The 115,343-nt window shown below is 32.7% G+C and carries 90 protein-coding genes and 1 other RNA gene (1 of these 91 running past the window's edge); 44 read left to right on the forward strand and 47 right to left on the reverse strand.

Annotation, left to right across the window (positions count from 1 at the left end; translation table 11 throughout):
- Positions 1-243 precede the first annotated feature (243 nt).
- From DFQ09_RS07190 to xerA, 5 genes are all read right to left on the reverse strand, one after another.
- Positions 244-1,116 (reverse strand): DUF2971 domain-containing protein, encoded by an 873-nt coding sequence (locus DFQ09_RS07190; protein WP_115808991.1) that lies wholly within the window; start codon positions 1,114-1,116, stop codon positions 244-246.
- Positions 1,117-1,331: 215 nt separating this feature from the next.
- Positions 1,332-1,712, reverse strand: coding sequence for a hypothetical protein (locus tag DFQ09_RS07195; RefSeq protein ID WP_115808992.1), 381 nt, complete (start codon positions 1,710-1,712; stop codon positions 1,332-1,334).
- A gap of 65 nt (positions 1,713-1,777) precedes the next feature.
- Positions 1,778-2,341 carry a Crp/Fnr family transcriptional regulator gene (locus tag DFQ09_RS07200; RefSeq protein ID WP_115808993.1) on the reverse strand — a complete coding sequence of 188 codons (564 nt, stop codon included), beginning with the start codon at positions 2,339-2,341 and terminating at the stop codon, positions 1,778-1,780.
- Between the two features lie 130 nt (positions 2,342-2,471).
- Positions 2,472-2,999, reverse strand: coding sequence for a hypothetical protein (locus DFQ09_RS07205; protein WP_115808994.1), 528 nt, complete (start codon positions 2,997-2,999; stop codon positions 2,472-2,474).
- A gap of 108 nt (positions 3,000-3,107) precedes the next feature.
- Positions 3,108-4,238 (reverse strand): site-specific tyrosine recombinase/integron integrase, encoded by a 1,131-nt coding sequence (gene xerA / locus DFQ09_RS07210; protein WP_115808995.1) that lies wholly within the window; start codon positions 4,236-4,238, stop codon positions 3,108-3,110.
- A gap of 93 nt (positions 4,239-4,331) precedes the next feature.
- Here xerA and DFQ09_RS07215 point away from each other — a divergent pair, with 93 nt between their 5' ends.
- The 4 genes from DFQ09_RS07215 (at position 4,332) to DFQ09_RS18760 (ending at position 7,133) form a co-directional block, all read left to right on the forward strand.
- Entirely contained in the window at positions 4,332-4,715 is a 384-nt protein-coding gene (locus DFQ09_RS07215) for a hypothetical protein (protein ID WP_115808996.1), read from the forward strand.
- A gap of 937 nt (positions 4,716-5,652) precedes the next feature.
- Positions 5,653-6,006 (forward strand): single-stranded DNA-binding protein, encoded by a 354-nt coding sequence (locus DFQ09_RS07225; RefSeq protein WP_115808997.1) that lies wholly within the window; start codon positions 5,653-5,655, stop codon positions 6,004-6,006.
- A 79-nt stretch (positions 6,007-6,085) separates the two neighbouring features.
- Positions 6,086-6,466, forward strand: coding sequence for a DUF6876 family protein (locus tag DFQ09_RS07230; RefSeq protein WP_115808998.1), 381 nt, complete (start codon positions 6,086-6,088; stop codon positions 6,464-6,466).
- 454 nt (positions 6,467-6,920) lie between these two features.
- Positions 6,921-7,133, forward strand: a complete 213-nt coding sequence (locus DFQ09_RS18760; protein WP_147298334.1) for a BfmA/BtgA family mobilization protein — start codon at positions 6,921-6,923, stop codon at positions 7,131-7,133.
- Between the two features lie 596 nt (positions 7,134-7,729).
- On the opposite strand, the gene DFQ09_RS07235 is transcribed toward DFQ09_RS18760, so the two are convergent.
- On the reverse strand, positions 7,730-8,995 hold the full coding sequence (locus DFQ09_RS07235) for a site-specific integrase (RefSeq protein WP_115808999.1): 1,266 nt from the start codon (positions 8,993-8,995) through the stop codon (positions 7,730-7,732).
- 464 nt (positions 8,996-9,459) lie between these two features.
- On the opposite strand from DFQ09_RS07235, the gene DFQ09_RS07240 reads away from it, so the two are divergent.
- From DFQ09_RS07240 to DFQ09_RS18880, 9 genes are all read left to right on the forward strand, one after another.
- Positions 9,460-10,728, forward strand: coding sequence for a phage integrase SAM-like domain-containing protein (locus DFQ09_RS07240; RefSeq protein ID WP_115809000.1), 1,269 nt, complete (start codon positions 9,460-9,462; stop codon positions 10,726-10,728).
- A gap of 118 nt (positions 10,729-10,846) precedes the next feature.
- On the forward strand, positions 10,847-13,573 hold the full coding sequence (locus DFQ09_RS07245) for a class I SAM-dependent DNA methyltransferase (protein ID WP_115809001.1): 2,727 nt from the start codon (positions 10,847-10,849) through the stop codon (positions 13,571-13,573).
- 4 nt (positions 13,574-13,577) lie between these two features.
- The gene (locus tag DFQ09_RS07250; RefSeq protein ID WP_115809002.1) at positions 13,578-15,638 is read left to right on the forward strand and encodes a DEAD/DEAH box helicase; all 2,061 of its coding nucleotides are present in this window, start codon (positions 13,578-13,580) and stop codon (positions 15,636-15,638) included.
- On the forward strand, positions 15,631-16,839 hold the full coding sequence (locus DFQ09_RS07255; RefSeq protein ID WP_115809003.1) for a GIY-YIG nuclease family protein: 1,209 nt from the start codon (positions 15,631-15,633) through the stop codon (positions 16,837-16,839). Before DFQ09_RS07250 ends, DFQ09_RS07255 begins: the two co-directional genes overlap by 8 nt.
- 122 nt (positions 16,840-16,961) lie before the next feature.
- The gene (locus DFQ09_RS07260) at positions 16,962-17,867 is read left to right on the forward strand and encodes a DUF5655 domain-containing protein (RefSeq protein ID WP_115809004.1); all 906 of its coding nucleotides are present in this window, start codon (positions 16,962-16,964) and stop codon (positions 17,865-17,867) included.
- A gap of 30 nt (positions 17,868-17,897) precedes the next feature.
- Complete coding sequence (locus DFQ09_RS07265; protein WP_115809005.1) at positions 17,898-20,516, forward strand: hypothetical protein; 2,619 nt, start codon at positions 17,898-17,900, stop codon at positions 20,514-20,516.
- Positions 20,510-22,303 (forward strand): metallophosphoesterase family protein, encoded by a 1,794-nt coding sequence (locus DFQ09_RS07270; protein WP_115809006.1) that lies wholly within the window; start codon positions 20,510-20,512, stop codon positions 22,301-22,303. The genes DFQ09_RS07265 and DFQ09_RS07270 overlap by 7 nt, the downstream gene beginning before the upstream one ends.
- A 145-nt stretch (positions 22,304-22,448) precedes the next feature.
- The gene (locus tag DFQ09_RS07275; RefSeq protein WP_115809007.1) at positions 22,449-22,853 is read left to right on the forward strand and encodes a hypothetical protein; all 405 of its coding nucleotides are present in this window, start codon (positions 22,449-22,451) and stop codon (positions 22,851-22,853) included.
- An 875-nt stretch (positions 22,854-23,728) separates the two neighbouring features.
- The gene (locus DFQ09_RS18880; RefSeq protein WP_181897155.1) at positions 23,729-23,887 is read left to right on the forward strand and encodes a hypothetical protein; all 159 of its coding nucleotides are present in this window, start codon (positions 23,729-23,731) and stop codon (positions 23,885-23,887) included.
- Positions 23,888-24,069: 182 nt separating this feature from the next.
- Here DFQ09_RS18880 and DFQ09_RS07280 read toward each other — a convergent pair whose 3' ends face one another.
- The 5 genes from DFQ09_RS07280 to ssrA form a co-directional block, all read right to left on the reverse strand.
- Positions 24,070-25,260 (reverse strand): primase-helicase family protein, encoded by a 1,191-nt coding sequence (locus tag DFQ09_RS07280; protein WP_115809008.1) that lies wholly within the window; start codon positions 25,258-25,260, stop codon positions 24,070-24,072.
- On the reverse strand, positions 25,261-25,590 hold the full coding sequence (locus DFQ09_RS07285; RefSeq protein WP_115809009.1) for a hypothetical protein: 330 nt from the start codon (positions 25,588-25,590) through the stop codon (positions 25,261-25,263).
- On the reverse strand, positions 25,583-25,879 hold the full coding sequence (locus DFQ09_RS07290; protein ID WP_115809010.1) for a helix-turn-helix domain-containing protein: 297 nt from the start codon (positions 25,877-25,879) through the stop codon (positions 25,583-25,585). The genes DFQ09_RS07285 and DFQ09_RS07290 overlap by 8 nt, the downstream gene beginning before the upstream one ends.
- A gap of 123 nt (positions 25,880-26,002) precedes the next feature.
- On the reverse strand, positions 26,003-26,938 hold the full coding sequence (locus tag DFQ09_RS18765; protein ID WP_147298335.1) for a hypothetical protein: 936 nt from the start codon (positions 26,936-26,938) through the stop codon (positions 26,003-26,005).
- Positions 26,939-27,023: 85 nt separating this feature from the next.
- Positions 27,024-27,417: a transfer-messenger RNA gene (gene ssrA, locus DFQ09_RS07295) on the reverse strand.
- Positions 27,418-27,863: 446 nt separating this feature from the next.
- Between ssrA and DFQ09_RS07300 the strand changes: the two genes are divergently transcribed.
- Positions 27,864-28,733: a DMT family transporter gene (locus tag DFQ09_RS07300; RefSeq protein WP_115809709.1), complete on the forward strand. Its 870-nt coding sequence runs from the start codon at positions 27,864-27,866 to the stop codon at positions 28,731-28,733.
- A 329-nt stretch (positions 28,734-29,062) separates the two neighbouring features.
- Complete coding sequence (locus tag DFQ09_RS07305; protein ID WP_115809011.1) at positions 29,063-30,265, forward strand: NAD(P)-dependent oxidoreductase; 1,203 nt, start codon at positions 29,063-29,065, stop codon at positions 30,263-30,265.
- A 1-nt stretch (position 30,266) separates the two neighbouring features.
- Here the strand turns inward: DFQ09_RS07305 and DFQ09_RS07310 are convergent, their stop codons facing one another.
- From DFQ09_RS07310 to DFQ09_RS07335, 6 genes are all read right to left on the reverse strand, one after another.
- Complete coding sequence (locus DFQ09_RS07310; RefSeq protein ID WP_147298336.1) at positions 30,267-30,968, reverse strand: hypothetical protein; 702 nt, start codon at positions 30,966-30,968, stop codon at positions 30,267-30,269.
- 4 nt (positions 30,969-30,972) lie between these two features.
- Positions 30,973-31,638 (reverse strand): DUF1361 domain-containing protein, encoded by a 666-nt coding sequence (locus tag DFQ09_RS07315; RefSeq protein ID WP_115809013.1) that lies wholly within the window; start codon positions 31,636-31,638, stop codon positions 30,973-30,975.
- Entirely contained in the window at positions 31,626-32,033 is a 408-nt protein-coding gene (locus DFQ09_RS07320) for a ribosomal maturation YjgA family protein (RefSeq protein ID WP_115809014.1), read from the reverse strand. The genes DFQ09_RS07315 and DFQ09_RS07320 overlap by 13 nt, the downstream gene beginning before the upstream one ends.
- A gap of 84 nt (positions 32,034-32,117) precedes the next feature.
- Positions 32,118-33,509, reverse strand: coding sequence for a cell envelope integrity protein CreD (creD, locus tag DFQ09_RS07325; protein ID WP_115809015.1), 1,392 nt, complete (start codon positions 33,507-33,509; stop codon positions 32,118-32,120).
- Between the two features lie 87 nt (positions 33,510-33,596).
- Entirely contained in the window at positions 33,597-33,890 is a 294-nt protein-coding gene (locus DFQ09_RS07330; RefSeq protein ID WP_115809016.1) for a winged helix-turn-helix domain-containing protein, read from the reverse strand.
- Positions 33,891-34,150: 260 nt separating this feature from the next.
- Positions 34,151-34,759, reverse strand: coding sequence for a hypothetical protein (locus tag DFQ09_RS07335; RefSeq protein ID WP_115809017.1), 609 nt, complete (start codon positions 34,757-34,759; stop codon positions 34,151-34,153).
- A gap of 137 nt (positions 34,760-34,896) precedes the next feature.
- Here DFQ09_RS07335 and DFQ09_RS07340 point away from each other — a divergent pair, with 137 nt between their 5' ends.
- The gene (locus DFQ09_RS07340) at positions 34,897-35,211 is read left to right on the forward strand and encodes a hypothetical protein (protein ID WP_245940322.1); all 315 of its coding nucleotides are present in this window, start codon (positions 34,897-34,899) and stop codon (positions 35,209-35,211) included.
- Between the two features lie 9 nt (positions 35,212-35,220).
- Positions 35,221-35,589 (forward strand): DUF1801 domain-containing protein, encoded by a 369-nt coding sequence (locus DFQ09_RS07345; protein ID WP_115809019.1) that lies wholly within the window; start codon positions 35,221-35,223, stop codon positions 35,587-35,589.
- A gap of 324 nt (positions 35,590-35,913) precedes the next feature.
- Here the strand turns inward: DFQ09_RS07345 and crcB are convergent, their stop codons facing one another.
- Complete coding sequence (crcB, locus tag DFQ09_RS07350) at positions 35,914-36,279, reverse strand: fluoride efflux transporter CrcB (RefSeq protein WP_115809020.1); 366 nt, start codon at positions 36,277-36,279, stop codon at positions 35,914-35,916.
- 160 nt (positions 36,280-36,439) lie between these two features.
- Positions 36,440-37,459: an SRPBCC family protein gene (locus DFQ09_RS07355; protein WP_115809021.1), complete on the reverse strand. Its 1,020-nt coding sequence runs from the start codon at positions 37,457-37,459 to the stop codon at positions 36,440-36,442.
- Positions 37,460-37,553: 94 nt separating this feature from the next.
- Here DFQ09_RS07355 and DFQ09_RS07360 point away from each other — a divergent pair, with 94 nt between their 5' ends.
- From DFQ09_RS07360 to DFQ09_RS07410, 11 genes are all read left to right on the forward strand, one after another.
- Entirely contained in the window at positions 37,554-39,590 is a 2,037-nt protein-coding gene (locus DFQ09_RS07360) for a dipeptidyl-peptidase 3 family protein (protein ID WP_115809022.1), read from the forward strand.
- Between the two features lie 258 nt (positions 39,591-39,848).
- A complete protein-coding gene (locus DFQ09_RS07365) occupies positions 39,849-41,003 on the forward strand; it encodes a DUF3095 family protein (protein WP_245940323.1) in 1,155 nt (384 codons plus the stop codon).
- A gap of 329 nt (positions 41,004-41,332) precedes the next feature.
- A complete protein-coding gene (locus tag DFQ09_RS07370; protein ID WP_115809023.1) occupies positions 41,333-42,004 on the forward strand; it encodes a phosphoglycolate phosphatase in 672 nt (223 codons plus the stop codon).
- 142 nt (positions 42,005-42,146) lie between these two features.
- Positions 42,147-42,575: a PH domain-containing protein gene (locus DFQ09_RS07375; protein ID WP_115809024.1), complete on the forward strand. Its 429-nt coding sequence runs from the start codon at positions 42,147-42,149 to the stop codon at positions 42,573-42,575.
- 341 nt (positions 42,576-42,916) lie between these two features.
- Positions 42,917-44,605: an AAA family ATPase gene (locus DFQ09_RS07380; RefSeq protein ID WP_115809025.1), complete on the forward strand. Its 1,689-nt coding sequence runs from the start codon at positions 42,917-42,919 to the stop codon at positions 44,603-44,605.
- Positions 44,606-44,794: 189 nt separating this feature from the next.
- On the forward strand, positions 44,795-45,037 hold the full coding sequence (locus DFQ09_RS07385; RefSeq protein WP_115809026.1) for a type II toxin-antitoxin system ParD family antitoxin: 243 nt from the start codon (positions 44,795-44,797) through the stop codon (positions 45,035-45,037).
- Positions 45,034-45,336 (forward strand): type II toxin-antitoxin system RelE/ParE family toxin, encoded by a 303-nt coding sequence (locus DFQ09_RS07390; protein WP_115809027.1) that lies wholly within the window; start codon positions 45,034-45,036, stop codon positions 45,334-45,336. The genes DFQ09_RS07385 and DFQ09_RS07390 overlap by 4 nt, the downstream gene beginning before the upstream one ends.
- A gap of 161 nt (positions 45,337-45,497) precedes the next feature.
- Positions 45,498-46,226, forward strand: a complete 729-nt coding sequence (locus DFQ09_RS07395; RefSeq protein ID WP_262511072.1) for a tRNA-uridine aminocarboxypropyltransferase — start codon at positions 45,498-45,500, stop codon at positions 46,224-46,226.
- A gap of 153 nt (positions 46,227-46,379) precedes the next feature.
- Positions 46,380-46,604, forward strand: coding sequence for a hypothetical protein (locus DFQ09_RS07400; RefSeq protein WP_020894997.1), 225 nt, complete (start codon positions 46,380-46,382; stop codon positions 46,602-46,604).
- 14 nt (positions 46,605-46,618) lie between these two features.
- Positions 46,619-47,107 carry an AAA family ATPase gene (locus DFQ09_RS07405; protein WP_115809029.1) on the forward strand — a complete coding sequence of 163 codons (489 nt, stop codon included), beginning with the start codon at positions 46,619-46,621 and terminating at the stop codon, positions 47,105-47,107.
- A gap of 27 nt (positions 47,108-47,134) precedes the next feature.
- Positions 47,135-48,622, forward strand: coding sequence for a pyridoxal phosphate-dependent decarboxylase family protein (locus tag DFQ09_RS07410; RefSeq protein ID WP_115809030.1), 1,488 nt, complete (start codon positions 47,135-47,137; stop codon positions 48,620-48,622).
- A 55-nt stretch (positions 48,623-48,677) separates the two neighbouring features.
- Here the strand turns inward: DFQ09_RS07410 and DFQ09_RS07415 are convergent, their stop codons facing one another.
- The 4 genes from DFQ09_RS07415 to DFQ09_RS07430 all read right to left on the reverse strand — a co-directional run bounded on the left by DFQ09_RS07415 (position 48,678) and on the right by DFQ09_RS07430 (position 51,644).
- Positions 48,678-49,583: a TIGR01777 family oxidoreductase gene (locus DFQ09_RS07415; protein WP_115809031.1), complete on the reverse strand. Its 906-nt coding sequence runs from the start codon at positions 49,581-49,583 to the stop codon at positions 48,678-48,680.
- A gap of 240 nt (positions 49,584-49,823) precedes the next feature.
- Positions 49,824-50,528, reverse strand: a complete 705-nt coding sequence (gene mnmD / locus DFQ09_RS07420) for a tRNA (5-methylaminomethyl-2-thiouridine)(34)-methyltransferase MnmD (RefSeq protein WP_115809032.1) — start codon at positions 50,526-50,528, stop codon at positions 49,824-49,826.
- 176 nt (positions 50,529-50,704) lie between these two features.
- Complete coding sequence (locus DFQ09_RS07425) at positions 50,705-51,163, reverse strand: hypothetical protein (protein ID WP_115809033.1); 459 nt, start codon at positions 51,161-51,163, stop codon at positions 50,705-50,707.
- The gene (locus DFQ09_RS07430; RefSeq protein WP_115809034.1) at positions 51,141-51,644 is read right to left on the reverse strand and encodes a DUF4920 domain-containing protein; all 504 of its coding nucleotides are present in this window, start codon (positions 51,642-51,644) and stop codon (positions 51,141-51,143) included. The genes DFQ09_RS07425 and DFQ09_RS07430 overlap by 23 nt, the downstream gene beginning before the upstream one ends.
- Positions 51,645-51,761: 117 nt before the next feature.
- Here DFQ09_RS07430 and DFQ09_RS07435 point away from each other — a divergent pair, with 117 nt between their 5' ends.
- Positions 51,762-52,835: a branched-chain amino acid aminotransferase gene (locus tag DFQ09_RS07435; RefSeq protein ID WP_115809035.1), complete on the forward strand. Its 1,074-nt coding sequence runs from the start codon at positions 51,762-51,764 to the stop codon at positions 52,833-52,835.
- A gap of 45 nt (positions 52,836-52,880) precedes the next feature.
- Here the strand turns inward: DFQ09_RS07435 and DFQ09_RS07440 are convergent, their stop codons facing one another.
- Complete coding sequence (locus DFQ09_RS07440) at positions 52,881-53,267, reverse strand: pyrophosphohydrolase domain-containing protein (RefSeq protein WP_115809036.1); 387 nt, start codon at positions 53,265-53,267, stop codon at positions 52,881-52,883.
- A 41-nt stretch (positions 53,268-53,308) separates the two neighbouring features.
- Here DFQ09_RS07440 and DFQ09_RS07445 point away from each other — a divergent pair, with 41 nt between their 5' ends.
- The 4 genes from DFQ09_RS07445 to DFQ09_RS07460 all read left to right on the forward strand — a co-directional run bounded on the left by DFQ09_RS07445 (position 53,309) and on the right by DFQ09_RS07460 (position 57,649).
- Entirely contained in the window at positions 53,309-53,494 is a 186-nt protein-coding gene (locus tag DFQ09_RS07445) for a hypothetical protein (protein WP_115809037.1), read from the forward strand.
- 188 nt (positions 53,495-53,682) lie between these two features.
- A complete protein-coding gene (locus tag DFQ09_RS07450) occupies positions 53,683-55,551 on the forward strand; it encodes a tetratricopeptide repeat-containing sensor histidine kinase (protein WP_115809038.1) in 1,869 nt (622 codons plus the stop codon).
- Positions 55,548-56,168, forward strand: a complete 621-nt coding sequence (locus DFQ09_RS07455) for a response regulator transcription factor (protein ID WP_115809039.1) — start codon at positions 55,548-55,550, stop codon at positions 56,166-56,168. The genes DFQ09_RS07450 and DFQ09_RS07455 overlap by 4 nt, the downstream gene beginning before the upstream one ends.
- 158 nt (positions 56,169-56,326) lie before the next feature.
- Positions 56,327-57,649, forward strand: coding sequence for a DUF5723 family protein (locus DFQ09_RS07460; RefSeq protein WP_115809040.1), 1,323 nt, complete (start codon positions 56,327-56,329; stop codon positions 57,647-57,649).
- 363 nt (positions 57,650-58,012) lie between these two features.
- Here the strand turns inward: DFQ09_RS07460 and DFQ09_RS07465 are convergent, their stop codons facing one another.
- A complete protein-coding gene (locus tag DFQ09_RS07465) occupies positions 58,013-58,666 on the reverse strand; it encodes a YceI family protein (protein WP_115809041.1) in 654 nt (217 codons plus the stop codon).
- A gap of 147 nt (positions 58,667-58,813) precedes the next feature.
- Between DFQ09_RS07465 and DFQ09_RS07470 the strand changes: the two genes are divergently transcribed.
- From DFQ09_RS07470 to DFQ09_RS07505, 8 genes are all read left to right on the forward strand, one after another.
- Positions 58,814-59,371, forward strand: coding sequence for a nucleotide exchange factor GrpE (locus DFQ09_RS07470; RefSeq protein ID WP_115809042.1), 558 nt, complete (start codon positions 58,814-58,816; stop codon positions 59,369-59,371).
- Between the two features lie 52 nt (positions 59,372-59,423).
- Complete coding sequence (gene dnaJ, locus DFQ09_RS07475; RefSeq protein ID WP_115809043.1) at positions 59,424-60,551, forward strand: molecular chaperone DnaJ; 1,128 nt, start codon at positions 59,424-59,426, stop codon at positions 60,549-60,551.
- A gap of 380 nt (positions 60,552-60,931) precedes the next feature.
- Positions 60,932-61,861, forward strand: a complete 930-nt coding sequence (locus DFQ09_RS07480; RefSeq protein WP_115809044.1) for an ABC transporter ATP-binding protein — start codon at positions 60,932-60,934, stop codon at positions 61,859-61,861.
- Entirely contained in the window at positions 61,861-63,174 is a 1,314-nt protein-coding gene (locus tag DFQ09_RS07485) for an ABC transporter permease (RefSeq protein WP_115809045.1), read from the forward strand. The genes DFQ09_RS07480 and DFQ09_RS07485 overlap by 1 nt, the downstream gene beginning before the upstream one ends.
- A gap of 3 nt (positions 63,175-63,177) precedes the next feature.
- The gene (locus DFQ09_RS07490; RefSeq protein ID WP_115809046.1) at positions 63,178-64,053 is read left to right on the forward strand and encodes a mechanosensitive ion channel family protein; all 876 of its coding nucleotides are present in this window, start codon (positions 63,178-63,180) and stop codon (positions 64,051-64,053) included.
- Positions 64,054-64,149: 96 nt separating this feature from the next.
- The gene (locus DFQ09_RS07495) at positions 64,150-65,313 is read left to right on the forward strand and encodes a sigma-54-dependent transcriptional regulator (protein ID WP_115809047.1); all 1,164 of its coding nucleotides are present in this window, start codon (positions 64,150-64,152) and stop codon (positions 65,311-65,313) included.
- A 12-nt stretch (positions 65,314-65,325) separates the two neighbouring features.
- Positions 65,326-66,204 (forward strand): PPK2 family polyphosphate kinase, encoded by an 879-nt coding sequence (locus DFQ09_RS07500; protein WP_115809048.1) that lies wholly within the window; start codon positions 65,326-65,328, stop codon positions 66,202-66,204.
- Position 66,205: 1 nt separating this feature from the next.
- Positions 66,206-66,784 (forward strand): hypothetical protein, encoded by a 579-nt coding sequence (locus DFQ09_RS07505; RefSeq protein WP_218845009.1) that lies wholly within the window; start codon positions 66,206-66,208, stop codon positions 66,782-66,784.
- A gap of 138 nt (positions 66,785-66,922) precedes the next feature.
- Here DFQ09_RS07505 and DFQ09_RS07510 read toward each other — a convergent pair whose 3' ends face one another.
- The 10 genes from DFQ09_RS07510 to lysA form a co-directional block, all read right to left on the reverse strand.
- Complete coding sequence (locus tag DFQ09_RS07510) at positions 66,923-70,192, reverse strand: S41 family peptidase (RefSeq protein ID WP_115809050.1); 3,270 nt, start codon at positions 70,190-70,192, stop codon at positions 66,923-66,925.
- Positions 70,193-70,233: 41 nt separating this feature from the next.
- Positions 70,234-71,421 carry a DUF1624 domain-containing protein gene (locus DFQ09_RS07515; protein WP_115809051.1) on the reverse strand — a complete coding sequence of 396 codons (1,188 nt, stop codon included), beginning with the start codon at positions 71,419-71,421 and terminating at the stop codon, positions 70,234-70,236.
- Positions 71,422-71,508: 87 nt separating this feature from the next.
- The gene (locus DFQ09_RS07520; RefSeq protein WP_115809713.1) at positions 71,509-72,720 is read right to left on the reverse strand and encodes an acyltransferase family protein; all 1,212 of its coding nucleotides are present in this window, start codon (positions 72,718-72,720) and stop codon (positions 71,509-71,511) included.
- A gap of 152 nt (positions 72,721-72,872) precedes the next feature.
- On the reverse strand, positions 72,873-74,231 hold the full coding sequence (locus tag DFQ09_RS07525) for an MFS transporter (protein WP_115809052.1): 1,359 nt from the start codon (positions 74,229-74,231) through the stop codon (positions 72,873-72,875).
- Between the two features lie 255 nt (positions 74,232-74,486).
- Positions 74,487-74,996, reverse strand: a complete 510-nt coding sequence (locus DFQ09_RS07530) for a nuclear transport factor 2 family protein (protein ID WP_115809053.1) — start codon at positions 74,994-74,996, stop codon at positions 74,487-74,489.
- Positions 74,997-75,040: 44 nt separating this feature from the next.
- Entirely contained in the window at positions 75,041-75,778 is a 738-nt protein-coding gene (locus DFQ09_RS07535) for a hypothetical protein (RefSeq protein ID WP_115809054.1), read from the reverse strand.
- A 165-nt stretch (positions 75,779-75,943) separates the two neighbouring features.
- Positions 75,944-76,681: a LytR/AlgR family response regulator transcription factor gene (locus tag DFQ09_RS07540; RefSeq protein WP_115809055.1), complete on the reverse strand. Its 738-nt coding sequence runs from the start codon at positions 76,679-76,681 to the stop codon at positions 75,944-75,946.
- Entirely contained in the window at positions 76,681-78,570 is a 1,890-nt protein-coding gene (locus DFQ09_RS18885) for a tetratricopeptide repeat protein (RefSeq protein ID WP_181897156.1), read from the reverse strand. The genes DFQ09_RS07540 and DFQ09_RS18885 overlap by 1 nt, the downstream gene beginning before the upstream one ends.
- Positions 78,571-78,677: 107 nt before the next feature.
- Positions 78,678-79,715, reverse strand: a complete 1,038-nt coding sequence (locus DFQ09_RS07550) for an AI-2E family transporter (RefSeq protein ID WP_115809056.1) — start codon at positions 79,713-79,715, stop codon at positions 78,678-78,680.
- A 90-nt stretch (positions 79,716-79,805) separates the two neighbouring features.
- The gene (lysA, locus tag DFQ09_RS07555; RefSeq protein WP_115809718.1) at positions 79,806-81,011 is read right to left on the reverse strand and encodes a diaminopimelate decarboxylase; all 1,206 of its coding nucleotides are present in this window, start codon (positions 81,009-81,011) and stop codon (positions 79,806-79,808) included.
- A gap of 241 nt (positions 81,012-81,252) precedes the next feature.
- On the opposite strand from lysA, the gene DFQ09_RS07560 reads away from it, so the two are divergent.
- Positions 81,253-81,909, forward strand: coding sequence for a hypothetical protein (locus tag DFQ09_RS07560; RefSeq protein ID WP_115809057.1), 657 nt, complete (start codon positions 81,253-81,255; stop codon positions 81,907-81,909).
- A gap of 104 nt (positions 81,910-82,013) precedes the next feature.
- Positions 82,014-83,207, forward strand: a complete 1,194-nt coding sequence (gene sucC / locus DFQ09_RS07565; RefSeq protein ID WP_115809058.1) for an ADP-forming succinate--CoA ligase subunit beta — start codon at positions 82,014-82,016, stop codon at positions 83,205-83,207.
- A 99-nt stretch (positions 83,208-83,306) separates the two neighbouring features.
- Here the strand turns inward: sucC and DFQ09_RS07570 are convergent, their stop codons facing one another.
- Together DFQ09_RS07570 and DFQ09_RS07575 are read right to left on the reverse strand one after the other, a co-directional pair.
- On the reverse strand, positions 83,307-83,579 hold the full coding sequence (locus tag DFQ09_RS07570; protein ID WP_115809059.1) for a DUF1456 family protein: 273 nt from the start codon (positions 83,577-83,579) through the stop codon (positions 83,307-83,309).
- Between the two features lie 83 nt (positions 83,580-83,662).
- Complete coding sequence (locus tag DFQ09_RS07575) at positions 83,663-84,463, reverse strand: alpha/beta hydrolase (RefSeq protein ID WP_115809060.1); 801 nt, start codon at positions 84,461-84,463, stop codon at positions 83,663-83,665.
- Between the two features lie 142 nt (positions 84,464-84,605).
- Between DFQ09_RS07575 and DFQ09_RS07580 the strand changes: the two genes are divergently transcribed.
- Positions 84,606-85,007, forward strand: coding sequence for a TerB family tellurite resistance protein (locus tag DFQ09_RS07580; protein WP_115809061.1), 402 nt, complete (start codon positions 84,606-84,608; stop codon positions 85,005-85,007).
- A gap of 393 nt (positions 85,008-85,400) precedes the next feature.
- On the opposite strand, the gene uvrB is transcribed toward DFQ09_RS07580, so the two are convergent.
- The 10 genes from uvrB to DFQ09_RS07630 all read right to left on the reverse strand — a co-directional run.
- Entirely contained in the window at positions 85,401-87,404 is a 2,004-nt protein-coding gene (gene uvrB, locus DFQ09_RS07585) for an excinuclease ABC subunit UvrB (RefSeq protein WP_115809062.1), read from the reverse strand.
- 156 nt (positions 87,405-87,560) lie between these two features.
- Positions 87,561-90,494 carry a T9SS type B sorting domain-containing protein gene (locus tag DFQ09_RS07590; RefSeq protein WP_115809063.1) on the reverse strand — a complete coding sequence of 978 codons (2,934 nt, stop codon included), beginning with the start codon at positions 90,492-90,494 and terminating at the stop codon, positions 87,561-87,563.
- Positions 90,495-90,528: 34 nt separating this feature from the next.
- Positions 90,529-92,835 (reverse strand): T9SS type B sorting domain-containing protein, encoded by a 2,307-nt coding sequence (locus DFQ09_RS07595; RefSeq protein ID WP_115809064.1) that lies wholly within the window; start codon positions 92,833-92,835, stop codon positions 90,529-90,531.
- A 431-nt stretch (positions 92,836-93,266) separates the two neighbouring features.
- Positions 93,267-95,612 carry a choice-of-anchor L domain-containing protein gene (locus tag DFQ09_RS07600; RefSeq protein ID WP_115809065.1) on the reverse strand — a complete coding sequence of 782 codons (2,346 nt, stop codon included), beginning with the start codon at positions 95,610-95,612 and terminating at the stop codon, positions 93,267-93,269.
- Between the two features lie 83 nt (positions 95,613-95,695).
- Entirely contained in the window at positions 95,696-101,362 is a 5,667-nt protein-coding gene (locus tag DFQ09_RS07605) for a T9SS type B sorting domain-containing protein (protein ID WP_115809066.1), read from the reverse strand.
- A gap of 348 nt (positions 101,363-101,710) precedes the next feature.
- A complete protein-coding gene (locus tag DFQ09_RS07610) occupies positions 101,711-106,552 on the reverse strand; it encodes a T9SS type B sorting domain-containing protein (RefSeq protein WP_115809067.1) in 4,842 nt (1,613 codons plus the stop codon).
- A 466-nt stretch (positions 106,553-107,018) separates the two neighbouring features.
- Positions 107,019-108,800, reverse strand: coding sequence for a T9SS type B sorting domain-containing protein (locus tag DFQ09_RS07615; protein ID WP_245940324.1), 1,782 nt, complete (start codon positions 108,798-108,800; stop codon positions 107,019-107,021).
- A gap of 38 nt (positions 108,801-108,838) precedes the next feature.
- Complete coding sequence (locus DFQ09_RS07620) at positions 108,839-111,301, reverse strand: T9SS type B sorting domain-containing protein (RefSeq protein ID WP_115809068.1); 2,463 nt, start codon at positions 111,299-111,301, stop codon at positions 108,839-108,841.
- Entirely contained in the window at positions 111,298-114,732 is a 3,435-nt protein-coding gene (locus tag DFQ09_RS07625; protein ID WP_115809069.1) for a T9SS type B sorting domain-containing protein, read from the reverse strand. The genes DFQ09_RS07620 and DFQ09_RS07625 overlap by 4 nt, the downstream gene beginning before the upstream one ends.
- A 97-nt stretch (positions 114,733-114,829) precedes the next feature.
- Positions 114,830-115,343: the 3' portion of an ABC transporter permease gene (locus DFQ09_RS07630; protein WP_115809070.1), read on the reverse strand. It continues 314 nt past the right edge of the window; only the last 514 of its 828 coding nucleotides appear in the window; its start codon lies beyond the right edge, outside the window — the gene reads right to left on this strand; the stop codon is at positions 114,830-114,832.

The raw sequence follows: 115,343 nt of genomic DNA on the forward strand, positions 1-115,343 counted from the left end.
ATAGCTTTTTTTTCGCCAGTGTTCATTTTGTGTTTTCATAAGTGACTATAATTAATGGTTTAATTTTTAGTCAACCTATTTCAGGAAAGTTCATTTTTCAAATGGCTTACAACGGTTTTGTGTATGGCTCGTTGCGGGAAATCCGCGAGGATTTTCCGCCGTAAACCAAAGATAGCAAAATTGCAATGAATTCCGATTAGGAATTCAGCCGCAATGAGCTATACACATTGTTGTGCGTAGTTTTTATATTTTATATCTATCTAATTTAAATTCAAATTCAGATTTATAACATTGATAGATTTCAATTCCTTTATTTCGAGCAATATTAATAATTTCTGTTTTATCCTTTTCAGGCGTTTTAAGTCCTATAATAACTTCTTTAATATGTTTATCGTCAAGTGTTATAATTCTATCTTTAATTGATGGAATTTTGTCATTATAAATATTTATAGCTCTTATTTCTTTTTCGTATTCCCAATCTATACTTTTATGAAAAAATTTAATTTCATCCGATTTTTTATTTTTATTTATTGGATTCAATTCGGGATATTCTGAGGAATAATTTACTCGTAGAATTTTCCCAAACAATTGAGAGTATCTTAAAGCTTTTTCGTCAAAACCTATAGAAATTCCTTTATGATTTTCTGCGTAATGAGACCACATCAAAATTGAATTCCATTTTTCACTAAAACAAGTTATTCCTAAATGGTCATCATATATTTTACTTCCAATGACTTCTGCTCTGACTTGATATTTTAAGGTATTTTCAATTCTATTTTCAAGAGTAGTTTTTGCTTTTTCAATGGGAATGCCTTTTTCTATTAGAAAATCTTTGTTCTTTTCTAATGAGTTTTTTACATACTCTTCTTTTTTTTTATCTGTGTTTAAGAACTTTAAATGGTTTTCAAAAATTCTAGTGTCAAATGGGTCATTTAATCCGCTAGGTGAAGACATAAACAAAGCATTTTTAATTAAAAGGTCTTTATGATGATTGTCAGACCAATTTCTAAATTTGTATATGATTTCAGGATGATTATTTGGGTTAGGCTCAAACATTCGGGTTAATGGATTTTCTAGGAATATTTCTCCCAGTTGTTTTAATTTATTTTTATCCATTATTAAGTTCTATTTCGAGGTTTTGGGCAAATTACGCACAACGTTTAGTATAAGAAACGTAGGGCAGGTGATACGCACTTTCGTTTCGGTTTATTACTTAGCTAAATATAAATATTTTGCTTTTATCTTATCCACTATAAATGCCAAATTTTATATTTAGCGGACTTAGTAAAAAAACACAGAACTTTGGATTTAACACAAATGCCCTATGTTTTTTATACATTGTTGGCGGTAGTTTTTTTCAATGCAATCATTTGATTTATTCCCATATACAAAACTATTAAGGCAATAATTCCAATTATAAGATTTCCTATTTGGGTAATTTGAAAAGGATTGATGATTATTAATAGTAAACTACCTATTACCCAAGCATAATCTTGAATAATAATCCATAAAACAGCAAGTCTCCTTTGTTTTCTTATTTCATACCATATTGTTATAGCAAAGTAGATTAGTATTAATCCAACAATCCAAAAAACAGTATTGTTAATAGTTCCAAATAAATTAGCTATTTGGTGATTCAATAAAATCATTATAATACCAGATATGCTTGAGAATAAAGCATTTACTTTTAAAGCTTTTTGTAATTTGTTCATTGTGATAGAATTTTGTTCCTGCAAATTTCTATAAATGAAATTATTTCTCTCTTGACAAATGATAGTTAATTCATTTTTCTCAATCTGCTTAATGATTCAGGTGTAATACCTAGCATTGAAGCTATATATTGTAGAGGAACATTTTTAAAAAGTTCAGGTTCTTCTTTAAGTAAACTATTATAACGTTGTTTAGCTGTTGTATGTAGTTGAGAGAACATATTTTTTTCTAACAAAGTAAAAGAATTCGCCAATAATATATTGTCAAATTCTAACCACTTAGGTTCTGTTTTATTAAGTCTAAAATGATTTTTTCGATTGATGATATAAAGTTTACAATCGGTGATTGCTTGTATATTCCAATTGTTTTTTGTCTCAAAAATAAAACTTGAAAGAGAGGTTATAAATCTCCCATCACTACCAATCCATAATGTTATTTCCTTTCCGTCTACTATATCATACATTCTCATATGTCCAGATTCAATAAATGCCATTTTCCGACAAATTTTTCCTGACTTTATTAAGAATTCTCCTTTATTTATTTCTAATGGTTCAAAAACTGAAAGAATATTATCCATTGATTTTTTCTCAATAGATACTTGACTTAAAATACAGTTTTTTAGTTTTTCCATTTTTTTTAATTACCGCCAACGGTCTCGTATAACCGTCAGTTACGGGTTAATATGCGTTATTTTTCGGTTTGGTACAGACGTTAGCAATTCCGAGTGGATTCGGACGTAGTCGAATCCGCCGTAATTGCGGTTATACATTGTTGTAAGCAGTTTTTTCATTTCCTACAATATATTGTTCTTTCAAGTCAGCTGGATATTTTAATGACTTTAGATAATTCCAGTCAACTTTGTTACGAATATTTTTAAAGTCAGATTTACTTATTTTTTTATAATTCAACTCGAAAAATGTTTCTATAAAATCCAACATCATTTCGCAAAATCCAATAAATTCTCCGTTCGGATTGTCTCTTATTTTCGAAATAAAAAATTGTATCGAATAACCTTTAATTTGCTCTTTTGAAAAAGTATTTGGCGGAAGAATAACTAATCCTTTTTCGATTCCGTCAAATGTTTTTATATGTTCAGGGATATTTTTATAATCAGTCGAGTCAAAGAATATTCCGAAATTATAAGTCCATTTGCTATTCAGAATTATTTTGAATTCAGAAAGTATGTTGTCAATCACAAAATCCTCAAAATATTCTAACGTCTTATAGTGAATCGGAAGAGCTTTAACTTCTGTTTCGTCAAATAATTCTATGTTAAATCTTTTGTTCATTCGGATTTTCTCAAATTGCTTACAACAATAGTATATAGAACATATGTTCTATATACACCCAAATATAAGATATATAAAACATATGTTATATATATCCTTTATATATTCTTAAATATCTAAAGGGTTCTTTATTTTCTTAAAAGTAGTCGTGGCAACATGGGTGTAAATCTCCGTTGTTTTGGTAGAGCTGTGACCTAATAAAACTTGGATTTGTCTTAGATCAACGCCATCTTCTAAAAGGTGAGTTGCAAAACTATGTCTTAACATATGTGGTGTTACAGTAATTTGTATTCCAGCTTTTATTGCTGCATTTTTTACTATTTGGCCAACACTTTGCGCAGAATATTGTTTTCCATATACACCTTCAAAAATATAAGTTTCTGGTTTCCATTGTTTATAGTAGTCTCGTAAATCTTTTAATAATGTATTAGAAAGTAACGTGTAACGATCCTTTTTACCTTTAGCGGCTTCAATGAGTATTAGCATTCGCTTACTATCAATTTCTGTAATTTTTAAATTGATTAATTCGTTTCTTCTAATCCCAGAGGAATACAAAAGACTTACAATACATTTATGTTTTAAATTATTTGTATTTGTAATGATTTTTAAAACATCCTCCTTTGATAGAACTTTTGGCAATTTTTTTGCCTTTCTAGGCCTTTCTATTTGATAAAAACGATTTGGCATACCCAGTACAGATTCGTAATAAAATTTGATACTGTTGATAGCTATATTTATATAAGAATCAGATTTGTTTTCTTGAATTAATTTGAGAATATAGTTCCTAACATCATTTTCATTGATCTGTATCAATTCTTTGGCTTTGTGATCGTTTATGAAGGTTTCAAAAGCAAGAATATAAGATTTTACAGTATTATTAGCATATTTTTTTAATTGTAGCTTATCTAAGTAGGTGGTAGGGCAGTGTCGATAATTATCGGGTAGAGATCGTTGTCTAAACCAAGTGATATCCATGGGCTCAATATTATCATTTATTGGTTTTTTATCAAAAAAATAATTACAATTCACCCAAGCAACCCCACTGAAAATATTGAATATTTTATTCAGGTTTTTATTTGTGTTTAAAATGTAAGCCATATTAAATTCATTGCTCCATCTTACGTCAGGCAATTCTTTAACAAGTGCCTGAATAATTTTATCTGTATTGAATTGTAAGCCGATATATCTTTTATCTTTTATTAAAAGATGCTTTAAAGTAATGCTCCTTCCTTTTTCCATAAAGTATTATTTAATACAATATATTGGATGTAAATGATTTAATCGTATCTTATTCGAATAGGATACGTATAACATACACTTAATATAAGGAACATGAGATTTTATAAAACTTGTATATATTGTAAGAACGAGTTAAAGGGAAGAACCGATAAGAAATTTTGCGACCCACAGTGTAAAAGTGCCTATCAATATCAACAAGCAAAAGAAAAACCGGAACGTTTTTATAATATAGTCGACAATCAGCTAAAACTTAACAGAAAAATATTGAAGGAATATAATAAAGGCGGTAAAGTAATAGTTCGGTCAAGCATGCTTACTCAAGAAGGATTTAATCCAAATTTTTTCACACATTATTGGAAAAACACAAAAGGTGATGTTTATCTTTTTGTGTATGAATATGGATTTTTAAAAAGAGTAGAGCATGGTGTTCATAAATATGTACTAATAAAATGGCAGGATTATATGGTTCAGAAATAGAAAGTCCTCATTGAATATTATGACTTTATGTAAAATGTTAGAACAGTACAATCAAGTTCTATAGAATATAATTCTAATAGAATATAATTATAGTGGTAGACTCATTTTTGTGGAATGATTCTTATTACGCTAGTTATAGAGGATCTTCAATAATGGCAACAGATAGGGGATATGTTTTAGAGTATTTAGGTTTAGTCCTGATGCTACAGTAAAAATGTTGAATGATTAAAAGTCATAATTAATCTTACTTAGAATAAACGATTTTTTGCATCTTTATTTTGATAATTTACATTAAACGCGCAGGGATAAAAATTCATCGTATTCCATTCAGCACATTTCTCTAAATTCCGCAAAAAGCTTCATTCCGATAAAAGAGCTTCATTAAAAAAGGTCTTGAACCTAATCCCCACTTTTGACGCTTCATTCCGTTAACCCTTTCCGCTCTGCAGGAAAGGAACACTCTATTCTCACGTAAAAAGCGTGAATCAAGTTCGCTAAATAGGATAAAACTGTATTTGTCATTGTGTTCCACTTCCTATGATTTTATATTTCACAAAGACTTTAGAATCACTTCCGTAATCCAACACCGTCATCCCTTTTTTTGACAGCAAAATAACAACATTCAGCTTTGAACGACAGCATAATCAGGCTCACTTCGACTGCGCTAAACGCAGGCTACCCTCGCACTTTTTATATGTCTAAACAAAGCTGAATATTGGAGCGCACTAAGCAACAAAAAGAAGGTAACAGCGTCGGCTCTATGGGAAGTAAATCTAAAATGAATCTTATGAAATCTTACAAAATAAATAAAAAGGAAGCGGAACAAAAGTTAAAAAAACAAAAAAAAGAAAACGCTCTGGATATAATAAGTAAATCAATAACAAAGCCTTTCTGAATCGTTCAGATTGGTAAATATTAATCTTTAAATTTTTTAATTATGAGTACTCTAAAAAACAAAGTACAGTTAATTGGTAACGTAGGAAACGTGCCAGAAATTACAAACCTTGAAAATGGTAAGAAAGTTGCAAAATTTTCAATCGCAACCAATGAATCTTACAAAGATTCTAAAGGCGAAAAAGTGACAGACACCCAATGGCACGCTATTGTAGCATGGGGAAAGATTGCCGAAATCGTAGAGAAATACGTAGGCAAAGGAAAAGAGGTCGCACTAGAGGGGAAATTGACCTCACGCTCTTATGAAACCGCAGTCGGCGAAAAAAGATACGTTACCGAAGTGGTCGTAGATGAAATCTTGCTCTTAGGAATTAAAGGCGATAACGCTACTGAATAATTGAAAATTAAAAGAGAGCGTTCCTATCCAAAAGATGCGTTCTCTTTTTTAGTGTTAATCTTACTAAATAGTAATTACAATGAAGACACAAGTTAACAAAATAAAAGCCGATTTACAACATTTTTGCGGTACCGAAATGGTCTTTAAAATTCCATTAATTGGGACGCGTTTTACTGACGGATTAAAATATTTAGCTAATGAAGCGGAATGTTTTTGGCTTATAACAGATGCATCCGTAATTGCAAAAAGTTTATCGAATAGAAGTGAATTTATTACCATTGATTTTAAACGACTTTCTGAAAAGGAACAGTTGGAAAAGCAATGCGAAGCCATCATAAATTATAGTGATGGAAATGGTACTATTTTTGAAACGCATCGCTATAATGTAACTGATTTTCCTTTGGATGAACTGCGCTTGTTTTTCGTAGATAATACACTGATGCTTCCGAGCGAATATTAACAATTGCATTAGCTCAAAAGGCGGTCTGAAAAGGCAGTCTTTTTTGTTCCGATATTTTATATTCTGCAACAAAAAGAGCGGTTTACTAAAGATACTTTTAAACTTCAAAGAGAACACTCATAAAAAATCAAATTTCAATTCGTATTACGGTAAAAGCCATTACATTTTTGGATGTAATGGTATTTTTTTGTCCAGCGCGCTGGACGAAAAGGAATAGCAAGAGGGTAACACGCTAGCGCGATGTTTCAATTTTTAGTTTTTCCAAAACATGAGTAAAATCAATAGTTTACAGCGATTGATTGTTTTGATTTTTGAAGTTTTAGCATCGTTTTTCACGGACAAAAGCTGTTATCCCAATAAAAACAACAAATTTTTCAAGGAAATATGGATAAAGGATATGAAAAAGAACGGTTTGATAGCCTAAGTATTAAAACTTCAGTGGCTCAAAAATTTAATGAATTTTGTAAAAAAAATGTCGCGCTCAAAATCAATGACACTTTTAATGATGCTCGACTTTTTTGAAACTAATGGGATATCTCCAAACGAAACTTTAGGACCGAATATGAAAACTTTGGAAAGTCAAATCAAGAAACGAATCAATGCGGTAATCGCCATCATAAAAGACATTGAAAAACACCATGATAAATCGGTGTTAGCATTGATATAAATGATTTTCTAGAAAGTATAGCTATAGAAAAAAATTAATACTTGCCAAAAAGCGCTGAGGGTTTAGAGGTAAAATATATAAAACATTAATAAACTGAGATTTCAAATAAAAAAGTGAATCTCAGTTTAAAAAAGATATTGAGGACTTAAATAACGATGAGCAAATATCAAATTAAAACAATTCGTATCAATTACAATTAACGATTAAAAATCAATTCTAATTCGGTATTTTAAAGTGTTTTTAGCGTGTTTAAGATGTCGGATTGCTATCTTTGTGAAGTTTGTCTAAACCGTCAGCTAAACGATTCTTAGAGGTCTTAATTTTAGTTCAAATTATATTTCTTTAATTTAATACTAATTTTCAAAAAAAATTAAAGACTAAAATATTTTTCAAAAAAACGAGAAATTTTAAAATTTTGGTAGCTTAGTTTATTAATGTTTTATATGTTTTATAATGTTTATATTAAGTACTAATGCTTGTTCACAACTTGTTTAATGCTTGTTCAGTAGTTGTTTAATGCTTGTACCGAAATTGAGTATGTTTCGACTTTTCTTTAAAATCAACTAATTCATATCAAATTATATGAAGATCTAAATTTAATTATTTAAAGCTTCTTTTTTGTCATTTTGTTGTGCTTTTAATTTCTCTTCAAGTACCTTCATATCATCGCTGACTTTGCGATCTACTATTTTAGCATAATGCTGAGTGGTTCTTAAAGACTTGTGACCGAGCATTTTGCTAACGGTTTCGATTGGTACACCATTTGTTAAGGTAACAGTCGTCGCAAAAGTGTGTCGTGCCAAATGTGTAGTTAACGTTTTTGTAATACCACAGAACATAGCGATCTCTTTTAAATAAGCATTAGACTTCTGGTTACTAAAAACTGGAATTAAACGCTCACTCTTTAATACTTTTGGATCATAAGCATATTTTGGATCATAAGCATAACGATTTAAGATGTCTTTCGCTATTGGTAACAGTGGAATACTACTTCGTGTATTCGTTTTTGTCCGTTTGATGTTTATCCATTGCTTTCCATCAATACCAATTGTGATATCGGATTTAGATAGTTTCTGAACATCAGAATAGGAGAGACCTGTATAACAAGAAAATACAAACATGTCTCTTACAATTCTCAATCTATCGAAGTGTAAATCCTTGTTATATAACGTTTCTATTTCTTCAGTTGTAAGATATTCGCGCTCTACAGCTTCAAACTTGACTTTATAATTGTAAAAAGGATCTACATCCATCCATTGATTGGCTAACGCAATTCGAATAATTTTCTTGAAATTATTGATATATTTTAATGAAGAATTGTGATTGCATTTTCGAACTGTTTTCAGAAAGAATTCAAATTTGGTTAAGAATCGATAATCGATATCCTTCAATTTGTAATCTTCCAACCCATATTCTTCTTCGATGAATTGCTTCATATGATCGTAACAGGTCCAGTAACGCTTTGCGGTGCTGACAGAAATAGATTTGCCAGCTAGCGCATCAGTTTTTATATTATGGATTTTGAAAATTTTTAAAATATGGTGTGTCTTTTTATTTTGACCTGTCAATTCTTTAATCATCATCGATGGATTTATCACATCTTGTTGATCTAATAATTTTTGATGTACTTTTCTTAAATTATAGATGATGTTGTCAATATGTGTATTGATTTCAGTTGACATACGGTCTGTTCCGATAGCTTTACCTCTTTTTGTATTCCACTTCTTAGGCGAAATAGTGCGACTAATACTCATTTCAGAGCGCTTTCCACTAATAGTGATTCTTAAATAAATGGCTGAATTTTCTAGCGATTTAGATCTGCTTTTTCTGATGAAAAACATTAGGTGATAACTCTTACTCATAACGGTGGGATTAAAGTTCCACCTTAAAGTACGTGTTTAAACTGAATTGAGCAAATTTTAAACAACTCACAAAATATTGTAAATCAAATAATTATCGTGTATTCGGTGTGCTCTAATTAGGTCTCGAAGTGCACACCGAATTGCACACCCTTTATATGAATTTGTGTGCAATTAAATGATATCAAATAAAATAAAAAACCCTGTAAATCAAATGATTACAGGGTTTTTGATGGGTTTTGATACCCGATAAGTGGAGTCGGAGAGAGCGCAAATAGTCAAATAACTAAATTAATGCATGGTGCTATTTGTCGTTTGTTTTGTTGTTGTTTCAATGTTAATTGGGTTTTTATGGGTTTTTGTGTTTTGATCTAGGTTGAATGTGTTTGTATTGAATTGAAATTTATCGTACAATTGTCGTACATTTTAATCCTTTAAAATATATTTGTAAAAACAATTTTTAAGTTATGGCTACAGTAAATTTTTTATACCGTTCTAAAAAAGCAAAAGCTCCATTAAATCTAAGATTACTTTTTCGGTATCAAAACAAAGATTACGTATTAGGTGGTAAGTCAAAATTAGTTGTTTCAAATTATTATTGGACTAAGATTCATAAATCTAACCCTAGAGATATTAAATTAAAGAATGAGCAAACTGAAGTTCTAAAAGAATTAAATAATATCGAATCCTTCCTCGTAAATGCATATAATGGGCATCATGATAAATCGATTTTAGATAAAAATTGGATTAAACAACAGCTTAATTTTTATTACAATATAAATGATAAAGAAAATGCGATACCTAAAGACTTGGTCTCTTTTATAGATTATTTTATAGAAGAAAGGAAGCATGAGGTGAAACCTGCATCAATTAAAAAATTCAAAGTGATTAAGAACAAAATGATTCGATTTGAGAATTATTTAGGAAAAACCATTTTGTTAAACAAGATTAATAATGATTTTAAAATCGAATTTGCGGAGTATTATAGAAGTGAAAATTATTCTGTTAATACAGCTCAACGAGAACTAGTATTTATAAAAACCTTTTGTAAATATGCAAAGCGTAAAGGTTTAGAGGTGAATCCTGAAACAGAATATTTGAAATTACCGAAAGAAGAAGTTCCAAAAGTTTATTTAAACTTTCAAGAGTTACGGCAAATTGAAGATGCTAAACTTGAACATGATTATCTTATTAATGCTCGGGATTGGTTAATTATTAGCTGTTATACAGGTCAACGAGTTTCTGATTTTATGCGTTTTAATAAAAGTATGATACGTGAAGAAAGTAGTAAATTGTTGTTAGAGTTTAAGCAAGTTAAAACAGGTAAACTCATGACTATTCCATTGCTTCCTAAAGTTATAGAGATACTAGAGAAAAGAAAGGGTGATTTTCCTAGGCGAATTTCTGATCAGAAATACAACGATTATATTAAAATTGTGGGTAGAGAAGCAAAGCTGTTTGATATTATTAATGGTAAAATGCAAATCAATATTGCAGATGATGATAATGAAAAGAGTAAAATGCGCAACGTATATGGGAGTTATGAGAAATATAAATTGATTTCTAGCCACATTGGTCGTCGTTCTTTTGCTAGTAACTATTATGGAAAAATTCCAACTACATTCTTAATATACATTACAGGTCATAGCACTGAAAATATGTTTTTAAATTATATTGGTAAGAGTAATAAGGATATGGCGTTAGAAATGGCTAATATGTTTGATAAGATTGGGTAGCTAATTTGTATAATATAACATAAAACAGTAGGGAGAAGTAAATGCAGAAATCCTCATTAAATACCGATATATATTTATATTTTTATAGGTTAATAAAAGAGTTAGAGTAACACAATAGATGAACGCAGTAGAAATAGAAGAATCAGTATCAGAACTTGCACTAAAACCATTTGAGGCAGAAGAGTTTTCTTTTTCTTTTTTAGAAGCTTTTGGTAATAAAAGTACTACTCTAAAGAAATTACGAAGTGGCTCTTCTAATAAAACAGATGTTGAAGGTGCTATTTTACAGCGTAATAATATTCATATTGCAACTTGTGAAGAAGGAGAGGTTTCTGAAACTTTAGAGGTACTTCGCAAAAGTCCTTCTACCAAAAAGAATAAAGTAGAATATATTTTAGCAACAGATGGTTTAGATTTTCAGGCTGAAAATATATTTAGTGGTGAAACAGTAGCTTGTGAGTATAAAGACTTTCATAACTATTTTGGTTTTTTCCTTTCCCTAGCAAATATTACAACAGTAAAACAAATACGTGAAAGCGCATTTGATATAAAGGCGACTAGTCGTTTAAATAAACTTTATGTTGAGTTATTACAACATAATCCAGATTGGGCAAGTGCTGAACGTCGTCACGATATGAATCACTTTTTAGCACGCTTAATCTTTTGTTTTTTTGCTGAGGACACAGATATTTTTAGAGAAGATGATCTTTTTACAGATACAGTTCAAAAAATGAGTGATTCAAATGCATCTAATACTCACGACGTTATTAGTGAGATTTTTAGAGCAATGGATACGAAGCTTGAAAATCGTGATGAACAAAATATAAAAGTTTGGGGTAAAAAATTTCCTTATGTAAACGGTGAGCTTTTTTCGGGCTCTACCGAAGTGCCTAAGTTCACTAAAATAGCACGTTCATATTTATTACACGTAGGTAGTTTAGATTGGAAGCAAATTAACCCAGATATATTTGGGTCGATGATACAAGCTGTTGCAGACGAGGATGAACGTGGTTCATTAGGAATGCATTACACATCTGTTCCAAATATATTAAAGGTCTTGAACCCATTGTTTTTAGATGATTTACGAGAGCAATTAGAAAAAGCAGAAGAGAATAGTCGAAAATTACTCAATCTACGTAACCGTATGGCGCGTATACGTGTTTTTGATCCTGCTTGCGGTTCTGGTAATTTTTTAGTGATTGCATATAAAGAAATGCGTAAAATTGAAAATGATATTAACATAAAACGTGGCGAAATAAATAGAGCTAGTGAAATGCCTTTAACTAACTTTCGAGGTATTGAGTTAAAAGATTTCTCAGCAGAAGTTGCACGTTTGGCTTTAATTATTGCAGAATATCAATGTGATGTTTTATATAGGGGGCAAAGCCTTGCACTTGCAGAGTTTTTACCACTAGATGCTCAAAATTGGATAACAAAGGGAAATGCTTTAAGAATTGATTGGTTTTCTGTGTGTCCACCAACTGGAACGGGAGTTAAATTGCAAGGAGATGATTTGTTTTCTACACCGCTAGACCAAGCGGAAATAGATTTTGAGAATGAAGGTGGTGAGACATATATTTGCGGAAATCCGCCTTTTTCTGGTGCAAGAAAACAAACTGATGAACAAAAAAGTGATTTAGAATTAGTATTTAAAAATTATATTAAAAACTATAAAAGAATTGATTACGTTGGTGCTTGGTTTTTCAAAGCAGCATTGTATAGTGTTAAAACAGAATCAAAATTTGCATTAGTAGCGACAAATAGCATATGTCAAGGGCAACAAGTACCACTTACTTGGGCAGCTATTTTTAAATTAGGTTTTAAAATCAGATTTGCATATACTTCTTTTAATTGGTCTAACCTTGCAAGTAACAAAGCTGGTGTTACGGTTGTTATAGTTGGTGTGGATAATTATAATTCTGGTTCAAGAGCCATTTATGAAATAGATAATAAAAAAGAAGTAGACTTTATCAATCCGTATTTACTTCCGAATAGTGTTGAAATTATTCCAGCTTCAAATAAACCAATATTTATAGATGTTGATATGTCTCTTGGTGTTTACTACTCAAAATCTGCCGGCTTAATATTGACAAAAGATGAGAAGAACCAATTAATTAAAGATGGAGTTCCTTTGAAGTTTATAAAACGATTTTTAGGGTCTAGCGAATTTATAAAAGGATTAGAAAGGTATTGTTTATGGATTTCTGATAATGAGCTAGAGGAGGCTATTTCCCATTCATCAATTTTAAATCGTATTAATTCAGTAAAAAAGGATCGTCTAGAGACAAAAGATAAAGCTGTAAATAAACTAGCTTTAAAACCGCATCAATTTCGAGAGTATAGAGGAACAGAAAAATTTAAAATTTTTGTACCAATAATCAGTTCAGAGAATAGAGAATATTTTCCTGCGGGTATTGCAGATGAAAGTATTATTCCGACGAATAAAGCTTTTTATATGCCTAATGCCCCATTATGGGCATTGTCGATAGTTATATCTAAATCACATCTTATTTGGATTGGATCAATTTGTGGAAGGATGAGAAATGATTATTCATATTCTAGTACTTTAGGTTGGAATACCTTTCCTATACCAATTTTAACACAAAAAAATAAAGAAGATTTAACCGCTTGTGCCGAAGAAATACTAATAGCAAGAGAACGACATTTTCCAGCAACTATTGCTGATTTGTACGACCCAGACAAAATGCCAGAGGATTTACGATTAGCACACGAGCGTAATGATGAAGTATTAGAACGCATATATATTGGTCGTAAATTTAAAAATGATACAGAGCGTTTAGAAAAATTGTTTCAACTCTATACCAAAATGACTTCTAAAAAATAAAAGAATGAGTAAAGAAAAAAATATACCTACTATAACTGTAAACTATAATAATAACGGTAGCTCAGTTACTTCTAATGAGTTAGGTATGCGTGCTATGCAAGAGCTTGCTTATGAAAAAAGAGGGGAACAATATTTATTAATAAAATCACCACCTGCATCTGGTAAAAGTAGAGCTTTAATGTTTATAGCTTTAGACAAACTAAATAACCAAGGTGTTAAGCAAGCAATTATAGCAGTTCCTGAACAATCTATTGGATCTAGTTTTAACGATGAGCCATTAACTAAATATGGCTATTATTATGATTGGGAAGTTACACCAAAATGGAATTTATGTAACTCACCAGGAGAAGATGGTAGTAAAATAAATTCTGTAAAAGCATTTTTTGAGAGTGAGGATAAAGTTTTAGTTTGTACACACGCTTTATTTCGTCGTGCAGTAGAGCGTTTTGGTATCGAAGTTTTTGATGATAAATTAATTGCAATAGATGAATTTCATCACGTAAGCTCAAACGAAAACAATGTTCTAGGGGCGCAACTTAAAGACTTTATTGAAAGAGATAAAGTGCATATTGTAGCAATGACAGGGACTTATTTTAGAGGGGATGCAAATCCTGTTTTAATGCCAGATGATGAATTAAAGTTTGTTCCTGTAACTTATACTTATTATGAACAATTAAGCGGTTATAAGTATTTAAAAAGCTTACATATTGGATATTATTTTTATAGTGGAGCTTATACAGATGAGCTAACAGAGGTTTTAAACCCTGAAGAAAAGACAATTATTCATATTCCTAATGTTAATTCAAGAGAAAGTATAGGAGGTACTCGATTTAAACTTAAAGAAGTAGATGATATTTTATTGGAATTAGGTGAATGGCAGGGAATTGAGGAGTCAACAGGGTTTAATCTTATAAAGATTAATTCAGGGAAAATTATAAAGGTAGCAAACCTTGTAGATGATGACCCTTCAAAACGTACAATAGTTCAAGCAGCATTAAAAATGCCAGAAATAAAAACGAATCGAGACCACGTAGATATTATTATTGCGTTAGGGATGGCAAAAGAGGGCTTTGATTGGATTTGGTGCGAACACGCTTTAACTATCGGATATCGTTCTAGTTTAACAGATATTGTACAAATCATAGGTAGGGCTACACGTGATGCCCCAAACAAAACACAAGCAAGATTTACTAATTTGATAGCAGAGGTAGATGCCTCTGAAGATTCTGTAACAGATGCTGTAAATGATACATTAAAAGCTATATCAGCTAGTTTATTAATGGAACAAGTTTTAGCACCTAAATTTAACTTTACACCTAAAAACCCACAAAGCAAAGAACAGGAAGGGTTTGATTATGGTGAAGGAGGTTACGACCCTAATAAGGAAAATGTGGGTTGGAATGAAGAAAAAGGTGAATTTCAAGTTGAAATTAAAGGTTTATCTATGCCAGAGAGTGAAGATGCTAAGCGAATTTGTAAAGAGGATTTAAATGAAGTTATTGCAGCTTTTGCACAAGATAAAGAGGCAATTGGTCGTGGCTTATTTGATGAAGAGTTAGTTCCTCAAGAGTTAACACAAGTACGATTAGGCAAAATTATTAAAGAAAAATATCCAGATATAGATGATGAAGATATTGAAGCTATTAGACAGCACGCTGTAGCTGCACTTAATATTACTCAAATGGCTAAAAAATCTATAAACAATGAAGATGATGCTAGTATTAAGGCAAATACAGCTTTAATTGATGGTATTAGAAAATTTGCAATGGATGTTAGGGATTTAGATGTAGATTGGATAGATAGTGTTAATCCTTTTAGTGAGGCATACTCTATACTTTCTAAAGCAATGACAGAAAAAAGTTTGAAAGCTATGGCTGAAGTTATTTCAAGTAGAAATCCAAATATGTCAATTGAAGACGCTAGAGAGCTAGCTAAACGTGCTTTAAAATTTAAAAATGAAAGAGGCAGATTACCAGATATAAAATCAGCAGACCCTTGGGAGCAACGTATGGCACAAGGAATTGCTTATTTAGCAAGAAAAAAATCAGAAGAACAAAATGGCTAAAAAGGATAAGTTTACGGCAGAAGATGATGACCTTTTAGCAGCTTTAGGTGTAGAGGTAGAAGTCAAAAAGAAGGCTGTATTTACAGCTTTAGAGGAACGTGTTATTGCAGGTTTTGAGGAGATTCAGAAATTTGTTGAAGAGGAAAAACGACTACCACTTCACGGTGAAGAGAATGACATTTTTGAGAGATTGTATGCAGTTAGATTAGAAAAAATAAAAGAGAAACAAGAATTTGTAGACTTGTTAAAAGATATTGATTATCAAAATATCTTATCTGGAGAAATTAAAAATTCAGTCGAAGTTTATGATGACTTAGATGATGATGAATTATTAAATCTATTAGGGGTTGAAGACAAGGAAAACTCAATAACTAAATTGAAACACGTTAAAACGCGTGCAGCAAAGAGAGCAGTTGAAGAATTTGCGAATAGAACAATTTGTGAAGATTTCGAGCAGTTTAAACCACTATTTGAAAAGACAAAGAAAGAAATTGAGAATGGTTTTCGAGAAACAATTCGTTTTAGAAAAGATGCAGGTTTTACAAAAACAATAATCAAGGAAAAGTTGTTTGTAATTATTCGTGGTCAAATGGCTTATATAGCTCATAAAGGTGAAATAATTGAAGCGCCAAATGGAGAGGAAGATGCGCGTTTGCGAGTTATTTATGATAATGGTACTGAGAATGACCTTTTGCAGCGTTCACTTATAAGAGCTATGTATAAAGATGAAACCAGTCGTTTTTTAACAACACCAGGTTTGGGACCATTATTTTCAGATGAGTTAGAGAGTGATGATTTAGAAAGTGGTACTATTTACGTTTTGAGGTCTAATTCAAAACATCCAGAGATTATTAAAAACCGTGAAGTATTTCATAAGATTGGTGTTACAGGAAATGATGTAAATAAGCGTATTACAAATGCAAAAAACGACCCTACATTTTTAATGGCAGACGTAGAAGTTGTTGCAACTTATAAGTTGGCTAATATCAACCGACATAAATTAGAAAATTTAATTCAATCATTTTTTAAAAATGCTAAGTTAGATATTGATATTAAAGACCGTTTTGGGAAACCTGTTAATCCAAAAGAATGGTTTCTCGTTCCATTATTTGTTATAGATGAGGTGGTTGAAAAAATAAAAAATGCTACTATAGGTGATTATTATTATGATGTTAAGTCAGCTGGTTTAAAACAATATTAGGAGTTATTTTAAATTACAGTATAAAATATAAGGTTAAAATACTTTTATTAGTTAGTCAATAAAAACGAAATAATTGAAAAAGCAGTTGCACCACAAAAGTGTTATGGCTAAAAAAATATACAATGCATTTATATAACTTAAAGTCAAAAGAATCTATTAGTATTTTAAAAGAGAAACCATTTAAATTAGAAAGAGAGATACAGTCACTTTTTGAAAATAATTTAAATGAGTTAATGGATTTGCAATTAGTAAAATCAGAGTTCTCTATTAAAAATAAACGCATAGATACTTTGGCTTACGATACACAGTCAAATGCTTTTATAATTATTGAATATAAACGTAGTAGAAATATAAGTGTAGTAGATCAAGGATTTACATATTTAAGTTTAATGCTAGAAAATAAAGCAGATTTTATAGTTGAGTATAACGAAACATTAAAGCAAAATTTAAAACGTACAGATGTAGATTGGAGTCAAACAAGAGTAGTTTTTGTATCTACAAGTTTTACAGAAAATCAAAGAACAGCAACAAATTTTAAGGATATTGCTATTGAGTTATGGGAAGTTAAGCGCTATGAAAACAATTTAATTAGTGTAAACCAAATAAAGAAAAGTAAATCGGCAGAAAGTATCAAGCCAATTACATCAAGCAATACACAATTAGAAGCAGTTACAAAAGAGATAAAAGTATATACAGAAGAAGACCATACATCTAATAAAACTGATGCTGTAATTGCACTATATGAAGTTTATAGAGATTCAATTCTTAATCTTAATGATGAAATAGAAATAATTCCTCGTAAAAAGAGAATTGCATTCAAGATTAGTAATATAATATGTGATATACATATACAAAAGAATGGTTTGAAACTTTGGGTAAACTTAAAAGCAGGTAAGCTTGACGACCCAAAAAACTTAATGCGTGACGTTTCTAATATTGGTCATTGGGGAAATGGTGATTACGAATTGATAGTAAAAGACACAGATAATTTAGAATATATTATGAGTTTAATAAAACAGGCTTTATAATTATGGATTCTAATTTAAATAGAATTATGGATGTATAAAAACATTGATGTAGAGTATGGTTTTCAAGTAGTGTTATCTACAATTCCTAATCAAGAAGATATTAATTTTGAAGATGATATTGAAAAACATTTTTTTGAAAGTTATAAAAATAAAATAGGCAGTAAAGATGATTATTTATATAGTCCTTTAAAGTTTTATATGTTGGGTAGTTATGATGTGTGTTATATCTCTCTGATAGATAATTTTAAGTTTGCACATAGGTTGTTTGAACCCAAAAGAGAAGAGTATGAGGATGATTTTGTGTATAATGATCATGCATTTCAAAGCTATAGTGGTTTTGCGTTAAATGATAAATCGCACTTAGAGCAAATGTTTACTAATAAGCCTGATAAATATTTTACAGGAATAATTAATCTTAAATTAAATAATGGTTTATTAATAGGGAATGGTTTAGTCTATATTGAAGCGATAACAGACTTACTTAAAAAGATAATAAATATACCTTTTTTGATTTTTCAAACATTTTCTTGGTTCGAAATATCCTTAGTGCTTTTTGTAGATTATCCTGAAGATTTATCAAAGGTTATATCAGATTTAAGATCAGCAGAGTTTAAAGATTTAGATACAGATAAGTTTGACTTATCTAAGTCGCTTTATAAAGATATTTTTCCAAATGAAAGTAATGATAAGATAGGAAGAACTAGTGTTTTTTCAGATACACATACCTATTTTGGTTTAAATGAAAAACTAATAAAGTCTGATGAAAAAGATAAATACTTTCAAGATTTTAAAAAACTTACTCAAACTGGTGAAATTACATTAAAAACAGAAGTAGAATGGCATGTAAAACCTGGTCATGTACATGGTTTAGAAAATACTTTATCAAGTAACAATGAGCTAAAAGATCTTATTGGTGATACTAAAAAGCAATTTGTTTTAGGTAAAAGTGATTATCTTTTAAAGGAAAAAGAAACCAATATTTTATCTAATATTTATTTAATTAGACATATTATAAAAAGTGAAAAATATTGTGACTTATTTAATGATGTTAGAAAAATAAAGAGCTATGTTTATTTAGATTCTTGTTTTGAGCAATGTGATATTGAACCAAAAGAATCGAAACCTCTTTTTTGGTTTGATAAGCTTAATAAACTATGCGTTACTTCTGCTGAGTTTTTAGAATATGACAAGTATTTAAAATCTCTAAAAATTTCGAGACAAGTAAGAAACAAGGTGTTAAAAATTTTCTCTAACTATAATAATGGGATACAAAACCCAATATTATTTCCTTACTTTTTAGACTTTACAGTATTTGTAGAGAATCTAAAAAAACTAATTAAATACGAGTTTGATAGATCTAAGAAAGTATTTATAGAGGTAAGAACTTTAGAGAAAAAATTAAATGAGAATATTAAAGTTTTTCAAGAGGGATATAATGTAAGATTCTTAAATGGTTATCACTTTGAGAATATTTCAGATTTTGACTTAGATTTCAATAATTCAATTCAGCAATTACTTTCAAGCTATGGTACTTTTGTTTATGAATATGGTAAGTCCTTTTATAAACCAGATAAATCTAAAAATGAAGTAGAATATTCACCAATTATTCAATTAAATGATATTGATACTATTTCAAATGATTTGTCTATAAATTATTCGGTTCATCATTTAACTTCACCTGAGTTTGTGTTTGCAACAATCTTAAAAGAATTATTAAATCATTTAGAGCTATATAATGAGGATTTAAATAAACAAGTTTTGAATCAATACAATAATAATCTAGAGAAAATTAAGGATAAGATAAATGAAAGTTATCTAGATGATATGTTTGATTCTAATCTAATAGAAGTTAATTATTTTATTATCGATTCTATTAGGTTTGGTTTGACTTTTAATTATGATTTCGATTTATTTTCTCATTGGTTCTGGTCATATAATTTTCAAAATTCTGCACTTTTTAATACTAGCGGTATGATTAATGAATATAGGCTAAGAATGGAATTGTTCAGGATAATGCTAATTAAAAATTATTTTGGTATTAAAAAGAAAATGAAATGTCCTTCTCCTGAGATTTATTCTTATTGGAAGATGCATTATAAAAAGATTGATAAAATTTCAAAAGCCTTTTTAAAAAATATAGATAAGGATAATGGTTTTCTTGGTTTTATAAATGGCACATTCTCAAAATATTTTGATAATTATACAACTAATGAAATTATAAGTAACTCTAAAGAGTTAGGTGAAGCGATTGCAGAGCTTGAAAAAATAGAAAACAGAGTATCAAATCTTTATAAGTTTGACGCTTCAAAGATTGGAAAATTTATTTTTAACCAATTAAAAAACAAAGAGTTTTCAAATAATCTTTATTTTTTAGATGATCTAATGTGGAAGCTGCTCAATAGTCATTATGAAAGTAATGACAAAAGTATAACAACAATGAAACGAGATTGGTGCAAAGGAGAGGTTTTGCCTCAGTATAAAAAAGCTCAGGAAGATGTTTTGTACTCTATAGATCCTACAGGAGGTGTTTATTTTTCAGATACAATAAAAACAAAAAAATACTTTAAAGATAATGCTGAGTGTCTATTGAAAATCATTGACTTTTCATTAAAACAAAAAAAACAATTTATTTCAGAAAGAGTATGTTAGATGTTAGTGTTAATATAATATGGTTAAGTGATATTCATTTTAATTCAGCCTATCTCAATGATAGTGCATATAAAAACTTAAATAACTATATAGTTTCGTTTCATGAATATATTGATACTCTCAAAAATAAAGGGAATTATGATTATATTCTAATTTCTGGGGATATTGCTCAGGGTGGTGATGTTAAAGAATATAGCTTATTTTTAGAGAGGATATTTAATGAATTAGAAACAGCGTTTCCTAAAGCGTCTTTATTGATAGTACCTGGTAATCACGATGTAAATAGATTAAGCACTGAAGATTTAAAGAGCAATTTTATTGATAATATGGGAGGGGATGAAAGGCCAGTCTTCTTGTCAAAAAACAAAGATGTATTCTATAATATTTTCAAGGATTATTCTAATGCATTTAGTGGTAAAAAAGTTCCTTCGAAAAATTCAAGTTTAAAAGATAATAAATTACTTTTTGGTCATGTATTGAATAAAGAGAAGAAAACCCTTATAATTTTATTAAATTCTGCTTGGTATTCAATAGGTAGCGGGTTTTTAGAACACTATTTAAATGAGAGAGTTTTTAAAGTAAATGATGCGGATGAAAAAGATGAAATTTTAAAGGATTTAAAGGAGGAATTTGGTAAAACAAAGATAAACGTGGTGGATTTTAAGTCTTATTTAACAGGTTTAATAGAAAATAAAACATACCTTAAGAACGTTAAGACTATAGAGAGTTTTGTTGTTAAGTTGATAAAAGAACAAAACATTATTGAAAATACTTGTGTAGCCTCGATAGAATCATTAGTAAATAGAATTATTACTTTTAAAAAAAAATATATAGTTAAAGATATTGAGTCCATAACTAATGAATATGGGAACCAATTAATAGGCTTAGATGTATTTGAAGAAGAGTTTTTGGAAATACAAAAACTTTATAAAACTTATAATGACTTTGTTGTAACCACAATAATGCATCACCCTATAAATTGGCTCGATTTTGACGAGCGTGTTCCATACAAGAATAAAGAAGATAAAGTTTCAAAGTTTCATGACATTAAAAATTTTACAGATTTATTATTAACAGGGCATGAACATGTTCCTACTGAACATAAAACAGAAATGATTAATAATAATGAGTTGCTTCACATTCAAGCAGGTTGTTTTATGAATTTTAGAAGTGACCCTTCAAAATTTAAAGTAAATAATAATTGGTTTTCAACGTTATCAATTAATATTAATAAAAGAACTGTTACACAATTAAAACATTACTGTGATGCTAATGGGGCTTGGAGTGCTGCTCCTGCTGACCTATTAAAACTAAAGAAAAAACATAATACAAAATTATCTATTGAAAGAAAAATAGATATTGAGTTACAAGTTATTAATTGCTGTAAATTAATAAACTATAAAAATCACAAAAAAGTAATTAATTTAGATTCAGGGTATTATAAGTATAAAAAAAGTCTATATATGGTTATAGATGATTTTCAAAATAATAATTTTCAAAATAATGATTTTGGAATATGTTTTGATAAATTAAAAGAGAAAATAGAAGAGGTAGGGCTAAATAAGGTTTATTTCTTGGCAAAAGATAGCGCTCATCCGCTCTTTGATAACTATATAAATGAATCCAAAATGGTAGTAATTGAAAAAATCAAAATAGATTTTGATTTTAAATTTGATAATTTTAGAAATAATTTTTTTAGTTCATTATGTCAAGATGAGGCGGAGAAGTATATAAAATTAAAATTTATAGGTATTGTAAAACCATACTGGGTTACAGAGACATGTTAGATAAATAGAATCATTTTACCGTCATTAAGTTTGTGGGAATCAATGTTTTTATATATATTTAACTGTTGTTATAAATAATTTACAAAAGGGTTCTGTATTATTTTTAAAAATAGTACTTTTGCAGCCCTTTAATAATTAACATATTATGAATAAGGCAATATTTGATTATATCATAGAAAAAGAATTAGTGAATAATTTTGATTTAATTTCAATCAAAAATAGCGCTAAAGATTTTTACGAGGATTTTTATGCTTCAAAAGATAGAAGTGTAAAGAAACAGATTGTTTCACAAATTGAGAAGTTTTCATTATACGATATGTCTAATTATGAAGCTTATCAAGCTTCTGTGATCCCTGGTTTAATTATGGCTATTTCCATCTTTAAGCCTGCATTAGTAAGAGAGTTAACTTCCAGAGATAATAAAAGATATATGCATTTTGGTGATTTGAAGCGTGAAGTTTCACCACCAATAGAAGCATATGAGTATGTTGGTAATAATAAATTAGATATTACACCAACACATAAAAGCTACGGTCTTTTATTCGTATAGATAATTAATAAGCCATCTTTTTTTAGGTGGCTTTTTTATTTAATAATTCCACACAAAATAAAACTCAGTTTATTGCTTAGGCAATAATCCTCTGTCTTTTATTTTATTCCGCTCACCATTCTGGTTTAGCGTTTTTTCATCTTTAAGGTAATAGTCTATTGCAATTTGGTTTTTCATAAAATCAAACCAAACAGCAACAAGCTATTTCATATTATTTTTTCATAAAACCCTAAACTACCCAAAGCTATGTTACATAATAGAAGTTACAGGGTCAAAAAGCCTTTAAATGGTTGCCTACGCCGTTTTATTATATTTTCGTTGCAATAACTGCTATTATGTAAAATATCCGCTCATCCAACGCTTACACCTGAACAATCTAAGAAACTTTGTTTTAAAAATTAGCCAAATACAACTTGTTATGTTTATAAGATTACATCATCAAACTCTTAATAATGGTTGATTAATAAATTAATCCTCAATATCAATTTCATTCAATATAAAACTTCAATAACTTTGTCAAATGCAATTAAGAAAATTACACAATATAAATTCAATTACTTTTTTTGGTGCAGATGTAAGTTTCAAATTAAAACTTCCATTTGTAGTAGATGGTAAGACACTCAAAAGCTAATGTGTAATGCTCCTTATAACGGTCATTGGAGAAATGACTATTATAAATTGCTTATCAAGAATACAGTCGATTTAGAGTGTATCATGAGTTAATTAAAAAGTCTATTTAGTACCGTTTTAATTTAATAAAGCAGAATTAATTGCTCGTTGGTTTTTCGTTGGTTTCCTGTTGGTTCTTTGTTTTTTATGACTTTAATTGCAGTCAAAATACTTTGAAAGTGCTGATATTTAATTACATTCATAACATGAAACTTAAAAATAGAGCATTAAGAATTTTAAGGTATTATTTAAATTGTCTCTGGTATCATGTTATTTTTCCTTTGGGAATTGAGGAAGATGAGTTTACTAAATCATGGAAAAACAAAGAAAGAAAAAATAAGGTTGAATTGTTGATTGCAGGCTAAATTTCTAACAAAATTAGGTACTAAGTGAAAAAACTGACGATCAACTTAGATTCAACATGGACTCAATATATAAATACCACAAAATATTAGTTGAATAATAGTTGATATTAAGTAAACCTAGAGAAGTATTGTAAACAATGGACTTAACTAGGTTTATTCAACTTGTCAACAAAAAATTATATCTACTCTATAAAATCAATTTTAGGAAATGTAAAGTAGCGTCCTTTAAAATTATCTTTTCCAACGTAATGAGATTTCTCATTAGCAATATAGTTTAAGTGATATTTATAATAAGAACCATTTTTACTTTCATAATTAAACTGATTTCTCAATGATTCAGTTACTTTAAAAGTTGTTGACCTTACATTATTAATATTTAACTTTTCGACTAAATCACCGGAAGTATATTTTAATTCATCAACTTCAAATTTTACAAAATCATCAATTAGAATTTGTTCTATTTCTTTATTTAGGTAAGACCTATTCCCATTAACTAATCTATAAAGAGCATCGGTGAAAATTTCATTTTTTGAAAACCACATTCTACTTTTACGAATGGTTGTTATTTTTCTTTTATTTATATGATATAGAAAATGAGGTATTTCTTTTTTTAAGTCTCTTAATAAATCAGGGTTTTCAAATTTATCATCGATACTTTTTATTTTTCTTACCCAGTAGCGAATTTCATCTTTATCTACTTGTATAAAATTAGTTTCGTTATTGGAGCATAAAATAAATTTACCGAAAAAATAAGATTCTGATTTGTCTATTCCTTTTGATTCGGTTTTATAGCTATTAGCTGTAGATAAATTCTTGATACGTTCACTATCTTCTCTTTTATCTAGTAAAACTTCATCAACTGCAACTATTAACTTAGACGACCAATCAGAATTAAATCTACTTCTAAAATCTTCATTTTTGTTGATAGTCATATTTCCTTGGAATATTAGTTTTAGCCAATTAAGAAATGTTGTTTTACCTGTTTTTCTTTCCTCACTAACTAAACATAATATGGGTAATACTTGAGTTGGATTTTGCCATAGAATTGTAATATAATCCAAACCTAAATCATATTGATCCATAAATATATGCTTGAGGAACTCTCTCGTATTTGGGTAATCTCCTGATTTCAGTTCTTGCAATAAAGGCTCATATTTATTGTAAAATCCATCAATGGTTTGTTTGTATTCCCTATGTGAAGGGATTAAGCAAAAACCGTCATAACGATCAACATCATCTAATGCGTCTTTACCTTCGTCTGTTATTATTTCACCTTTCTTCCATTTTAGTAGAACATTCGATTTATCTCCACTATGTAAAGGTTGTAGTGCTTTTTTAAAGTATTCTGTACCTATCCTAATATATTGATTCATTTATTTTTTTTTGAATGTTCTGTCAATTTTTATAAGTGGTCTATCAATTCTTCCTTCAATATTGTAGGTGATGTGAAAACCACCACATGAAGGATCGGATTTATAAGATTTTATCATTATTTGATGAAGTTCAAGTAGTTCTAACTTTGCTTCTTTATTCATCAGTTTTTTAATTAAAATAAGCTTGTTATTATACCAGCTAAAGATTTTAATAGCCTCTGTGTCTGTTAAATACTTATTAAGTAAAAATTTTGTTTCATTTATAAGTGTATCTAATAAATAATTTAGATTGTCCTCACTAAATTCGGATATTGGGTTTAATCTAGCCATTATTGATTGTTTTAACAGGGGTTAAACAATCAATTAGCTCTGAACGCTTATAGTATCTGCGATTAGAAATTGAATACGCTTTTACTTTGCCTTTGTTAGTCCAATGCCAAAGAGTGCTAGAATCGATCTGTAGAAGTTCACAAGCATCCTTTCTTGAAAGAAGCTCGTCATTAAAATTTCTTGAGGTAAGGTTTTGAGATAGTGAAAAGAGCGCATTTTCAACACTATCAAATTTTTTAATAATCTCATCCAGTGTTATACTCTGGAGTAAAATAGATTGTTTTTGCATAAGGTATATTTTTATAATTACTTATTGCAAAGATGTTGAGTTAATAAAAAAAAAGAGGGTTTGTTACGTGCCCAAGTGGGTATGTTTTTTTGAGATGAAGTAAAAAACTACCTTCGTTAAGCTCTAACAATTTGAGTATGAGTTAAGCCTTTTTTTAGTTGGGTTAAAATTATTTGTTTTCTCAATATTAATATTATATGTTATGCTTAGCCATTTAAGAAAATCAGATTGTTTAACCGTTGAATGAATCAGTCCTTCTTCTTTCATTTTTTCATAAATAAATTTCATGTCTGATCTACTTTTATCATTAATTTGAAACTCTTTTAAGCATTTTAAAAACTTTGTGATGGCGTTTCCAACAAAAAACTGATTATATAGTTCTTGTTCTCTTACGTGTTCAGTTTTACTGAATCTATCTAAAACCGTTTTAACTGGATATAAAACTTCCATATTGTTTAAATCAAGAAATTGAAACTGATTAAATGAAAATAAAATACTGTGGAAGTTACTATGAGGATTATGTATCGCATAGGTATTTTTATATATATTACTAATCTTTTCATTCTTAAATTCTGGATATAGCATTTCAAGATTATAGCAAATTTTTTTACATTTCAATATAATTTCCTTTAAAAGTATAAATTTATATGGTATTTCTGATTCCTGGAACTCTTCGTACTCATTAGTTATAACATCAGTTACATACGTTGAGTTAATTTTGTATATAATAAAATCATATAATATATTATCGTCTTCACGGTAACAATAATCAAATGCAAGTTTAACATCTACAGTTCTTTCTTTCTTTTCCATATTCTTTAATGAATCCTCATATAAAAATTGGAGAGTAGTAGCCAAATTCCACATTTCTTTTAACCCATTATAGTTGTGGATTTTTTTCGTTGAAATATAATCAAGTAGTTGGTCTGAATCTAAAAAAGGTTCATTATTAAAATGACCGATGCAATACAAGTGTGTGACTTTCTTAGTTAATCTTTCAAATAGAAATATAGATTTTAAAACACCCAATTGATTTAGGTAGTTAGAAATTTTAAACATAAAATATATAATCGTACGTAAATCGTACATTAATGAAAAAGTAAAAGCCTCAAAAAGCTGTAATTCAGATTTTTGAGGCTTTAAGTAGTGGAGTCGGAGAGAATCGAACTCTCGTCCAAACAAGTAACCAAAAGGCTTTCTACACGTTTATTCTTTTCTTGGGTTTTCGACTAAAAGCTGGTTAAAGACAACCCACTTTTAGCTTAGCCTCTTAATCTCGAAAAGGTATCAAAGCACTACCTAATCTAAGTCAATTTTTACGATGCCTAATAAAGAACGCCATTAACTAAGGCTTTCTCGAGACATTTAGCACTCCTACCTAGTAGGACGAGGCTTAATCTTACTATAATTCAGATTATGCAGCTAAAGCGTAGTTATTCTCGCCGTTTAAAATTTGGTCTAGCCTTTTACGTGTATCAATGCCATTACACGACGTGCTTACAATCTAATTAATCTCGCTGTCAAAACCAGTCGACCCCATTTACTTCCCACGAAAGTGGGAATCTCTTTAATAAATTGATAATAATTTTTTGAGCGTTCCCTTATCAGGTCGGGCTGTCCGCTATATCTTTTGCTAAAAAAGCAAAAGGATGACGCTTCCATCCCTAACGCGCTAAACCAAGAAACTGTATTGGTGTTTCAAGGGCTGCAAAATTACTAAAAATAATAATGCAAAGGCTATACCAAACTTGTTTTATATGTATTTGCAGAAATAGTGTCAGTAGATGTCATAATCGCGATGCATAAGAACGACGTACCACGTTAGTCTCTAAGGCAATTTTGTATTAATAAGAATCGATAATTACAATGCGTTTATTGCTTTAAATTTTTAAGCGATTTTAATATTATAAATAGCATATAAAATTTTAAATTAACCATGGTTTTAAAGCTTACTTTTGTCGGCTTCAAATTAAACCATGTACTCATGACAAAACCTAGAATAGCACTTGCGGTTGGCATTATTTGTATTTCAATATTCCCAATTTTGGTGAAGTTAAATCTAACGCCAGGACTTATTTCAGCATTTTACAGAATGGCTATTGCTTCTGTTTTTATTGTGCCTTACGTATTGATCACAAAGCAGTTTAAGGTAACGTCTAAAAAAGCAGTCCTACTTTCTGTAATTTGTGGTGTTGTATTTGGTTTAGACGTTGGTGTTTGGAATATTGCGATTCAACAATCTACTGCAACACAAGCAACATTGCTAACTAATTTATCACCAGTTTGGGTTGGTGTTGGTGCCTTTTTGTTTCTAAAAGATAAACCGAAACAGAATTTTTGGATGGGTACTATTGTGGCCATTATTGGTATGGTACTCTTAGTAGGCTTTGAATTGTTTCTAAATTTTGATTTTAATCTCGCCTTTATTTTTGGTGTCTTATCAGGTATGCTCTATGCCATTTATATGTTGTTGAGTAAACATATTTTAGAAGATATGGAGGTGATGACCTTTATGACGATTAGTCTCGTGTCTTCAACCATAGCATTGGGAGCGCTTAGTTATGCTTTTAATGAGCCTTTTACAGGGTTTTCAGATGCAGGCTGGTTGGTATTAGTTGTTCAAGGTATAGTATGTCAGCTTTTGGCATGGTTGCTTATCAGTTTTGCAACAAAGCATATGCGCGCTACAAGAGTTTCTGTGAGTCTGTTAGGGCAAGCTGTATTGGCTTCCATTTTAGCTTGGTGGTTATTAGATGAGCAAGTGTCTTTACAAATGGTGATTGGAGGTATTGTATTATTATTTGGCATTAGACTTACATTTTATGAAAAGCCTATGCTGAAACCTAAGGTTTAAATTTATTTAGAGTTGGTTTCCGTTGGAGTAATAGTTGTCTACTTTATGAGCCTCTAGTGGTTATAAAACCGTATAAGAAATGCAGATGAATCTTGTCTTAAACCAGATTTCTGTAGTATTTAATTGATGATGTTGTATACCATAATATCACGTAAATATTTTAACCGAAGAATGTTTGCTAAAACATGCAATTCCTCTTATTTTCGTGAAAACATTTTTCAAAATTAAATGCTGAATTTAAAGCGTTTCTTTACACAAATTACTAACGTATGTGTTACCTGAAAGCTTAAGTATTTAATTTCGAAATATCGCAATTTTAAAATATAGCTATGACATTCGCCATCATAAAAGAACGTAAAAATCCACCAGACAGACGTGTGGTATTTTCTCCTGAACATTTAGCAGTAGCGAGAACGCAATTTCCGGATGCTACGTTTATTGTAGAATCTTCGGATATTAGAATTTTTTCGGATGAAGCTTATAAAGCTTTAGGTTTTGAAGTGTTGGACGATGTGTCGCATGCCGATGTTATGATTGGTGTAAAAGAAGTGCCAATTGAAAATTTAATTTCAAATAAAAAATATTTCTATTTTTCACATACCATTAAAAAGCAGCCTTACAACAGAAAATTGTTGGTCGCTATGTTAGAGAAAAATATAGAAATGTTTGATCACGAAACTATTGTTAGAAAAACAGGTGCGCGTTTAATAGGTTTTGGGCGTTACGCAGGTTTGGTTGGTGCATACAATGGGTTTAGAGCTTTAGGGTTACGAGATGGTTTGTTTGACTTACCGAAAGTAGAAACGCTTGCCGACTTAGATGCAGTAAAGACAGAATTAGATAAAATCACCATCCCAAATATTAAGATTTTACTCTCTGGAACAGGAAAAGTAGCCTATGGTGCCAAAGAGATTTTAGATCATTTAGGTATTAAGCAAATTAGTGATGCCTTGTATTTAACATCGCAATTTTCGGAGCCAGTCTATGTTATGGCAGATGTTATGGAATATGCCAAACGAAAGGACGGTAAAGTAGGAGATAAGTATAAGTTTTATAAAGACCCATCGGGTTATGAAAGTAATTTTATGCCTTATGCTAAAGAAACGGACTATTTTATAGCCGGTCATTTCTATGGGAATAATGCACCGTATTTATTTACAAGGGAAGATGCCAAACATCCCGATTTCAAAATTAATTTAGTGGCTGATATATCTTGCGATATCGATGGCCCTGTGGCAAGTACAATTAGGCCGTCAACTATTGAAAATCCTTTTTATGGTTACGATCCTAACACAGAAAAGGAAGTGGCTTACGATGCAAAAGGAGCAATAACCGTGATGGCTGTAGATAATTTACCATGCGAATTACCAAAAGATGCTAGTGAAGGTTTTGGTGAAACATTTTTAGAACATGTGATTCCGGCATTCTTTAATAACGATGAACGGGAAATCTTAAAACGTGCTAAAATGACTGAAAATGGTCAACTTACTAAACGATTTAGTTATTTGCAGGATTATGTAAATGGAAAGTAGGTTACAACGGATTGTAATTAATAATACTTAAGTCTTCATTTTCTAAATTAACATACTGATAATTAACCTTGTCATTTTTGTCAAACTCACCAGTTTTGTTGGTGTCCGATATACTTTTAAAATATAATCTGTTCTGTTTTGGAATAACTTTCCAGTCAACAATTTGCGCAAATTCAGGAGTTAGTTTTTTAAGATTCTTACCGTCAATAGTACTAATGTATAAGGTTTCAATATCATTGAAATCTAGCTTGGAGTCTTTGTTGGTGTCGGCATCTCTAATGGTATATACAAAAAATTGAAGTCCGGTTTGTGCTCTAATGTTTTCAAGAAAACTGATAGCCGTAATCTCCATAATCTCATCTGATAAAGCGGTGAATTTTTCCGAATTAAGGTGCTGGAATTTAATAGTACTGAATTCTCCCGTTATTGAAAACTTATTATAGCGCGACACTGCGTATGACGTATGACCACCTCCCTTACTGTAACTTGAGAATTTCGAATTATCATACTCTGTTATATAACCAATCGGATGAATTAAATAGTCCGTACTATCAATAAGAATCGGCAAATCTGCAATTTCGATTTTTGAACTGTCTTTTTTGATTTTAGTTTCAATGGTGTCATCATGACTGATGGTTTGTGATTTTTCTTTACAGCCCATTATAAATAAGGCTAGACATAATATTATAAAAGTTGATTTCATGATTTTAATTTTTTTCTAATTGATTTAAGTTCTTAAACATCCAAAAGCCAATCACCAAAAATGTACCAAAATCCAAAGTGAATAACCAAGCTTCAAAATGCTGAAATGGTGACATTATAATAGTGATAATATCCATAAATAAGTAGTATGGTCCACTTATAATTTCCCAAGAATTGTAACGTAGAAACCGTCCTAAGTAAACTCCAAATCCACATAAAAAGATAATGGAAATACTCATAGCTTTAATCGAGAGTTTTTTAAATTGAGAAGTCACTAGTTTCTGCATATCCATTATAGATACATAGAATAATAATAAACCACTCAAAGCAAACGACAACACCACCAGCACATCGAGCCATAAAAGCGAATCGTTTCCTATTCTAATATGAATAAGATCAGTGACAATATAAGGTGCATTAGGCAAAAAGGCTAACCAGACCATAAACCAGAATCCAAGTTTTAGTTTACTCAAATTTTGTGAGGTATTTAAATACATCGTTATGGAGTAAGGTATGATGGCCAAAAACACATTCCAGATTAAAAACAGAAAGAAATAGGACTTGTTGAGTTTCATCCGGACCATGAGTAAAATAACACTAAACAGTAAGGCTACTGTAATTAATGATAGGGTTTTAAAGCGATTTAGAATTAGTGTTTTTAGAACTTCCACGATCTTATATTTTGCTTATTTTGTAGTTTGAAAAGTGAAGATTCAACGGCTAAAACAGTTAGTATTCCTAAAGTGTAAGCGAGTAAATCTGTGACATGAAATGTGCTACCGAAAATGAGTTTAGCCGTAAAACTATCTTGTAAATTAAAGTAGGTTAAGAATGGGGTGAGTTGAAGTAATTCTATACCATAAGCAATTAAGAGGACGACCAAACTCGACGCCCTCACATTCAAGTTGGTGCATCCTCTAATAATTGCATATAATAAAATAACAACGAGATAATCGCCAAAGGTGTAACGAATGAATCCTGTTTTAATGATGAAAGCGATGGCCAATTCTATAAGAAATAGGCTATGTGCGAGTACTAAATATTTTTTGTTGAATTGAAATTTCATAATAAACGTTGATTTTAAAATTTTAATTAAACCTCGCTCATTCTTTTGGGAGAGAAGCGGAGCGAGGTTTCTGAAATGAAGTGATTATCCGTTATTCCAATCAATTTTACGAGAGACGAACATTACAGTAGCCAAGATTAAAAACAATCCAAGACTGCCAACTAATAAGGCGTAGTTTTCAAGTTGAATGATAACATAGATAAACGAATAAAGTGCTGTGAGTGATAACCCTATTAATGCTGAGAATTTAAAATTCTTAAGGATTGATTTTGAATAGAAAGTGATCAATAATATCACGGAAACACCTGCAATTAGATAAGCTTTTAAGAAATTACTATGCTCAGATATGGACACTAATAAAGTGTAAAACATAACCAATGCTAAACCAATCATTAGATATTGAAATGGATGAATATGAATTTTACTCATGGTCTGAATTAAGAAAAAGATAAGAAAGGTGAGTCCAATAACTAAAAATCCATACTTAGCAGAACGTTCACTTTTTTGATATTCATCAACCAATACCACGAATTTTGTTCCAAAGGCAAATTGTTTAAGGTTGGGAACTTTATTTAAATATAGTTGGGAAAACGCACGGTTAATAGATAGAACTTTCCAATTCACTTTAAAACCATCTTTAGATATACTTCTGGTTTCATCATCTGGTGAATAATTCCCAATAAAACCTGGGTCAGCCCAATTAGAGGCCATGCTCATCGTTGTTGTTTTTCCAACAGGAATGATTTGAATTTGATTACTGCCATCATAAGTCACGCTTAAGTTAAAATCAAAATCATTTTCTAAGAGTGCTTCACTTAAAAAACTAGTTTCTAATTCATCTAAATGATTTTGGGAAGAATTTTCACTAAAGTTGGTTTCAAAATTATACGATTTACCATCAATAATGATGTTCATTTCGTTTTTTATACCCTTAAGATTCGTTGTTTTTAAAAGCATTGTTGCATTATTCCAAATGATATCTTCAGACTTAATACCTTTAGAAGCAAGTGATGGTGATTCATAAGATCCTTTAATTGCCATATTTGAAGTATATACGGCAGATTCAAAATTTCCGAGATAGAGCGTTTTCGATTTAACCTTAGCGTTTATATCGAGCTCTTTTGGAAATATATAAGCATAATTAATAAGTGTTTTAGTTTCCTTTAAATACGTTTTAGTTTTCTCGTTAAAAGTTGATGTTTCAGAATATGTTTTATAGGGCAACTTTAAAATAGGTCCATAGAGCATAACATCATTTCCCCATTTTTGATTGATTTCATTAACCACATCTTGTTGTCTGTAAGAACGTTCTTGTATTAATAGGTTGACGTAAGTTAAAGGAATTAACAATATAAGAATTAAGGCACCAACCATTAACATCCGTGCAGTAATAGAAGTTTTTATCCAATTTGAAAATCTGTTGGGTTGATTTTCTGGTGTTTGATTTTGTTGGTTGTGAGGTTCTGAGTTGTTCATGATGTTTTTTTTTTTTTTGTTTTTAAAGTACTTTGAATTTCAAAGTGAATGATTAAAAAAAATGATATAATAAATAGAGTAGGTGTTTTACGTTTTGCTTATTAATTTTTCAAGGGCTTCAATATGTTTTTGAAATTCTAATTTTCCTAGTTTTGTAACGCTGTATCTTGTATTCGGTTTTCGGCCGATAAATTGTTTTTCAACTAAAATGTATTCTGCCTTTTCTAATGCCTTAGTATGACTTGCCAAATTTCCATCTGTGGCGTCCAATAATTCTTTTAACATATTAAAATCCGCATACTCATTTACCATAAGCACAGACATAATGCCGAGTCTTATCCTATGATCAAAAAGTTTATTTATGTTGGTTATGATGCTCAAATTTCAGTGTTCAGTGTTCAGTGTTCAGTGTTCCTTTGAGAAATTAAGATAATCGGTTATTGATTATTTAGTCAATTCCTTTATTACTTTTTTTAATCTCTCCGTATTTTTTCTTTGTGCTTTTGCGACTTCGCGAGATTCTTTTCTCATCTCTCTTTTTCTCTGTGCAACTTTGTGTCTTCTTTGTGTATCTCTGTGTAATTTTTCAGTACACAATATTCATTTTTTTTACGCCTTTGCGCCTTTGTGAGATCATTTTTTTACTTTACATCATATTTAAAATGCATCCAAGTGCCATAAATTATATGCATAATGCCAAAACCAATCACCCAAAGCCAAAACCCATAGCCAGGATATAGTGTTGCAATAAGCCCTAAAGCTATCTGAATAAATCCTAAATATTTAATATCTCCAATACTATATTTTGAGGCATTGATTAAAGCTAACCCATAAAAGATAAGCATTAATCCACCAGTTTGCCCGTATTTACCTTGACTCAAGATAATTAAAATATATAGACCTCCAGAAATCAAAGGAATTAAGAAATTATAGATTAAGCGTCGAGATGATTTATCCCAAATTTTCTCGCCATTTTTTTTTGCTTTTCGAGTCGTAAGAAAAACACCACTAGCAATACTAAATAATGCAACTAAGATTAAGACCAACATTACGGTTCTAAAAATCCAGCCATCAAGCAAAAGAGTTCCATAGCTGTACGTGTCTACTAACCAATATGTAATTGCTGCTCCAATTAAAGCGTAAATACCTGCGAGAACTCCAGATAATCCACTCAAAGAAATAAATCGTGACGATTTATTCATAAGATTTTTAATCTCACTGATGTCTTTTAGATAATCTTTTTTGCTCATGTTAAAGTACTTTGAAATACAAAGTAAATTAAATTAATTGGTTTGGACAAGTTTATTTTTCAGATTTGATTAAATTTATATTCAATTAATTAAACCGTAATTAAAATATTATTGAATTACTTTTAGCGATAGCAAATATGTCTGGAGGCATTTTGCTCGGTCTAGCAACTCTAGATAAATGGGATGGTGAGCATAATTTTTTTAACAAAATTGCTGGTTTCTTAGCACCATTTGATACCATAATAGGACTTGGTCTTATCTTTTTAGCGATATTAGAATTTTGGGATGGTCTGTTGTTTAATATCGTGAGTATTTTGGGTGGTATTTTACTTTTAACACACGTGTTCGGTAAAGTACCTGCTTTAGAAACAAGTCTGAGAAAACTCTCTGCGAAGCTAATGCCCTTTAAAGCTATTATTGGAATTGGACTTATTGTTATTGGTATATTTTAAATCTAAATTTTGAATCCAGCCGAAGCACATATCCTAAATCAACCAGAACCGTACAAATCCATATTTATACATTTGCAAGTATTGATTGAGCATACCTTGCCAGAAGCCGATTTATTATACAAATGGAGAATGCCGTGTTACTATATGGATAAACGACCAATGTGCTACATTAATAAAGCCAAAGACTATGTTGATGTTGGCTTTTGGCATTCCGCACATTTATCAAAAAAATGGGATGCTTATTTAGTGAGTGAAAAACGGAAAGTGGTTAAATCGCTACGTTATAAAACACTCGATGATATTGATGATGCTATTTTCATTTCAATTTTAAAAGAAGTCGAAGGATTGAAGGAGAAAGGCTTTTATAAGAAAGGGTAGGTTTTAGTGTTCAGTGCTCAGTGTTCAGTGCTCAGTGCTCAGTGTTCAGTGTTCAGTCTCAATATGAAAAATAGTTATTTGATATTACACCTCCAAGTAATCTCTGCTTTGCGTTTCAGCGCCTTCACGAGAAACTTTTTTTTACTCTGCAACTCTGCAACTCTGAAACTTTACATCTTTGCGCCTCAGCGAAAGCTAATTTTAAGAAAAGACATTCAACCAGTTTTCATAAAGACTCTGCGAAACCTCTGTACAACACTGTGTTATTCTTACGCTCTAACTTTGAAACTTTGAGCCTTTTAAAAGCTTTGTAACTTAAGAAATTCACTTCACCAAAAACATCCCCAAAAACACAGCCAAAAACCCAACCACAAAACTAGCAATCGTATAAATCGCAAAACTCGTAAAGTCACCCGATTTTAAAAACACATGGTTCTCATAAGCAAACGTAGAAAACGTCGTAAAACCTCCACAAAACCCTGTTGCTAAAAGTAAAGTCTGACTCTGGGACAATGTTTCATTTTTAGCAGCTAAACCAAGAATAATTCCAATGAGTAAACTTCCAATTATGTTAGCAGCAAACGTACCGTAAGGAATCCCGGTTTCAGAATTGTTAAGCCACTTTCCGATGATAAAACGAAGCACGCTACCAAAGCCACCTCCAAGAAATACGAGTATAAGTTGTTTCAATTGTTTTAGTTTTTAGTTGATAGTCGATGGTTGCTGGTTCGAAGTATATTATTGTCAGTCATCAGTTTCAAACTAGGGAATTAAGTTATTCAATTATTACGTTATTTAGTCGTATTCTTATTCACGATTTAACGAGATTTTTTTAGCTTCACACTTCACACTACTTCACGGCCAAATAAATCTCTGTTCTCCAATCTGCAGGATTAGGATAATTCTCAGGTAACGTCAAATACGTTTGAATCATCGGTCCACCTTCAACCACTTCCAGATTATTCGTTGCAATATAATTCAGTGTGGCATCCCAGGCTTCCTTCATATTAGAAAAATCACCTTCTAAAACCGTTTTTACAGTTTTAAATGATTCTAGTTGTCCTGTTAAAATTTCAGATTCATCAGAAAGTATTTTAGAATTTGTAGGAATACAAGCCGAGAATATAATCGCATCATTTTCAGCATCCCATTTATTGTATAGAATAAACGGTTTCCCGGCCATAGAAATATTATGTGTAATGGCATAAGCACCAACTTCGCCTAACATGGTTTTCGATTTTTCGTCAAAATCATTGAATTTAGTAGACGTCGTGTTGTACAAATAATAACCTCCACTGTGTTGCGTGATGCCTTCAACATTAATTGTGTAAACTTTCATGTCGGCTTCAACCACACTGTCTAGAAGCTCTAAACTGCGTTCGTACTCAGGACCAACTTGCTGTTCCATGCCACCAGAAAACGCTGACCACATTTTAAATCCAAAAGGCAAATTATCTCCAGAAATTGTCCAAGTCACATCCGTAGTACCATCTTCATTAGCTTTAAAATCCCAATTCACATCAGATTTCGGATACCTTGCAAATTGCATCTCTTGTGTAATTGAAGTATTAGGATTTGCTCCTGTAGTGCTCATATAGCCTTCATCACCATCCTCATTCCATGTGTATGAACCTCCAACACCTTTGGTGGTATCGCCTAGTGTCACCACTATTTCAGGATTAGTTTCAATCCAAGAACTCCACGAATCCCAAGTCTTAAAATCTACCACAGTGTTATAGATAACAGATGCTGGTGCTTTTATGGTTCGTGTTCGTGTCACTTCGTACGAATTTGGCTGCACAGCAATATAAATTGAAACACCAATGACAAGGATGAGTAATAATAAGAGTAAGGATTTAAATGCTTTCATTTATAGGGATTATATTTAGTGGTTTATCAAAGATAGTCATTTTATGATATGTGATATATACATTACATTTGTGTACAACTAAATAAATAAACACATGAATTTAAAATCATTATTTAAAATTTGTCTTTTTGCCCTATTAATCGTGGCATGTAAGAATGAAGTAAAAGAAGAGCCAGTAGAAACGGTTGAAACTGTTGAAACGGATTTTAGTTTTAATGTTGAAGAATTTGCTGACATTAAAATTTTACGCTACCAAATGCCAGGTTGGGAAAATCTAAGCTTAAAGGAGCAAAAATTAGTCTATTATTTAACGCAAGCAGGTCTTGCTGGTCGCGATATAATGTGGGACCAGAATTACAGACATAATCTTAAAATTAGACATGCTTTAGAAAATGTATATACCAAGTTCGAAGGAGATAAAACAACTGATAATTGGGCAAGTTTTGAAACTTATTTAAAACGTGTTTGGTTTAGTAACGGAATTCACCATCACTATTCTAATGCAAAATTAGAACCTGCTTTTGATAAGGAGTATTTAAACGAATTATTAGCAGCAACCAATACCACTTTAGAAGGTGAAGCTTTAGACGTTTTATTTAACGATAAAGATTCTAAAAAAGTAAACCAAGCTAAAGGTGTAGATAATGTATTAGAATCTGCAGTTAACTTTTATGGTCCGGATGTAACGAATGCCGATGTTGAAAATTTCTACAAAACTAAAATATCTCCAAATGCAGATAAGCCATTATCTTATGGTTTAAACTCGCAATTGGTAAAAGAAAATGGAGTATTAAAAGAACGCGTTTATAAATCTGGCGGATTATATGGTGCAGCTATAGACGAAATTGTAAAGTGGTTAGAAAAAGCACAAGGAGTTGCTGAAAATGAAGCACAGGGCAATGCTTTAGGATTGTTAATTAAATATTACAAAACGGGAGATTTACAAACTTGGGACGATTATAATGTCGCTTGGACAGCTGCAACTGATGGCAATGTAGATTACATTAATAGTTTTATTGAAGTGTATAACGATCCATTAGGTTACAGAGGGTCTTACGAGAGTATTGTACAAATCAATGATTTTGACATGTCTGAGAAAATGGCTGTATTGTCTGAAAATGCACAATGGTTTGAAGATAATTCACCGTTAATGGATGCTCATAAAAAGGACAGTGTTGTAGGTGTTACATACAAAGTGGTTAACGTTGCTGGTGAATCTGGAGATGCTTCTCCAAGTACACCAATTGGTGTTAACTTACCAAATGCAAACTGGATTAGAGCAGCAGTAGGAAGTAAGTCTGTATCCTTAGGGAATATTATCCATGCCTACAGCAATGCAGGAAGCACAGGTCGATTATCTGAGTTTGTACATGATGCTGAAGAGTTACAATTAGAGGAAGAATACGGACAATTAGCAGATAAATTACACACCGCATTACACGAAGTAATTGGGCATGCCTCAGGACAATTAAATCCTGGAGTTGGAGAAACGAAAGAAACGTTGAAAACATACGCTTCTACTTTAGAAGAAGGTCGTGCAGATTTAGTTGGTTTATATTATTTATACGATTCTAAATTACAAGAACTTGGTTTAGTTGACGATTGGAAAAAAGTAGGTAAAGCAGCGTTTGATGGTTACATAAGAAATGGTTTAATGACGCAATTAATTCGTTTAGATTTAGGTGATAATGTTGAAGAAGCACACATGAGAAACAGACAATGGGTTTCTGCTTGGGCTTTTGAAAAAGGTAAAGCAGACAACGTTATTGAAAAAGTAACAAGAGACGGAAAAACCTATTTCAATATTAATGATTATGATAAATTACACGATTTATTCGGACAATTATTAAAAGAAACACAACGTATTAAGTCTGAAGGAGATTACGCAGCTGTTGAAGCGTTAGTAGAAGGTTACGGTGTAAAAGTAGACCAAGCCATTCATGCCGAGGTTTTAGAGCGTAACAAGCAATTTCCATCACCACCGTATAGTGGTTTTGTGAATCCTGTTTTAGTTCCTGAAATGAATGATGCTGGGGAAATTACAGCGATTAAAGTCACACAACCAAAAGCATTTGCTGAGCAGATGTTAAACTACAGCAAGGATTACAACAATCTTCCTGATGTAAATTAAGTTGTAAATTATTATAAATTTCAAAAAAGCACTTACAGTTTTGTAGGTGCTTTTTTTCTGGAATAGAATTACAAATATGAATAGCAAACAACACTTATCGATTATCTTATAACGTTGATTAATTTTGAAATTGACTATATTTAAGATAATAGGAGGTAGTCGTCTTTAAACGCGGTTAATATTGTGTGTTTAAAAGCGACTCTAAACAAAAGAATAAAAGCATTTTAAAGAAAAAGAGAGCCATCTGTATTGGAAATAATGGAAAATATAAAATTTTATAACCAACTAAAAAAATCAACGGATACACTAACCGAGTTATTGGAAAATGAATCTAATTTTTCTAATGTACCAGATACGTGGCACGTTGTCATCGTTGATATTTTAAATTCCACACTAGCAGTTGATGAAGGAAAACACCATCAAGTGAATCTAACAGCTACAGGAGCCATAATTTCGGTTTTAAATTTTATCAGAAAAGAAAAGCAAAACATAGAAATACCTTATTTTTTTGGAGGTGATGGTGCTACATTTATGATTCCCACGGTATTCTTAGAGCCAATCATACAAATCTTAGATAATTATAGTCTTCATATTAAGAATCACACCAATTTAATACTTAGAGTCGGTCATATTTCAGTTAATTATTTAAAGGGTCAGGACTATGGATTAAAAATAGCGAAACACCAATTAACCAATCAATTATCGATTCCTATTGTATTAGGTAGTGGTTTAAAAATGGCTGAAGACCTAGTAAAAACTAATTTTGAAGAGAGTAGAACTAATTTCGAAAAAGCCCTTTTAAATTTAGAAGGCATGGAGTGTCGCTGGAAAGAAATTAATCCTATTCAAACTCAAAAAAAAGTAGTTTGTTTATTATTGGATGCTATAAATGAAGACGATCAAAGACGTATTTATAGAGATGTTATTACACAGATGGATATGTTTTTTGGTGCTTTTGATAATCGACAACCTATAAAATCGAATAATTTAAAACTAAATTTTAGTATTCGTAATATATGGGAGGAAATGAAGATTAGCCTCGATGAGCAAAAATTAAGTTACCTAGTTAAAAAATGGATGTCAACATTGATAGGTAAATTCTATTTAAACTTTTCAAATGATGGAAAACACTATTTAAAACAAATCGGACAATTATCGCATACATTTATGCTCGATGGCATGATTAATACGGTTTTTACTGCAGAACAGTCTAAAATTGATCTTTTTATAGCGTATTTAAATCAACTCGAAAAAGATAAAAAAATCATTTATGGTATTCATATTACGCACGCCTCTGTAATGTCTTGTTATGTGTTAGATCGAAAGACCAAACATTCTCACTTTGTAGATGGTACCGAAGGAGGTTATACATCTGCCGCTAAGATGTTTAAGCAAAAGTTGAAACAGGTGTAGCATCTCCATTTGAAGTTTTAAACACCTATTAAATCTAAAAAATCGTCAGTTCGATTGCATTGGATTCTAATGTACGAGAGGAAATCAAATTATAGTTTCACCTAAAAGTTTATTTGGTTCGATTGTCCCCTTGAGGATTAGTGAGAAACAAAATATTTTTTGTTTTGAAACTACCGAGCGAAGCTTATGAGGGGTGTTTTTAAAGTGAAGCAAAATAGATTATAAATAAGCAGTGATGATATAAAACCACCCACAATCGTGAATAATTTTGCAGAACTAACAAGTCTGTTTTATGAAAACTTCCGCATCTTTGCTTCAAATTAAACACTGTGAATTTTAAAGACAAAGACCTTATTATATTCGATTTTGATGGCACGCTAATTAATAGTATTCCAGATCTAACCTTGGCCGTAAATAAAATGCTGAAGCATTATAGTTTACATCCCTTAACCATAGACCGAGTCACGCCTTATATAGGCAATGGCGCAAAACCTTTGGTGCGTAGAGCGCTTGAATATAGGATGCAAGATAAAGCGCTGCCAGAAACCTTGCTAAAAGAAGCATTTGATATCTATTTGGCGGCTTATAAAGAGGCCATTTGTATAGATACGTTTGTGTATCCTGGTGTTTTAGAAACCTTAAAAAGTTTAGATAAAAAAGGCTACAAAATGGCAATATGCACCAACAAACCGTTTGGATTTATAGAACCGATTTTAGACACCTTAGAGATTACAACATATTTTAAATGTTGGGTAGGTGAAGATTCCTTAGCTGAGAAAAAGCCAAGTGCAGCACCATTGTTACACTTAGCAAAAGAATTGAATACAACTATAGAAAAAAGCATTATGGTTGGTGACTCTAAAAATGATATTCTAGCCGCTCAAAATGCAAACATGGACAGTATTGGTGTGAGTTATGGTTATAACTATAATGAGAATATTGCCGATTATAAGCCAACTGTAGTGGTTGATGAATTTGCTGAACTTACAAAGTTGTTTTAAAGAGGTAAAACTTAGAAAGCATAAATTTTGAAAAAGCACTTACAGTTTTGTAGGTGCTTTTTTTATGTAGAAATACTTAGACTCTACTATAGATTTTTAGATTGGATTTCTTAATTTTAAGAGTTGTTAAAACTGATGATTTATGACTAAAAAATATGCCTCTAAAGTGTCTTATGGATTGTTGAGTGTTGTATTCATAGTTTTTTTTAGTCCTGTAATTCTTAACCTAATTGAAAACGGGTTAACTATGGATATGCTTTGGATAAGTTTGATGGTAATGCTAATTTTTGCACTTATCGTTCATATGTTCTTAAAAACAGAATACACTATTGACGAAAAGAAACTGAATATTAAATGTGGATTTTTTAAGTATAAGCCGATTGCCATTAAAGACATTAAGGAAATATCAAAATCCAGCAGTGTTATGTCTTCACCAGCAGCATCGTTTGACCGAATTGAAATTAAATATGGAAAATTTGAAGAGATGATGATTTCACCAAAGAATAAGGTTGAATTCGCGCACTATTTGACAAAATTAAACCCTGATATAAAAAATAACCTCAAGGACTAATAATAACCAGATAGAATAAAGGCTGCAAGAATTTACACTTAAGCAAAGGAAAATAGAATTTTAAACTCAAAAAAATATTGAGAAACCCTTTAGTTTTTAATAGAGACGATACGGATGAAAATGTTAGACTATTAAAACCTAGAACATGAAAATTTTGCCTAAGTTTATTATGTAGTTATTTGAATAACATATAATTATAAAAAAAAAGTAAGTCTATATAAAGATTTCTTAAATTTAGAAATTAGTAAATAAACATCAACGGTTTACTTATCCCGAAAATAAATAGTGATAACAGGGATATTTGTTTTGATGTAACGAGTTAGCAAAAATTAAAAATACATATGAGAATCAGAAAAATCGAGTTACAAAATCATTTCATTCTTAAAAATTTAAATATCGATTTCACTGATGAAGAAAATAATTCTGTTGATACTCTAATCTTTGCTGGTGAAAATGGAACAGGTAAAACCGCAATTTTAGATTTGCTATTTGAATTTTCATTATTTCAGCTAAATAATACTAAAAGAGATGAAGTTCGAGTTTTTGAGATAGAATTAAATCAAAATGAACTTACTTTAATCAGAGAAAACAATAATCATAAAAATTCATTTGTTGATGGATTTGAAAATGGAATATTTCGCATTAAATATGATTTCAATATAACCGGAAACTGGAATCATTTAACCGTTTCTTACAATAATGCTAATAAACAACCTAAAACAATAATTGGAACCTTTTTAGTGGAACCAGATATTAAATCTAATCTGAAAGTTATATATTCTGACGTAGAAATAAACTACACTTCAAAGGCAATTAAATCAGTAACAGCAAAGGATTTAGACCAAACTCAAAATTCCAGCTACAAATCTAATAGTAATCTCGCGACCGATATAACTCAACTTCTAATTGATATTCAATCTTTGGATTCACAAGAATTTGCACAATGGGCAAAACAGAACATCGGTTCTACAATTGATGAATCAAAAATTGATATTAGAATTAAAAGGTTCACAAAAGCTTTTGAAGCAATATTCCCTTCTAAGAAATTTCTAGGTGTAGAAAATAGAAATAACTTAAAAGAAGTTCTGTTTAAAGAAGATGACAAAATAATGTCAATAAATCAATTAAGTTCTGGTGAAAAACAAATTGTATTCAGAGGTGGTTTTTTACTTAAAGATAAAGTAGCAAATATAGGATCAATTGTTCTAATAGATGAACCAGAAATCAGTCTTCACCCAAAATGGCAAATTGAAATTCTTGACTTTTATAAAACATTAATAAATTCAGATACAGATAATAATTCTCAAATCTTTATCTCAACTCATTCACCATTTATAATACATAACCCTAATAGAAGAAACGATAAAGTAATTATATTAACTAAATTAGAAAATGGAGAAATAACAACATTGGAGAAACCCGAATTTTATTCCTGGACAAATAATAAACTTGTAAAAGAAGCATTTGGAATTGATTATAATTTAGACGCAAAACAAGATAGAGTTTTTGTTGAGGGAGAAACTGACGAAAAATATTTTAACAAAGCAATAGAGATATTTGAGTTAGCGGATAAATTAGATTTTGTCGTTACTTGGATTGGCAGAATAAATGAAAAGGGTAATGCAGAATTCACTGGAGATACTGCATTAAATCAAGCTAAATCATTTTTTAGTTCAAATTTGGATTTGATTCAGTCAAAAATTTTGTTATACTATGACAGTGACACAAACAAGCCTGAGGAAACTATTGGAGATTTATTAATTAAAAAAATGCCTAAAAACGATGAAAATACACTATTCAACATTGGTATAGAAAATCTACTCGTATTACCTGAAGGATTTAATTTAGCAGATTTCTGTTCAGAGAGAACCAAAACTGATGAGTATGGAGTTGAGAGCATAATTCGTAAGCTTGATAAAACAAAACTATGTGATTGGATTTGTGATGAAAATTCAATTGAAAATCAAAAGAATATTTTTCTAAAACTATTTGGATTATTAAATAACCTTAAGGAAGTATTGGAGAAATAACTTTTGCTAACGCCGTATATAATTTATTGCTAGTTCTAGCCTACTTGCAAAAATCCTATCAGATTTTCTATTCGGTTTTTATTTGCTAAATTAGGTGCTTAAACACGCAACAAACCATATACAACGACGTTCTCCGCAATTTGGCTACGTTACCAAGATTTGGTATATTTGAGTAAAATTATAGTCAAAATGGGAAAAAACACATCAATATCACTCGGAAATCATTTTGAGGATTTTATCAGAGAAGAAGTAAATTCTGGTAGATATGGTTCGGTTAGCGAAGTAGTTCGTTCTGCATTACGTTTGTTAGAACGTGAAGAAAAAAAAGAAAGAGAACTGATTAAAGCTCTAGAAGTTGGAGAAAATAGCGGATTTGTTGAAAATTTTGACCCAAAACAGCATCTAAAAGAATTGCATCATAAACACTTATGAGCAAAAATAAATATCGCATAAGCCAACAAGCGATTGAGGATTTAGATAAAATTTGGATTTATACGCTTAAGAAATGGTCTAAAGAACAAGCAGATAGATATTACGATTTAATAATAGCAGAAATTGAATTTATTGCGGACAATTACCTGACAGGAAAATCCGCAGAACAAACTCGAAAAAACTATCGAGTTACGAAAATCAAATCCCATCTCCTTTTTTACAGAAAAGTGGATAATGGGATTGTGGAAATCGTTAGAGTTTTACATCAGAGAATGGATATTAAAAAACGACTGAAATAAAAAAGGCACACATCAATTTGTATAATTCATGGCTAGTTAGTGCCTACTTACAAAAGTCCTCGTAGACGTTTTATTCAGTTTTTATTTACTAAATTATGTGCTTTACCACACAACCAATCTAACACAACTTGTAACCACCCAGAAAAACAGAAATATCCCCTTTGCAAGCAAACATAAATAAACCAAGACTAACCTGTTACAAATGCATGAGTCCTAAAAGCACCTGTATTTGTAAACACATTCATCCGTTACATACTAAGACGCGTTTTATTATTTTGATGCACCCAAAAGAGTACAAGAAAGAAAAAAATGGAACGGGACATATGACGAAGCTTCAACTTGAAAATTCAGAAATTATAGTCGGTGTCGATTTTACCAATAATAAGCGTGTAAATGATATACTAGCAAATGAAAACAACAGCTCTTTTTTATTGTATCCAGGAAAAGAGAACTTCAACTTATCGCTAAGTAAAAGTTCAGAAGTAAATGCATTTATGGGACATCATCCACACCTCTTCATTCTCGATGGCACATGGCCTTGTGCTCGTAAAATGCTAAAACTAAGTAAGAACTTGCAAAGCCTAAAAAGAGTGAGTTTTGATAATGACATCAAATCAAAATTTATAATCAAGCAGCAACCAGAATCGCTTTGTCTCAGTACAATTGAGTCCGTCTTTACAGTTTTAAACTTACTTAAGGAAGGAGACGTTGAACACTGTGACACAAAGGATTTCCTGATGCCTTTTGAAAAAATGATTGCACATCAACTCGACTATTTGCGAAACCCAAATAATAAAAATTATAGTTCTACAGCGGACAATGAGATTGCTGCTAAGAACCTATATAAGAAAACCACAGAAAGAAATACTATTTTTGAAGTAGAGCATTAATTGTAGTACGCCTCAATGTTAGTTATTAAAGGTTTTCTGTTCAGAAAACCCATTGTAGACGTTGTATTCCGTCTTTATTCACTAAATTAGTTGCTTTACCATTCCTAAACACACATGTCAGGCTATTCTGATTCAAATTATTAATCCATTACAATGAAATTAAACCTATTATCATGCGACGCTCAACGGCCAGACAAAAGAGCCATCGCCAACTGTATTACTGAGATTTCTACTAATGGGAATGCATCACTATCTAATGAGCTTACAGAGATTCTTCTAGACGGAGATCCTGTAGATATTGAGGTTGCAGATAAAAATTCTGGCTCTGCTTTAAGAGCCTTACGAAAGCTGGATATCGATTACGAAATAGTTGAATAAAAGTTGAAAACAAAATGATTCACCTCATAGTAGGAAATACAGGTTCAGGAAAAACGACTTATGCCAACGAACTCAAAAGAAACATCAAAGGAGTTGTGTTTTCAATCGATACATGGAATAATGTGTTGTTTCTTCCAGATAAAAAAGAAACGGATGGTTTAGAGTGGTTTTTAGAACGCATTGAACGTTCCGAACGGATGATGTTAGATCTAATTCATCAGTTAGAAAATTTAAACACGGATTCTATCCTAGATTTAGGATTGTCTAAATTCGGGCATCGCGAAAAGTTTAGGAAATTTGCTGAAATGAATAATTACAAAGTAAAGCTGCATTTTCTAGATGTTTCTAAAGCCGAGAGGTTAGACCGAGTGATGAAACGCAATACAGAAAAAGGCGCCACGTTTGAATTTGAAGTGACAAAAGACAACTTCGAATTTATGGAAACATGGTTTGAAAGACCATCTGAAAAAGAACTTAGTGATGGTTTTGTGATTTCTGAATAGAATAAGAAGCAATTAAATAATCAGATTATGGATAAGCGAGAAAACGCAATTGAAATTAGTAAAACAGAATTTCGAAAAATGGGTTATCAGCTCATTGATACCATTTCTGAGTTTCTCGATGATATTTCAAATCAACCCGTCACAACAACCAAAACACCCTTAGAATTACAAGAGCTATTAGGGAATTCACCGTTACCAAAACAAGGAGTACCAGCTGATCAACTATTGGCATCAACGTCTAAGCTATTATTTAATAATTCACTATTAAACGGTCATCCTAAATTTTTCGGATTTATAACATCGTCTGCAGCGCCAATTGGTGCCTTAGCCGATTTGTTAGCCGCTTCGGTAAACCCAAATGTTGGTGGGCAAATCTTAAGTCCGATAGCCACCGAAATAGAAAAACAAACCATTAAATGGTTAGCCGAATTTATAGGAGTAGATCCAAGCTATGGTGGGGTTTTAGTCAGTGGAGGTAATATGGCAAATTTTACCGCGTTTTTAGCGGCAAGAACAGCGAAAGCACCAAAAAGCATCAAAGAAGATGGACTTTCAAATCATTCAAAACAGCTCATTTCTTATTGTTCAAAATCAACGCATACATGGATAGATAAAGCCGCGATTCTATTTGGGCATGGTAGCAATTCTATTCGTTGGATTCCGACGGATGCTTCAAACAAAATGAATATTGAAGCTTTAGAGCAAACCATTAAAGAGGACATAAAACAAGGCCATCAACCTTTCTTGGTTGTTGGAACTGCTGGTGATGTCAGTACTGGAGTTGTGGATAATCTTGAAGCTATTGCTGCGACTTGTAAAACTCACGACTTATGGTTTCATATTGATGGTGCTTATGGTATTCCTGCAGCTGTTATTCCTGAGCTAAAAGATGTGTTTAATGGAGTAGAGGAGGCCGATTCCATTGCGTTAGATCCTCATAAATGGTTATACAGTCCTTTAGAAGCTGGTTGTACGTTGGTTAAAAATCCAAAGCATTTAATTGATACCTATAGTTCGCATCCTGACTATTATAATTTTAGTTTAACAGAAGAAGGAGGGTCTCTAAATTTCTTTGAATATGGACTTCAAAATTCGCGTGGTTTTAGAGCTTTAAAAGTGTGGTTGGCCTTACAACAAATAGGTCGTGATGGTTATGTGAAATTAATAAGTGAAGATATTGCCTTGTCAAAATATTTTAGGGATTTGGCAGCACAGCATTCAGAACTAGAACCCGTAACTCAAAATTTGAGTATTGCTACCTTCAGATATATGCCACAAAATCTTGAAGTAAAGGATGAAAAAAGAGCAGAATATTTAAATACATTAAATGAAGACTTAGTAAATACACTGCAAGCAGGAGGCGAGTTGTTCTTATCTAATGCTATTATCGATGAGAAGTATTGTATGAGAACCTGCATTGTTAATTTCAGAACAACCAAAAAGGATATTGAGGAGTGTATTGAGATAATTATCAACGAAGGTCGAAAATTACATGCGTCACATAGTTTCGCTTAGATAAACATTACAAGTGACAAAGGCGCTAATTTAAAAACGAAGAATGAACGTTTACTTAGCCCAATAAATCGTCTAAAGCAGGTCTTAAATTTACATAAGTATAATTGAATCCTTCAGCTTCCACTTTTTGAGAACTGACACGTTGACTTTCAAACAAAAGAATATGCATGTCTCCTAAAACGAGTTTCATCGCAAATTTTGGAATGTTTGGTAAAATTAAAGGCCGATGTAAAACCTCCGCTGAAACTTTTGTCAATTCTTTATTAGTTACTGGGTTTGGAGCTACACCATTATAAATACCTTCAAATTTATTTTGAACGGCATAAACAAAAAGTGAAGCTAAATCTTCAACATGAATCCAGCTTTGCCATTGTTTACCACTTCCAAATGCTGCACCGGCACCATATTTTATTGGTTTTACAATTTCGGGCAAGGCACCACCATCTTTGGCTAAAACTAATCCGATTCTAATTTTTGAAACTTTACAGCCTAAAGATTTAAAACTATCAACAGCAGCTTCCCATTCATGAACAACTTTACCTAAAAATGTTTCTGAAATCTCAGAATTTGTTTCTTCGTAATAGTTTACTAAACTCGTTGGATAAATGCCAATAGCACTCGCAGAAACAACGTGTTCAATGTTATAATTATGTTTTTTTATGGTGTCTTGTAGAAGTTGCGCTGTTTTTGTGCGACTTTCAATAATGACTTTTTTATAGTCATCAGTCCAACGTTTAGAAATAGAAGCGCCAACCATATTTATAATGGCAGTCACACCGATAAAACACTTATGATCGATCTCGTTGTTATCTGGATTCCAATAAAACCCTTTATAATTGGGTTCTGTACTCAATTTGGATTTGGAAGTCGTTAAATAATGAATGTTAATTCCTGCAGAATGACATTGGTTTACAATTTTCTGTCCAATTAACCCAGTTGCTCCTGTAATTAAAACGGTCATTTTTCTTTTTATTTAAAGATACGAAAGGTTAAAGGGTATTGTTAGGAGTTTAATTTTGATTTAACGTTTGAGTTTGTGATATCAGCTTTTAGATAAATTATTTCCAATTTGGTATTTAATTCTTTAATGGATCATTTTATTTATCCGAGAATCTTAGTGTAACCTCTGTGTGTCTCTAAGTAATTTTTCACGTAAAGTAGCGAAGTCGCAAAGACTGTACAAAAACAATCTGTGAAATCTTTATAAATGACTATTTATACGTTTTATTGCTCTCAACATTTCACGTTTGCCTGGAGGTCCTGGTAGTCGTTCTACGATAAAACCAACAGCTTGCATAGCACGTCTTACGCTGCCTTTTGCAGAATAGGTAACCAATACGCCGTTTTCTTTCAGGGCATTAAACATAATTTTAAAAATATCTTCAGTCCATAAGTCGGGTTGCACTCGTGCGCCAAAAGCATCAAAATAGATGATGTTAAATTGGTCTTTGGCATCAATATCCTTGAAGAATTTTTCTTGTTTTTCTAATTCAAAATTTGAAGTTATTTGGCACGATTCTTCCCAAGGAGTTTCATGTAACTTTTCGAAAACAGTGTCATGTTCTTCAGAAATTAATTCAATATAATTAAGTTGTTTAATTTCGTCTAGTTGAACAGGATACGCTTCTACACCAATATAATTGATGTTCAATTTTAATTTTTCAGCTTCCACTAAAGTTAAAAAAGCGTTGAGACCTGTCCCAAAACCAATTTCTAAAATTGATAAAACACTTGATGGCGAGTTAGATTCAGTATCATAAGTGTCATTATAAAAATGTAAACCATGTTTCATAAACACATGATTTGCTTCTTGTATGGCACCATGAATAGAATGGTATTGCTCGTTCCATTCTTCTATTTGAATGGTTTTAGAACCATCGGATGTCGTAATTATATGTCTTTTCAAATGTTTTTGGCTATTCGGTTTTTGTCACATGATGCATCTGATTTTTTTTGAACCAAATATTTCAGTTTAAATAAAAATACATCTGTTTGTCATTTTGTTAGAATCAAGTCTTGGTTCTTGATTCTAAAAGCGACTTGTGCTGAGCGAAGTCGAAGTAAGCGATCTTATATCTTTTTTTACTGAATCAGTAGTTTTTTAATCTTGGGAATTGGTCCTGTGCATTCCGTTTTATGACAGCTCAAACAATTATTTATTGCTGCATTATATCTAATCTTTAATTCAGCATTAGAAAGTGTATCTACTACCGCTTCTTGCGATTTAATAAAAACGTTTACAAAACTTTCCCAATTCTGAGTCCTAGATTTACCATCTGTCATTTCCGCAGAATGCAGTTTTAATAAATCTAACGGTAAGTTAGTCGGCGTTTCACCAGCGACAATTTGTGCTTTTAATTGTTGATTGTAAGCGTACATAGCATTCATAAAACCAGCCATTTCAGAAGGTTGATACATGTCGTATACAACAGCCTTCTTTGTCGGTTCATTAGATGCTTTTTCTTCATTTTTACAGCTAACAAGCATTGAAAATGAAAGAATAACTATGCTTAAAAGTTTATTGTTTAAGTAAAACTCCATCAGCTTCAAAACCATATTCAAATTTAGGATCTGTAATCGCAGCAACTTCTTCTGCAGTCTTACCAGCATCTTCTGCGTAATGTCTTAATTCTTCAACAGACGTTTCAGAAACATAAGCTTTTCCGTTCATTACAACATCACCTTCAGCATTTAAAGGCATAAAAAAACCGTAATCTTTAAATTTTACCATCACTTGGTTGTCTTCACCCATATCTAAGGTCATCCAACACCCTTTTTTAGAACATACTTCAATGATTTTTCCTTTCACTTTAGAGGTAATAGTATCACCAGTTTTTAAGGTTTTATATTGCTCCATCATACGTTCAGAAGTTAAAGCATCTGTATCATTAATTTCTTCGCCGAAAGAAGCATAAGCAATTTCTTGTTTTGCTTCTTCAATCTTAACTTCTGTAGTTTTAGAATCGTCTTTGCAAGACAAAGCAAATAAGCTAATTGCAAAAAGTAAAATGATTTTTTTCATTATTAATAGGTTTTGATTTGAATTACTATATAATTACAAATTTAGTCAATTTAACGGAATATAACCTTTTATTAACCGTACTGATTATGTACTTTTGTTTTAAAATCACATATAATTATGGCCAATCATACCGATAAAATCAGCGTTGAAACATCTGAAACTTCTAAAATTAATACTGTAGATTTTAGTAACTTAGACTTTGGTCGTGTGTTTACAGATCACATGTTTGTGTGTGATTATGAAGATGGGAAATGGCAAGATCCAAAAATTATGCCTTACCAAGCCATGACTTTTGAGCCTTCTGCTCGTGTGTTTCATTATGGGCAAGCAGTGTTTGAGGGTATGAAAGCCTATAAAGATGACGATGGAAAGGTTTTTCTATTTAGGCCAAAGGCTAATTTTGATCGCATTAATAAATCTTCTGGTCGTTTGGCAATGCCTGCGTTTCCTGAAAATTATTTTTTTGAAGGTTTAGAGGCTTTATTGAAATTAGATAATGATTGGATAAAGCCAGGAGTCGGTAACTCATTATATTTAAGACCATTCGTAATTGCGACGGAACCAGCGATTTCTGCATCACCTGCAAATATGTATCGTTTTATGATTATTTGCTCACCTGCAAAATCGTATTACAACTCAGCAGTACGTGTTTTAATCGCCGATCATTTTAGTCGTTCTGCAAATGGTGGTGTTGGCGCTGCTAAAGCGGCAGGTAATTATGCTGCTCAGTTTTATCCAACAAGTTTAGCACAGAAAAAAGGATTTCAACAAGTCGTTTGGACAGATGCAGATACCCATACACTTCTCGAAGAAGCCGGAACAATGAATGTGTTTTTTAGAGTAAATGATACGTTGATTACAGCACCTACAAGCGATAGGATTTTAGATGGTGTTACACGAAAAAGTATCATTCAACTCGCTGAAGATTTAGGAATTACTTGTGACGTAAGAGCCGTAACCGTTGCGGAAATAAAAGCGGCTGCGAAAGATGGTAGTCTTAAAGAAATCTTTGGAGCCGGAACTGCTGCAGTTATTAGTCCAATTTCAGCATTTGAGCATCAAGATGAGTTATTTGAAATTTCTGGTGTTGACGCTGAAGATTCTTATGCTAAATTATTTAAACAGACCTTATTAAATATTCAACACAATTTATCTGATGATAAGCATGGTTGGAGACATGAAGTAAAATAAAAGTGTAATACTATATAAAAAAAGCAGCCAAATGGCTGCTTTTTTTTATGATTCTAAAATGTCTTTAATATGTGGTTTAAAGTAATTAGGGCCTTTTAAAACTTTGCCATCTTCACGATAAATAGGTTCGCCATCGGCTCCTAGTTTACTCATGTTACTACGTTGTATTTCTTCAAATACTTCTTCTATTTTGTGTTGCATACCGTGTTCTATAATAGTACCACACAAAATATAGAGCATATCACCTAAAGCATCCGCAACTTCAACTAAGTCATTGTCATTTGCCGCTTCAAGGTATTCTTCATTTTCTTCGCGCATTAACTTATAGCGTAGCATGTTTTTGTCAATTCCTAAGTCAGCTTTTGGTGTTTCGCGATGTCCTATTTTGAAAGCTGTATGAAACGCTTTTACCGCATTAATTTTGTCTTGCATAGTTGTGGTTTTAATCCTTATTTTTGCATAAAAATAAGAAGATGTTTAGTACTGGTCAATTGATTTTTGGAATATTATTTTTTATTGCATTTGTAATTGTGATTGCATTTCAGTACCGTAAAGATCTTCAACTTCATAAGAAGCATTACAAAGGTACCATCTGGGTGCTTATTGCTTTTATTGGTTTCATAGGTATGATTGCATCAATTAAGTATATTTTTATGTAATCGTCTGTTTTTTAGTCTTTTTGTCTAGAGATTAGTTTACAATTCAAATTTTATCGCTTATTTTCAGAAATATACCTTTTATTAGGTATGTTTTGGTGTGCTTTTACTTTGCATCTTTGACTTGTTAAATCTTTTTTACATAAAAATGTAATTTTGAAATTATATATTTCTAAAACCTTTGAGATTTTATGGAAGTAAAATACATGACTACAAATTTTACGATTATACTCTGTTTTATACTATTACCATTGCTATGTTTTAGTCAAAAACAACAAGATTCTTTATTTGTAATCTGGGAAAACACCAAACTAGCGGATACTACAAGAGCTAGTGCTTACAGAGAATTTATTTATAAAAATTATTTTGAAAGTAAAACAGACAGTGCTTATGCGATGGCATTACGTTTAATGGATTTTACAGAATCGCATCAGTTAAAAAAACATAAAGCAGATGCACTCATACTCTTAGGAGAAATAGAACATACTTTTGGTGATAATACGACGGCCTCAAAGCACTTTGGGTTGAGTTTAAAACTTTATGAGGAATTGAATGATAAGAGAGGGCAAGCAAAAGCTATTAATGGCTTAGGTGTTTCTTACAGAAAAGTCTTTAATCTCGATGAAGCCAAAGCGTATTACGAGAGATCATTAGCGCTTAGTAAAGAAATAAATGATACTATTTTAATTTCTCAATCTTTAGTTAATATCGGAAACATCTATAATTGGCGTTACAAATCGGATAAAGCATTAGACTATTATCAAGAAAGTTTAAAGCTGTCTAAAGCGATTAAAAACAAAAGAAATGAAGCTTTAGCTTTAATTAATATTAGTGATTCCTATATTCAGAAAAAAGATTATAAGCGAGCAAAAGAGACTATAGACAAAGCTATAGAAATTGGCGATTCTATGGGTAATATTAATACGTTAGCTCATGCCTATCGCACGCTGTGTTCTAGTTATTTTAAACAAAAGGATTATGACAAGATTATAATTACGGCGAATAAACTGCTAGATTATGGTCAAAAGTTATCGAGCAATGAAATGATTGATGGTGCTTACTTTTTTCTTTTTGAAGCTTATAAAGGAAAAAGAGAGTTTGATTTAACCATAAAATATCAAAATTTAAGACAAGATACTAAAACGACTATAGATGATATTAGTGCTGTAAGAATATTAGAGAAAATAAAAATTGATAACCACCGAACAAAAGACAGTCTTATTCATATAAACGAGACACTAAAAACAAGAATAACGCATCAAAATGAGAAAGCGAATCTGTTTTTGGCTTGGGGCGTGAGTTTAGCTGTGCTTTCAATTATCGCTTTTTTAGTGTATAGAAATATAAAGCAGAAACAATATAAAGCAGAACAAGAACGTCAAGATGAAATTGATGAAAAAGAAAAAATTCTTAAAGATTTAGAATTATCTACAATTGATGCCATGATTGAAGGTCAGGAAAAGGAACGTCACCGTTTGGCCGCTGACTTACACGATAGTGTTGGTGCTACTTTAGCCGCAGCTAAATTACAATTTGATTATTTTGTAAAACATCAAAATGATGTTGAAGATTCAGAAGAGCTAACAAAAAAAATTAGCACATTATTAGAAAATGCATATGTTGAAATTCGCGCAATGGCGCATCTAAAAAATTCTGGTGTCATTGCAAAAAATGGTTTGCTTCCGGCTGTAGAAAAACTAGCAAAAAATGCTTCAGGAATAAACGGATTGGAATTTGAAGTTCAGAGTTTTGGTTTAGAACAGCGCTTAGATAATTCATTAGAAATTTCAATTTTTAGAATTATTCAAGAATTAGTAACTAATATTATAAAGCACGCAAAAGCAACTCAAGGAGTGATTCATATTACTAATCATTCTGATAATCTCAATATTATGGTCGAAGATAATGGAGTAGGTTTTAACCCAAAACAACTCTCAAAAACAAAACCAGGAATGGGAATTACTAGTATCGACAAGCGTGTGGAGTCTTTAGATGGGAAATTCACCATTGAATCAGAGATAAGTAAAGGAACAACAGTAATAATCGATTTACCATTATGATAACAGTAGCTATAGCTGAAGACCATCAATCTTTTATAGATGGTATAAAATTACTTTTAGAATACGAAGAGGATATTACAATTGTAGGTACAGCAAATGATGGTGAAGCACTTTTAGATTTAGTACGTCTAAAGCAACCAAGTGTTGTAATTACAGATATAAGAATGCCAAAAATGGATGGTATTACAGCTGCAAAAAAGATAAAAAAAGAATTACCTCAGACAAAAATATTAGGCTTTACAATGTTCGATCAAAAGGATGCTGTTAAGCAAATGTTAGACGCTGGAGCTTCTGGTTATTTATTGAAAAACTCACCTTTAGAGGAAGTCTTAAAAGCCATACGAGCCGTGTATAATGGTAATACTTATTTTGATGCTAATATTGAAATAGAGGCGAAAAACGATACTAATAAAAGCGCTAAAAGCATATTGACCAAACGACAAGTTGAAATCTTAAATTTAGTAGCACAAGGTAAAACGTCTCGTGAAATTGCAGACGAACTTTTTATAGGTATACATACGGTTGAAACGCATCGTAAAAACATGATTCGGATTCTAGGACTTCAAGGTAAAGGTGAATTAATGCGCTATGCCTTAGAAAAGAAGTATAAATTTTAAGGTTCTGAAATGTATTGATTTGAATGTAAAAGCAAAAATATACCCAGTTTTGGGGATGTAATGATAAGTATAAAATTTGAACCTTTGAAAAAGGTAATATATCTAGAAAAAAAATCAATTAAAATTTTAACTTCGCTATTAACCAATCTTAATTTATTATGAAATCTATTAAACTATTCAACCTATTTCTTTTTCTTTTAATCCTTAATTTATCCTTTGGTCAAAGCTATGTTGGCCATTCTATCGATAATTATTCCGGTATACAGGGGGTTATTTATAATCCATCGAGTATTGTGGGTTCTGGCCTAAGAGCTGATGTTAACTTAGTATCAGGTAGTGTCTTTGGAGGTAGTGATTATTTTGGGATTAATGTCAACGATATTATGAACTCTGATGGTGGTTTTGATTTTGAAGACGACACTAAAAAATTCCCAAGTAACGCCAATAACTTTTTTTTAAATGCAGATATTGTACTTCCGTCGTTTATGTTCAACCTTACTAATAAGAGTAGTATTGGTATTGTAACTAGAGCAAGAGCAAACTTTAATATTAACAATATAAATGGTGAACTTTATGAAGCCATTGCAGATGACTTCGATTCAGATGATAGTTTTAGATTTGATTCTAAAGACTTAAATGGTACCGTACATGCTTGGGCAGAGATAGGAGTCGCTTATGGAAGAATACTTATGGAGAAACCCAACCATGTCTTAAAAGGAGGGGTTACGTTAAAGTATCTTCAGGGTGCAGGTAGTATGTTTATGAGTAGTCCTGGTTTAGCTGGGGATTATGATAATCCTTCAGAAACATTAACAACTAGCGGGCAATTAAACTATGGAACAAGTCAAGATTTTGATGACGATGATATCGATTTTAGTAATCTTACTTCTGGTTTTGGTTTAGATCTTGGTTTTACATACCAATGGTATACGGATCGTGAGAATGATAATTTGCCTACTTATAAGGATCCTTATAAATTAAAAATAGGTATTTCGGTAACAGATATTGGTGCTATTAATTATGATAACGCCACAGTTACCCGTTACGATTTAAATGCTACTGTAAATACGGATGATTTTGATGACGATACAGAAGATTTTTTAGATTCTAACTATGCAAATACAGAAACTAATGAGTCCGCAAAAATAAACTTGCCAACTGCGCTACATTTACTTGTAGATTATAGATTGACAAAAAAATGGTTTGTGAGTGCACAGGCAGATTTATCTATGGTGAAAAAAGGATCAGAATTGAGTACTTCAGCTCTTAATACCGTAACTGTGGCTCCTAGATTAGAAACTAAATGGTTTAGCTTTTATGCGCCACTTAGCTACAGGCAATATGATGATGTGTCTTTTGGCGGAGGTATTCGTTTAGGACCATTAACCGTAGGTTCTGGGTCTGTTTTTACCAATCTTTTATCTGATAGTTCTAAGACTACAGATGTTTATGTAGGATTAAAGATTCCGTTATATAGATAATATTTGAAGAAAATAAATTAAAAATACCCATTATTGGGTATTTTTTTAGTTTATAGTGTTTTGTAAGTTTACAATGCTATTAATCAGAACTTGCTATTGTGAAAATGCTCCTTGTTTTTTTGGCACTTTCTATAAAGCAATAATTATTTATTGATAACATGAGTTGGCACTACTAGTTTTAGGGAATTATGAAAGTCAACTTTTACTAAAAATCCTCTTTATGGGGATTTTTTTGTTTAAGATATTCAATTTTTAATTATAGAGGTGACATCGACGCGTGTGCTATTTTAAAGCTATGCCACTATCAAGCAAAAAAAAAGCAGCCATTACAATGGCTGCTCTTCGTAATAAAATAAGTTCCTTTTATGCTTTGTTTGCTGTTAAGGTAATTTTCAATTCAATATCATCGTTAATGAATTGATCACCTAGGTCATCAAAAAATGATTTTGAACCATATTTAATATTCCATTTAGAACGGTCTATTGTAAATGCTTCACTTGTTAATGTCACGGTGTCTTCATTTAAAGAAACTGCTACAGGAAAACTGATATTATTTGTCGTTTCCTTAATTGTTAAATTACCAGAAAGCATAGATTTTCCTTCTTTAGTTTCCATCCCAGTAACTTCAAATTTTGCAGTAGGGTGCGATTCAACATTAAAAAAATCGGCACTCATAAGGTGACCAGTTAATTTTGCATTATCTTCTTCTTCAACAGGAATGTCGTTAACCACAATACTGTTCATGTCAACAACGAATTTCCCGTATTTAACAGCGCCATCAATAACACTTAATTTACCAGCACTTAAGGCAATTATACCATTATGAGTACCGGTTGGTTTAAAACCTTTCCATTCAATTGTAGATTTATCTGTATCTACAGCATAATTAACAGAACTAGATTCAGCAACTGGTGCATCTTTAGCCTTTGTGGTATCGGCTTCTTTGGCTTTGTCTCCACAACTTGAAAATGTAATTAGTGCAATTAGCGTAAAAAACTTAAAAAAATTTGATTTCATATTTAGTATTTTTATTTGAGTTGATAAAACAAAGATATGAAATACTGCCTTTAAAGTATGATAAAAAAATGTTAATGACATTTTGACATTTTCGTAATAATGGCAGTACTTTTGCCAATCTAATTGAAAGTAAAAAAAGAACTCAAAATGAGTAAAAAAGATAAAAACAATAAAGTTGAAGATCCACAAGTAGAGGATCAAGCAACAAGTACAGCTGAAGGCGATGTTGAAACACAACAGGAAGCACTAAAATCTCCAGAAGAACAATTACAGGATCAATTGGTTGCTGAGAAAGATAAATTTATGCGTTTGTTTGCTGAGTTTGAAAACTATAAAAAGCGAACAACTAAAGAACGTATCGAATTATTTAAAACAGCAAGTCAAGATGTAGTAGTGGCAATGTTGCCAATTCTAGATGATTTTGAACGTGCTTTGTCGCATATTGAAGACGACAAAGAAGCTGAAGAATTAAGAAAGGGAGTCTTGTTAATTTATAACAAATTACAGAATACCTTAGAGCAAAAAGGTTTATCTAAAATAGATGTAAGACAAGGAGATGCCTTCAATGCAGATAACCACGAGGCTGTAACACAAATTCCGGCACCAACTGATGATCTTAAAGGAAAAATCATTGATGTCGTTGAGCGCGGTTATAAATTAGGAGAAAAAGTTATTCGTTTCCCAAAGGTGGTAATCGGACAATAATATTGAAATACGAATTTGCACGTTTCTGTGAAAATTAAGAATTAAGTAGTTGATGAAAGAAGATTATTACGACATATTAGGAATAAGTAAAGGAGCAACTGAAGCTGAAGTAAAAAAAGCTTATCGAAAAATGGCATTAAAATATCATCCAGATAAAAATCCTGATGATACGGAAGCCGAAGAGAAGTTTAAAAAAGCGGCAGAAGCATATGAGGTTTTAAGTAATGCTGACAAAAAAGCACGTTACGACCAATTTGGTCACCAAGCCTTTGATGGCAGCGGAGGCGGAGGCTTTGGCGGAGGTGGCATGAATATGGACGACATCTTCAGTCAATTTGGCGATATCTTTGGAGGCGGAGGCTTCGGAGGTGGAGGCGGATTTAGTGGCTTCGGTGGTGGCGGAAGACAACGTGTTGTTAAAGGTAGCAATTTGCGTATTCGTGTGACATTATCTCTAGAAGATGTAGCTAATGGAGTTGAAAAGAAGATTAAAGTAAAACGTAAAATACAGGCGCCAGGTACAACATATAAAACATGTGCTACTTGTAATGGTGCAGGTCAGGTTACTAGAGTTACCAATACTATTTTAGGTCGTATGCAAACGGCTGCGGCGTGTCCAACTTGTGGAGGGGCAGGTCAAACTATTGACAAAAAACCGGCAGATGCAGATGCACATGGGTTAAAAGTTTCTGATGAAACCGTTACTGTTAAAATTCCAGCAGGTGTTGTAGATGGTATGCAACTTAAAGTTACAGGAAAAGGTAATGATGCACCAGGTAATGGTGTTGCAGGTGATTTGTTAGTCGCAATACAAGAAGAAGAGCACGCAACCTTAAAACGCGAAGGTGATAACTTACATTATGATATGTATGTAAGTTTGCCAGATGCGGTTTTAGGAAACTCTAAAGAAATAGATACCGTTACAGGAAAAGTGAGAATAAAAATTGAACCTGGCGTGCAGTCTGGTAAAATTTTAAGATTACGAGGTAAAGGTATTCCTAGTATTAATGGTTATGGTAAAGGTGATTTGTTGGTTCATGTAAACGTATGGACACCAAAGACTTTAAGTAAAAAACAAAAAACATTTTTTGAAAGTATGAAGGATGACGAGCATTTTGAACCTAAACCAGAAAGCTCGGATAAATCTTTTTTTGAAAAGGTAAAAGATATGTTTTCATAAAGGGAGCCTATTTAATAAAAATTAGTATATTTGATTTATCGCTAATCTAATTAGCGGTAATTTTTCTTTTTCATAGCAATTTTTTCCCATCCTTGTCTAACCATAAGGGTGGGTTTTGTTTTTTATGACCTAATGAGTTGGTTTTGAGTCTTATTTAATGTTGCCTTGTACTTGAAAGCTTTCGCAAAAGCAATTATGACGTTCTCATATGTCTTTAAAATTCTTTAGATTTATTAAAATTTGTTGCAGTCTGAAGCTTACTTTTCAAACTAATTAAAGAAATATACTATAATTACCGAAATAGTAACATATTCTTATTTTAGAATCTATAACATTTAATATATTTACGTAATAACCATATCCTAAAAATTTAGTTTCATATGAATGACTTATTAGTTGCTAATTCCGTCTCAAAAAGTTTCGGAGATTTTAAAGCACTAAATCAAGTATCTATTGCTGTACCAAAAGGTAGCATCTTCGGTTTACTTGGCCCAAACGGCGCAGGTAAAACCACATTGATCCGTATAATTAACCAAATTACCATGCCAGATGAAGGTGCTGTGCTATTAGATGGTCAGCCGCTAAAGCCAGAGCACGTTAGAGATATTGGTTATTTGCCAGAAGAACGTGGGTTGTATAAATCTATGAAAGTAGGTGAACAATGTTTGTATCTAGCGCAGTTAAAAGGATTAACGAAAACTGAAGCAAAAGCAAGATTAAAATATTGGTTCGATAAATTAGAGATAGGAGATTGGTGGAATAAAAAGATCCAAGAATTAAGTAAAGGTCAAGCTCAAAAAATACAATTCATTGTAACTGTGCTTCACCAACCAAAATTATTGATTTTTGATGAACCTTTTTCTGGTTTCGATCCTATTAATGCTAATCTAATTAAAGATGAAATCTTACAGTTAAGAGACGAAGGAGCGACCGTAATTTTTTCAACTCACCGCATGGAATCTGTTGAGGAATTATGCGACCATATCGCCTTAATTCATAAGTCGAATAAAGTCTTAGACGGAAAATTAAACGATATAAAACGTCAATATAAAACAAACACTTTTGAGGTGGGATTAGAATCCTTAGATAGAGCAAAAGTGATTTCTGAAATTCAAGATAAATTTGAAGTGCTTCCAGCAACTTTCAGAAACTTAAATGATGATATTAAGTTGAATATTAAAATAAATGAACAAACATCTCCTAATGATTTACTGTCATTTTTAACCTCAAAAGCTCAGGTGCATCACTTTGTAGAAGTGATACCTTCTGCTAGCGATATTTTTATTCAAACTGTAAAAAACAACCAATAATGAATCATTTACCATTAATTATAAAACGTGAGTACTTTACAAAAGTGAAAAACAAATCATTTATTGTAATGACGTTTTTAAGTCCGTTAATAATGATTGCGCTTTTTGCAGTAGTGGCCTATTTATCGCAATTAAATAACGATAAGGAACGTACCATTTCTATTTTAGATGATACAGGTTACTTAGAAGAAGTATTTCAAAATACAGAGTTCACCACATACACTAACTTAAACGGATTAAGTCTAGACGATGCCATTGCTTTGGTTAAAGAAAAAGAAGATTATGGTTTATTATATATTGGTAAAGCCAGTTCTCTTGATGATGTTTCAGGTAATGTGAAATTTTATTCTGAAGAATCACCTTCTTTAAGTGTCATCTCTGGTTTAGAACGACAGATTGAAAAACGACTAAAAGAAAAGAAACTTGAATTAGATGGAGTTTCTTTAGCACAAATTGAAGCCTCTCAAACAGATATTGAAATTGGACAAGAAAGTTTTGATGGAGAAAAGAGTTCTAAAATAGATAATGTTGTAAAACTTGCATTTGGTGGGGCTGCCGGTTATTTACTATTTATGTTTATTGTTATTTATGGTAACATGATTATGCGTAGTGTTATAGAAGAAAAAACAAGCAGAATTATCGAAGTTATTATATCCTCTGTAAAGCCTATTCAATTAATGATGGGGAAAATTATAGGGACATCATTAGCCGGTATTACACAATTTGTAATTTGGGTTATTTTGGGCGGTGTCTTGTTGGTTGTTGTTTCTGCCATTTTTGGTATCGATTTAACACAAGTACAAACACCACAGCAAGAAATGATGAACCAAGCTATGCAAGCAGATGGTACGCAAGCGATGGCTGAAAACTTAATTACAGCAATAAGCAACTTACCGTTAACGAATCTTATTATAGCGTTTTTATTCTTTTTTATTGGCGGCTATTTGCTTTACAGTTCGCTTTACGCAGCTATTGGTGCGGCTGTAGATAATGAAACGGATACGCAACAATTTATGTTGCCAATTCTAATGCCATTAATTTTAGCGGTTTATGTCGGTGTATTTACGGTTATTGAAGATCCGCACGGTACGATTTCAACGGTATTTTCGTTTATTCCATTTACGTCTCCTGTGGTTATGTTAATGCGAATTCCGTTTGGTGTTCCATTATGGCAACAAGGTTTATCTCTGTTACTTCTTATAGGGACGTTTATCTTTGCAGTATGGTTTGCAGCTAAAATATATCGTGTTGGTATTTTAATGTATGGTAAAAAACCAACGTATAAGGAACTTTTTAAATGGTTGAAGTATTAGATAATGGAGCAAGATTTAAGTGAAATAGAAGATAAAATAACAGAGAGTGGTGCTTGGCAGACTATAGTGGATTTCCTCGGGTTACACGTAAATCTTGGTACAGATATTAGTATTTCAATTTTTGATATTCTAATTATCATTACAGTCATTTTTGTTACTACTATTGCCTTAAGAATAGTTTTAAAAATCATGACCCGAAAGGTGCCTGAAGAGAACAAGGGTAAATTTGGTGTTGTTTATGGGTATTTCAGATGGCTTGTATATATTATTATACTCTTAATAACGTTGAACAGCGTAGGTGTAAATGTAACAGCAGTTTTTGCAGCTTCAGCAGCACTTTTAATTGGGATTGGTTTAGCATTACAAACCTTGTTTCAAGATATTATTTCTGGAGTTTTTATACTAATTGATCAATCCGTACATGTTGGTGATATTATTGAAATAGATGGTAAAGTCGGCAGAGTAGATGAAATTAAATTACGAACCACAAGGGCTGTTACTATTGATAATAAAGTTTTAATAATTCCTAATCACTTGTATTTAGAAAACAGTTTGTATAACTGGACGCAAAACGGAACTACAACTCGTGAAAGCGTTGAGGTTGGTGTCGCTTATGGAAGTGATGTGCAATTAGTAAAGAAACTGTTATTACAGGCTGCAAGTACAAATAAGAGTGTGCTTTCCGAACCAGAACCAGGAGTCGTTTTTACAAATTTCGGTGACAGTTCTTTAGATTTTAAGGTGTCATTTACATTAGCAGATAGTTTTAAAGCACAGTTTCCTAAAAGTGAAATTAGATTTGAAATAGATCGGTTGTTTAGAGAAAATAACGTGTCTATTCCGTTTCCGCAACGCGACATACATATTATTCAAAAATAAAATAGGTTTATGATTTTACACGATTCAAAATACAATGTAGTTTGAATCATAGCATGAGTTTCAAGTGTTAAAACCATATTCGAAAAAAATAAAATTATGCCAAAAATATTAATAATTGAAGATGAGGCTGCTATACGACGTGTATTGGTAAAAATACTTTCTGAGGAAAATAGTACCTACCAAGTTGAAGAAGCAGAAGATGGTTTAGTTGGAATTGAAAAAATAAAAAAGGACGATTACGATTTAGTGCTTTGTGATATTAAAATGCCAAAAATGGATGGGGTTGAAGTATTAGAGGCTGTTAAAAAGATTAAACCAGAAACACCAATGGTAATGATTTCTGGTCACGGTGACCTAGATACAGCTGTAAATACCATGCGTTTAGGTGCTTTTGACTACATTTCTAAACCGCCAGATTTAAATCGATTATTAAATACGGTTCGTATTGCTTTAGATAGAAAAGAACTTGTGGTAGAGAATAAAATGCTTAAGAAAAAAGTAAGCAAAAACTACGAGATGATTGGTGAGAGTGAAGGTGTAGAACGTATTAAAGACATGATTGATAAAGTGGCGCCAACAGATGCTCGTGTATTAATTACAGGACCAAATGGAACAGGAAAAGAGCTTGTTGCACATTGGTTACATCAAAAAAGTGAGCGCTCTAAAGGCCCAATGATAGAAGTTAATTGTGCAGCAATTCCTTCGGAATTAATTGAAAGTGAGTTGTTTGGGCACGTAAAAGGGGCTTTTACATCTGCAGCAAAAGATAGAGCAGGGAAGTTTGAAGCGGCTAATGGAGGTACCATATTCCTAGATGAAATAGGTGATATGAGTTTATCCGCTCAAGCCAAAGTATTGCGTGCCTTACAAGAAAGTCGCATTCAACGAGTTGGAAGTGATAAAGACATTAAAGTGAATGTTAGAGTAGTGGCAGCGACCAATAAAAATCTTAAAAAAGAAATTGAAGAGGGCAACTTCAGAGAAGATTTATACCACAGATTAGCGGTGATTTTAATAGAAGTACCTTCTTTAAATGATAGGCGAGTAGATATTCCATTATTAATCAATTATTTCTCAGAAAAGATTTCTAATGAACACGGAACTGCTCAGAAATCATTTTCAGATAAAGCCATTAAGTTACTTCAGAATTATGATTGGACGGGTAATATACGTGAATTACGTAACGTAGTAGAACGCCTTATTATTTTAGGTGGAAGTGAAGTAAGTGAAAGTGATGTCAAAGCTTTTGCTTCAAAATAAAACCTAGTTATTATGAAAGATATCAAGATAGACGATTTCGAAATTTCATCTCAAATCAATATTAAAGATTTGCCTACAAAGTTCGATTTAGATGCAAGTGAAAAGAAAATAGAAAAGGAATTAAGAAAAGTCAGTCGCGATTTAGCAGACATCCAAAACCGAATGTATGCGCATGGAAAATATGCTGTGCTTTTTTGTATTCAAGGTATGGATACAGCTGGTAAAGATAGTTTGATTCGCGAAGTTTTTAAAGAGTTTAATGTTAGGGGAATTGTTGCTCATAGTTTTAAAAAACCTACAGATTTAGAATTAAAACACGATTATCTTTGGAGACATGTCAGAGCTTTACCTGCAAGAGGTAAGTTTGGCATTTTTAATAGAACACATTACGAAAATGTATTGGTTACAAGAGTACATCCTGAATATCTAATGTACGAGAATATTCCGAATGTAACATCGCTAAAAGATGTTGATGATACCTTTTGGGAAAAACGATTCAATCAAATAAATAACTTTGAAAAGCATATCGCAGACAACGGTACCATCATTTTTAAATTCTTTCTGAATCTTTCAAAAGAAGAGCAAAAGAATAGATTATTAAGACGTTTAAATAAGCCTAATAAAAATTGGAAATTCTCGCCAGACGATCTAGACGAGCGTGAGCATTGGGATGCTTACCAAACGTGTTATGAAGATGCGATTAATAAAACGTCTAAACCTCATGCGCCATGGTATAATCTTCCTGCAGACGACAAACCAACAGCGAGATATATCGTAGCAAAGATTCTTTACGATACACTTAAGGAATATACCGATATTCAGGAGCCAGAATTACCAGATAGTCAGAAAGCGAATATAGATTCTTATAAGCATCAACTCGAAAATGAATAGGATGAATATTCTGATTATAAGAATTCTATTAATTTGTAATATTATAGCCCCAATGTTTAGTGACGCTCAAAATAACGATGACCTTCCGTATTATGAATTACCTAAAGCACCAGAAGAGTTTACAGCAGGCACTATGGCAGCGCGTATGGTTGATGCCTTAGGATTTCGGTTTTACTGGGCTACAGATAGTTTAACGTCTAAAGATTTAGCGTTTAGGGCTAATCAAGAAGGTAAATCAACCGAAGAAACTATAATTCATATTTATAGTTTGTCTAATACTATTGTAAATTCAACTTTAAAGCAATCAAACAGCAAGGTTAAAGAGAATCTGTCTTATACAGAATTGAGATCTAAAACCTTACACAACTTAAAAACTGCTGCAGATATTTTAAGAACGAGTAAAGATATTTCACAATACAAAATTATTTTTGGTGACCGTGAAATCCCGTTTTGGAATCAAATTAATGGTCCAATAGCGGATTCAATTTGGCATTGTGGGCAAATAGCAATTAATAGACGCACAACAGGTAATCCTATGAATCCTAAAGTGAATCATTTTACAGGAAAGATCGGGTCTTAAATTGTCTGTTGCTTTGTCTTATCACGTTTCATCTTTATCTTCCTTCTTCATTTGAATATATTAAAATACGAGCCGCACTCCTAATCTTGAATAAAGGATTACGGCAAATACCATTACTATATCTAAACCTGTTATGTGTTAATTTCCCTTTGCTGGTTGAGGAAACGGAGGAATTTTAACCTCTTTTTTAATACTTAATTGTTTCATTAATTCTGCAACTCCTCTTTCAAGCTGTGGATCTTTTCCGATAGATAATGCTTTTGCATCTTGTCTAACTTCAATATCAGGCGACACTCCTTCATTCTCTGCAATCCATTTGTTATTTATAGGATCAAACACAGCATTGTCTGGTGACGTTAATGAGCCTCCATCAATTAAAGCATAATGCGTTGAGGATTTTACTAAACCTCCCCAAGTTGTCATACCAATTAATTTACCAACATTTTGCTGTCTAAATACCCATGGGAAGAAATCTCCACCAGAACCCGCAAGTTCATTAATTAATAACACTTTTGGGCCTAATATACCTGCCGGAAGTGTTAGCGGTTTACCATTTGGTACTTCATTAGTTAAGCCAGCTCTTAAGCTACGTGTCATTAAATCTACCATATAATCATCTAATAAACCACCACCATTAAAACGTTCGTCAATAACAGCTCCTTCTTTATCTTGTTGTGCAAAGTAATATCTATTGAAAGACACAAAACCAGGACCTCCGGTATTCGGAACCCAAATATATCCTAAACGACCGTTTGATAATTTGTCTACTAATCTGCGATTGTCCTCAACCCATGTGCGTTGCCTTAACGAGTTTTCATTAGAAATAGGTTCAACAATTTCCTTCCAGTTGCCTTTAAATTCAGGTTTATCATTAATATGAAGAATGGTTTGTTTTCCTGAAGTACCATCTAAATATTCATAAAAATTAGTATCGGCTTTAATTTCCTTTCCATTAATACCTACAATATACTGGCCCTCTTTTATGTTTAATCCAGGAGCGTCTAGAGGACCAGTTAAACCTGGATTCCAACTTTCAGTAGTGAAAATACGATCGATTTTCCAGTGGTTTTTGTCGGTACTCATATCAGCACCTAATAGGCCTGTTGTAGATCTTTCAATATCTGGATAATCGCCTCCTCTAACAAAACTATGACCAACAGATAATTCACCATTTACCTGATCTAAAATATAATATAAATCGGCACGATGCTTTATAAACGGAACCAATGGAGCGTAACGTTTGTAAACAACATTCCAATCACGACCATGCATATTTGGATCGTAAAAATAATCGCGTTCGTATCTCCAGGCTTCTTCAAACATTTGTTCCCATTCTGCAGAACGATCTAAATTCATTTGTAAATTAACTTTAAGGCGTTTGCCTCCTTTGGCATCTCCTCCTTTGGTACTAACCACTTGCCAATCTCCATTAATCTGAGCTAACATATGTTCACCATTTGTGGTAACCGAAACCGAACGCACACCAGATGTAAATTCTTTGTTTTCTTGTTTTTCAAGATCAAATTTATGAAGTAGTGCGCCTCTATCATTTGCGACATATTCTGAAATAAACATGGATCCTTTTGGACCAGCAATGATATATCCATAATTTCTTGTAGGTATTGGTAATGCTAGTGTACGGCGACCAATATTTTCAAAATCGATATGCATTGCTTTATGGTCATCTTCCTTTTTCTCTTTGGAATCTTTATCCTCTTTCTTGTCATCAGGTCTCTCTTCACCCTCATTTTTAATGTCTTCTTCATCACTTTTCGGTTTAAAAGGAGAATCATCATTAGCATCCAAATTAATAACATAAGCAGCATAGGCAGGATTTGCTGTCATAGAACTGGTATTCGCCCAACCCGATCCAAGGGCAACATCGGTACTTGCTAAAAAGTAGAGTTGTTTTTTATTTAAATCCCAAGCCGGTGAAAAAGAATCTGCAAAAGCATCTGTAATTGGTTTTGTGGTATCCTTCTCAATAGAGTAAATATAAATTTGCCTAAAGTTATTAGAAGCCGATTTTTGATAGGCAATCCAATTACTATCTGGTGACCACTTTAATTCAATACTGTTACGTTCTAAATTAGTGCCTCCAATGTCAATTGTTTTAATTTTTTTCGTTTCTAAATTTACAAATCGTAAGCGCACATCATCATCAACAAAAGCAATATACTTTCCATCTGGCGACCATGTCGGGTTCCAAGCCAATTTAGATTCTCCAATAGAAATCGTTTCTGGTTTTGATAAACCATCCTGATCAGAAATCATTAACGCATAATTTTTTCTATCGGCATCAGAAAACCAAGCGATTTTATCACCTTTTGGTGACCAAATAGGTCGTCTGTCTGCGGTGCCAGAACTTTCAGTAATATTTCTAGAATCACCAAATTCTACAGGAATTGTAAAGATATCGCCACGAGATTGCATAATGGCACGTTTTCCGTTTGGAGATAAAGAGGCTGAACGGGTGGAATTAGAAACATCTTCCCATTTGGTTTCTGACCAAGGAAAATCACCAATCACAATAATTGATAGTTGGGTATGTTTACCTGTTGAAATATTCATGGTATGTAAATAACCATCGCGTTCATACACCAAAGTGTCATCATTACCGCTTAGCCATTTAATGTCAGAACCTTTAAAGGTTGTAATTTGTTGCATTGATTTTGTCTTCGGATTGTAAGACCAAATATTAGCGACTAAATCGCGATCAGATAGAAAATAAATGTTTTCACCTAACCACATCGGTTGGATATCGGTGGTTTTTTCATTTGGGAGTAAAACTTCATTCTGTGTTTTTAAATCCAATATAATAAGTGGCGTATTTTGGCCTCCTCTATAGGCGCGCCATTCTTCATCCCAACGATCCATTTTGTCTAAAATCAATTGCGTTCCATCTGGTGAATACGACCCATCGTTACTCCATTGTTTTGTTAAGAGTTGCGGTGCTCCGCCTTCAACTGAAATCGTATAAAGTCGATTGTATGGTCGTGGTGCGGTTTCTCTGTTACTTGCAAATAAGATATGTTTACCGTCGTTTGTCCAACCTCTAACCGTAGAGCCGCTAGGATGCCAAGTTAAGCGTTTTGGTTCTCCACCGTTTTTAGAAACCACATACACGTTGTTTGTGCCAGCTCTGTTAGAGCTGAATGCAATCCAATTACCATCTGGTGAAAAGTATGGGTTAGATTCGCTAGCTGCCGTTGAGGTAATCCGTTTAGCTTCGTTAGAATTTAATGCAGAAATCCATATATCGCTTCCGTAAGTATAAGTGATATGAGTCGCACTTATATCGGGTTGACGAAGTAATCTGGTGTCTTGAGCAAATGTAACGAAACTTGAAAGTAGAAATAAAATAACGACATATGGGGTTGTGAGATGTGTTTTGAATTTGAATTTCATGTGATATGATTGATTAAATTAATAAGATTGATATTATAAAGTTACAAATAACTAAGCCACCATTTGTCTTTATTGTTGGTTTTGTATTGCATATATGTTTTGCAAATTGGATATAGAGCCAAAACAATAACTATCCAAATAAGGTACACCGTAACTAAAGAATAGCCATAACCTTGTAAAATTCCTGAAGTCATCGTTTCATTATCTAGTATCATGAGTTTCCAGTCTTTTCCTGTAAGTAACAAGCCTAGAATTGCTCCTAAATGTATAACGAAAATGTGCAACATATAATAAAAGAAAGGCACCCTTCCAAAAACGAGTAAAAAATTGGTTGCTGTGTTTTTTATCGTTTCAATGAAATATAAAAAAAGTAAAGCAGGTCCTAAAGTGATTAAAAGATATGCCAATGATGGTGGGTATTTTGTAACATTGAAGAATGAAATTACCGTCTTTTCACTTGTTTCTTGTAGAGTCCACGGCACTAAATCAGCGTAAAAATTAAATCCTCTAAGCATAAAAAAGGATATAATTGCGGATGTGCCAATATATAACAGCCATTTTTTTCTAAATGCTTTTGATGTGTCTTTTGCATAAAATTCTCCAAAGCAATAGCCTAAAACTATAACACCAATCCATGGTAAGATAGGATAAGAAAATGACACATAATGTCCTTCTGCAAAACTGAGAAACTGACCTTGATGAAGCATATACCATAATATGGATGAGATACTATCTCCTTCTTTAATAATACCATCTAAAGCGTTATGTCCAAATACAATTAGAAGTCCGAGAGCAAGTATGAGTCGTTTTGGGAGATAAATAATAATACCCAGCACAATCATACATAAACCAATTGCCCAAATGACCTGAAGATTAATAAAACCAAAGTTCACATCAAACCACCAAAGAAAATTATTTATAAAAATTTCCACGAAAATGAGCCATATCCCCCGTGTAATTAAAAATTTTGAAAGTTGTTTTTTGGGTTTGTTTTGACCATATAAAAAAGCCGATGTACCAGCAAGAAACACGAATACCGGCGCGCAGTAATGCGTAATAAAACGTGTTCCAAATAAAATGATGTTTGTAGATTCTAAATTTTCAGGATAATTACCTGTGAATGCGTTAATATGAAAATAATCCCTTACATGATCTAAAGCCATAATAACCATGACTAATCCTCTTAGAACGTCGATGGATTCTATTCTGTTTGATTTGATTGATGACATGAGTCTTAATTTTTTAAAAATCGAAGACCTGAGGAATTATAAATATATAAATATTTGCACTGTATGGCTCCTAAAGGTCGGCATTACTTATTTATCTCGAATTATTTTTAGTTCAGGAATTTCTACCTGTTTTAGGTCACTTGTTTTTCTACTGTATTTTCTTCCATTTAGGAATTTGCCAATAAATGTATTTCTAACAAAAAAATGATACGTCACAAAACAAATGCAACTAGTTGTTAGCATTACAAATAAAAATTTTAAGACTCCAGATATATCCCAATCGGCAATTAGAGCAGGAATTATAATCGTCAAAGGAAGGTGCAGCAAATATACCCAATAGGATGCATCAGAGATATATCGCATTCTCGCAGAATGATGACTTGCGTATCTAATAAAAAGTCCTGTGATACCAAAGATGAGTAACCAACAGGCTAAAGATCGTATACTCATAATGATTAATAAATCCAATTTTACGGTGTCTAAAATAAAATACCATGTAAAAAGCGCGGTTCCTAATATGGTAAAAAGCCAATCGTGTTTCATAAAAGTTTTCAAGAATGATTTTGACTTATATAATAACCAACCAAACATGTAGAAAAATAAATAGAAAATAAACGTATTGAATTCCAGGATAAAACTTGTTGAAGTATTTACCCAATATTTATCCATAAAAACGAGGATTAACACGGTTAGAAATGTAAAGACAAAAAGTCTTAGGGTGGGACTCTTCAATATATAATGGAACGTGTTATGAATAGACTTTGAAATCTTAGGTAATTTTTTAAACAGTAATCCAAGTAAAAAGGAAACCACAGAAAACATAATGAGATAATATAAAAACCATAAATGCATGGTTCTAGTTGGAATAAAGCTTTGTGCTGTTGAAAATTTCTCTAGTGTGTTTTCTATGGCATCAGGATTAGAAGCAAATACCTCTAAGGTATAGTTCATGCCACCAACTACGGGAACAAATAAAATGATTACAAAAACCAAAAAAGGTAAGGTGATGCGATTCATTCTATTTTTAAACATTCGACGAGAACCTCGTTCATAGAATAAAAGTGCAGCAAAAAAACCTGCAACTACCATAAAAATTGGCATTCTGAACACATGAATTAGAGATGAAATCCACTCTAAGTTAGGATTGAAGTTATTAGGGTCTCTTATAGGCCAAGCTGCATAAGGTTCTCCACCAATATAGGTTATTACCGAATGTAGTACAAGCCCTAAAAGCATCATTATGGCTCGCAGAGAATCTAGTGCGTGTATGCGTTCTGTTTTTTGTCTTACGGTTTTCATTTTAATTAATTGTTGTAAAACAGACAAATCAGTAATAGTTTTATCATTAGCTAATTGCAATAACCTCAAAACACTAAAACTTTCCTGAAGTGTGTTTTATAGCTATTACTGATTCTATCTCCATTTAGTGCCTGTTTATTATAGTTGTTATTCTAGTCTAATGTGACTTGACGTGTAACTAATGTTTTGTTTAAAATTTTAAAGCTACCTACTTTTGTTCTGTGTTTGTTAAAATTGATAAATGGCATCATAATACCCATTATTAAAGGAAGTACTGCTATAAAGAGAAACACATATTCCCAACTAAAATGCGTTTTTAATACACCTAATAATGTCGCTCCTGCTGCTCGTCCCATATTAGAAATCGCCATATATAGTGTGAATTGTGTCGCAGCTACGGTTTTCCAACACAGATGCATTCCTGAAGCAAAAACAGCAATACATAAAAAGGTATACAAGGTGCTGTAGATTAATATAAATCCGTACATCACGGTAGTATTGCTCCATAGATTAGTTGAAAATGCAAATACAACTATTAGGATGGTAATAAACGTTAAATAGTACATTAGCATTTTTAGCTTTCCGAAGTAATCTACTAAGTAGCCTCCTACAAACATTCCTAAAACTCCTGCTATAATTGAAGTAATTGCAAATACCTCAGAAAAGGACGTATTTGTCCATCCCAATTCTTGTATGGTGAAAATAGGAAGAAGTGTATCTATTAAACCATACATAGTACCAATTATAAACGAAGCGATACAAAAAATGATACTAGATGGTAATTTTACAACGCGGTATAAACTTTTTAAAATTTGCGACCAACTTCTTAATTGTGTTTTTATCGATTCTTCAACAGCTTGTCCTTTGGTCCACGGCATTATTTTTTCGCCAGGTCGTTCAGTAAAATAAATTGGTACAAACATAATTAATGCGACAACAATAGATAATGAAGCAATGGCTAGCTTAAACCCAATACTATTTATTAAAGCAGTCCCAATGACCAACGCTAGTGAAGTTCCAATGGTTTTACTTCCCCACATGAGTCCATTTGCTCTAGCTTGTTCATTGGCAGGAATTACATCAACAGCCATACCGTCAGTTGCCACATCTTGAAACGCACCGAAAAAACTAATCAAAAAACCTGTAATCATTAGTCCAGAAGCATTATTTAGCGGATCAGAAACAAAGCCAATACTCAGAAAACTTAGTATTAATCCTAATTGCCCAAAAATTACCCAAGGTCGCTTTCTTCCCATATCGAGAAACGTAAATCGATCCATTAGTGGTGCAATTAAGATTTTAAAACTCCAGGGTATGGCAATAACACCAATAAATGACGCAATTTCTAAGGGAGATTTGCCATTCATTGCCAACCATGCAGGTATTGCAAAGAAAGTAATGCCTTCTGGTATTCCCTGAGCGGTATATAAGGCTGAAAATGAAAAATACCTAGATAAAGCACTTTCCTTTAAACTTCTGCTAAATTTTAAGTTTAGATTATATTTAGTCATTATAAAGGATGATTTAAAATGTTTTAAATATTTGAGGCATTCAATATCAGGGTAAGGTCAATCCCTTTTGTTAAACACGTAAGTGTCTTTTATCTATATAAAGAGTGCTAGGGTAATAATTGTTTTTTAACAATAAACAGGCACATCAGTAACAACAAGATTATTTACTGATCGTAAAACTTCAAAACACTAAAACCTTTTAAAGTTGGTATCGTTATTACTGATTCTATCTCCAAATAGTGCCTGTCTGTAATTTTATTGTTCTTCTATCTCTGGTAGATTATTTTGCGCTTCGATGTCTTGAAGCCCTAATACAATCTCTGTTGGATCCCACATACCAACGATTCTTACAATTTTTCCATCAACAAAGCGATAGGTTAAATGAACTGGCATGTCAATAACTTTTCCATTGCCTTTTAGTGTGCCTTGCCAATCTAACCAGACGTTAACCCAAGTATGTCCATCGTCGGTTAGAACCATTTCATAGTCTTGATCTTTCTTTGCGAATCCGCGTTGTGAATAATGGGCATCATTACCTTGATGATAAGCCTTGAGGTTCTCTTTTAATATGGGGTTGTCTTTAGTGTTAAAAAACACTTTACACGTATCTACTAGGGCGTTTACGTTGTAATTCATTGCGTTATAGTTAGCTATCTGCGCCTTTACAATATCAATTTCGGGTGATTGTTGTGTATAACGCGACTCTTTTTGTTGGCATGCTACAAACATTGAAATAGCGAAACCTATTAATAGTAGTTTTTTCATCTTATTTTGGTTTTTAAGTGCTGAGATCTATTATCTAGATTTTTTTAATTCATGCTTAATTCAGTTTCTAAAGTAAAAGCGTAACTCCATTGGTCGTCAACAGCATCTTTAAATTTTTGACGTAAAGCTTCAGCTTTAGATTTGCCATTTGCGTCTTCATATAATTTCCAGATACTTTCTTGGTCTTTATCGAGATCCGCAAAATCTTTGAAAGGTTCAGAAATAAAAAAGTCGGCATTTTCACCACCCATAACACGGTACCAGTAACCACGATTATCACCTTCTTTTTTACTTATGGCAGAACTCATTTCTTTTACAGCTTCATTAAAAGCTTTATAATCGCTGACTTTAAAGTTGGTTACCCAAACCATTCCCAGGTCCTCAAAAGCTGTTTTTTTGCTAAACTCAGGTATAGATCTTGTGGTGTTGTATTCAAAACTTTCAATATTGGGTATAATGAATTCTAACGCTGTAGCAGTACAAGCTTTTCCTGCGGCATCAGTTTCAGCCATTTCTGCCCAATTTGCCAAATGCGATTCTAAGACGTAAATATTACCTTTCCCTTGTAAGCGATGCCAAACATTCCATTTGTTTGTACCATTATTTTCTTTATAGCATTTATTCCATTTTTTTACACCTTCAACAAAAGTTGAATTATGACCAAACTTAATAGTGTACTCCGTTAATTGCATGATATTACTTTCGTCTTCTTGGGCTTGTGTTGCGGCAGGAAGCAAGAATGCAAAACATGCTGCGAATAAAATTCTTTTAATTGTTTTCATGATTAATAGTATTTAAATGGTTAATGATAAGAGAACCCATAAATTGAATTCTCTTCTCAAGTAACTGTAAATCAATTGAAAAAGAAAGTGATGTAGGACGAACTCGGGATTTTGTTATCCGAAAAGCATTATTCTCTTATCGAAGAAAAATAAAAGAAAGAAAAATTAAATAGTTTGAAGTCGTTTTAGGAGTTCATCTTTTAAAGATTTACTAATCGGAATGACTTTTCGTTCAATAACAATATGACTGTTAGCTATTTCGTTGATTTGAGATAGGTTTACAATGTAAGAACGGTGGACTCTCAAAAAATGTTTTGATGGTAATTTCTCTACCATATCTTTTAAAGTCATTACTAAGACATACTCCTTGTTTTTTGAATAGATTCTGCAATAATTACGCTCAGCTTCAATATAAAGAATATCAGTAATACACACTTTTACCATAGAATTTTGATGGCGTACAAAAACACAGTCGCTTAAAATTAAGGACTCCATGTTTTGAAGTGTTTGATCGTTGTTGGTTTTAGAAGAAATTTGGTTTACCGTTAATTCTATAGCACGTTGAAGATCTAGTTTTTTAAAAGGCTTTGAAATAAACCCATAAGGATGTGTTTGTTTGGCTCTGTTAAAATGGTCATCGTTAATATTTGCCGTTAAATAGATTACAGGGATATTATGTGTTTTCTGCATGGCTTCTGCAGTTTCAATACCATCTAATTTTCCTTTTAAATTAATATCTAGAAGTAAAATGTCTGGTTTTGTATCTTTAATATGAAGCAAAGCATCTTCTCCTCTTGGCATAATACCAGTAACATCATAACCTAATTCTGTGAGTTGAAGCGAAATGTTTGCGGCAATAATCATTTCATCTTCTACAATTAATATTTTTGTCTTTTCGATCATTAGGCTGCTGTATCTGTTAAAAAGTCAAATTCTATTATGGTACCATTTTTAGTGAATTCAGTCATTTTTCCATTGAGTTGCTGAGTGAGTAAATTAACTAGCTGTGTACCAAACCCTGTGCCTTTTGGTAAAAGTCCTTTCACTTTACCAATACCATTATCAGCAACTTTTAGAAGTAAGTGGTGGTCATTGGTTTTTTCTAAACTGATAGAAATCAGCCCTTTTTTGTCTTTCGGAAATGCATATTTTAAAGCATTGGTTAGTAGTTCATTTACAATTAAGCCAATCGGAACAGCGGTATCAACATCTAGGTCGAGATTGTTCATAGCACATTCAATTTTTACTTTGTCATCTGCATTAAAGGTGTCTAAAATACCTTCGCTGAGGTTTAGGAAATAATCTTTCATTTCTATACTTCCTAAATTTGTGCCTTGATATAATTTCTGATGAATAATTCCCATAGATTGCACTCTGTTTTGACTCGCAATCATGGCGTCTTTACTTGCCGAATCTTCCATCTGGGCAGACTGCAACGCAATGAGACTTTTTACCATTTCGAGATTGTTTTTTACACGATGGTGAATTTCTTTTAACAATAATTCATTTTCAGCATTTTTAGCGCGAATGATTTTTGTGGCCTTTTTGTTCTTATTGAAAAAGTAGAGTAGTGATAAAAGTAACAATCCTAATAATGCAGCAACCGCAATAATTAAGCTTTGGGTTTTACTTTTTTGTTCAATTAATAGTGCTTGGGAGGCGAGTGCCTCGTCTTTTTTACCAGTTTCGTATTTAATTACGGCTTCAGTTTCCAGGTTCGTAATTTTATCTTCAAGGATTTTTGTTGCATTCGTATTCGCTTTATCCTTATAACGTATAGCATTTTCAAAATCACCTAATTTAGAATAGGTTTCAGATAAGTCTAAATACTGTTGAATAATGCCATTTTGACCTTTTTCCTCGTAAGCTTTTACACCAACAGACAAATGTTCTAGTGCCTCTTCATAATTATTTTGAAGCAAATAAACTTGTCCAATCTCCGTCCGAAATGTAGCGCAGCGTTCTTCACCAATATTAGCTTTACATAGCTCCCAAGCCTTTATAAAATCTTTTAAAGCATTATTATAATCTTTGGCTTTTACATAAACATCTCCTCTATAAGAGTGTGCTCTAACAGGAATAAATACTTCATCTGCAGCTTTAGTTCTTACAATTTCTAAGCAATAATCAGCAGCTTTATAAGCTTTATCAAACTCTCCTAATTCACCATAACTCGTAATTAAATTAAATTGTGCGATGGCAACGGAAGCATAATTTTTTGTATTTTCTAAAATAGGAATCGCTTTGTTGGTGTATACAATGGATTTATCAAAATCTTCCATTCTTAGATAGAGAGAGCCAAGCGTTCTATATGCATTTCCTAATCCGCTTTCGTCTTTTAATTCTTCATATATAGCGATCGCTTTAAATAAGACATCTTGAGCCTTATCCAATTTTTGGGCGTTTATATAATCTATGGACAAGGTTCTATATGTGTCTGCAATTTTGGTTTTATCTTTACTTTGAATGTAGTATTCTAATGCCTTTTCTGAATGTTTTACAATGGAGTCTGGTGAAAATGTGCCATTATATCCAAACCAATTTGCTAACGTTTCATGTATGTTAGCGATGGTTTTAGGATCTTTAGTTTCAATACTTCGCTTTAGGGTTTGTAAACCAATGGCATGAAAATTATCGAGATCTTTTCCTGTATACGCATTATGTTCCATCCAAGATAGACACGAGTCAATGGAGACAGATTTTAAGTCTTCTGGAGTTGAAATATGAGATTGCGAAAAACAAGGGTATGCAATATAGCATACAATTAAAATGGTGGAGATAGTTTTATTCATAAGTCCTTAATAGTTGAGATTAAAAGACTTAGGGTGCTTTAAAGATAATAAAAATGTTTGTGACTTGTTAAAACGAGGATAAAAAAATAGAATTATAGTATTAGTTATTAATGGATTTGCTGTGAATCACCGTTCAAATTTTTACCATACTCCTCTTTATATATTCTAACTAAGGCCATGAAAATACTAATTAATAATGGTCCGAAAATTAATCCTATAAACCCGAATAACGGGACACCGACAATAACACCAATCAATGTGATTAACGGATGGACATTATCTAATTTCTTTAAGACATACAGTCTTATAATGTTATCGGTTAAACCGACCACAACCACACCATAGATTAAAATTCCCCATGCCTGAAATGAATTTCCGGCGGATAAGGACAATATAAATACAGGTATGATTCCTATAAATGTTCCAATAAACGGAATCATGGACCCGATGGTAACAATAACAAACCAAAAGAACGGTTCTTCGATACCAAAAATTAGAAAACCAATCAATGCAATTATACCTTGAGCAAAAGCAACTAAAGGAATACCAATAGCATTAGACTTTACCATGGCTTGTACTTCTTTGCCGATTTCATTAACATTATCTGTGTTTAAAGGCAGGTAATCGCGTAAAGATTGTCTTAATTCTTTTCGATTGGTTAGCATAAAAAATAGTATGAAATACATTAAACCTATCGCTATAAGTAGGTTAAATGTGTTGCCAGCCATACTTTGTAAACTGTCGGAAAGCCATGTGGTTATGCCTTGCGTATCAATTTGAGAGTTGATATCAATACCAGTCTCAAATTTTACTTTGCTCACCTGATCTTTAAAAGCATCGATAACCTTTTCACTATTGCCAGCAACATCAGAAATTTTATTTCCTAACATAATACCAAAGCCCGTAAGTGGAATCATTATAAGTACAAAAGACCCTAACATTAGTGCCATTGCTGCCAATGTAGGTTTCCAATTATAGTGATTTACTAACCGTTTCATTGGTTTTCTTAACAATATATAGAATGTAATTGCTCCTAAAACGCCAGTCAAATACGGTAACATTTCACGAAAAATCAAACTACCAAAGAGTAAGATTAATAGTAAAACAAAGATTTGACGAATTATTTTAGGAGGAATATGATTCATATTGATGGCGTTTACAATTACTCAAAGGTAATTGCAAACACAATGGAAACATGCTCTAAAACAAAAGAATATTAACGCAATTAAGTTAATTTATAGAACGATTTCTACTTGGTTATTTAAGATGTCATCAAAAGTTTCACGCTTTCTTATTAAATGAGCTTTACCCTTGTAAAGTAATACTTCTGCTGGTCTGTAGCGCGAGTTGTAGTTGCTGGCCATAGAATAACAATAGGCACCTGCATTTTTAAAACACAGAATGTCGTTTTCGTTGATTTCAGAAATGCGTCTGTTATTTGCAAACGTATCGGTTTCACAGATGTAACCAACCACAGAATAAAAACGTTCGCGTCCTTTTGGGTTTGAAATGTTTAAAATATCATGTTGAGAGCCGTATAACATTGGGCGTATTAAATGATTAAAACCAGAATCAACTTGAGCAAAAACAGTTGAGGTGGTTTGTTTCACCACATTTACTTTAGCTAAAAACACACCAGCCTCACTTACTAGAAATTTGCCAGGTTCAAAGGCTAAGGTTAAATCTTTGCCGTATTCTTTGCAAAATTCGTTGAAACGTTGTGATAATTTCTCTCCTAATTCTTCAATATTGGTTTCAATATCTCCTTTTTTATAAGGTACTTTAAATCCGGAACCGAAATCTATAAATTGAAGCGTTTTGAAGTTTTTAGCCGTATCAAATAAAATTTCACTAGCATATAAAAAGACATCAATATCTAAAATATCACTTCCGGTATGCATATGAATACCGTTGATATTCATATTCGTGTTTTCTACAATACGAAGTAATAAAGGAATCTGATGAATTGAAATCCCGAATTTACTATCAATATGTCCAACAGAAATATTGGTGTTTCCACCAGCCATGACATGTGGATTTATTCTAATACAAACAGGAACTTTAGGATGCTTCGTTCCAAATTGTTCTAAGATTGAAAGGTTGTCAATATTAATCTGCACTCCTAATTTTGCAGCTTCTTCAATCTCTTCAAGAGATACACCATTTGGAGTAAAAATAATATCCTCTGGTTTAAAACCGGCTTTTAAACCTAATCGTAATTCTTGAATGGAAACCGTATCAATTCCTGAACCCAACTTATTAAATAATCGTAACACAGAAATATTAGACAATGCTTTAACGGCATAGTTAAGCTTCAGATTTTTCACCTTACTAAACGCTTTTGTTAATCGCTTGTATTGAAATTCTATTTTTTCAGCGTCATAAACATAAACAGGACTTCCAAAATCCTTTGCAATTTGTAATAAGGTACTATCTTTCATTCTTTCTTTGTCTTTATGTGAGATGGCGAAAATATATGTAATCCACATAATAAACATAAAAATGACAAAAAATGGTTATTTTTACACAAAATGTTAAATAGTTAACAAATTGAAACGCGTATTTAAAAGTTGAATATTTTCTTTAAGTAATATTGAAGCTTTTAAATGCGAGAACGAAGTGGTTCCACACGTTCTTAATTTTATAATTATTTTTCTTTGAAATTATCAAAATTTTAAACGTGTGAAAACTATTGCCTCCTGTGTTCAAGATATTATTGTGGCCAGTCCTTTTTTAGAAGAAGGCTTATCTAGAGAAATTATTAATTTTTCTGCTTTAGCAAAAGAGTTGAATGAGCCTATTTCCAAAATGCTGCGGAAGCCTATTAAAGATGGGGCTATTATGATGGCTTTACGTCGTTATCAACAACCATTAAATCTAGAAAATTCTAAAAGTTTAAAGAAAACTTTTAATGAATTAGGCGATATTACGGTACGCTCTAATCTAAGTGATTTTACATTTCAGAATTCAAAAACCTTAATACATAGTCATTCTCAAGTTTTAGAGAAAATTAGTGACAATCATCAAACGTTTTATGCCTTTACGCGAGGCATGTTTGAAAGTAATATAATTATATCCACCTCCGAAAAAGAGAGTGTTCTCACAGCATTCAAAAAAGAAAATCAAATAGGATTACAAGAAAAACTGTCTGCCATTAGTATTTATTTACCCAAGGGAAATTCTAAGATAGTGGGCTTATATTATCAAATTTTTAAGCGTTTAGCATGGGAAAATATTACCTTATATGAAGTGGTTTCGACGACTAACGAGTTTACCATTGTAGTTGAGGACCATTTGGTTGATAAGGCATTTTCTGCTATAAAGCGTTTAATTGATTAAACTTCTAGAGCGTGTGTTGTAAAGCGTTAAATCAATTTTAAAAACTATTGGTAAAAACTATTAGTATGCTTACTTTTGTCAGACCATTAAATTTCTGATCAAAAATGAATTTACACGAATATCAAGGAAAAGAATTATTAAGCAGTTTTGGAGTACGTATTCAACGTGGTATTGTAGCTCAAAGTGCTAAAGAAGCTGTTGATGCAGCAAAGCAATTAACAGCTGAAACTGCTACAGGTTGGCATGTTATTAAAGCTCAGGTTCATGCAGGTGGACGTGGAAAAGGTGGAGGCGTAAAATTGGCTAAGAACCTTAAAGAAGTTGAAGAAATTGCAGGACAAATCATAGGAATGGATTTGGTTACACCTCAAACTTCAGCAGAAGGAAAACGTGTTCATCAAGTTTTAGTTGCAGAAGATGTTTACTATCCTGGCGAAAATGAGCCAAACGAATATTATATGTCTGTTTTATTAAATCGTGCTACAGGAAGAAACATGATTGTATATTCTACAGAAGGTGGAATGGATATTGAAACGGTTGCAGAAGAAACTCCAGAATTAATACATAACGAAGAAATTGATCCTGCTACAGGGATTTTACCTTTTCAAGCGCGTCGTATCGCTTTTAACTTAGGTTTATCAGGTACTGCTTTTAAAGAAATGACAAAATTTGTTACGGCTTTATATACTGCCTACGATAAATCAGATGCCTCTTTATTTGAAATCAATCCTGTTTTAAAAACAAGTGATGATAAAATAATGGCTGTTGATGCTAAAGTAACTTTAGATGCTAATGCATTATACAGACACAGAGATTTAGCGCAATTACGTGACTTACGTGAAGAAAACCAGATTGAAGTTGAAGCAGGAGCTTTAGGTTTAAACTATGTGGACTTAGATGGAAACGTTGGTTGTATGGTAAATGGTGCTGGTTTAGCTATGGCAACCATGGATTTAATTAAGCAAGCAGGTGGTGAGCCAGCTAACTTTTTAGATGTTGGTGGTACTGCAGATGCAGCTAGAGTAGAAGCAGCATTCAAAATAATATTAAAAGATCCTGCTGTAAAAGCAATCTTAATCAATATTTTTGGTGGAATTGTAAGATGTGATCGTGTTGCACAAGGTGTCATTGATGCGTATAAAAACATGGGTAACATTACAGTGCCAATCATTGTACGTTTACAAGGAACAAATGCAGACATCGCAAAAGAATTAATTGATAATTCTGGTTTAGATGTAATGAGTGCAACTGAATTCCAAGAAGCAGCTGATAAGGTGCAAGAAGTATTAAATAAATAAGTATCCGATACGGTTTTTTAAACCTGACAGGTATTATTACATATATAAAAAGAGCAACATTAATTTGTTGCTCTTTTTTTGTCTCTATAATTATAGAATTTAATCTTTCTTCTTTTCTTCTTTCTTTTCCTCTTTCTTTTTCTCTCCTTTTTTAGGCATTGGTCCTCGTAAATGAATAATTAAACCATTCAAAAAATTACGAAGTATTTGATCTCCACATTCCATATATTTCGGGTGATCTTCATTTCTAAACATAGCATTCAACTCACTTTTAGAAATTCTAAAATCTACCAATTCTAAAATTTTTACGATATCATCGTCTCTTAATTTGTGAGCAACTCTTAACTTTTTAAATATGTCGTTATTTGTCATTTTATAATTTATTTATAGATCTTTATATTGGAATCTGTTGATTTTTATTTTTTTTGTAAAACTAGTAAAATCTAAGAGGTTTCTTAATATAACCATTGATAAGCTTGCTCAAAATGAGTCGCCCAAAGTTTTTCATTATGTTGACCACCTTTAATATGATGACTTTCAAATTGCGATTCATAGACACCTTTAGATTGAAGTAATTTAATCATTTCTTCTAACTTCGGAATCATAGTATCTCCCTCATCAGTACCAGCCAGAAAATAGAATTTTGATGTTTCTGGAATTTCAGAGGCTTTCACGAAATCGTAAATCTCAGGATTAATCCAAAAGGCAGGGGATAAGACTCCGGCTTTACCAAATGTTTCAGGATACTTTATTTCGGCATAAAACGATAGTAAGCCACCTAACGACGAACCGAAAATAGTGGTATGTTCTGCGTCTGATCTAGTTCTATAGGTCTTATCAATGTGCGGTTTTAATGTGTTCTTTATAAAACTTAAATAGGCATCCCCTTGTCCTCCTCCATGTTTTTTATGCGTATATGGAGTGAGTTCGTCAGTGCGTTTAGCGTTGCCGTGTTCTATTCCAATAATTATACTTTCGTTATCCGTTAAGGTATCCATATATTCATCAACTTCCCATTCTCCAACAAAGGATGTTTCGGCATCAAATAAGTTTTGTGCATCATGCATATAAATGACAGGATAAGAATTTTCGGAATTTTTATAATTTGTAGGTAAATACACCCAAATAGTTTTTACGGAATTTAGTTGAGGAGCTGCTATGGTGAATTTTGTAACTTGTTGTGAAGCAGTGTTTTGAGCTGTTATTTCGCTCGCTATAAATGCTGAGATTAGCAAATATAAATACTTCAATTTCATTGTTTTAATGTTGTTTTTGTGTGACAAAAGTTTAAAAAAATCGACCAATTACATTTAATTTTTCGACAAGATACATTATATCAACGACAATAAAATAAACTACCTCTGTAACTTTACACTATAAATTAATCCCTATATAATCATGATTAATCGTGTTGAAAAACTGAGTTTGCTTTCCGAGATGATTGCCTTCGCTCAAACAGATGAAAATATAAAAGCTATAGAATATAAATTTTTATATAGTATTGCTAAGCAGTTGGAGATTTCAAAAGAAGATTTTAAATATCTCTTTGAGCACCCTGTAACTTACGTGCATTTAAAATCGCATAGCGAACGTATTGTGCAATTTCACCGATTAGTATTACTTATGAATCTCGATCATAAAGTAGCTCCAAAACAATTGGTTAAAATTCACAACTTTGGATTACGAATGGGATTAAGTCATGAGTCTATAAATAGAGTACTTGATTTAATGGATAGTTTTCCTAATAAAATTGTACCACCAGATTTCTTGATTGATATTTTTAAGGTGCAATATAACTAGTTTTCAGTATCTAGTATTCAGTTTGCAGTCTCAATGGTAATTTTAAAAAGCTACCCTATTTAAATATATGCTTAATTTTTAGAACAATCTCTCTGTGAATCTTTGTGCCTTCTCTGTGTAACTTCGTGTAATAGTTTTCAGTTTTAGTCTCAGTCTCAGTTTTTAATCTTGAAATTTAATTATTGCGTTTCGGAATGTTTACTCTTTCGCAACTTTTTGTGAAATCTTCCAACCTTCCGTCATTTTTTTTTTAGTTTCACACTTCACACTTCACACTTCACACTTCACACTTCACACTTCACACTTCACACTTCACACTTCACACTTCACACTTTGTACTGACCACTTTTTTACTGACCACTGACTACTGGCCACTGACTACTGACCACCGTTTCACACCTTCAACTTCTCTAACTTACTCTGATAAGCAGTTATCTCATCTCTAAAACGAGCAGCTTCTAAAAAGTCTAATGCTTTTGCGGCTTGTTCCATTAACTTACGACGTTCTCTAATTTTCTTTTCTAATTCCCCTTTACTCAAATAATCACTTTCTGGTTCAGCTGCTATTTGTGCATCCAATTCTGTTCTGTATGTACTCACTGAATTTTGAGTTAAAGCACTATTTAAACTCTTATTTAAAGCTTTAGGAACAAGGTTATGTTTGGTGTTATAGGCGATTTGTTTTTCACGACGATATTCCGTTTCGTCCATTGTTTTTTGCATGCTTTTTGTGATTTTATCAGCATACATAATCGCTTTTCCATTTAAGTTTCTTGCAGCTCTACCAACGGTTTGCGTTAAAGAACGTGCCGAACGTAAAAAACCTTCCTTATCGGCATCTAATATGGCAACTAAAGAGACTTCAGGTAAATCTAAACCTTCACGCAGTAAGTTGACACCTACCAAAACATCAAAGACACCTTTTCGTAAATCTTGCATTATTTCAACCCGTTCTAAAGTATCTACATCACTATGAATGTATCTCGTTCGAATAGAAATCCGGGTTAAATATTTGGTCAATTCTTCAGCCATTCGTTTAGTCAAGGTAGTCACTAAAGTACGTTCGTCTTTTTCAACACGATTTTGAATTTCTTCAATTAAATCATCAATCTGATTTAGACTAGGTCTGACTTCAATAATAGGATCTAATAATCCTGTTGGTCGAATGACTTGCTCTACATAAACACCATCTGTTTTTTGCATTTCGTAATCTGCTGGAGTCGCAGACACATAGATCACCTGATTTTGAAGCGCTTCAAATTCTTCAAACTTTAAAGGTCTATTATCCATGGCTGCGGGCAAGCGGAAACCATAATCAACCAAGTTGACTTTTCTACTTCGGTCACCTCCGTACATGGCATGGACTTGTGAAATGGTCACGTGACTTTCATCAACCACCATTAAAAAATCATCAGGAAAATAATCCAATAAACAGAACGGACGCGTTCCTGGAGATCTGCCGTCTAAATATCTTGAATAGTTCTCAATACCAGAACAATAACCCAATTCTCGAATCATTTCTAAATCGAACTCTGTACGTTCCTTGAGTCGTTTGGCTTCAAGATGTTTACCTATTTCTTTAAAGTAATCGTATTGTTTTACTAAATCGTCTTGTATGTCTTTTATCGCACCGTTTAACACATCAGGTGATGTCACAAACATGTTTGCAGGATAGATATTTAAGCGATCATAACGTTCTATAATTTCGTTGCTTCTAGCATCAAAAGCTTCTATTTCTTCAATTTCATCTCCAAAAAAGTGAATTCTAAAGGCGTGATCTGCATAACCAGGAAACACGTCTACGGTGTCACCTTTTATTCTGAAGTTTCCGTTTTTAAATTCAGATTCTGTTCTAGAATATAAACTTTGAACCAATTGATGTAATAATTTAGTACGAGAAATCACTTGATCACGTTCTATAGAAATCACGTTTTTTTGAAATTCCACAGGATTCCCAATACCATATAAACAAGATACGGAGGCAATGACAATTACATCACGACGACCAGAGAGAAGGGAAGAGGTGGTGCTTAAACGCATTTTCTCTATTTCCTCATTAATAGATAAATCTTTTTCTATATAAACACCAGAAGTAGGAATATAGGCTTCGGGTTGGTAATAATCGTAGTACGAGACAAAATACTCAACAGCATTCTCAGGAAAAAACTGTTTGAATTCAGAGTAGAGTTGTGCAGCCAAAGTTTTGTTGTGTGCCAAAACCAAAGTTGGTCGTTGCACTTCTTCAATAACATTGGCAACGGTAAAGGTTTTACCAGAACCCGTAACACCCAAAAGCGTTTGGTATTTTTCTTTTCCTTCAATACCAGCAGCTAATTTTTTTATAGCTTGTGGCTGATCACCAGTAGGTTTAAATTCGGACTCAATTTTAAATCGCATATTGCAAAGTTACAATAAAGCGCTTATAATTTAATTGTGAAGTGCGTTACAATTGCGTTAAAATAAAATGGACTTCAAGGTTTAAAACCTGAAGTCCATTTTATAGATTGTTCTATATAGATACTACTTATCTGTTAGAAGTATTAATAATGCGCTTTAATGCTTTAATGCAAAATGACCTCGAAGCTCTTCTCCACTTTTTAAAGTAATTAAATACCAGAAATCATTTGATTCTAGCATTTTTCCATTGTAATAACCATCCCAAGAGTAATTCGAAGGAATTAATTGTTTAATAAGTTTACCATATCTATTAAAAATAAGTATCTCTTTTACAATTTGATTTCTATCAATAACGGTCCACGTATCATGAGCATTGTCGTTATTTGGTGTAAAAAACACAGGGATAAAAAGATCTACTTCAATTTCAAAATTAAACGTTTTTAAAACACAGCCGTTTCGGTCTTGTACATATACGACATGTAGACCTATTCTAAGGTTATTGAATACGTTAGAGGTTTGGAAAGCCGAACCATCGATAGCATATTGGTAATCTATAGATGTATCTGTCATATTCACTGTGAGTGTTCTGTCATTTACAGTAATATTAAATTCATCCAAGGTAAAATCTATAGCTTCATTGATTGTGATGTCAAAACTACTTTCATTAGAGCAGGTATTTGGAGCTGTTCCTATGTCGTTATAAATGTATAAGGTTTGAGAAGTGGTAATAATATCTCCTGCATTTAATTGCGTTCCTGTTCCATCTGCACCTGTAAAATAGTTACCATTGGTTAGTGTAGGCAATGTATATTCTGCACAAATAGTTTGATCGGTAAGCGTATCTACATTTGGCGCACCAGTAATTGTAATATCAAAGCTACTTTCATTATTACACGTGTTTGGAGCTGTGCCAATTTCAACATAAATATAGATGGTTTGAGAAGTCGAAATTACATCTCCAGCATTAAGTGCGGTACCTGTGCCATTTGTCCCCGTAAAATAATTACCGTTAGTAAGTGTTGGTAACGTGTATGACCCACATTCCGATGGGTTAGAAAGGGTATCAACATTAGGATTGCCACTTACGGTTACCTCAAAACTACTTTCATTAGAGCACGTGTTAGGGGCTGTTCCTATTTCATTGTAAATATAAATGGTTTGTGTTGTAGAAATCATTTCACCAGCATTGAGCTGTGTTCCTGTTCCATTAGTGCCTGTAAAATAATTACCATCTGTTAGTGCAGGCAATGTATAATCTGAACACACATCTTGGTTAGCAATGGTATCCACGTTTGGTGCACCTGTAATTGTCACATCAAAACTACTTTCATTTGAGCAGGTGTCAGGAGCTGTACCAATTTCAACATAAATATAAATGGTTTGTGAAGTCGAAATGGTATCACCAGCATTGAGTGGTGTACCTGTGCCGTTTGTCCCTGTGAAATAGTTACCGTTTGTAAGTGAAGGTAAGGTATATGCAGCACATTCCGATTGATTAGATAGTGTATCAACATTAGGATTGCCACTTACGGTAATCTCAAAACTACTTTCGTTTGAACAGATGTTTGGTGACGTTCCTGTTTGGCTATAAATGTAAATGGTTTGTGTTGTTGAAATAATTTCACCAGCATTGAGCTGTGATCCAGTACCATTAGTACTTGTAAAATAATTACCATCTGTTAGTGCAGGCAATGTATAATCTGAACACACATCTTGGTCTGCAATAGTATCCACGTTTGGTGCACCTGTAATGGTGACATCGAAGCTACTTTCATTAGAGCACGTATTAGGAGCTGTTCCTATTTCGTTATAAATATAAATGGTTTGTGTTGTTGAAATAACAGCACCAGGATTAAGAGCTGTTCCTCCACCGTTAGTTGCAGTGTAATAGGCTCCGTCAGTTAAGGTTGGTAAGGTATAACTAGAACATGTAGTTTGATTTGAAAGTGTATCTACAGCTGGGTTATCAATGAATAGTTGGGCCGTATTCGTAATTAAGGTACATGCATCGTATGTAACTTCACAGTAATATTGATTTTCATTAAAACTTAAAGGAGCATTAGTGATTACTAACGCGCTAGTTTGTGCTCCAGAATATGGACTAGCGTTGGGAACGTTAACCCAGTTTCCTGAGGAGTCAAGAACTTTCCATTGGTATTGAAAAAGACTAGTATCTAAAGTCGTGCTAAATGTTACAGTACCATTCTCGCAAATGGTTTGAGTAATAGGATCTGTAATATCTGGTATGTTATTCGTAATCGGATCTGCTGTGTGTGACCCTAAATTAGAACAGTTTTCACTAGATTGAATAGACCAATCGTTACTATCGTAAGTTGTTTGTGGTATGGGTGCATCTGCATTTCTGATAACCGTATAGCCTCTTTCGTTTGGTGCATTTACAGTATCAATAAGGTTTCCGTTTTTAAATAATTTGAATTCATCATTATCGTTAATACCTGTAGGGATATTGAAATCAACAGTTAGAGGAGAACAATTTGTACCGCTTCCCATTTGAATGATAAAAGTACTTAGTGGTGGAATTGTTCCTACAATGTCAATAAAGGTATTATTAGGTGTTGCATTTCCTACATCTCCGTAACGTTCTATGATATAAATATTATCTATAACCACAGGGGAATTTGTGGGATTATAAAGTTCTATAACCGCATAATCGCCGCTATTGGCATCATATATTTCTGAAATATAAATATCGGCAGGCTCACAATCTGAAGCTATCACTGTAAAATCTATAGCAGATGTCCCCGTACAGCCGCCATTACTTATAATAGAAATGCTAGAAGTGTCGACTGCACCAGCAGGTATAATAGCTGTAATTTGAGAATCGTTAACAATTGTAAACGTAGTAGAGACTCCATCAACGGATACAGAAGCGGCATCATTAAAATTACTCCCGTTAATCGTAATCAATGTGTTTTCTGGTCCACTAGCAGGTGTAAACGTATTAATTATGGGGGCAGGGCAAAAGCTGTTGTTTTTTATAATATCGCTATCCACGGAAGCATAAACGTTCGTTATAAAAAATAAACTTAAGACGTAGGTATAGTGAATTAATAAATTAATGCTTTTCATTGCTTCAAATTAACGGTGAGAAAAATAATTGGTTTTATTTGTTAAGATAAACCCAACCTGTAAAAGGCTTAGAACTTGTATTAGGCTCGTTTAAATATAAAACGTAAAAGTAGGTTCCTACCGGTAGTACTTTATCTGTGTGCATTAAGCCTTTATTCGCTATTCCGAACCATTTATTACTATTGTTTCCTTCAAATATTAACGTTCCGTAGCGGTTATAGACTTCTAATTTATGATTGGTGTAAACATCATATAAACCTTGAATGTTAAACCAATCGTTCTTCATATCATTATTAGGTGAAAACCCATTTGGAATAATTAGCTCAACGGTTGACGTTGTAGTTTCAAAATCGATAGATTTAATTATACAACCATTAGCATCTTGTACATACAAAGTATGTGTACCTTCAGAAATATTTGTGAAGGTATTTTCACTTTGAAAACTAGAACCATCAATGGCGTATTCGTATGCTATTGATATATCTGTCATTGCTATCGTTATAGTACTTCCATTGATTTGAATGTTTGAATCCGTAAGCGCAAAATCAGTAGACGGATAGATTGTAACATCAAAGCTGCTTTCGTTACTACAAGTATCTGGATTTGTACCAATTTCATTATAAATAAAGATGGTTTGCGATGTTGAAATACTAGCGCCAGCATTAAGTTGCGTTCCTGCTCCGTTGGTTTCCGTAAAGTAGTTACCTTCTGTAAGGTTTGGTAAAATAAATTCTGAACAAATTGAAACGTCAGAAAGTGTATCTACATTTGGAGTTCCGGTTACACTTACATCAAAACTACTTTCATTGGTACAAATATTAGGAGCCACTCCGGCTTCGTTATAAATATAAATCGTTTGAGAGGCAGATATAACATCTCCTGCATTTAAAGGTGAACCACTTCCATTTGCACCTGTAAAATAATTTCCATTAGTGATACTTGGTAACACATATTCAGAACAAACAGTTTGATTGGCTATGACATTTACAAGTGGATTTCCACTAATAGAAATGCTAAAGCTAGATTCATTTTGGCAAGTGTTTGGCGCGGTACCAGAAACATTATAAATATAGATGGTTTGAGACGATGTAATAACATCTCCAGCGTTAAGTTGAGTGCCAGTTCCGTTAGTTCCTGTATAATAATCCCCGTTAGTTAAAGCAGGTAAGGTGTAGTTAGAACATACCGTTTGGTTGGATAAGGTATCTACTTCAGGGTTTGAAACTTCAAGTTGAGCAGCGTCCGAAACCAGATTACAATCGGTAGATGATATCATACAGTAGTATTGAAAATCATTAAAACTCGCAGGCGTATTTGTAATGGTTAATGTACTTGTTGTTGCTCCAGAATAATTACTGTCGTTAGTGACGTTAACCCAGTTTCCAGCAGCATTAAGAACAAGCCATTGGTAAGTATATGATCCAGTATCTACAGACACTGAAAAAGTAGCTGTACCGTTTTCACAAATATCTTGACTGTTAGGATGTGTAATATTCGGAGTAGAACTACCACCATTAGCCGTATGAGCACCTAAATTAGAGCAATCTTCATCTTCTAACAATAACCACTCGTTAAGGTTAAATGTTGTACTCGGTGCCGATGCATCTGCGTTTCTAATAAAACTGTAACCAATTTCATCATCTGTAAACATTACATCGATGACAGCCCCATTTTTTACTAATTTAATTTCATCATCCTCGTTAATACCAGCATTAATCGATACACCAGCCGTTAAGCCACTACAAGTATTACCTGTGTTACCCATTTCAATAATATAGGTGCTAAGAGGCGCAATAGAACCTTCTAGTGGAATTGTAGCACTTGGGGCAGCATCACCAATATCTCCAAAACGTTGTACTTCGTAAACGGTATTTAGACTTATAGTTGCATTGGTTGGATTATAGAGTTCTATAACACCATAACTTCCTCCATCGGAATCATAAACTTCAGAGATGTAAATTTCATCGGCAGAATTACAATCAGAATCAATTAGGGTAAAATTTGAAGCGGTTGTAGTGTCACAGCCTCCAGACGTTGTAAGCGTTATACTAGATGTGCTAGAAACTCCAGATGGAACACTAATTGCAATTTCAGTATCACTTAGTATTGTAAAGCTTGCATTTACACCGTTAAAGTCTACTGTCGTAGTCGTCGTAAAATTACTTCCATTGAGTGTGATTTCTGTATTTACAGGTCCACTTGAAGAATTCAATGTGTTTATGATTGGTGCCGGACAAGTAATGCTTTCGGCTTTGTAGGTTGAATAATTTGTGTTATTAATTAAAAAATAACCGTTAAAAATTAAAACAAGAGGGAATAATAAAAAAGTAGAATTTTTCATTTAGTTTAGATAAAATAGTGGGCAAAAATATGTAATAAAATACTTTCGTTTGTTAAGTAATAGTTACGTTAATTCTTGCTCAAATAAAGGTTGAGTTAGTTATCACAAAAATAGAAGATTAAGTGAGAACTTAAAATATGAAGAATACTATTTTTAGTGTGAAATGAATCAAGTACTTAACGTCTTGTTTTTGTTTTTTATGTATTGTTTCGAACTTTGAAAGCGTTAGATGTAGGTATTTTCTGCTATGAATACATAAAATTAGAATGTAAAGTTTGTATTGGTACTGTATAGTGGTATCATAAATCTATAATTTGAATTTTTATAGGTCTAAACGAAAATTGATATAGAACAATAGACCGATAGTTTACATTTAAAGGAGAAGTTTACCCTTAATAAAGCAGAGTCTAGAATAGAGGAGTAAATACTAATTATCGTCTCAAAGCAAAATGACCAGTGTAGATCTTACCATCATAAAAATTAGCTTTAAACCAATAATCGTCACTAGGAAGTGGTTTTCCTTTTAGCATGCCATCCCAACTACGATTGGCATTTGTGAGTAGTGTTATCAATTTACCATAACGATTAAAAATCTGAATAGATGCTATTTGATCGAATTGTGCAGCTGTACCAATAACTTGCCAAGTCGGATTGTCGTTATCTCCATTTGGAGTAAAGAATTTTGGGAAGCCTAAGACTGAAATAATTTCTTCTTGAGTACCACAACCATTTTTATCTCTTATATAAACGGTATGAAAGCCTCTAGAAACATTTGTAAATACAAAACTATCTTGGTAAAGTCCATTGATATCATCTAGCGCGATTTCGTAATCACCTTCACCTGAAAGTGTAATGGTAACCGTATTATTAGGAGCAACACCAATAACGCTAACACCATCTATAGTTGCTAATTCTGAAGCCAAAACTGTAATTGTTCTATTAGAAGAACAGCCATTTGGGTCTGTAACAATGACCGTATAAACACCAGGTTCTGTAACATCATAAAACAAAGTGTTGTTCGGTGTTGTAGTTCCATTAAATTGCCATTCGTAATAATAATTGTTTGGCAAATCGTTTAACACACCACCATATATTGTAAGTGGTTCTGGGAACGTATTTAAACAATATAAAACGGTTTCATCAGGTTCTAAAACTGGAGTATAAAGCACATTTAGGCTGGCAGTAGAAATACCATAACACTGATTGTTATTTGTGATTTTTACGTAAATAGTTTGGGTATATGCTACCGTATTTTCAAAACTAACAGATAATTGATTAGAGTCACTTAAAGCATCTTCTTCTGTTTCATAATAGCGTACAACAGCACCTGTCGGAATTTGGTTTTCAATAGAGACTTGAATATCAGATAAATCAAAAGTGGTAAATCCATCTATAACCTCTCCGTCACAGGCTTCTAAATTAGGGATATATACCGTGTTATTTGAGGTTTGTAACTCTAACTCTGCAATGTCAAAACAATTGGCCCTATTTATGACTCTAGCATAAATAGTTTGAAATGGAGTCGTATTTTGAAACGCTTCCGGATTTGTAATCGGGTTTATATCGGCAATAGCATCTGCTTCTGATAAGAAAAATTGATCAACATATACGTCTTGGTTTGCACTGGTTAAATCTGAGGTGGCATCAAATAAATCATACATAGTTAACCCGTCCTGGCTACTATCACATTCAATTAAAATAGAGTCAACTCCAATAGGTAATGGAGCATATTCAATTATAACCTCTCCGTAGGAAATACAGCCGTTGGCTAAGGTAACTTCAACAGTGTAGGTGCCAACTTCTGTAACAGTATAGGTTTCGCAAGTAACACAACCTAAAGCTCCTTGTACTAAAACACCATCTTTAAACCATTCATAAGAGTTTTGACCATCTTGGTAAGCATTAAGTTCAAGCGTTTCACCTTCACAAAGTGCATTGTTTGTAGCAAGAAGTAAATTAGGACCTATGTCTGAAGAGAGTTCAAAACTACTAGCCTCTAAAAAAACAGCAGAGTCATATCTGTAATTCTGCTCATCAGCAATAACTAACTTAACATGGTAAGTGGTATTTGGCACTACATTTGCTGTAGCCGTTAAAATAGCGGTTTGGCCATTAAAATTAATAGGAGCATTACTATCATTATAATTGCCAAAATAGGTTTCGTTTTCTGGTGGGCAACTACCTTGAACGCCTGGCATCACTGTCGTCACTTTAACAGGCGTGTTTGTGTTTGGTACTAAAGCTATATTTTCATAGGCTTGTTGTCCGGTTGCAGGTCTAATTAAAAAGCCAAATAAATCTGAGTACCTACAGGTGTTAGAATTATTTTCTTGATATTCTTCTGAGGCAAAAATATATCTAAAACTTATCTGTGAAGCAACAGACGTAAACTCAAATTCTAAAATGGTAGCGTTTATGGTGCCAGATTCATTTAATGCATTTTCAAGATCTCCATCTCCAATCCAATTAGGCGCATTATCATCACTCAAATTATTATTTGGTCCAGGCACATTATTCAATCGTCCTGTACTTAAAACAATGCCACTTTCAAAAGGGAAATTAGTGCCAGTAGCATCAAAATATCCGTAGCTTTGATCCGTTCCTCCAAAATCACCACCAACCACATTGGTTACAGTAACATTGTCGATACAGTTACTATCAATCAAAATATTTTCTATAAGCTCTTGAGGACTATAAGTCTGACTATCTACTGAAATATTTTGAGCATAATTCAATAGAGAAAAAAAAAGGACAATAGCGAGTAGTGTTTGCTTCATTTTCGTTTTAAGGGACTGCAAAGATACACTACTAAGAATTATCTAAATTCAAATAAGATGTTAAAAAAGATGATATGGTTTTATTAACGACGAAGCGCAAAATGACCTTTGACTTCAAAAGCAATGGTACCTTGTTTTATTTCTGCTAAAAACCAATAATCGCTAGCTGGTAGATTGTGTCCATTGTAAGTACCATCCCAACCTTGGGTATTTGAGCCTAGTTTTGTAATTAATTTACCATAACGATTAAATATGTAAACACTACTTCCAGGCAAGGTTTCTATACCTATAATATGCCAGGTGTCGTTTTTTGTATCTCCATTAGGTGTAAAAAAAGGAGGAGCATCAATGACTAAAACTTCTTTGGTAACTTCCGCACAGCCATTTAAATCGATGATAGTTACGATATGGTAACCTAAAGACACATCTTCAAAAACATTAGATTCTTGCGGGGCACCATCATCTAATATATAAAGGTAATTACCAATACCACTAATTGTAATTGTAATATTATTTGGGTCAGAGAAATCTACAGTTTCCGTTAAATCTATAGTTGCAGATTCTGATGCTGTAACATTAAAGGTACTTGTTGTTACACATCCTTGTTCTGAAGTCACAGTCACCGAATACGTGCCAATTTCTGTAATTTCAATTTCAGAACTATTTTGATTTGTGGACCATAAATAAGTATCGGTAGCATAAAACGTCTCAGCGGAAACGACCAAAGGTAAATTATCGATGCAAACAACCTGATCTGGAATATCTACCAACGGTTTAGCATTGACGATTACTAAAAAATCAACAAGCTCAAAACAACCTGTGGTTATGTTTTCTATACGTGCTGTGATGCGGTCGTTGTTAAATCCACTGTAAGCCGCGTCGTTTAATGGGTTTATATTTTCAATTGCGTCAATAGCATTGCTAAAGTAAGTGACGCTGAAGTTTGACGAATTTTGAAAGCCTAAAATACTTGCCGTTTGTTGATTTAAATTGAAATCAAAATAACCATCATAATCGTCATCACAAGCAATAATGTTTGGTGGTTGATTTGCTATAGGTAATGGATTCACTCTAAGTTCAAAAGGGTGAATGTAATAGCAATGTGTGGTACTGATTTCTACACGAGCAAAAAGGATATCATTTGTACTTGTATACGTGTAATTTGTGTCTAGGGGATTTTGATTGGCAATAGCATCTGCTTCTGAAGTGAAATAACTAAAGAGTACATTGTAATTGGTATCTACAATAACCTCGTTAATCGTAGACAAATCGAAGCTGTTGTTCTCGTTTTCGCAAGTATCAAATATGTCAAAAGTATTTGTGGCAGGCGGAAGATTTACATTTAATTCTAATGGCACAAAAGTGAAACAATCTGCAACAGAATTAAACACCTTAATATATACCGTTTGCGGATTGCTAATGTTAGTATAATTTTCAGGATTTAAAATAGGATTGTTGTCTATTTCTAAATCGTCTACGGATATGAAATAGGAGATGACATTATTAGGGTTTGGTGTTGTGAACAAATCGTCTTCGGCAGTTGTTAAATTGAAAGGTGTATTGGCATCATAATTAGTGTCACATTCTAAAAGCGGCTCTGGTATCTCTGGATGCGGATTTACAGTTAAAGTAAAATTAGTTACACGATAACAACCCGTGTCGTTGTTTTCAATTCGGACTATAATCTGTTGTTGGTCTGAAGTGGTTAATGGAGATATAATGGGATTATCGCTATCTTCAGCATCGCTAAGGTTTAAATGATACGTTACTGTGAAATCATCAGAATTTTGTGTGCCTAAAATAGTATCGGTTTGGGATTCTAAATTAAAAGAAGCCATACCATCATTAGAATCATCATCACAAGCCTCAATATTATTTGGTGTATTTGCTATTGGTGAAGGATTAATTTGAAGTATAAAATCATAAACGAAAAAGCAGCCCGTCTCAGGGTGTTCAATACGAACAAAAATAACATCATTTGTTGTTTGATAATTATAATTTAAGGCTAATGGATTTATGCTGTTTTGGGCATTATTATAACTTTCAAAATAGGATAAAGTGCCTTGTGTACTTGGATTAAGTAAGACGGCTTCAATTTCTGAAAGGTCGAAACTATTGGTCGGGTTATCACAAATTTCATAAACTTCAAAATCATTGAAGGGTGGAGGAAGATTTACAATTAAATCTAATGGAACGTTAACATAACAATAACTGAGTGTATTGGTTATTCTGACATAAGCCGTTTGTGGATTACTAATATTATCATAGTTTTCAGGATCTAGAATTGGATTTGTATCAGCTTCTAAATCCTCTATAGTTTCAAAATAAGTGACTTCAATATTGTCTTGTCTTACACCAAGGATTTCAACTTCAGAAACGGTTAAATCCCAAGTTAAAATACCATCGTAATTGTCATCACAGCGTGCAATTGGTGTTGAAGAATTAACAACAGGTGCTGTAATAACATTAATATCAAAAGCTGAAATTCCTTTGCAGTAATTGCCATTATCGACTCTGGCATAAAGCTCTTGTGGGTTTGTTGAATTGGTGTAAATTAAAGGGACTGGATTACTATTGTTAGTCGCATCAAAAGCAGATTCATGAAATGTAATATCTAATGTTTCTGGACTACCAGCAACCATTTCGGCTATCTTATCGTTTAAATCAATGGTTATAAAACCGTCGTTACTAATGTCATCGCAAACAAAAATGCTTGTTGCAGCATTAAAAATAGGAATAGAACCAACTTCTATCTCAAATGAAGAGGTGCCAAAACAATTAGAGTCTGTAAGGCCTTCTACTCTAACATATATCGTTTGAGGGCTAGAGGTGTTATTATAAACTGAATATTTATCTATAACATTATCGCCAGCAAGGGCATCGGCTTCTGTTCTATAATAAAGAACTTGTTTATCTGGTTGACCGTTAAGGATTTCATCATCTTTTAAATAGAAGTAAAAATCAGCAACTCCGGTGATATCTGCTTCACAATTTTCAAAGTTTGAAATAGGAACAAATTCGGGTAAGGTATTTACATAAACGTAAAATCCAGACAAGCTGAAACAGCCGGTGGTTTCGTTTTCAACACGTGCATAAATGTATTGTGTTGCTGTGGTGTAATCTTCTGGAGTTGTTATTTCATTTTCACCTGATATAGCAAAATTATAATCATTGTAAAATGTAATTTCAAACCCTGTTGTAGCACTTGTTATTTCTGGAATTTTAGAAATTAAATCCACATTAGAAATGCCATCTAGGTCATCATCACAAACAATAATAGCTTCAGGATATGCAATTGTAGGTGCGCTAACCACGTTAACCTCTAGAGTGGAAATGTCATAGCATCCGGTTTGAGAATTGGTAACTCTTATATAAAGCAATTGGGGGTTAGACGTATTGTAGACATAATCTGGAAGTATGTTTTCATTATTTATGGCATCGTTTTCAGTAAGGTAATATTTAACGTTTACAGCAGGCACACCTTGACTTGCAACACCATTAAAAGTATCCATAACTAAAGTGGTGAATCCATCATTATCTTCATCGCAATAATCAACAACTTGAGGTGTTAAGATAATGGCCGGAGCAATTTGCAACGCAATATCTACAAAACCGTCACATTCGCCATCGGCCATAGTGGCATATAAAATTGTACCATTGTCAATGACATTAAACGGAATAAATTTATCTAATGCATTGATGTCATTCTCTCTATCATCTTCGGTTAAATAGAATGAAACTTCAAATTCGTCATAGTCATCTTTAAGATCTGCTTCAATAGCATTCAAATCAAAATCAGCGATGCCATCATTAGTGTCATCATCACAAACAATAAAAGTAACATTAGAAAATGTGTTTTGTATGATATTAGAATGCAGTTCTAATTCTATAATTGTATTACATCCTGTAGCAGGATCTTGCACGCGTATATAGATTATTTGAAAATTTGGGGTTGTGTTTATATAATTTTCAGGATCAGGTATGGTATTCATGTTACTTATAGCATCTGTATTAGTGGTATGGAAACTAATATCTAATCCTACAAGACCTTGCAAAACATCATCGATAACTGTTGTTAAATCAAAAGCTTCAAAGCCATCGTCATCTTCCTCGCAGGCATTAATCCATTGGTCATCTAAATTAATATCGGGGGTTTCTTGTAATTCAACAGAAATTGAAGTTGTAGAAAAACAACCTGTAAGCGCATTATAAACTCTAACATAAAGCGTTTGGGAGATGTTAGCGTTTGAGTATGGTGAGAAAATGGGATTAATACCTAAATCTGCTTCGGGGTCTGAATAATGATAAGAGATAAATAAATTAGCATTCCCGTTTATAATTTGGTCGTTAGCAACGGTTAAATCTACAAGGGTAGAACCATTTAAAGTGGGATCTTTACAAACGATGATGGGATCTGGATCTTCATAGTCTGGTTTTTCATTCACCACTAAATTGAATGTAGAAAATGCCAAACAGCCGTTTACTGTATCTTCAATTCTAACATAAATGGGTTGTGGAGATGTGGTATTTTGAATAGTGCCAAGAATTGGGCTATTGTTGTTTTGAGCTGCATCACTAGAGTAGTGGTAGCTAATATTGTAGTTTGAAGGAGGTACAGAAGCTAATACTTCATTGTCTTTAGTGGAAAGATCAAAATTCTCGACACCATCATTAGAGTCATCATCGCAATACACAATATCTGAAATTTGAGTAGACGGTTGCTCTGTATTGAGTGTAACTTCAACAGTATCTTCAATGACGCATGAAGTGGCGTTGAGTTGAATTGTAATTTCGACTTTATACGTGCCGGAAGATTGTGCATCTAGCGTTGGATTATTTTCACCAGCGATGAGTATATCATTTTGAAACCATTGGTATGAGGCTTGTGGATTTTGAATATCTCCATTCAATAAAACGGAATCTCCACATGTGGTAATATCGGGACCAAGATCCACATTGGCATTAAAACTATTACCTTCTATAAAAACAGCTGAATCAAAATTATTGTCCGTTTGGTCTGCAATAATCAGTTTAATTTGATATTCTACGTTAGGTTGAATTGCTGCTGTTGCGGTGAGTACAGTTGTTCTTCCATTATAATTAGTGTCACCAACGTTGTAGCCTTCAAAAAACGTCTCATTTTCTGCAGCACAAAAGCCTTCAATTTGGTCGTGAATAGTATTTGTGTTTACAGGTGTAGCTGTACCAGGAACCAAGGCAATGTTCGAATATGGTGCAGAAGAACCTGCTTCGCGAATTAAAAAAGCAAAGCCATCTGAATAAAAACAGGGGAATTCTTGCTGGTATTCTTCCGAGGCTAGTAAGTAATTAAACTGAATCTGATTAGCTACTGAAATAAAGTTGAATTGTATGGATGTGGCATTTTGAGTATCAGAAATGCCTAAAGCGTTTTCTAAATCTGTATCCGTTTGCCATGCGTCATCACCTTCGTTTAGAGGATTGCTGTTAAGAATATTACCTGCAGAGTTGACATTTCCTGTGGTTAGTAAAATACCATTTTCAAAAGGGAAACTAGAATTTGCGCGTTCAAAATAACCGTAGCTGTTAAAGCCATTTATAGAGCCATTAACAGGTGATGATATGTTAGAGATTTCAACACAATTCTGTCCTAAATTTTGTTGAATAAGTTGTTGTAAAGGCAAAGAATCATCTGTTGTTATTTGTTGAGAATAGCTACAATTAAGTGCTATAAAAGTAACAATGAGAGAAAATACTACGTTTAGTTTCACGGTTTTATATTAGAAAAAAGCTGACATAAAATTTTTTAAATTTTATGTCATGCAGTTTTAGGAGAAAAAAATAGTGAAAAATCAATAGTAATATTGGTTTTAAGGGTAACTAACCTTTTTAATTGGACGAATGACAAATAGTTAAGTGCTCTCTTTATTATGTGAAAATATCACAGTTACAAACCGATAATCGCCAACAGACCTATTATTGCCATTATAAGTGCTATTCTAATTTTCAGTGCTATGAGGTGTTGTGTATATCAATAAGACCCATATTTTTAAACACAAAAAATCCCCTTACCAAGACGTAAGGGGATTGTTGTAAATTAAAATTGAATATAATGTTTATTAATGCTTCAAGGTGAAATGCCCTTTAACTTCAAAAGCAATTGAACCCCGTTTTATTTCCGCCACAAACCAAAAGTCACTTGTTGGAAGTATTTTTCCATTGTAATAACCGTCCCAACCTGGGGAGCTAGACGTTAACTGTTTGATGCGTTTACCGTAGCGGTCAAAAATATTAATAACAGTTCCAGGTAAAGTTTCAATACCTACAATATGCCAAGTATCAAAATCACCATCGTTATTAGGTGTAAAGAACTTCGGAATATCAACAACTAATACTTCCTTAGTAACATTAGCACAACCATTTAAATCTATGATTGTAACGGTATGGTAGCCCATTGCTACATTTTGAAAAACATTTGATTCTTGAGGTTCAAAATTATCTAATTGATAAAGGTAATTACCAATACCACTAATGGTAACTGTAATATTGTTTGGATCTGAGAAATCTACAACTTCTGTTGTTTCTATAGTAGCTGCTTCAGATTCCGTGACTCCAAAATAACTTGTATTCTCACAACCATATTGAGACGTTACAGTCACCCAATAATTGCCTACTTCAGTCACATCAATTTCTGGAGTAGTTTCTCCAGTAGACCATAAATAAGAATCACCAGTATAATTAGTATTTGCAGATACAAGTAAAGGTGTATTATTTAAACAAATAACTTGATCGCCTACATCAACTACAGGTATAGGATTTACAATGGCCGTGAATGACGTTATACTATAACATCCTGTATTGCTATTTTCTACACGTGCATAAATAACTTCACCATCAAAAGCCATATAATCCATTTCTAGAGCTGAATTATTTTCATGTGCTTGAAGCTCTGAATTATGATACGTCAGCGTAAATAAATTAGAATTTTGTCCGCCTAAGATACTTGCGTTTTGTTGTGCTAAATCAAATTCTAAAATACCATCAAAGTCATCATCACAAGCCTTTAAATCATTTGGTTGGTTAGCTATTGGTAAGGCATCTACTTTTAAATTGAATTCGTAATAGGTGGCACAATGTGTAGTGCTGTACTCAGTTCTTAGAAACAACGTATCAAAATTACTTTGGTATGTGTAATTAGTATCTAGCGCATTCGTATTAGCGATTGCATCGGCTTCGTTAGAGAAGTAGCTATATAATACGTTATAACTATTATCAGTTGCAATTTCATTAATTTCTGTTAAGTCTACAGTATTAGTGTCATTCTCACAGATTGTATAGTGTTCAAAATCATTAATGATAGGTGGTTGATTTACGATTAACTCTATCGGAAGCGCTGCGTAACAATTAGAAACCGTGTTGGTTACTTTCATATAAACCGTCTGAGGATTTGATATGTTTGTATAGCTTTCAGGATTTGGTATTGGATTCGTTCCTGCTTCAGAATCTTCAAAATTAGCGTAATATTCAATAACAATATTTTCTTGTCTAACATCTGTAATATTAGATTGTGCGCCAGTTAAATCAAAAACTAGTGTGCCATCTGTGTCATCATCACACTCTATCATTGGTTCTGCTAATGTTACGTCTGGTACTTTAATCACATTAACCACAAATGATGTTATAGATTGACAAATTGTACCATTATCTATCTGAACAAAAATTTGTTGGGGATTTACAGTATTTGTATACTGAAGTGGAATTTCATTAGTGTTATTTCTAGCATCATTTTCAGTTGTAAAGAATTTTACAGATTGAATATCTGGAATGCCTGCTTTTACTTCATCAGCTATACTTGAAAAATCAAAGAGCTCAGAACCATCATTTGAAATATCATCACATACAAACCAGTTTGTTGGTTCGTTGTAAGTTGGGTTGGTACCAACCTCAATTGTAAATGAAGAGGTCGTGTAACAAGATTCGTCTGTAGTATTATCAATCCTCACATAAATTTGTTGTGGATTGCTAATGTTTTCATAGATGCTTGTTTTATCAATAGCATTCGTTTTATTATCGGCATCAGTTGGGTTAAGGTAGTAACTTACTGCTTTACCTGTTTGTCCGTCTAAAGCTTCGCTATCTTTGTTTTCAAATACAAATTGACCGATACCATCCGATACATCTTCACAAAACGTATATTGTTGTACATAGTTAGATAAATCTCCAACATATGGTAAGGTATTTACAATAATATCTAACGCTTCAATAGCATAACAACCTGTAGTACTATTTTCAACACGCATGTAAACAATCTCTGTTTGTGCGGAATAGTTAGCTAAACCTTGAATTTCATTTTCATCAGAACGCGCATCCGCTAAACTATTATGAAAGCTTACACTTCTATTAGGTGTAGCTAAAATAGAATTAGGAATACTATTGTTTAAGTTAATAATTGAAAAACCATCTCTATCAGCATCACAAATAATAATGTCTAAAGGTTTTTCGCTTTCTGGTGCTGGTAAAACCGTAACTTCAAATGAGTTATAATCAAAACAACCAGTTTCAGAAAATGTAATTCTAGGATATAATGTAAATGGGTTACTTACATTTACATAGTTATTAGGTAATGCATTGGTATTATCAATAGCATCTTGCTCTGTAAGGAAATAGGTGACTTCAAAACCATCTTCACCATTAGTTACATCAGCATTTAATGTGGATAAATTCGTAGTTGTTAAACCATCTTGGTCTTCATCACATACCGTTAAACTCACCACAGAATCAAATTGAATGATAGGATATAATACCAAGTCAAATTCAGCCACTTCAGTACACGTTAGACTTTCTAAGGTAATATAAATGGTTTGTGGGTTGCTTTGAGAATTATATGTTACACTTGGGTCAATAGCGTTAATTCCATTATCTCTATCTGTTTGTGTTTCATAAAATACGACGTTTACATCAGGCAGTTCATTGATGATGCCAACCGCAATATTTTCGAAATCAAATCCTTCTGTCCCATCGTCATCAACATCACAAACTGAAATATCTCTAATATTAGTCGCTGTTAATAATAGGTTGGTATGCAGCTCAATTGGTGTCGTAGAGGCACAACCAGAACTCGTGTTTTGTACTCTTATATATACAAGTTGTTCTTCAAAGTTGATATTTGCATAATTAGTATCATCTGCAATTGGGTTTAATCCAGAAAGTGCATCCTCTGGTGAGGTATGAAACGTTACTGTAACATCAGTTAAACCTTCTAGAACTTCTGGAATAATAGTGGTTAAATCAAAATTAGCAAAACCATCTAAATCCGTATCACAAGCATCGATATAATGTACTTCTGTGTTTATAACCGGACTGTCAATTACACTAACATTTAAAGTTGTAGTACTAATACAACCTGTTTCAGTATTTTTGACACTTACATATATTACTTCTGTTGGGTTGGTATTCGTATAAGGCATAGAATAAGCGTTGATGCCAGAAGTAGCATCTGAAGCAGAACTATGATAGCTAACTATAAGGTTGGGTTGTGAAAGTGTAATTTCAGAATCTTTATAAGCGTTTAAATCCATCGCCACTCTTCCGCTAACAGAACCCGCACTACAAACCTCTAGGTCTGTTGGGTTTGAAATTATTGGCAACCCATTTACAATTAAGTTAAATGTTGAAAATGCTAAACAACCATTTACGGTATCTTCAATTCTTACATGAATAGGTTGCGGATTCGCCGTATTTTGAATCGGACTTGTAATAGCGTTACTGTTGTTAATAGCATCAGCGTTATTATAATGATAAGAAATGGTATACGTTGATGAAGGAACAGAAGCAATAACTTCGGCATCTTTGGTTGATAAATCAAACGTTTCTAAGCCGTCACCACTTAAATCATCACAAAGTAAAAAGTCTGTTAAAGGATCAGAAGTTTGTGTAGAACTTAAAGTAATATCAATAGCATCTTCTATAACACAAGAATTTCCCGCAAGTGGCAACTGAACCTCTACACGATAGTTACCCGATTGTGATGCTGTTAGAGTCGATTGGTTGGCTGAAGGAATTTGTGAGTTATTGAAAAACCAAGAATAAACAGCATTAGGGTTGTCTATGTTTCCATCTAATTCAACACTGCTCGCACATGTAGAAAAATCTTCTCCTAAATCTACTGAAGCATTAAAACTATTTCCTTCAATAAATACAGCAGAGTCATAATTTTGATCATTCTGATCGGCAATAACAAGTTTAATTTGATATTGTACGTTTGGTTGAATAGCTGCAGTTGCAGAAAGTACAGTGGTTCTACCATTATAATTAGTGTCACCAAGATTATAACCTTCAAAATACTCATCATTTGAAGCAGGACAAAATCCTACAATTTCATCGTGAACCGTATTAGTGTTAACCGGTGTTGTGGTTCCTGGTATTAAAGCAATGTTGGTATAAGCGTCAGTAGTGCCAGCTTCTCTAATTAAGAAAGCAAAACCATCAGAATAATCACAAGGAAAATTACCAAAATATTCTTCCGAAGCTAAAATATAATTAAACTGTATCTGATTTGAAATTGATATAAATTCAAATTCTATTGATGTTGCATTTACAGTACCTGATATTCCTAAAGCGGTTTCAAGGTCACTATCTGTTAACCATGTTGCATCTCCTTCGTTTAATATAGTATTGTTTTGTCCGTTACCAGCAGATGTTGCATTTCCTGTGGTTAAGACAATTCCGTTTTCGAAAGGAAAGTTTGAATTAGATCGCTCAAAATAACCGTAACTACCAATTCCAATAGAAGATCCATTTGACGGAGAGTTAATGTTTGAGACTTCTACACAGCCTTGTATTAATGTGTTTTGAATTAAGTCTTGAGGTGAAACTGAGTTATCTACGGTTACTTGTTGTGAAAAAGAAATACTACAAATTAATCCAATAAATAAGCAGAGGGAGCGGTTTAAATAAGTCATTAGTTTCGGTTAAGGTTTACTATGTTAGTGTAGGGTAGATTTGGAGTCAACGCACACACGTTATTTAATATGGGCGAAAAGTAGATTAAAATAAGATGAAATACAAAAAAATACGTCAAACTACACTAAATGTTAACGTTTAGAGCCGAGAAAGTGGCTTTTAAGCTGATATATACAGCAAAAAGAGATTATTCTTACATATAAAATCATGACTATTTCAAACAGTTACGTAAGAAATATCTTAATTTGTATGCCAGTAATTTAATTTCATAATAGTATTAAATCTAAAATATAATTATAGATAATAATTAACTATTAAAGTTTGTGAGGGAATTTTTAATATGTGGAGGGAATTAGTAAAGAAATTTCACTAACAGGTATAAAATTAAAGTAACTAAAGGGTAATTGCAAAAAAATAAGATGAATGGACTAAAACTTTAACAATTCTTGAAAATTAAGACCTATTCTAGTAGTTTATGTATACCCATCCAACAAAAGGTTTATAATTTGGGTCATTTAAATTTAAAATATAATAGTACGTACCCACCGGTGCTTTGTTACCTTTATTGTTAAGTCCTCTATTTATTTTACCGAACCAAGGTTTTTCATTATGCCCAACAAAAATTAACGCTCCGTAGCGATTGTAAATTTGTAATTCGTGTTCTGTGAAAATATCATACAGCCCTTGGATATTAAACCAATCATTCTTTGTGTCACCATTGGGCGAGAATCCTTGAGGAATATACGGTGGACAATTTTCAACGGTTAAGTCAAACTGAAAAATATCATAACAAGGATCCCTTATTAATCTAACATATATGGTTTCAGGATTAGAGCCATTATTATAATCTGATGAGATAATAATAGAATTAACATTCATTTCTAAATCCTCTAATGAATGGTAAAACGTAATGTCGTCTTCATTATAATTTAGTGTGCTTAGGGCATCAAATAAATTGAAACTCGAAATTTCTAAACCTTCATTACAGCCCATTAGGTTAGGCAGTGGTATTATTTCAGAAACAATAAGTAAGTCAATAGTTTTAAATGTACTATTGTTGTTTTCATTAGATTCTGTAACCACACCAGTCATACTGCCATTATCATCCACTATGGCCACAATGGTAACATTAGGATTTATACTATCAGGTAACGTGAGGTAAACGGAATTACTTTCACTACCATTTATAGCAATATCATTTAGAGTTGCACTTATTTCAATAAAAAGACCATCACTATAGAATGCAATAGGAGTATTGGCAGGCAAAACATCGGTGCTATTTGTGTTATATACGGTGTAAAATAATTGAATGGTATTATCTCCGCAACTGACAGTGTTATTGTCAATAGTTATTGTGGCATCTGGTAGCTGACTATTTAAAACGGTGATAATATTATTTATCATTACAAAATCTTGACCAGAGGTAAGTGAGATCGTAGCTGAAGTATCACCAATATTGATATTATTCTGAATGCTATAAACATCAATATCCATATTGTATAGATTTGAATCACCTGTAAAAGAATTAGTACCATTAAAGGCATTGTTTGCAGGATTTAAGGGCGGGTTGCTAATAACACTTCCGTTAATAGTTAGTTGCTCATTAACGGCTAAAGATTTGTCACCTTCCCAAGCAATGAAACCAATTTTAGCATTTTCATTATCTAATACGTTTAAATTATCTAGTGTAATATTTAGGACATCAGGGACACTTTGTAACCCATCATAAACATTAAGTTGGTTTAGAGGTAAGTTATTATCTTCATAAATAATAGTTATTGCCCAGCCTCCAAAGTTGGTGCCTGTAGAACAGTATGGACCAATATCATTGGTAAGATCAAAATTAGAAACGCTGTAATTTGTGCTGCCTTGATCTAAAATTATTGAAGTCACATCGGCAAATGCAGCAAAGAAAACACGGTCAGCATCTAAAGCATCACTAAATGTGCGTTCTGCAGTAATATCTATATTGTTTAATGAAATATTAAAATCCCCAGTATGCGAACCTGCCCAATATAAATAGGCCGCAACTACATTTTGGTCACTATTTAATGATAAGTTTGCTGATGATGATGTTAAAATGGTACAAGGTCCAAAACTACCATTCTCAACGGTATTCATTGTATTGCCAATAGCTGTATAATCAAATCTGCCGTTAAATTGCTGGTACAAGGAAACATCTTGAGCAAATAATGGTTGTGTTATGCTAAATAAGAATAAACATACTATGTAATAAATGTTTTTCAAATTACGAGATTGGTCAAACGAAAATACAATTTTTAAAATTACCGTTTCAACGAAAAATGATTGGTAAATGTTCGTCCATCTTGAAGGTCAACTTTAAACCAATAATCACTATTTGGCATCACTTTACCGTTAAATGTTCCGTCCCAACCGACACTAAGCGGATCTAGCTCTTTTAATAGTTTGCCATAACGGTCAAATATCAACACAGAAGAATTGGATTGAAAAAGAGACGAAATCCCCTTTACTTGCCAATGATCATTTTTGGCATCGGCATTTGGCGTAAAGAATTTAGGGAAACCGATCACAGAAACTAAGGCGTCTGCGACCCCACAATTATTTTTATCTCTAATGTAAACAGTGTAGAGTCCTGGAGCTACATCTTGGAAAGTCGTGGCATCTTGGTAAGGACCATTACGATTATCTAGCGCATATTCATAATCTCCTTCACCACTTACAAAAACGGAGATCGTATTATTCTGAGTAGCATCAATAACTTCAATATTCGAAACTGTAGCAATATTTGAAGGTAAAACAGTTACAGTTCTATCTTTAAAACATCCATTCGTATTGGTGACTCTTACTGTATAAGTTCCTGGTGCATTGATTTCTATGGTAGAGGTGTCTTCTCCCGTTGACCAGTCATAGTAGTAATTGTTAGGAATATCATCAATAAGCCCACCATTAATAGTTATCGTGTCGGGAAAAAAGTTGAGACAATATTGTGTTTCAAATGTGGTTTCAATATTAGGGAGTCTAAAAACAGTAAGTTCTATTTCGCTAATTCCATAACAGGCATTAACATTTTCTACACGTCCATAAATGGTTTGATTATAAGCCACAGTATTAGTGAAAGTAGTACCAAGTGGATTGCTTTCAGTTAAAGCCTCTTCGTAAGTTTCATAATATACCACATCTAAATTTGCAGGGGAGCCAGCTAATATCTCAGCGTTGCTATCACCAAGATTAAATTCCATAAAACCGTCTTCAGTGCCATCTGTATCACATAACGCGATGTTAGCGTTGTTAGTGGAGGTTGTACTAACTTCTAGAGAAATTTCACTAAAGTTAACACAGCTTGTATTAGTGTTGGTGACTCTAGTATAAATAATTTGTGGGTTAAAAAAATTATCAAAAGAACTACCGTCAATAGCGTTTGATTGATTCTCAGCATCAACCTGAGAGAGGTAATATTCTATAGTTGCATTTGGGTCTCCTTGTGTAATTTCATCCGATGCTTGCGTAATGTTAAATGTTGTAAATCCTTCAGGAATACCATCTTCATCACACTGTATAAGTGAAACGTTATTAGCCACTGGTTTAGGGTTAACAAAAATATTAAAAGAGGTAAAACCAATACAGCCAGAATCTAAATCTTCAATTCTAACAAATATTTCAGTTGGAGTAGGGGTAGCAGTTCTATAATTAAGAGGCAGGGCTGACATTAATGTTTCTGCATTTGCTTGGCTTAAATGATAGCTAATAGCATAATTGGTACCTGCAATGCCGTCAATAATTTCTTGAGACTTCACATTAAAATCAAATGTAGAAATACCGTTTTGCTCGTTTCCATCTAAATCATCATCACAAATATTATAATCTGTAGTGGCATTAAAATTAGTAAGTACCGAAACATTTATATCAAAATCATTAATAATATAACAACCCGTCGTTAAGTTTTCTATTCTTACATATATAGTCTCAGTACTAGATGTGTTATTGAAAATATTGCCTAAACCATTTACATTAATGTTGGCATCACTTTCAGATTTATGATAGGTTACCATAACATCTGATTCTCCATTAATAATATCTTGAGTTAAAATGTTGAGGTTAAATTCTGTGATATTATCATCATAAGGAGCTGTAGAATCGCAAACTTCTAGGCTTGGTAAACTGATTGTAGTGGTATTATTAACCAAAGGGTTTGATGGTGCTTCTGGAAAAGAAGCTGTACCAGTCCACTCTAATGAAAACGGACTATTACCAACCGGTCTATCAATTACAATAAAGTAGCTTTCGCCTGCTAAGACATCAATAGCGCTTACGAAACTATCCCCGGCTGCACCTGGTCCATCAGATGTTTCTGTAGATGTAGCGTTTAATCCTGTTCTATTATTTCCTTGGTTAGCTGCCGCAGGATTTGTAGTGGAACATCTAATGGCTTGTCCGATATTACCACAGCTTACATTAGGTCCAAAAACGAAGAAATCATAATCTTCACTAATATTAGAACTACTCGGAGTCAGAGTAAATGCCAGTGTCCCATCCGTAGCTATATTAACTTCTAGCCAAATACTATTGTTTTCTTGACTTCCACAGGTATTAGAATTGTTTAGTTCTTGCGTACCAACACCATTTACATCTAAACTAAAATCAGAATTGCCACATACTGTTACGGCAAATTGGCAATCATTAGGTTGTTGGGCATAAATAAGTGTACAACAAAAAAAGCACCAAATCAATACTATAGCTTTTTTTATGAAATTAGGGGTATTCATCATCGTTTTAATGTAAAGTGATTTGTAAATGTGCGTCCGTCTTCTAAGGTTACTTTAAACCAATAGTCGCTTGTTGGCATTTTTTCTCCGTTGAAGGTACCATCCCAACCAAGACTTAGAGGGTCGAGTTCTTTTAAAAGTTTTCCATATCTATCAAAAATTAATACAGTAGAATGTGCTTGAAAATCATTAGTAATACCATAAACCTGCCAAAAATCGTTTTTAGAATCATTATTTGGCGTGAAAAATTTAGGAAAACCAATAACCGAAACTAAATCTTCTACAATGCCACAATTATTTTTATCACGAACATAAACGGTATATAACCCTGGTTCAATATTATTAAAGGTATTGCTATCTTGGTAAGGGCCGTTAATAGCATCGATCGCATATTCGTAAACTCCTTCGCCATTCACCATTATAGAAATAGAATTGTTCTGAGACGCATCAATCACTTCAATTTGTGAGATGGTGGCTATATTAGATGCTAAAACAGTAATCGTTCGGTCTTTAAAACAGCCATTGGTATTAGAGACTCTAACATTGTAAGTTCCTGGCGCATTTATTTCAATTTCAGATGTGTTTTCTCCGGTAGACCAATTGTAATAGTAGTTACTAGCAGAATCGTTTATAATCCCTCCATCTAACAGAATTGTTTCTGGCGAGAAATTCAAACAATAGAACGTTTCAAATTCAGTTTCAATATTTGGTAATTCAAAAACAGTTAAGGCGATTTGACTTATACCATAACAAGCACTGGCATTTTCTACTCGTGCATAAATAGTGTGTTGGTAAGGTATGGTATTGGTATATGTTGCACCGATAGCATTAGTTTCTAATAAGGCATCATCATAGGTTTCATAATACACTACATCTAACCCTACAGGGGAGTTGGCTAAAACTGTAGCGTTAGCATCGGTAAGATTAAATGTCATAAATCCATCTTCGCTGCCGTCTGTATCACATAAAGATAAACTTGCGTCGTTTGAAGAGGTTGTACTAATTTCTAAAGTAATTTCACTAATGTTGGCACAGTCGGAATTTGAATTTGTGACTCTTGCATATACGGTTTGAGGGTTGAAGTAATTGTAAAAGGCATCCGCATGAATCGCGTTTACTTCATTTTCAGCATCAGTTTGAGAGGTGTAAAAATCAACACTTGTATTTAATGCGTTATCTGTAATCTCGCCGATACTTTCTTTCAAATTAAAAATAGTGAAACCTTCAGGAATACCATCTTCATCACATTGAATAATTGTAATATCATTGGCTACAGGAATAGGATTAATTACCACATTAAAAGAAGCTGTATTAAAGCAATTAGTGTTTAGCGTGTTTTCTACTCTAACAAAAATAGTGTCGTTAATTGCGTTTGTATTGGTGTAATTAAGTGGCAATGCGCTGGTGTTTGTATCTGCATGATCTTGTGAACCATGGAATGTGATATTAAGGTCTGTTTCCGGTTGAGCGTCTCTAAGCGTTGGAATGATATCTCCAAGTGCTATTGTGGCAATACCGTCCATAACATTGCCGAGATTATCACAAAACTCAATGGTGTTTAATGTTGGAATTTGAGGTGTATTAAATACTTCAATATCAAAAGAATTGACAGCAAAACAATTGGTGTTGCTTGCGTTATCTACACGGACAAATAGGGTTTGTGGATTAGCCGTATTGGTGTATGGAAACGTTAATTCATTTTCCCCAGAGTTTGCATCCTCGGGTGTTTCATAGTAGCTTACATTATAGTCTAAAGCGTCTTGGGTCAATAACGCTTCAGGATTTTTAGTTGTAAAATCGAAGCTTGTAAATCCGTCGTTGTCATTATTATCGCAAACGAAAACATCTGAAAGTGGATGTGCCACAGGAATTTCAAAAACACCAACAACAGCACTACCTGTTATTGGACATTCACCATTGTTCTGTTCAATATAAACTTCATAAAAACCAGGAGTATCCACTCGTAATTGGGCTGATGTTTCAGCTAAAGGAACTCCATCAAAGGACCAAACATAATCCGCACCAGCAATGTCATCAGCTTGTAATATGTAAGTATCATTGGTGCATAATTTTAATTCGGTAGTACTAATACCATTTCTAATAATATCCGTTTCAGAATTAAATAAAGATTGGATAAATGGAGGTAATCCAATTGTACTAGTGTTTTGATTTGAGCCATTAATATCTAATAATATCCCGCGTTCGTTGTAATCAGCTGCCGATCCATCAGCTTCAGGATTATTAATGATACCTAAATATTTTGAAATTGTGGGATTGCCATTATAGCTTAGATTTGCTCTATAAATACGTCGATCAATACCTAATTGCAACGCACCAGCAGAAACATCGTTAGAGGAATGAATGACTTGTAGCGAATTAGGAATATCATCGCTTTCTAAATTCCATTGTAATATATGGCTGGTACCGTCACCAGAAGCTCCTTCGCTCATTGTGGCATATACTTTTCTGCTTTCTGCAGAAAATTCTACACCATAAGGACTATTTCCGTTTTGTGAACTGTAAAGTTCTAATGGATTGGATATCGTTCCGGTTTCGTTATTAAAATCGTATAAAAAAACATTGCCAGGCGCATTGTTACCCGCAAGTATAGCTTCACCATAATTGGCAGCAACTAGTTTAGACCCATCAGGTGAGGATTTAATGTATCCTAAAGAATTTCGTCTATACCCTTCAATAGGAATATAAGGACCAACTTCTGAGATAACAGGCGTAGATTGTACGCCATTGATGCCAATTCTAAATGCGTAAAATTTATTACCCAAATGCGTAATCACCCAAAAGGACGAACAATCTTCAGCACGAACAGCCGTAATTTTTTCTGAACTTTTATATTGAACTTCTAACGGAATAGATGCATCATAGGTTACTAAATGTATATTCTTTTCTCCGGCATCTACATCTCCTAAGCCAGCATTTAAAGTCATGTCTATTAATGAATAGTTAAAACCATTGTTATAGCCATCATCTTGAGACGGAATAGTTCCTCCTCCTTCATAAGTACCAGTGTATTGATTAGGATATGTGCTTGCATTATTATGATGCGGCTCATCTACGGTAAAAAGGTAATACTTGTCGGGGTCTTCAGGTTTAGGAACAATGAGACCAGAAGAAGTACTAGATGGATCGCCTAATAGCCCGGTGCCACCAAAGTAATCACCATTTGCCATAATTTGATGATTTCTATTCCATACGGTTCTTCCGTCAGAATAAAATAATAAATTCCCATCAGAATCGGCAATAGAAGTACAACCCTCTAACGTATCTACTTGGCCATTAGTTATTGCAGTTACAGTCCCTGTTTCGGCATTAAATTGTAGACCAGCGTTACGGCCAAAATACCAAAATGAAGCCTCACTTTGAGCAAAAAGATGAGCACTAATAAGTAATAATAAAATTAAAAAGGTCCTTTTCATAAGAGCTTAATGTGAATATTACACATCAGGCACACAATATAGCAACTAGAACATAAAAACCCTAAGATTTAACGGTGTATAATTGTAAACCAATTTTTTACAAATCTCTCTTTTTTAGCAACTGAAAAGATAAAAATACGAATAATGCCGTCCAACCTAAAACGATAGCAATCTCATACCAATGTACAGCATAGTCGTACATAATATCCGTTTTTTCTGGGAATTTAGTCATTACAATACGTTGTATAGGTTGATTGATAAGGTTGTACATGGATTCTAGAGGTAAAAAACCTTTGACCTTAAATGCTGTTTCTACAGTTCCGGATACATAGACTGCTGCCCAAAATATTAACCACTCCACGATGTAAAGCACTACCAAGAACGCTAAAGCAAATGCAGAACGTTTTACCAACATGCCGAAAAATAAACATAGACTGAAGAATCCAACGAGCTTTACAAAATAGGCTAGTAAAAATTCAACTTCTCTAAAAATAATAGTGGCTTCCGTATAACTTGAATAGTACATTCCAATTAAAAATGTGGCAGCGCCAATAAGTACGGTGGCACACAATGAGAAAAATACAATTGTATAGAATTTAGAAAGTATAAAT

The sequence above is a fragment of the Winogradskyella pacifica genome (genome assembly GCF_003386275.1).
Classification (GTDB): Bacteria; Bacteroidota; Bacteroidia; order Flavobacteriales; family Flavobacteriaceae; genus Winogradskyella; species Winogradskyella pacifica.

Coding starts and splice junctions, on each gene's coding strand:
- DFQ09_RS07380 (WP_115809025.1), top strand. CDS start 42,917: ATGAGAATCAGAAAAATCGAGTTACAAAATCATTTCATTCTTAAAAAT.
- DFQ09_RS07460 (WP_115809040.1), top strand. CDS start 56,327: ATGAAATCTATTAAACTATTCAACCTATTTCTTTTTCTTTTAATCCTT.
- DFQ09_RS07250 (WP_115809002.1), top strand. CDS start 13,578: ATGAGTAAAGAAAAAAATATACCTACTATAACTGTAAACTATAATAAT.
- DFQ09_RS07355 (WP_115809021.1), bottom strand. CDS start 37,459: ATGAAAGCATTTAAATCCTTACTCTTATTATTACTCATCCTTGTCATT.
- DFQ09_RS07310 (WP_147298336.1), bottom strand. CDS start 30,968: ATGAAATCAACTTTTATAATATTATGTCTAGCCTTATTTATAATGGGC.
- DFQ09_RS07410 (WP_115809030.1), top strand. CDS start 47,135: ATGGATAAGCGAGAAAACGCAATTGAAATTAGTAAAACAGAATTTCGA.
- DFQ09_RS07260 (WP_115809004.1), top strand. CDS start 16,962: ATGCATTTATATAACTTAAAGTCAAAAGAATCTATTAGTATTTTAAAA.
- DFQ09_RS07405 (WP_115809029.1), top strand. CDS start 46,619: ATGATTCACCTCATAGTAGGAAATACAGGTTCAGGAAAAACGACTTAT.
- DFQ09_RS07245 (WP_115809001.1), top strand. CDS start 10,847: ATGAACGCAGTAGAAATAGAAGAATCAGTATCAGAACTTGCACTAAAA.
- DFQ09_RS07465 (WP_115809041.1), bottom strand. CDS start 58,666: ATGAAATCAAATTTTTTTAAGTTTTTTACGCTAATTGCACTAATTACA.
- DFQ09_RS07455 (WP_115809039.1), top strand. CDS start 55,548: ATGATAACAGTAGCTATAGCTGAAGACCATCAATCTTTTATAGATGGT.
- DFQ09_RS07525 (WP_115809052.1), bottom strand. CDS start 74,231: ATGACTAAATATAATCTAAACTTAAAATTTAGCAGAAGTTTAAAGGAA.
- DFQ09_RS07365 (WP_245940323.1), top strand. CDS start 39,849: ATGGAAAATATAAAATTTTATAACCAACTAAAAAAATCAACGGATACA.
- DFQ09_RS07415 (WP_115809031.1), bottom strand. CDS start 49,583: ATGACCGTTTTAATTACAGGAGCAACTGGGTTAATTGGACAGAAAATT.
- DFQ09_RS07505 (WP_218845009.1), top strand. CDS start 66,206: ATGAATATTCTGATTATAAGAATTCTATTAATTTGTAATATTATAGCC.
- DFQ09_RS07225 (WP_115808997.1), top strand. CDS start 5,653: ATGAGTACTCTAAAAAACAAAGTACAGTTAATTGGTAACGTAGGAAAC.
- DFQ09_RS07620 (WP_115809068.1), bottom strand. CDS start 111,301: ATGATGAATACCCCTAATTTCATAAAAAAAGCTATAGTATTGATTTGG.
- DFQ09_RS07400 (WP_020894997.1), top strand. CDS start 46,380: ATGAAATTAAACCTATTATCATGCGACGCTCAACGGCCAGACAAAAGA.
- DFQ09_RS07590 (WP_115809063.1), bottom strand. CDS start 90,494: ATGAAAAGCATTAATTTATTAATTCACTATACCTACGTCTTAAGTTTA.
- DFQ09_RS07285 (WP_115809009.1), bottom strand. CDS start 25,590: ATGGCTAGATTAAACCCAATATCCGAATTTAGTGAGGACAATCTAAAT.
- DFQ09_RS07600 (WP_115809065.1), bottom strand. CDS start 95,612: ATGAAGCAAACACTACTCGCTATTGTCCTTTTTTTTTCTCTATTGAAT.
- DFQ09_RS07290 (WP_115809010.1), bottom strand. CDS start 25,879: ATGCAAAAACAATCTATTTTACTCCAGAGTATAACACTGGATGAGATT.
- DFQ09_RS07230 (WP_115808998.1), top strand. CDS start 6,086: ATGAAGACACAAGTTAACAAAATAAAAGCCGATTTACAACATTTTTGC.
- DFQ09_RS07510 (WP_115809050.1), bottom strand. CDS start 70,192: ATGAAATTCAAATTCAAAACACATCTCACAACCCCATATGTCGTTATT.
- DFQ09_RS07430 (WP_115809034.1), bottom strand. CDS start 51,644: ATGAAAAAAATCATTTTACTTTTTGCAATTAGCTTATTTGCTTTGTCT.
- DFQ09_RS07520 (WP_115809713.1), bottom strand. CDS start 72,720: ATGAAAACCGTAAGACAAAAAACAGAACGCATACACGCACTAGATTCT.
- DFQ09_RS07385 (WP_115809026.1), top strand. CDS start 44,795: ATGGGAAAAAACACATCAATATCACTCGGAAATCATTTTGAGGATTTT.
- DFQ09_RS07195 (WP_115808992.1), bottom strand. CDS start 1,712: ATGAACAAATTACAAAAAGCTTTAAAAGTAAATGCTTTATTCTCAAGC.
- DFQ09_RS07445 (WP_115809037.1), top strand. CDS start 53,309: ATGTTTAGTACTGGTCAATTGATTTTTGGAATATTATTTTTTATTGCA.
- DFQ09_RS07595 (WP_115809064.1), bottom strand. CDS start 92,835: ATGAAAAATTCTACTTTTTTATTATTCCCTCTTGTTTTAATTTTTAAC.
- DFQ09_RS07255 (WP_115809003.1), top strand. CDS start 15,631: ATGGCTAAAAAGGATAAGTTTACGGCAGAAGATGATGACCTTTTAGCA.
- DFQ09_RS07340 (WP_245940322.1), top strand. CDS start 34,897: ATGTCTGGAGGCATTTTGCTCGGTCTAGCAACTCTAGATAAATGGGAT.
- xerA (WP_115808995.1), bottom strand. CDS start 4,238: ATGGAAAAAGGAAGGAGCATTACTTTAAAGCATCTTTTAATAAAAGAT.
- DFQ09_RS07240 (WP_115809000.1), top strand. CDS start 9,460: ATGGCTACAGTAAATTTTTTATACCGTTCTAAAAAAGCAAAAGCTCCA.
- DFQ09_RS07470 (WP_115809042.1), top strand. CDS start 58,814: ATGAGTAAAAAAGATAAAAACAATAAAGTTGAAGATCCACAAGTAGAG.
- uvrB (WP_115809062.1), bottom strand. CDS start 87,404: ATGCGATTTAAAATTGAGTCCGAATTTAAACCTACTGGTGATCAGCCA.
- DFQ09_RS07335 (WP_115809017.1), bottom strand. CDS start 34,759: ATGAGCAAAAAAGATTATCTAAAAGACATCAGTGAGATTAAAAATCTT.
- DFQ09_RS07570 (WP_115809059.1), bottom strand. CDS start 83,579: ATGACAAATAACGACATATTTAAAAAGTTAAGAGTTGCTCACAAATTA.
- DFQ09_RS18760 (WP_147298334.1), top strand. CDS start 6,921: ATGAATTTTGTAAAAAAAATGTCGCGCTCAAAATCAATGACACTTTTA.
- DFQ09_RS07485 (WP_115809045.1), top strand. CDS start 61,861: ATGAATCATTTACCATTAATTATAAAACGTGAGTACTTTACAAAAGTG.
- dnaJ (WP_115809043.1), top strand. CDS start 59,424: ATGAAAGAAGATTATTACGACATATTAGGAATAAGTAAAGGAGCAACT.
- lysA (WP_115809718.1), bottom strand. CDS start 81,011: ATGAAAGATAGTACCTTATTACAAATTGCAAAGGATTTTGGAAGTCCT.
- DFQ09_RS18765 (WP_147298335.1), bottom strand. CDS start 26,938: ATGTTTAAAATTTCTAACTACCTAAATCAATTGGGTGTTTTAAAATCT.
- sucC (WP_115809058.1), top strand. CDS start 82,014: ATGAATTTACACGAATATCAAGGAAAAGAATTATTAAGCAGTTTTGGA.
- DFQ09_RS07280 (WP_115809008.1), bottom strand. CDS start 25,260: ATGAATCAATATATTAGGATAGGTACAGAATACTTTAAAAAAGCACTA.
- DFQ09_RS07500 (WP_115809048.1), top strand. CDS start 65,326: ATGAAAGATATCAAGATAGACGATTTCGAAATTTCATCTCAAATCAAT.
- DFQ09_RS07270 (WP_115809006.1), top strand. CDS start 20,510: ATGTTAGATGTTAGTGTTAATATAATATGGTTAAGTGATATTCATTTT.
- DFQ09_RS07530 (WP_115809053.1), bottom strand. CDS start 74,996: ATGAAAAAACTACTATTAATAGGTTTCGCTATTTCAATGTTTGTAGCA.
- creD (WP_115809015.1), bottom strand. CDS start 33,509: ATGAACAACTCAGAACCTCACAACCAACAAAATCAAACACCAGAAAAT.
- DFQ09_RS18880 (WP_181897155.1), top strand. CDS start 23,729: ATGAAACTTAAAAATAGAGCATTAAGAATTTTAAGGTATTATTTAAAT.
- DFQ09_RS07580 (WP_115809061.1), top strand. CDS start 84,606: ATGATTAATCGTGTTGAAAAACTGAGTTTGCTTTCCGAGATGATTGCC.
- DFQ09_RS07305 (WP_115809011.1), top strand. CDS start 29,063: ATGACATTCGCCATCATAAAAGAACGTAAAAATCCACCAGACAGACGT.
- DFQ09_RS07360 (WP_115809022.1), top strand. CDS start 37,554: ATGAATTTAAAATCATTATTTAAAATTTGTCTTTTTGCCCTATTAATC.
- DFQ09_RS07300 (WP_115809709.1), top strand. CDS start 27,864: ATGACAAAACCTAGAATAGCACTTGCGGTTGGCATTATTTGTATTTCA.
- DFQ09_RS07535 (WP_115809054.1), bottom strand. CDS start 75,778: ATGAAAACAATTAAAAGAATTTTATTCGCAGCATGTTTTGCATTCTTG.
- DFQ09_RS07550 (WP_115809056.1), bottom strand. CDS start 79,715: ATGAATCATATTCCTCCTAAAATAATTCGTCAAATCTTTGTTTTACTA.
- DFQ09_RS07375 (WP_115809024.1), top strand. CDS start 42,147: ATGACTAAAAAATATGCCTCTAAAGTGTCTTATGGATTGTTGAGTGTT.
- DFQ09_RS07440 (WP_115809036.1), bottom strand. CDS start 53,267: ATGCAAGACAAAATTAATGCGGTAAAAGCGTTTCATACAGCTTTCAAA.
- DFQ09_RS07540 (WP_115809055.1), bottom strand. CDS start 76,681: ATGATCGAAAAGACAAAAATATTAATTGTAGAAGATGAAATGATTATT.
- DFQ09_RS07435 (WP_115809035.1), top strand. CDS start 51,762: ATGGCCAATCATACCGATAAAATCAGCGTTGAAACATCTGAAACTTCT.
- DFQ09_RS07320 (WP_115809014.1), bottom strand. CDS start 32,033: ATGAAATTTCAATTCAACAAAAAATATTTAGTACTCGCACATAGCCTA.
- DFQ09_RS07610 (WP_115809067.1), bottom strand. CDS start 106,552: ATGACTTATTTAAACCGCTCCCTCTGCTTATTTATTGGATTAATTTGT.
- DFQ09_RS07450 (WP_115809038.1), top strand. CDS start 53,683: ATGGAAGTAAAATACATGACTACAAATTTTACGATTATACTCTGTTTT.
- DFQ09_RS07495 (WP_115809047.1), top strand. CDS start 64,150: ATGCCAAAAATATTAATAATTGAAGATGAGGCTGCTATACGACGTGTA.
- DFQ09_RS07490 (WP_115809046.1), top strand. CDS start 63,178: ATGGAGCAAGATTTAAGTGAAATAGAAGATAAAATAACAGAGAGTGGT.
- DFQ09_RS07480 (WP_115809044.1), top strand. CDS start 60,932: ATGAATGACTTATTAGTTGCTAATTCCGTCTCAAAAAGTTTCGGAGAT.
- DFQ09_RS07390 (WP_115809027.1), top strand. CDS start 45,034: ATGAGCAAAAATAAATATCGCATAAGCCAACAAGCGATTGAGGATTTA.
- DFQ09_RS07425 (WP_115809033.1), bottom strand. CDS start 51,163: ATGGAGTTTTACTTAAACAATAAACTTTTAAGCATAGTTATTCTTTCA.
- DFQ09_RS07515 (WP_115809051.1), bottom strand. CDS start 71,421: ATGTCATCAATCAAATCAAACAGAATAGAATCCATCGACGTTCTAAGA.
- DFQ09_RS07190 (WP_115808991.1), bottom strand. CDS start 1,116: ATGGATAAAAATAAATTAAAACAACTGGGAGAAATATTCCTAGAAAAT.
- DFQ09_RS07205 (WP_115808994.1), bottom strand. CDS start 2,999: ATGAACAAAAGATTTAACATAGAATTATTTGACGAAACAGAAGTTAAA.
- DFQ09_RS07275 (WP_115809007.1), top strand. CDS start 22,449: ATGAATAAGGCAATATTTGATTATATCATAGAAAAAGAATTAGTGAAT.
- DFQ09_RS07200 (WP_115808993.1), bottom strand. CDS start 2,341: ATGGAAAAACTAAAAAACTGTATTTTAAGTCAAGTATCTATTGAGAAA.
- DFQ09_RS07235 (WP_115808999.1), bottom strand. CDS start 8,995: ATGAGTAAGAGTTATCACCTAATGTTTTTCATCAGAAAAAGCAGATCT.
- DFQ09_RS07625 (WP_115809069.1), bottom strand. CDS start 114,732: ATGAAAAGGACCTTTTTAATTTTATTATTACTTATTAGTGCTCATCTT.
- DFQ09_RS07265 (WP_115809005.1), top strand. CDS start 17,898: ATGTATAAAAACATTGATGTAGAGTATGGTTTTCAAGTAGTGTTATCT.
- DFQ09_RS18885 (WP_181897156.1), bottom strand. CDS start 78,570: ATGAATAAAACTATCTCCACCATTTTAATTGTATGCTATATTGCATAC.
- DFQ09_RS07575 (WP_115809060.1), bottom strand. CDS start 84,463: ATGAAATTGAAGTATTTATATTTGCTAATCTCAGCATTTATAGCGAGC.
- DFQ09_RS07215 (WP_115808996.1), top strand. CDS start 4,332: ATGAGATTTTATAAAACTTGTATATATTGTAAGAACGAGTTAAAGGGA.